Below are 115,343 nucleotides of genomic sequence, written 5' to 3'. Positions count from 1 at the left end.
TTAATTTCGTCAGAGAGCGTTTCTCTGGATGTTGGAAAGTGAAAAATAAATGAATTCTAATTCTTTAAATAAGTTCTTTTCGTATAGATTTTTGCTATGTTGCCCATCCTTCTGAGAGGTGATAATTTTGCTTTTTATTTAGAAGTCACCTATAAATACTTAATGGAATTGTTTTGGAGTATTTGGTAATGAGGTGATGATTTGTCTACATTTTTATGTGCATGTTTTTTTATCTTGCTTATGGGGTTTCATAAGATTAACACTCTACCTAGAACTAAAATTATACCCCTATGGCTTTTCATAATACTTATTTCTGGATTAATAATAAATTCCATTTTCACCAATTTAAATTATATTGCAAAACCAATGAAAGTTGATACATATCTTTCCTATTTAATATTGCAGTATTTAATATTGCCTATAGCTATACTAACATTTATTAATATTTACAAGTTATTATCATTATCTCTTAAAGCATTTATGACTGTGTTTATGATAATAATCTCAACGGTTGTAGAAATATTAGTTGAAAAAGTGGGTGTAATTGAATATATAGGTTGGAATATAGGGTTTTCATTACTTCTATGGTCTTTAGTTATCCTTATTTCAATTGCCTTTTATCATACTATTAACTTTCAATCGTCCAAGAGGGATGGACCTCATGTTTAAACTTCCATTAGAATTTGATAAAAATGAATGGTTTGTTACTTTAACAATGATTTTTTTAATAATAATTTTTAGTATAGTACCTAAATTAATGCCAAGAGGTATGACTCTATCAATACTATTATATTTTTCTGTTCTTGGACTAACTGCAGATATTCTGATTGGAGTGGATTATCCTTTTAATTTTTATAAAATTATGGATTCTTCAAAATTAGAGGTTTTTGATGTGTTAATTTATGGAGTTAATTATACTCTGTATGGTTACTTCTTTTCCTATTTTATTTATAAATGGGAAACAAGAAGAGCTAATTTTTTACTAGTTATACTTTGGATTGGATTATCTACCCTAATAGAATGGGTTTCAGAAAAATTTAACGTGTTTACATACACCAATGGATGGCATATAGGATTGTCTGCCATCTCATATATATTCGTTTATACGTTAAGTGTTATCATTATTAGGTTTTTTATCCGATTATGGAAATATACAGATCCTACTTAGTTGAATTTTAATAAATAAACGTTACAAAAAAAGTACCTATCCATTTGGAGGGTACTTTTTGTTTCCTATAAAAATATAAAAAAGAGGAGAGTTTTTATGAAGAACATTTTTATGAAATCAATGACTGTTCTTACCTTATTAATGGTTGCATTATGTGGAGTAAATCAGGGGAAAACAGAAGCAGCAAGTAAACCAGCGAATCAAGATTTAATCATCATTAACAAGTATTACAACAAGCTTGCGTATTTTCATAAGGGTTATATTGAAATCGTTGATCCAGTAGCAACGGGTAAAACATGGGATAAAACACCAGTTGGCTTTTTTAAAGTGGTAAACAAGATTAAAAACCGGCCATACTATAAAGGACATATTCCTGGGGGCGATCCTCGCAATCCATTAGGAAAACGTTGGTTAGGCTTAAATACTAACGGTACTTATGGTGATACATACGGCATTCATGGTAATAACAATGAAAGCAGCATTGGAAAATATGTAAGTCAGGGTTGCGTGAGAATGCATAATGCAGATATTGAAAAGCTTTATAATAAAGTTCAAGTAGGCACACCGGTTGCAATTACGTATTCCTATAAGAGCTTCGTTGATCTTACGAATGTATACGGGTATAAATTCAAAGGTTACAAGATGAAAAACAACTAATACTCAAGCAGCATTCCGTTATGTGAACTGCCCCCTGTCAAATAGACAGTGGAAATAAATAAAAATTTCTAAACGGCTTCAGCTCTGTATTCTAAGGGGCTAAGGCCGTTTAATCGTTTTTGTAATCGCTCATTGTTATAAAAATATATGTATTCCTTAATTTCTTTCTCAAGTTCTTCATAGGTTTTATACTTCTTTAAATAGTATTTTTCACACTTCAATGTCCCCCAAAAAGATTCCATTGGCCCGTTATCAATACACCTGCCCACTCTAGACATACTCTGTACTACTTTTGCTTCTTCTAACTTCTTTTTAAAGTAAGGAGAAGTATATTGATATCCTCTATCACTATGCAATAGGGGAGTAGCTCCTGGCTCTCTCTTCAACGCTTGTTCAAACGTTTTAAAAACTAAAGGGTTATTGTTGGAAGTACCTAAGACGTAGCTCACAATAGAGCCATCATATAAGTCTAATATCGCACTTAAATAAGCCTTCTCAGATCTTCCATAGCTAAGTTCTGTTACATCTGTTAACCACTTTTCGTTTGGTTTCTTGGCATGGAATTCCCGATTCAGTACATTCTCTGTAATATGCTTAGGTGAACTTGGTTTATATCTTGTTCGTTTACGTCGAATGACAGACTGAATACCAAATAATTTCATTAATCGGTAAACACGTTTGTGATTAATTGGTTGCTTAAATCTTCGATTTATTTTCAATGTCATCCGCCGATATCCATAAATTCCTCCTAGTTCCTCATGTAGCTGTTTCACTTCTTCCACTATTTCTTCATTCAACTTCTCGTTGGTAGATGGAGTGCGTTTCAGCCACTTGTAATAGGCGGAACGTGACACTTTCGCTATTTGGCATAATAGTAAAATAGGATATTTTTCGTTCTGGTGAAGTTCTTGGATGGACATATAGACGTCTATTGAATGGACTTTTCTTAAAATCTCCTCCTTTCGATTTCTTCTAACTTTTTTAAAAAGGCATTTTCAGCGCGTAAGCGCTCGTTTTCCATTTCCAATTGTTTTATTTCTTTTTGATGTTTTTCTTCTGATGTAAGTTCCGATTCTCTTCTTTTTTTTTTCCACGTTTATCGAAGAGCCCACCTTTGCCACCTATCTCGAATTTTTTCACCCACTGATATACCTGTTGATACGAAACATTAAAATCTTCTGCAGTCTGTAGATAATTCTTTCCATTCTCTAAACAATGTTTCGCTATTACCACTCTTTCTTCTAGAGTAGTGGACCGTCCTTTTGCCATAGATTTTCTCATACCTTTCCCCACGTTTTTAAATGCTCTATGGCCATTATAATTCTTGATCCACTTCATTAATACTGAACGGTGAGATATTTCATATTTACGGATTATTTCTGATTGAGAATACTTCCCTGAAAGATAATCAAGGGTAGCCGCCGTTTTTATCTCTATAGAGTATCTTTTCCATTCACTTGAAGTCTGAAGTCCTTCTAATCCATATGTTCGATAGAGATAAATCCATCTATTAATTGTCGCTCTATACAAATCATATTTACTACAAAATTCTCGTGAGGAGACACTTCGCTTTTCATATGCCACGATTATCTCGTATTTTTCTTGTGCAGAATAAGTTTTTCTTCTCATAAAAAAGCCCCCAATTAAGCAAACAGATTTTTTATTTACTCTGTCTACTTAATTGGGAGCATATCAATGACGGGATGCTGCTTTTTCTTTGTCTTCTTTCCATATAGCCCTTATCATAGAAATAGATGAAAAATATGGTGAAGGAGGATATGATTATGCGAGCAAAAATCGAAAAAGCTAGACATGTGTTAATGTTTAAAGCCACAGGGGAGTTTTATGCGCATGAGGTCAATCAAGATAAAATAAGAATGGGTTTTTTTGTATGTCCTTCGTGTGAAGTCACAGTACATTATAAACACGATCATTTCTTTTCCCGTGAACATAAACGAAGTTGTATCTATGTGAAAGAACAATTTAAGAAAAAAGCCTACTAGATAAATGAAGATTCAATGATTTTATATGAGACTACGGAGAAAAAGGGGAAATGATATAAAAAATCATGTTTATCAAAATGGACGCTTAATTCAAACGAATAAAAAGTTTTCAACATTGAAGCAAAAGCAGAAAGAATGGATAACTAACGAATTAAGACAACGCTATATTAGTGCGATCAACTACCCTCACGTCAAATTACACCCCAGGAAACGAGATCAAATTTTAGACGAAGTTTATGGTCTTATTGAAGGAAAAGAAATCTGGATACTTTATGGTGAAGTGAAGAGACACTATTTTAGCAAAATCTCTTCGTTTATTCGTAAGAATAGGAAAATGATGCAAGAAGAAACAAAAGATGAATCATAAGATGTCTAGAGTAGTTATAGAAGGTTGCTATTTTAAACATCCGAAAGACTTGAGGCTACATAAACAGGCTTAAGCCTGTTTTAATACCATTTATATAATGTAGGAAGGAGCACTTGAGGTTCCTTTGTTGGATTGATAAATCTATTCATAGAAAATAAAATGAAGTAGAGCATTGAAGCAAGAAGAGGAGAATATGAAATGAAATCAACAGGTATTGTACGAAAAGTAGATGAATTAGGAAGAGTTGTTATTCCAGTTGAGCTAAGAAAGGTTCTTGCTATTCAAGAAAAAGATTCTATCGAAATCTTTGTTAACGGAAATCAAATTATCCTAAAGAAGTATAAACCTTATAATGAATGCGTTGTGACAGGTGAAGTCACTTCTCAAAATAAGGAATATGCAAAAGGTTTAGTGCTGAGTCCAAGAGGGGTAGAAATTTTAAAGAATGAAATAGAGTTTAAGTTCAATATAAAGGCTTGATTAATACATGATTTTATGCAGTAAAGGTAATTTGTTAAAGGCTTGAAACCTTGATAAATCTATAATGTATAAAATTATGCAAAAACGATAAATTTGGATGTCACGCCATCCCTTGGTACTCAAAAGATGGCGTTTTTATTTGGTTCCTTTAAGTAACATTAAGGTAACTAAGATGATATAGAGTATACAGTGTAAAAAGAGAAAAAAACTCCTGGTGCTCAATCAGAAGTTTTTTTCATAGATTATTGTAGATGAGATGATATCTATCATTTTGGTTAGTTTGTCCCAATTATAAAAATTTATGTATCAACTTAAAACCATTCCTTGATTCTCCTAAGGTCGATTTCAACTAAGCAGCTTGTGAAAAAAAGGATAATAAAAGGAGCAGAAAAAGCGATTAAGAAAGGAATAAAGAGAGAATATATTTTTTTGTTCATCTATACTGACTCCATTTCTCTATATACTAACTTTAACTTTTTCAAAAGAAGCATTTTGTATACATGTATAAGCCATATTTCAATGGATGTTTCCTTTTATTTATGACAGGAGACAAGTTAAGCATACTGAAGTAGCTACATAGTATCTAAAGAATAACTACTTCGTTCGGTAATCAGTATCTACTTCGTTATCGTTATTGCATTAATTGATACAGGTTTTATCCATGGAATAGAGCCAAAGAGGCGGAAGAGCGAAACGATGCCCTATCTTTAAAAAACTTAAAAGGCATACGTATTAAAACGTATGCCTTTTAAGTGAGCTTTCATAAAAAATCCCAAAGAGTAAATATCAGATAATGCATATAGGGTTTGTCGAAAATTATTTTATCAAATATATGTTGATTATTAAATATGGAAATATAATCAATTAAATGGGTTTGGTTGGATTCGGATAGGGAATTAGTTACATTTATTTTTAATGAAGTATTAACTAATAGTGGAGAAACCTAATAATAGCTAATCTTAATGCAACACAAATATATTCCGTTGCATTACTTAAAAGGCGTTTTAATATTTAAGTCGCTTTTTATTTAGGCTATGTTAAATAGTATTGTTGTTTTTTAGGTATAAAATAGGGGAACGCCCGATTTGGACGTTCCCCTTCTTATTCCATTAAAGGCCCCTATAATGGAATAACTGTAAAGCTAATGAAGCTTTTTTAAAAGCTGCGTTTCCCTGCCCAAGCTCCTTGCATTTTACTTAGGAGCATAATTTGCCCAATATGATATGCGTCGTGCAATGCTAAACTCTTCAGTTCAAGCACTAATGATCTTTCTCCAGGAATTTGTCTATACAAATCTTCATGTTCTGATTTTGCTAGTATTTTTTCAAGTTCACGATGAACATAAAAGTATTCTTGTTTTGTTTCCTTCCAATTTTGAACCGTCTCAGTTGGTAAGCGAAATGTAGATTCATTATCTTCTGCCTGTGGTTCATTCGCCGTTTCACCAAGAAATCGCATCAGAAGTCTCTTTTCATAGAAAAGTAAATGACAAACCAATTCCCAAATGGAATTCATTTTCCCATCAACTGGCTTCCAAATTGCCTGTTCAAAAGTAATATCCTCTAACACTTTTTCAAGTGGTGGAAACCAGTCTTCTTCATCTAAACAGCTTGCCCATTGTTGTAACAAAAGTGTCTTTACATCCATTTTCTATTCCCCCCAATTTAATCTCTTTAATAGATAATTTCATTGGTCAAAATTCATTTGTGGCGTGTTGTGGATAGCTATTAAACTAGCTCTTTAACGGAACAATTAATGTTCAATCATCCAGAAAATTACAATGATATTAGTTTATCATAAGTTGTGTTAACTGAGAAAGGACAACTGCCTAAAACTATTTTGGTTATCGTAAAGTTATCTTTTATATGTTTAAAGAACTTCTGATAAAAAACACTATGTTAAGTAGAACAAGAACATATTTAAATAAGTTAAGATTTAATTAACTAAAATTTGGATTATTTAAATTATTATTATTAATAACCACATCTGCCCTAAATTGGGGTTTATGTTCATCTATATAGATTTTTGAAGCTGCATGGTACCTTTTAATAAACATTTCTTCAGATTTTTCATAACTTCCAAAAGCCTGTTCTTCTCGTTTAGCACCTCTTTGTCTAGCTAACTCAAAGTCAGTATCGACGAATATTTTAAAATCATACAGGTCACATAATTGTTTCTTGAATAAAAAGGTCCCATCTACAATTAAAACCATGTCCTTACTGGCTACTTGTATATTGGGTTTAACATACTGATCTGTTGCTAATTCTAAAGAGGCTGTTTGATAATGAAAGGTTCCTCCTGGTCCTAAAGGAATTAAAAGCTTTTGCTTAAAGGATTCATAATCATGAGCATCTTGATAATAGCCAAGAGCCGACTCCTTTCCTTGTCTGTAACGAATACATTTTGGATTATGAAAATGATCTATGCTTGTTCTAATAATACTCACTTTTCTAGTTTGAAGTTCCACAGCGAGTTCATTAGCAAGCGTTGTCTTTCCGGAAGCTGTAATTCCACTGATCCCTACTCAAAAGGGATAGCTTGCTTTTAAACTCAATATTTTATCTGCTAATTCAGAAATAAGTTTTCCTCTTAACATGTAATCTCCAATCTCCTCTCAACGCATTAGTTTCTATATTCTTCTATATATAAGTGAATTCTTGTCGCATCATAATATGTATTATCAGAAATTCTTTAAAAAATCTATTTACTTATTAAAAAAGTTTTTTATAGCTTCCAAACGTATGTTATGGCTACATTCTTCACAAGTATATTTTCCCTTCATATTTTCTTTAACCTGCTTATATCTCAATGTGCCTTCGTACACTCTAAATTTTTGTCTACAACATATACAGATTACTTTATAATAAAAAATCTCAAATTCCTCCTGTTCCAATAATGAATCCTTCTGGAGCCCAACTAGAAAATGAGCTTTTACTGAATCAAATGTACTGCATAAAAAACAGTACGTTTGTACATACCCATCCATACTAAAAAATTTATTTATTCATCACATAAATATGATATATTTGTAGAGAAACTAATTGTTTTTTGCGAATTTCATCTAATACTTAAAATAAAAGGCTCCATCATTTTAGAATGGTGGAGCTTTTTATTTTGTTAATGTCCAGTTTCGTCCTACATAGATAGTACCAAAAGGTACACCTTTTTAGGTGCCGAAAAAATCAATGGTGAAACGTCTATTTAATTTTAAAAATAGACGTTTTTGCACGCGCAAAAAGTAATTAACCTTTATAGATGATATATCATATTCAATTTTAGTTACCATAATGTGAGTTACCGAGATAACAAAAAGAGCCCTTATTCCATGAGGACTCTTTTCATCTATAATTAAATTTTTTGAAATGTATCAATTGATGAAAGCAATTCTTTTAAATCATCAACTGCATGCTCATCAGTAAAATTCTATCCCCAAAAACATCCTTTTTCCAAAACCTACGTTAAGACATTTTTGGAAATAAAACCCTGATTTATCTACGCTAAGTAGAAGAATCAGGGTTTTATTTTGCCTTCTTATTTTCAAAATTTCCAATTTCCAAACACTATCACCTTAAACTAACGCACCCGTTTGGTTAAGTACATCTTTCCACATTCTTCATTTTTTTGGCTATGTTAATCTTCCACTTTTATTTTTAATATGAATGAAAGACGTACCCTTTTCCACCAACAACTAACGCTAAAGGTATTTACGAACTTTTTTACAGTATGCTTCGTATTCTTCACCGTAAATCTTTTTCAAGGATTTTTCTTCAAGTTGAACCTGACGATTAAATAGCCAAACTCCAGCAAATACGTACAGTAATAATATCCAGTTTGGTAAAATCAAGAATATCCCTATTAAAACAAATCCAAAAGCTGTGTAAATGGGATTACGGCTAATTGCAAAAACACCTGTTGTTATAAGTTCACCTGGTTTTTCTTCATCAATTCCAACTCTAAAACTTTTCCCAAATGAAATTATGCTTAACGAGAATAATACTAAACCCATCGTGCATAAAACTACACCTATCCAACTAAAGACTTCACTGCTAAATAGTTTGGTACCTAGTTTTGGCAAGTCAAAAACACTAGAGAAAATAAGATAAAAAAACAGTAATGCAAATGGGATAATAAAGAAATCTTTTTTATCTAGCTCACCAAATTTAAAAGCTTTAATTCCCTTTTTTCCCAACTGTTTAGCACGAATTATAACCATTATCATCATTAAAAGTAATGATATGATTGCAAAATATCCTTGCATAACTTTCCCCCATTATTAACTATCCTACATTCTCTTTAATATTTATTACCTACTTATTACATATGGGTATTTTAACCAATTTTAAATCAGGCGTATTAGTTTATTTACCATAGTATGCTAGTCATGACCTGTTTAAGAATTAGATGAGGATTTGATACTCCCTCTTTTGTACGCCATGCTACAAAACCGTCAGGTCTTATCAATACGGCTCCTTGAGACGTAACATCGTACATTTCTTCCCAGCTATCCTCACACTCAATACAATCTCCTTGTGAACCGATACCATAAACATTAATAGGGACACCTAAGTGAGAAGATACATTCCGAGCAGCAATGCGCCAAGAGCTATTATCTTCTCCCGTAAGTAAGACGAAATCTTCACCTATTAAATCTAAGGTAGATATACACTTACCTTGATACTTCAACCACATATGTGGAGTACGTGTACCTGGTCTTCCGTTTAGTTCTAATTGATCCATTCTATGTGTTATAGCGAAATCTTCATTGATGATGGCAGTTGAGCTATATTTATACCCTACAGTAACTGCAAGATGATCCATATTATTGAGGGTACTTACACCTTTCTTTATAACACTGAATAATAAATCACTGGCATATTTCGTTGTTACTTCTGCAGCATAGTGTCTTTCATTATGATAAGTTTGGAGCAAACGTGGATGGGCTTGTTTGTGTATCACTGCAGCCAGCTTCCAAGCTAAATTATGAGCATCTTGAATACCTGTATTCGAACCAAATCCTCCGGCAGGTGGCATAAGATGAGCTGCGTCTCCAATTAGAAAGACTCGATTATCTTGAAAACGAGTGGCTGTCTGTTCTGCAGCCGCCCAAGGTAAAATACTGAAGATGACAATATCAAGATTTGAAACTCCTATAGCTTTTTTTATAATCTCACAGCATCGCTCTTCAGAAAAATCTTCCGGACTTTCTCCGTGTGAGGGATTATAGGCCACGTGGTAAACCCATTCATCATGATTATTAACGGTGATGAGCGCACCAAATACTTCTGGATTTAGGATTTGAATCCAACCAAACTGGCTACCTTTCAGAAAATGACTTAGATCAACCTGAAAATAGATATTAATATAATGTCCACCGATGACGCCTCTTCCTGTAGTTGGAATTTTTGTATGTTGACGAATTGTGCTTTTAGCACCATCTGCCGCAACTAAATAATCACTTCGGATCATTTCCTTCATTCCTGTCGCTCGATTCATTATAGTGGCTGTTACCCCTAAATCGTCTTGTTGATACGCTATAAGTTCAGTATTATAGCGTATATAACCCTTTCCTTTTTTAGCAGCTTGAAGAAGGATAGGTTCTAATTCCATTTGATTACAAGATGCTGGCTTTGAAGGGCTAACCTTTTCAAAATTTTCTATTCTCTCTTTGTCAATAGCCCTTTGGGAGTTCTCCGCAGTCTCTAATTTCTTAGGATCTATGCTTTCGATTGTCTCTACAGCAATCCTTCCGCGAATATTATCTAACGGTTTACTAGCAGTACGGATAGCTGCCTCTAGTCCAAGTTGTCGAAATACTTCCATCGTACGAAATGTAATCCCTCCGGCTTTTGGATGCATAGCTGTCCCAGCGTGTTTTTCAATGAGTAAATAATCAACATTATGACGTGCTAAAAAAAGAGCAGAGGTGAGTCCACTAAGACCCCCCCCCACTATTAAAACAGGAACATGTTTGTGTGTCATAGAAATTTCCCCTTCAATTTTATATGTACCCATGGGCATTACTGAATTCAGTAATCAAACTATAATATAAAAAAAAATGAAATTGTAGACTTTTTTTAGGTTATGTTTTATAATGATAATAGAGTACGCCCCAAATATGGGGCGTTTTTTTTGCTATAACCTTTTAAAAAATACTTATTAAGGTTCTGGTGCAAAATCATTTTATATAAACCTAGAGAACCAAGTTCCTTTAATTTATTAGCTTATGAAACTATTCCAAACAATCTATGAATGAATTCTTTTTGATTTAGGACAGACTTCTTCTCTTGAAGAGTCTGTCCTTTTTTGATCATGTGCATAGCCTCTATCCCTGCAATAATCTGTTTTGCAGTTCGTAAAGACTTGAATCCAAGCATCGGATAAACCCGTTTTTTAATAAAACGATGATCCTGCTCTACGATATTATTGTTCCTTAGTTGGATGCCTTCAGGCATCTGCTTTTCTTCTTTTAATTCCTGAATCGCTATAGGATAGGCGGGGTTCTTATCTACTGTGATTACACGAGGTTTAGAAACATACAAAAAAGCCAAGGCTTTCTTAAAGAAGTGCTTGGCTGCTTGTTTATCCCTTGATTCACTTAGGTAAAAGTCAATGGTATGCCCTTTTGAATCGACTGCACGGTATAAGTACACCCATTTCCCTTTTACTTTAATATATATGTCATCCACTCTCCAAGAGTCATTTGTTGACTTAAGATGATGTCGTACTCGTTCGTCTAATTCTGGCGCATATTGATGAACCCAGCGCATAATGGTTGTATGAGCGATAGATAGTCCACGCTCTTCCAGCATTTCAACTAAATCACGAAAACTGAGGTTGTACCGTAGGTACCACCTTACGTTTAATAAAATAATAGCAGGCTGATAATGTTTCCTTTTAAATAACTTTTGCTTTTCCATACTGATCACGCTCCTTTTTTAGAGTAATAGTATCAGTATATCCAAGTTTTAGAGATTGCTTACAAGTGAATTGGAGTTTTTGCACTAGAACCTTATTAAAAGTATCATCGGAAAAGCTAATGAATAAACCTTTAATAGTCTTTTTTCATGTTACTCTAAATTTGTAAATATAATTTTAAAAAAATTTATAATTCTTTTGTTGTTTTCTGTATGATTATGTAGTTCCTATTATAGATTAAAGCTATGTTCTTGTTAGACACAAATGAAAACGCTTAATTAAGTTGCAATGGAGGAGTTCCTAATAAACAAAAAACTGTACAGAAAAAATTGCTTTCATATTATTAGTACTATATTACTTATAAATTTTCTACTTAAAGGAGACAGATAACTATGAAACTAAAAAAAACTCTAGGAATATCCATTTTATCAGCTACATTATTATTTTCAGGAATTGGTCTATCTGCTAATGCAACAACCAAAAATCCCACAACAGTCGTAAACCATTCAGAAAAAAAAGATTTACCTAACATAAAAATTTTAGCTACTGGTGGTACAATTGCAGGTTCCTCTGATAGTGATACAGCCACAACTGGATATAAAGCAGGAGCTCTTGGTATTGAAACATTAATAGAAGCCGTTCCTCAGATGAAAAAATTAGCAGATGTTAGTGGGGAACAGATTGCAAATATCGGAAGCGAAAATATGGATAATTCAACATTATTAAAGTTAGCAAAGCGAATTAATACTTTATTAGCCTCAAAGAATGTTGATGGAATTGTAGTGACACATGGAACAGACACTTTAGAAGAGACGGCTTACTTTCTAAATCTAGTAGTAAAAAGTGAAAAACCTGTTGTTATTGTTGGTTCAATGAGACCAGCTACAGCTATAAGCGCAGACGGTCCCTTAAACCTGTACAACGCAGTGGAGATTGCTTCTAGTAAAGAAGCAAAAAATAAAGGAGTTTTAGTATCTCTAAATGATCGAATTGGTGCAGCTCGCTATATAACAAAAACAAATACAACAGCAACGGATACGTTTAAATCTCCTGAACAAGGATATGTTGGAGAAGTTGCTGGGGGTAAGGTATTCTTTTATAATGAACCTACTCGTAAACATACGACAAAATCAATTTTTAATGTGTCAAAACTTGATAAACTTCCTCAAGTAGACATTCTTTATACATATCAAAATGATAATAGATACCTTTATGATGCTGCTGTAAAAGCAGGGGCAAAAGGAATAGTAGTAGCAGGGTCCGGAAATGGATCAATGTCTGATGCTGCTCTATCAGGAGCTAAAGATGCTGTTAAAAAAGGGGTAATCATCACTAGATCTAGCCGTGCCGGTAATGGGACTGTGACTCATGAAGCTTCAGATGATAAAGATAAGTTTGTCACGTCTGATTCGTTGAACCCTCAGAAAGCGCGTATTCTCTTAATGCTTGCCCTAACTAAAACAAAGGATCCTAAAAAAATCCAAGAATATTTTAATGAATATTAATAAGCAAAAAAGAATCCTTTGCTACAAATAGCAAAGGATTTTCAAATTTATTGAAATAGGGGAACATGTTATTAGTTTAGTCAGTTTTATAGACTAATATACAGAAGGAGGTAAAAAATCTAACCTTTCACACATAGACACAATCATTTTTAAGTTGGCACTGTGTATAGAAAACCGATTCACTTCATCTTTGTAGTTTGCTTGTTCTAATAACTGTGATATGTCTAAGGGAGGAGGGGTTAACATGCCCACTTATACACGTCTCTTCCGTTTTGAACCACCTTCCAACTATAACGTAAAGGTTGGCTATGCGTAATTCAAAAAAATATTAAATCTTATAAATACTTTATTTGCCTTTTGTGTGTTCCTGTAGATTTCTGTTGTATTTTGTAGATGATATTATAGACTAGGCTTAACCTTACATTACAACAAAAAATGAATACCTTGTTTTAATGTAATAGGAAATGAAAGGGGTTACAACATGAAAAAATTCGGATTAGCTACACAGATTTTTATTGGTCTTGCGTTTGGGGTTGCGATAGGTGCTGTTTTTTATGGAAATAGTACGGTGATGGCCATTCTTCAACCTCTAGGTGATATTTTTCTTCACCTCATTAAAATGATTGTCATTCCTATCGTTGTATCAGCACTCATTGTATCTATAGCTGGCGTAGGCGATATTAAAAAGCTCGGAAAGCTAGGTGGAAAAACGATTCTTTATTTTGAAATCGTTACCACAATTGCACTTGCTATTGGTTTATTAGCCGCCAATATATTTCATCCAGGCACTGGTATAGATATGGGGAACCTTGAGAAGGGTGATATCTCTAAGTATGAAGAAACATCTAAAACAACTGAGAGTACAGGTATAGCAGCTCAAATCGTTCATATTATCCCAACTAATATATTCCAATCGTTGGCTGAAGGAAATTTATTAGCGATTATCTTTTTCTCAGTTTTATTCGGTTTAGGAGTTGCAGCAATTGGAGAAAAAGGCAAACCGGTCTTAAACTTTTTTGAAGGTGTACTGGAATCTATGTTTTGGATGACAAACTTAGTTATGAAATTTGCCCCATTTGGCGTATTTGCTTTAATTGGTTTAAATGTGGCAAAGTTTGGAATTGGTTCATTAATCCCTTTAGGAAAGCTAGTACTCGTTATATATCTGACCATGATATTCTTTGTTTTTGTAGTATTAGGTATTATTGCAAAAATGGCTGGAACGAATGTTTTAGTACTCATGAAAATCTTAAAAGATGAGTTAATTTTAGCGTTTACAACCGCAAGCTCTGAAGCAGTATTACCAAGGTTAATGACTAAAATGGAGAACTTTGGTTGTCCGAAAGCTGTCACATCATTTGTTATTCCGACAGGATATACCTTTAACCTTGATGGATCATCCATTTACCAAGCAATTGCTGCCCTTTTCATTGCACAAATGTATGGCATTCATTTATCTTTCATAGAACAAATTACACTTTTACTTGTGTTGATGTTGACTTCCAAGGGAATGGCAGGAGTTGCAGGAGCATCATTTGTTGTTGTATTAACAACGCTGGGGTCAATGGGGTTACCTCTAGAAGGTATGGCATTCATTGCTGGTATTGACCGCATCTTAGATATGCTTCGTACATCTGTCAACGTAATAGGTAACGCATTAGCTGCTATTGTGATGTCTAAGTGGGAAGGCGGATTCGATAAAGAAAAAGCAAAGCATTATACAGATTCTATTAGAAAATCGGATGTAGCTTAAAATAATTTATTTGTTTATAAAGAAGGAGATCAATATTATGACAAATATAGGAACACTTGAAAAACAAGATGTAAGAATTGAAAAAGATTTCTTAGGAACGAAAGAAGTGCCTGTCAGCGCTTATTATGGTATTCAAACATTACGTGCAGTTGAAAATTTCCCAATAACAGGTTACCGAATTCACCCGGAACTCATTAAAGCATTAGGAATTGTTAAGAAAGCTGCTGCTCTTGCTAATATGGAAACAAAAAGGTTATATGACGGGTTGGGTAATGCAATTATTGAAGCAGCAGACGAGGTTATTGAAGGAAAAAGAAACGATCATTTTATTGTTGACCCGATACAGGGTGGTGCAGGGACTTCAATGAATATGAATGCAAATGAGGTTATCGCAAACAGGGCTTTAGAGTTACTTGGTCATAAAAAAGGTTCTTATTCTGATTTAAGCCCTAACAGTCATGTAAACATGTCACAATCAACAAACGACGTATTCCCAACTGCTATCCATATTGCAACCCTTAACCTGTTAAATAAGTTACTAAAAACAATGCATTATATGCACAGTGTATTTCATAAAAAGGCAGAACAATTTGATCATATTATAAAGATGGGACGTACTCACCTACAAGATGCCGTTCCAATCCGTCTTGGTCAGGAATTTGAATCATATAGCCGTGTTCTTGAGCGCGATATGAAACGTATTAAGCAATCCTATGGACATTTATATGAGGTAAATATGGGAGCAACTGCAGTAGGAACGGGTTTAAATGCCGATCCAAGTTATATCGAAAATGTTGTAAGATATCTAGCAAATATCAGTGGTTTACCACTTAAGAATGCCGATCATCTTGTAGACGCGACTCAAAATACAGATGCTTATACAGAAGTTTCTGCAGCATTAAAGATTTGTATGGTAAATATGTCGAAAATAGCGAATGACTTACGTCTAATGGCATCTGGGCCCCGTGCAGGACTAGCAGAAATCACTTTGCCTGCTCGTCAGCCAGGATCTTCTATTATGCCTGGGAAAGTTAATCCGGTCATGCCAGAAATGATTAACCAGGTTGCCTTTCAAGTTATCGGTAATGATCATACAATTTGCTTAGCTTCTGAAGCAGGTCAACTTGAACTTAATGTTATGGAACCTGTTCTTGTTTTTAATTTACTTCAATCAATTAGCATCATGAATAATGCTTTTCAAACATTTACGGATTATTGCCTACAAGGGATTGAGGCGAATGAAGAACATTTAAAAGAATACGTAGAAAAAAGTGTAGGTATTATTACGGCTATTAATCCTCATATTGGATATGAAGTGGCTGCTAGAATCGCACGAGAAGCAATACTAAAAGGTGAATCCGTGCGTGAGCTATGCTTAAGGTATGATGTTTTAACGGAAGAAGAGCTTGATCTTATTTTAAATCCCTTTGAAATGACTAATCCAGGGATTGCTGGAAATTCTCTTTTTGATAGAGAGTAAACGGGTTTTGATACGAAGTGAAATTCACTACTATCATCTTTTTGATTCTCTAATTAAATACTATTAGTAAAATAACTGTTGATTCATTCGAACTGCACTCTCATTGTCAAGCAAAACCAATAATGAGAGTGCAGTTTTATACTTTAATAATTAAGTTACTCTCTTCTTTTATATTTCAAACAATCTCAATAATGGTCCTTAAATGCAAATTAAATCTTAAAACCTTTGCTTACAATAGAAAGGCTTCTTTTTGACGAGTTTCTTCTATAATTATATTGTCTTTATTCAGATTTAAGTTTCTCTGTTAAACGTAAAAAAGCTTCTTTATCTTTATTTTTTAAAGAATGATCAATTTCTTTAAGAATTTTCCTTTTTTTGAAGTTCTTTATAACTTGATTCAGAAACAATTCAGTTAACATTTCATCACGTAAATTTGGATCCATTCGGTCCATTTCATTAAGTGCATTATTTTCCATAAAACGTCAACCCCTTTATTTTTTCCTCTTTTTCAAACAGTATTCCCTTTTGCACTTTTTATCCAAAGTTGATAGATGAAGTGAGACATAGAATAATATGTAACATGCATGATTACGCTCCCATTTTCTTTTAGATTTCTTTCATATGCCTTGAATTAGATAAAAAAGATAAAAACTAACTTTTGAAGACCAATGTCTTATTGATTTTATATGTCTATTTAGACATTTAGTACCTTATTAGTAACATATAACTTTAGTTTGTCTCATACATAGTAACACACAGACTTTTTAACTGAGATTATGTGTTTGGCATCTCATTGTGGACTCCGTTTAGTCTGTGATGACCAAACTATGTATTGAGGATAATATCATATTAAAATGGTGGGATTGGCTTAAGTTCATAATATCTGAATCTCTTAAATTGCATGTAATTTTAGATTATTGTTTACATCCATAATCTATGAAATAAACGAAACTCCTTAATAGATAAGGGAGTATCTGTAGAATAATTAAAGGTTGAAATTCAGCCTTTAAGGGAGGCAAAGGATGCATTCAATTCAATTGGTTCTGAATACAAAAGCTGAACTGGGTGAGGGACCGAGTTGGGATTCACGCAGAAAAGTGTTGTATTGGGTGGATATCACAAGGCAAAAGCTGCATTTATATAATCCTACAGACAAGGCACATACGACTTTTGATACTGGACAGTATATTGGCTCAGTTGTTCCCAGAAAATTGGGTGGTATTGTAATGACACTAAAACATGGGTTTTATGCCTACGAATTCGAAACAAAGAATATGGAATTGATTGGCACCGTCGAGTTAGATAAGCCGAATAATCGATTTAATGATGGAAAATGTGATGCAGCTGGACGTTTCTGGGCGGGTACTATGGGACATGACTCGAGGCCTAATGTCGGAGCACTTTACTGCCTGGATACTGACTGGAGTATTAAAAAGGTGTTGGATAATATTGGGATTTCAAATGGTATAGCCTGGAATCCAGACAATTCAATAATGTACTATATCGATTCGCTGACAAATAAGGTGATGGCTTACGATTATGATTTAACAACTGCAACAATTAGTAATCCGCGGGTTGCCGTCTCAATCCCCCATAGCTTCGCCTTCCCTGACGGCATGACGTCCGATGAGGAAGGAATGCTTTGGGTCGCGATATGGAACGGTAGCGCTGTAACAAGGTGGAATCCGAAGACCGGAAAGCTTCTTGAAACCGTGCATGTCCCTGCAACACGCACAACTTCCTGTGTATTTGGCGGAGACGATTTGCAAGACCTCTATATTACATCTGCTCGAATTGGTTTAGAAGAAAAAATATTGGCAAAAGAACCCTATGCTGGTGGATTATTTGTTGTCAATACCAAAGTAAGAGGCCTTCCAACATATGCTTTTGGAGGTTAATCCTTATTAAGCAGTATGAGAACACACAGAAATTATCCAACTTTTGTGGATCTGTAATCTTACAGGAAGTAGTTTTCTTACTCAAACACAGGTAAATGCAGCAAAGGACAAGGTACACACAAAGTTGCTATCTCAGGACATTGGTGAAAAGAAGCTCAAGGACTAGTACGATGGTTTTTGAACTTCTTTTTTATTCCTTCTATAAAAATACATCTCAAACACACAGACATTGATATACCACAAATTAAAAATCTTGTTCCTTCCATATCAGCCCAGTTTCTTGCTCTCTTTCCAACATCTTCATGACCTAGTTCCTTTTGAATTTAAAAGATGTCTGCTCCTCACAGCTTACTGTAGGTGGCATAAAACCTCTCCTTTTATGGATCGTGTCTTCTTATTCATACCTCTTTCTGATATTAAGTATCAAGGTAGTTTCTTCTCTGTTTAAGACAAAGTATGTCTTCATATATATATATTCAATAAAGAACCTCTAAATAATACTTGTAACATAAATCGCGGTTTTAAAAGTATTAAAGGTACTAATTAAATATAAAATCTTTTTACTATTAAATATTTATCTAAATATACTTCTTATAATTATTGCTTATTTATTATTTCTTCTATAAAAAAGAAAGTATAAACTTATTTTCTATAAATATAGTATATCATTTATACACTTTGTAGAAAAAGGTGCTATTTGTCGTCAGTTAGAGTAAATGGTAAAACCATTATTTTTATAACTAAGTTTATTATTTTACCTCTTTATATTAAAAACGTTTATTTTGTATTTCCGATTAATTAATCTTATTAAAAACACATTAACGTCAAATAATTATACACTTTCTGTTTAGTTATCATAAATACAGCAATTTCTTAAAAGGGAAGTAGAAGATAGATTGATATATTAAAACAAGTGGAATCTCCTATTTGTCTTCACTAAGAGTAAATAGTCAAACTGATTATTTTTATAAAATACTTTCTGATTTACTTAACATAAAATGCATTACCACAAACATAAATAAAAGCCTAAGAACTTATATATTCTTAGGCTTTTATTTACGTTAATATTTCACAGTTCATATTCATTCTATTGGTCTGGGTTCCAATTACAACTGTGACATCTAGTTCGAAACAATTTTCCACTTTAGGAATTAGCCCATTTTCAGCAAATATCTCAGCCGTTTGCAACGCCTGTTTCTGGCTAGTCTCGACAAGAAGATGACCACCGGGTGCCAGCCATTTTGGTGCTTCAGCAGCTACCCGTCGCTGGACGTCTAGTCCTTTCTCCCCTCCATCTAATGCCGCCCTTATCTCATATTTGCGCGCTTCTTGGGGTAATAACTCGATTGACTTTGTAGGTACATATGGAGCGTTTGCGACTAAGATATCGACACGGTTATGCAATGCAGATGGGAGGGGATGATAGAGATCACCTTCATACACGTTGCCACCAACAAAGGTGGTATTGTGACGGGCACATCTTACTGAAGCTGGATCGATGTCGGTTGCATACAATTCAATGTAACCTATAATTTTGGCCAACGCCACGCCCACTGCGCCTGTACCACAACATAGGTCAACTATGACAGATCCTGGAGTAGCAAGGGAAGATGTCTGTTGAACAAGAAACTCGGTGCGACGGCGTGGTACAAAGACTCCTTGTTCTACTTTTATTCGCATACCACAGAAATCTGCCCAACCAACAACGTGCTCAAGGGGAAGACCATTTGCTCGCTGTTCCACCATGTCGATGAGTGTGTCCAATGTCTGTGCCTCTGAAATAAGTAATCGAGCCTCGTCTTCTGCAAAAACACAACCGGCGGTTCGAAGCTTGTTTATTATATATTTTTCTGTTTTCTTGTCGATATAATAATTAATCTGTTTTTCCATTTATTTCACCATTCCAAATACCTTATTAAAGTTATTACCATTGATAACTAATTCCTTGAAAGTTAGAGAAATCCTTCTTCAACTATCCTTTAATAAAATAAGTAAGGTGTGTATCGTATAGTTACCATAATGTGCGTTATCAGAAATTATAACTTACAAAAAAGCAGTTGGAATAATAACCAACTGCTTTTTGTAGGATGTTTTAATTTTCTATGTTATTCACTTTAAAATTTCTTGGTTATCCCAATTTTTCAAAGCCCATACTACATCATCATTTTCATTGAGCGTAACTTCATCTAAACCTAACTCTATAAAATTCCTGTTTACAAAAACAGCCCAATGTATATTTTTCTTTGGAATTGAATGGATACCATTTATAGATGTAATATTCCCTTGGGATTCTTCTATGTTAAAGGCCCTTTTTGTTACTTCATATAATGTCTCACCTTCTTGAAATGAAACTTCTTTTGAAGCAATCGTCTCGTTTTTATCATTTACAATTCTAAAAGTACTCGTCATCTCAAATGCGTGCGTAGGGGAATAAACAAAAAAAAGGAATAGTGGTAAAGATATTAATATCTTTTTAATAAGCATTTTTGAATCTCCTTTTAACGTATTTTTCATATTATGAGCACTTTAGTGAAAATTATAATTTTTAAATATAGTTTAGTGTTTGATACGCAACAGAAAAAACTCCCTGGTGTGTTAGGGGGATTTTTTCTGCTTTTCTAATGAATATCATATACGAACTTAGTTACCATAATGGATTTTATCGGCAATCATATATTCCTTAAAAGCTTTTTAGAATAGTTACGATCTCCTTGGGTACATTAATTTTTGTGGAGGTGATTGTAATGAATAACAACCAACAGCCAAACAAAACTTCTGCAGGAACAAACGCTGCAAAGGTAAAACAACAAAATGCTGCATCTGCATCTAAAAAATTTGGAACAGAATTTGCTAGTGAAACAGATGTACAAGCAGTAAAACAACAAAACTCTCAAGCAGAAGCTAAAAAAAATCAACAATCTAGCCAACAATAAAGTTAACAAACAAAGGGTATTTCCATAATCGTCGGAAATACCCTTTATTTCTGTTTCATAACTAAAAGCATGAATAAAGCTTAATAATTTGAGCAAACTAATCAAGATGCAATGGGCATCACTTATAAAATTTAATTACGTAGCAGAAAAAATCTACCTTCTTCGGGACTGACCCCCTATAGTAAGACAAACAAAAACACCTTTAAGTTAAAAAACGGGTATATACTACCTAACAATCACTTGGAGGTGTTTTTTCTATGGGAACAAGAGTTAGTTATCCAGCAGAGGTAAAGGTAAAAGCTATCTCCCCTACAAAGCGAGGTGGCCTTTTATTTCTTTCTTAATAAAAGCTTGTCCTCTAGCTTACATACCCACTTATAAAAGCATAGTAAGATAAGTAAAAGTACAGGATTAAGTATAGCTGAATGCCATAAATTCCACCAACCATAATGAAAATATCCCCAAGGTGCAGGTAATAATGTAAGCGTTTCATAAAGCAAAATAGCTATTAACCAAAAAATAAAATAACAAACTTGCATAATATAACCCCTTTTAAAGGGATACCAATTAAGGAACATCATATTAACAGGTGGGAGTAACACAGTATGAACAAGAAGTCCTTTCCAATCTGCACCGTCTGTGAAATACCAGTACCCATGATATTTTAAATCTATATACACATCGAAACTGCTTTGAAAAGCGATTGTAAACAACCAGAGATGAACAATTTGATTTGCTGTCAGTCTTTTATTTGTTTTAAATGCAATAAAATTAAATACAATAATGGCAATAGTAAGTCCAATCATGTTTTTTTCCTTTTTGATTTATAATACCATATAATTACAATAAAATAAAATTGTGGTATAAGTTAGACGCATTTCTCTAGATATGTCTATATTAAATAGCTTTAATCAATAACAAAAATATATAACATTAGATCTATCTTGGTATTTTTATTACATTCATCCTTTAAGGAAACTGTAATCTATAGTTAGCTTATACAGTTGTTTCAATACCCTTTGAAGCTTCTAGCCAATGGTAATAAAAATGCCGATAAATGAGAAACCTTAAATGAATGAGATAAATGAATTGGAATAATGCAAACAAAGGACTAAAAATTCTAATTTATAAAAAGGAAGTGTTTGTATGTGGGTTATAAAGACTGAACATAGGAGAGAAGGCGGAGGGACAGTTGCGCTTGAGCTAGAAAGTGAAGATGGTAAGTTTGATGTCAATGTTAGATGGGATGGTTGTATAGAGATTCACGTTTATTCCATTACTGAAGAAAGCCGTGAACTTGAAGACACTCTTCATACTTGTGATTTAAACGGATTTATTGAAAAGTTAAAATCTTTAAATGGGGTATGTTCGGATTATTTCGATGAGGGTAGTTATTGGGAGCAAAGAAATAGAGATTATCCAAAAGTTGAAAATGAATAATACTCTTACCTTTTAAATTGGAGGAAATTTCAATGAAGAAAGCACACGTTTTGATTCTTAGCAGTATCTTTTTTTCACTAATTTTAGGTTCTGTTAATGCTCATGCTTATAAGCCAGAAAAGCTACCTACTTCTCAATCATCAAATCACTGGAAAGTAGAAATAGACAAGCCAGATGTTAAAGATTTAATAGAAAAAGAAGGGGAATTCAATGTTTATAGTATTGATGTTAGAAATTTAGGTTCTCAGGTCTACGATGCTACAGTGGAAGTATATAGGGACGAACCTAATACAAGTACCAAATATGAATTAATTACCTTTAAAATACCTGAAGCACAGAATTTCTTTCATCATCAAAATCAACCTATTTCAGTTGATTCAAAAGTAGTAGAAGTAGTTGTAACATGGAAAGAAGAACCTTATAGGGTTATGAAGGATGGAAGGAAATCTCCAGCCCGTAAGTTTAAACAAACATTCATGTTTTCACAAAAGTGAACTTAAAAGCCTTCTTTTCACTAAAGGGGGCTTTTAAATTCACTTTTAATTAACGTAATGTTGTTTATCGGTAGTGATGATAATAGCAATTAAAATTAACTATAAAAGTAGGGAATTTAAGGAATCCTCTTAGATTTTCAACCAAGAAAATACCGTTTTACGTGCATTGCAACTTCAACTGGTGAATGCTCATTATATGGAGCAAGATGATCTAGTTTTGGTAATGTTATTGTTTGAGTTTGGGGGATTGTTTTATCTAATACTTGAATAGTTTGATGTACTGTTTCGGGACTTTTCTCCCCAGAAATTAATAATACATTTGCATTAATTTTTTTATATTTATGGTAAGTTGATTCTAAGCGTTGAACTTCTTTATGTTCATATAGATTTGCAGGCATTAATTCTTTTATTTTGAACCAACTATTTCCACGTATCACCACGCGTAGGATTAATTTTGCATACCATTTTGGCATCCGTGTTAAAGGGCTATGTCCTGATCCTCTTACAAAGTTGGCGAATGCTTCTCTAAAATCGTTTTTCTTCATAGCTTCTTCATATTGTGATATCCAGTCCCAATCGGTTGATAATGAATCTATAGAAACTCCAGGTTCATATAAGGCTATTTTAGTAAAAGGTTGAAAGATATGTGCAGTCTCTAAAGCTACAAGTCCACCATAGCTATGTCCAAATACATAAGTTGCACCTGTTGTTTCTTTTACTGCTTGAATATCTTCGACCTCTTTTGTAATAGAGTATTCAATCCCTTGTGGTCCACTTATCCCTCGGCCCCGTCGATCTATAATATGAACTGTGAATGCATCAGATAATTCTTGAGCAAATTTAGTAAGATCCTTTGAACTACTTAGTGCACCATGGATTACAATAAGACCTGGACCTTGTCCCATACTTTGATAACCAATTGCTGTACCATCCTGTGAGGTAACTAGTGATTCGATAAGTCCATTTATATGGTTTGGAGTATCTTGTATATTTGACATTTACAATTTTCTTCCTTTCCTTCGATAGCTAGCCTGAATTTATTTTCTCTACTTCATAATAAATTCAAACTAGGTACGATATATTCCTATTTTTATATTCTCTACACCTCTAGTTTCCATAATCACTGTTACCGGAAATCTAAATATAAAAAAGGCCTCTGTTTTTTAGTAGAGACCTTTTTAAAAAACGAACGGTGGGATCGATGTCAGTCTTCGATTGCTTGGTATACCATTGTCCAGAAGTCATGGATAACCCGCGCGGAATCCGCAGTAGACATCCCAACTTGGGTGAGCAGGATTCCGGTGAGCTGGTTGTTCGGGTCGGCGTAGGTAGAAGTGCCACTTCCTCCATCCCAGCCAAATTGGCCGATGGGCGCATAGTCGCCGCGGTAGGTGCGCACCGCCATCCCCATACCCCAGCCGCCGTGCTGCCCTTGCCCGAATGACACATGAACGTTATTGGTAGCCATGGCATTTCGGGAGGCTTGCTGCTCGGGCGTGAGGCAGTTGGTAGTCATCAGCTCGACGGCAGGTCGAGACAGGATCCGTTTGCTCCCATGCATGCCGTGATTCAGCAGCATTTGGAAGTACGCGTGATAGTCATCGATGGTTGAAACCAGTCCACCGCCGCCGCCTTGGAATGCCGGAGGTTGATTGTAGCGTCCGCCCTTAGCTTCGTCCCACACGATGAACTCTCCAGTCTGTGGATTGGGGGCGTAGAGGGGTGGAAGCCGGTCGATTCTGTTAGCAGACACGTAGAAACCGGTGTCCTTCATGCCTAGGGGTTCGAAGATGCGTTCTCTCAGAAACGTCTCAAACGACTGACCTGTGACCCTAGCGACGAGTACACCGAGTAGATCATTGCTAATGTGATACTGCCAGCGCTCTCCGGGATGGTGCATCAACGGCAGCATGCCAAGACGGCGCATCCACTCATCTGGCTCAGGCATTGGCTCCGGTAAATCGGGCGTGAGCCCCTGTTCGAAGATTGCGCCCATGATTGGAGTGCCCAGCAACGTCCTATCCATGCCAAGCCCGAAAGTCGAGGTCAGAATGTCCCTTACGGTGATCGGTCGCCGTGCCGGTACGGTATCGTCCAGAGGTCCATCGATTCGCTTCAGCACCCGCCGGTCAGCTAGTTCCGGCAACCAAGTCTCTACCAAGTCATCCAACCGCATCCTGCACTCATCGAGCAGGATCATCGCCGCCGCGACCGAAATTGGCTTGGATGTCGAGGCCATCCGGAAAATCGTGTCCCGACGCATCGGTGAGCCACCTTCATGGCGCATGGTGCCGATCGTTTCGACATGTGTCTCGCCGTACCGACTAACTAGGGCGACAAGTCCAGGAATCTTTCCGGACTCGACATGCCGTGTCAACACATCGCGCAGTCTGCGCAGCCCTGTTTCGGAGAATCTACTGTTGCCTTGTCCCATTGCATTCTTTCTCATTTAGTTTCCCTCTCTTTACTTTTTTATCAGCTCTATATGTTCTACAAACTCTCTGTTGTTATTCATGCTTGAAATCCCTTTGTCACTCTATCAAATCTATTTCTTTTCGCATATAAATATAACTGTTCATTGAATTTTATACCTAAATATATGACTGTTCGATGAATAAGAGTTAAAACTCTAAAACACTCGAACAAGATTGACAATCCTGTGTAGTTTTACCAAAGAAATCAACGATATTTTTTAACAAAATCAAAAACCTACATGCAAGATGTAGGTTTACATTATGTAAACTATCGACTCCCCAACAAAAAGACCAAACCTTACAGCAGGGAAAGGTAAAAAGTATTTCCATATCATTTAAAGCATCCTTCGTTGAATAAGATTTTCGATATTTATATTTTAACGTGTATCCTTCAACTAATTTTGTATCTAAATTTTCCTTACCTGTTTAAGGTAATAAACATATGTTCTTCTATCTTTAAATGGATTATGTTAATCTCTTTTTATTTTCAAAAATGTATTGAAATCCATATAAGAAAAAAGCCTTGTAAAAGAAGTATAGGAAGAATTGGAATGCATTTAGTCGAACTAATTTAAATAATTTTATCTTTGCAAATAAACTTTTAGCTAGAAATGTGAAAAATAAATGGAAAAGAGCATTTAGTATAATAAACTTTTTGAAATTTCCATATGTCCATTTTAATGACCATAAAGCCACTGCCAACATTGGACCTATTAAAAAAGGAAACTCATTATGAATAAAGGAATGTGGTTTATTATAGAAAGCCCACCATCTCCGTTTCTTTCCGATCGGAACATCAATACAATTTATTAAAAACACAAAGATAAAGGCTGGGAAAAATCTCTTTATACTACGCCATTCCAAAAAGGATATTGATATCCATGAGAGTAATACCATTGTAATATTAAGTAACCACTTATTTTTTATTGACATATTTAAAATTCCTTTTTACTTTTTAGAGTTTCTTTTTTTTAAAAAAGTATTCATTCATGGTTAATTGATTTTAATTGCTTTTTAAACTAACCTACACCGTTCGTTTAAGTAGATACCTTCACAATCTCAATAAAGTAAAGCCTATTAATACATAAATTCAATCACCTTTAAATTAGGCTTCATAATGCCTCATAAGACTTGTGAGCATATCTATTTAAAAACTAACAAACAATAGTAAATAAACCTTGAAATATATAGGTATCAATGCATATTTTTTCTAAAGATTAAAGGAGACACATCATGAAAAATTTTTTTCAAAACTTAGATTTGTCCTCAAAAGGTATATGGTTTCCCATTACTTTAGGTACTATTGCTTTGGTTTACATATTTTTGATGCCAAAACGATTAACTTGGAGAGAAATTTATCTTACCTTTGGTACCATTAATTATGTAGCACTAACAGTAGATGCTTTTTTTATGATGAATTACTTGGATGTCTTTGATTTAGGTCGATCTCCAAAACAGGAAGGAATTGGTGATTTTATAACTTATGGTATCATCCCTTCTTGTTTTTCCATAATATTTCTTAACTATTTAAAAGAAGAAAAGAAATGGATATATGTTATCCTCTTTACGCTCTTGTCCTTATTATCTGAATGGATACTTGTTCAAGTTGGATATATGAAGTTAAACGGATGGCACACTTGGTGGTCTATTCCTGTATTCATTATTGCTTATGGCTTTTGGCTACCGTGGCATTTAAGGTTAATACGAAAAGAGTCATAAATATAGGTTATTGAACAAAATATCGGAAACATGTATATCGCATTCATTTTTAGTTACGATAATGTGGATTATCGGTATTTTTTAATAAAAGGAAAGAAAGAGAAAGAATCAAAGTAACTTAGATTCTTACTCTTTCTTCAATTTAAGACTCGGCTCATTCGTTTAATTAGATAGTATAGTTTAAAAACATATAACAAATTATAGTAAGTGTAGCTCTATGTTATTTTTTATAATACATGTAATAGATAATTTAACTATGTAGGATGGTGAAAAATGCAGGAGAATAGTAAATTATCCTCATCAGAAATTTCTAACCTATGGACGCATTACCTTCGTGAAACGATGGCAATATGCGTTAGTAGGTATGCGCTAATAACAATTAAAGATAAGGAAATACATGCTATTTTTGAATTAGCTCTAGATTTGTCTCGAAGACATGTAGAAAATTTGGTGGAATTATTCAATAAGGAGAGTTTTCCTATACCTAAAGGGTTTTCAGATGAAGATGTAAATTTGAAAGCTCCTCCACTATTTTCTGATGTTTTTTGGTTAAAGTACATTCATGATATGACTATGCATGGAGGACAAGCATTTAGCCTTGCTTTTAATGTTTCAATACGACAAGATCTTCGAAATTTTTATTATCAATGTAACATTGATACAATGGATCTCTATAATAAATCAATTGAAGTACTTATATCTAAAAATCTTTATGATTATCCACCATCGTATTTATCCACTAGCAAAGTAAACTTCATACCTACTCTTGATTATGTAACAGATCTAATTGGTCAAAAGAGGAAAACTAATTCGATTGAATCAGGAAATATCTTCTTTAATCTAAAGAAGAGTGTCATGGCAAAAGCAATTATTATTGGATTTAAACAAGTCTGTAACTCAAATGACGTACGTCAATTTTTAGAAAAAAGTCTACATACTAAAAATAAACACATTATGACTTTTTCATCCATATTGTCAAAAGACAATCTCAATTTTGCAAAGCTGTTAGACACCGAAATTACAAATTCAACTATTCCGCCATTTTCAGATAAGCTTATGGCCTTTCATGTAGGATTTTTATTTAGTGCGGCCATATCATACTATGGCACTGCTTTAATTGCAAGCATGAGGGCAGATATTGCAGTATTGTGTGAAAAAGCCATACTGGAGGATTTTATGATCTACAGTAGATTTGGTAAACTTGCAATTAATAATAAATGGTTAGAACAACCTCCTGAGGCAGATTCTCGTATAACTTTACCATTTGATACACAATAATATGACTAAGTTTTTATATCTTAAGTAAACTACTCAAGATGTTGCTAAACATCAAAATAAACCTTTAGGGCAAGGTTTATAAGAAAAGGACTACTGTATAGGAAGCAGTAGTTTTTTTCTGTTTTAGGTTGTATATGATATACAACCTTAGTTACCATAATCACTCTTCTAGGTACTCATAATAAAATTAAAAAAACAGACTAATTATCTGGAAAATAGTTAGTCTGTTTTTTCCTTACCATAATTATTCTTGGAAAAACGTTATATAAAATTGGTGATTAGTTAACATAACACACGTTATCGGTATTAACATGCTAAAAAGCCCTTTCACCAAGGGCTTTTTGAAGCATTTTTATATAACGAATTTTTAGAGTGTTATTCAACATTATCAAGTAGAATCTTCTTATTAATTAACTTACATTCCTTTTAAAGCCTTTCTATTTGGTGCTTGAGGAGGTTGTTCTAGCCATTCCCGGTTGACCATAATATTAAAGCCCTTTCCAGCATAAATTAATATTTCTCCAATTAATTTACTGTAATAAGTAGCTAAATCCGTCCTCATGGATAAAGACAAAGCATGTCCAATAAGTGTCACATCAATGGAATTTAAAAAATGAAAAAGCGCAACAATAAGCTTGTCGGAAAAAGGAGAAATGGTTGAATTTGTTACTTCCATACTAACAGGAACTGTACCAAGAAGTTCTTCTTTCTTTAAAAGATCATTCAAGAAATTAATTTGTTTTTCTGATATATCCATTCCATCTTTTATATAATCTTTAATTTCCTTGTCCTTAATCACTTGTAATAAGCCCATACAGAGTAGCACCGAGAAATAGTTACGCTCAATATTGAAGAACATTTCAGTAAGTTCAACAGCATTTAAAGGTCTTTTTTTTCCCATGGCTGCTACTATATAAGATTGTTTTTTTACATATTCAACTTTCTCAGGATAGGTAATCATAGGTGGTCGATCGTAAATTCCTTTAGATAACATTAGAGTAGTGGATTCTGCATAGAGCTCTGTAGCCTGATTCAAAGCCTGAGTGAAGAAAGCAAGAACATCCGCCCGAGCAACAGTAGAAGTAGCAAACCCTAAGTTAACCATCGACATACGATTCATCGAGTAGACAAAACTCAGAGCAAAAAGATCATAAAAAAGGGGTGGAGCCGATAAATTAATATCCTTTTCCGTAAATCCATCAGGTAAAGGGATATTTTCCTCAGAAAAAATATCCTTAATTTGATTTAGATGCGTTTGAGAGATGTGTAAAGATTTTTGCAAAATAGGCTTTATATCTTGATCTTGTAGGTGATGAAGAAAATACTTTAATAAACAAATAGACATTGTTTCTTGAATATAAACTCCCCATAATCCACCAATCTCGGGACTTGATAACCTTACATTACGCTTAACCATTGATGCCTCCTAATTACATATATTTATCTTGAGTATCTCATTTATGATCCGAAATTATTCTTTTTTAACTTCCCAAAGGGTAGAAATAATGTTTATTATCGGAAATATTAGAAGAAAAGCTAACTCGTATGAAAGCTTAAAAGGAGGGGAAGCTAAAAAAAATTAGTTTTTATACGGAGGAACAGAAAATTGCAAAAAATGAACCAATTAACATCTCCTGAAATTGCAAACTTATGGACACATTATACCCGTGAAACATTATCTGTATGTGTAAATAAATATATGCTTCATACAATCCAAGACCCTGAAATACATAGCCTTTTTCAAACAGCTCTTCAGTATTCACTTAAACATATAGATACCCTAAAAACGTTATTTAAGAAAGAGAAGTTTCCTATTCCTAAAGGATTTACAGAAGAGGACGTAAACTTAGAAGCTCCTCCTCTATTTACGGACGTTTTGTGTCTCAAATCCCTTTATATGATGAGCACACACGGACATAATGAAATGAGCTTAGCTTTTACGACTACCATACGCCAAGACATTGTAGATTTTTATTATCAATGTAATCTTGATGCGATGGAAATTTATAAAAAAGCCAAGGACCTTCTTATTTCAAAACAACTTCATCAGCAACCACCTACCTATATAACACCTAATAAGGTGGGAATGATTAAACAATACCACTATGTAACAGATGTTTTTGGTAAGCAGAGACCGATGAATGCCGTAGAGAGTGGACATACTTTTTTTAATTTAAACAAAGCAATGATTGCAAAAGCGATAATCCTTGGTTTTTCACAAGTTTCAAAAAACCCAAACGTGCTAACACTATTAGAAAAAAGTATACAAACTACAAATAATCAGATCACTTCTTTTTCATCTTTATTAACCAAAGAGAACATTCATCTACCTAAATCAGTTGATACAGAGGTTACAAATTCTACTGTTTCTCCATTTTCAGATAAGCTTATGCTTCTCCAAACGGGTTTCTTTTATGGTGTAGCAGTAACCTACTATAATGCAGCTCTTATCTCAAGTATGAGAGCCGATATTTCAGTGATTAATGAAAAAGCTGCGTTAACTAGTTTATGGATGTTTAATCGTATTGGGAAAGAAATGATTGATAATCAATGGTTGGAACAACCACCTCAAGCAGATGACCGTAAAAGATTAAATCATTAGACAAGCTTTCATAATGAATAAGATTTACTAGTTGGAGCAAACTACTCAAGATGATGTAAATCATCATTCCGTATAAAATTAAGTGTAAACAGAAAAAATCACTGTTCAGGAGCAGTGATTTTTTCTGTTTTTAAGCTGTATACGATAGGCGATGGGAGTTAACATAATCACTCTTTCTGGGAGCAAGAAAAAGAAACCTTACAGAAAAGGGTTTTTAAAAAATTTACATTTATCGGGCGTTCAGCTACACACTCTTGGCAGGACGGTGATCTCTCTGGACGTAAATACACCAGAATATGAAAAAAAGTGAGTTTTTATACATATGTTGTAACTTATCTGAAATAGTCCTGTCATAAATATATGTTATGATTTGTTTGCAGTTATTTTTTCATAGTGATATCCCTAAAAAAAGCTACTTCATCAAGGCTAGGCCAATGCTCTGGATGAAGTAGCTTTTTACTTATTAGGTATATAATAAGTGCTTATATCTTTAATAGACATTTAATCCTTATATATAATGTATTTCTTTGTACTTGTAAGGTGTTAGCTTATGAAAAGTAATATATATGATTTGAACTCTTTATCCTTACGGCTTTCTTATAATGGAAGGGATATGATATGTGAATGACTTTACCAGAAATTAAAAACATGCTAAATATTTTAATGGAGTATGAAGATTGTGATATCACTCATACAGTACCTGGGATACTTAATTTATTTTATTCTAAAACCTCTCAAACTTTCGAAATAACCATATTCTCTACTGGTGAAGTAGTTGATTGCTGTAACAGAGATGAGGCTTGTGAGATTTTACATAAAATTATTACTTTGGTCCAAAACAAGGTTTAAAGTAAAAAATTCTTTATGGATAAAGCTTGTAAGCTATACTAAACGAATTTTGAACTGCATCCAAACTGTTTGGATAGGGTGTCTGATTTTTTGGTTCAGTTCATATACACCAGTGGTTTTTTCTATTTTTAAGCTGTATATAATATATATTTTTTTAGTTAACATATAACGGATTCTCGGTAGTAACAAAAAAGGACTTTAGATTTAAAGTCCTTTTTTACATTTTATTAATAATTGGAGAAAATTAGTTATTTCATTTTGCGTTGTACTTAAAGTTCTTTATTTACTTTAAGTGTACGTTCTTTTTTTCTACCACGTGCCCATATTACAACTGGAATTAAGATCAAAGATAAAATACCTCCACTTAATGATAAGATTGCATAGCTTGAATGAGCTACAACCATTCCAGATAAAGCCCCACCTGAAACTCCTGCTAATGCTATCAAGACATCTATCGTCCCTTGAGTTTTGGCTCGCGTTGAAGGTTCCGTAGCATCAACAATTTGAGCCGTTCCACTTATCAAGCCTAAATTCCATCCCAATCCAAGTAAAGAAAGGGCGAGGACTAAGAGACCCATTGAATCACTTGGCGCCATAGCTGCTACGAGACCTGCCAAAAGTAAGGTTACTCCAGAAGCAATAGTCATGGCAGTTCGGCCAATCTTATCAATTAGAATTCCTGTAACTAATGATGGAAGATACATTGAACCTATGTGAGCACCAATGACAATTCCTACTTCACGTAAACCGTGACCATGATGTCCCATATGTACAGGTGTCATGGTCATGATAGCAACCATGACGATTTGAGTAAGTACCATAACTATTGCACCAACGGCTACTCCTCTTTTGTTGTTTGTCTGCTCAGAAGATGTAAAATCCTTCTCATTGTCATGTTCTTGTTTATTCGTTTCTATTGCTCTTGCTATCAATAATGGATCTGGACGAAGCATGATATAAAATACAAGACCAGCCAATATATATGCAACTGCTGCCAAAATGAAAGGTCCTGCAAGTGCTGGAACATTAATAGCTAGAGCTAACTTCCCCATTACGTCTACTAAGTTTGGTCCTGCAACTGCTCCAAATGTGGTGAAAACCATGGCCATACTAACCGCAGTTGCCCGTTGTTTTGCGTTTGCTAAATCAGTACCTGCGTAACGAGCTTGTAAATTAGTCGCTGTTCCTGCTCCATAAATAAGAAGAGAAGCAAATAAGAGAAAAATACTATTTATAATGGCTGCAAAGACAACTCCAATTGCTCCAATTCCACCTGCAATAAAACCTGTCGCAAGGCCGGCACGACGTCCATATCGTTGAGATAGCCTTCCAACTATTAGAGCTGCTCCAGCTGATCCTAGGGTGAATATAGCAGTTGGTAATCCAGCAAATGCATCTGTTCCAAGCATTTGTCGGGCAAGAATCGCTCCTACAGTTATTCCCGCAGCAAGACCGGCACCTCCAAAGATTTGTGAAAGTCCCACGATAAATAATGTACGTTTATATAAATTTTTCCGTTTTTCTGGAGAATCTATATAACTGTGGGTTAAATCATTTGTATTCCTTGTCATGTTAAACACCTACTTACATTTTAGTTGTTAGCGAATTGTTTCCAGGTCATATACACCTTCTTCTAAACGAAATGCATTAATACCTTTACTTTTTAACAGTTCAACAGCTTCTACAGACATTAAGCAACAAGTTCCCCTACAATACGCAACAACATTACAATCAGGAGGTAAAGAAGCTAATTTCTCTTCTAATTCTTCAATAGGTATAGAAACTGCACCAGGAATATGTTCTTTTTCATATTCTTCTCTTGGACGCACATCTAATAATAAAACTTCCCCGTTCTCCATTCTCTCTTTAAGCTCTGGAAGAGAAATACCCTCTAAATCAAGTTGGTCATTTAAGAACTCTTGTTTTATTTGTTGAATATCTACAAATTGTTTTCCAGATAAGTTGTGCAAAGAAGCTAAAAAGTCAGTAATGGCTTCATCTCCTAGTTCGTATATGACATAGTTTCCTTCCTTATGAGATTTTACTAATTTAGAGTTCGCAAGAGTTTGTAAGTGTTTTGATACATTCGCAACAGACATAGTCGTTGCCTTCGATAAAGCTTCTACAGATTTTGGCCCTTGAGATAGAAGATCTAGAATCTCTAAACGTTTAGGACTAGATAAACTCTTGCCTACTCTAGCGAATCCTTCATACAATAAATCTTTCAAGTTTCGTTCATTTAACATATATATTCACCTCTACTTAACAATTCAACTTATTAGTTGAATTGTTGAATGGTAAATCTAAATGTAACTTTTGTCAATGCTAAATCCTTTATACAAGTTTCCGGATCATACTTCCATTCTTAATATCATTTTCTGTCTATTCATTAACAATGAATAGACAGAAAATGATAGGTATATAGAATGTATAATATATACAATTTCAGTTAACATAATCACCGTTTTAGGTACCAAATATGATTAATTAATTCCTCAGTAATTATAAAAGATTATAAAAAACATTTTCACTTCAAGAGTGGATGTTCCTTACAATGCTCAATATAAAAGTCATCGATCTTTTTAAAGATTTGTTGAATAGTTGAAGGCGAGATAAAAGGATTTAATAAAACTGCCCTCAACCAACGCTTCCCTCTATAAGTAGGTAAGGATAAAAACACATGTTGATCTTTTAATAAACATTGTTGCAACTTAAGATTTAATTGATCTTGATGTTTTTGGTCATACTCGTTTAAAAGTAGTCTAAAACAACATATATTGGTATCTGATTCACCTGATAGCTCCAAATAAGATCGTTCCTTTACTTGTCTTGTAAATTCTTCAACAAGTGTGAAACCTCGATTTATTAAATCTTCATATCCTTTTAAACCAATATGTTGAAGAGATAGATATAACTTTAGGATATCGGCATGTCGAGTACCTTGAACGCTTATTTCTCCCAAATTAGTAAAGTCTGTTTCATTCATATAAGGTGCTGAAATACGAAAATCTGTTTCCAACAAATGATGGTTTTTAAATAAAACCATTGCGCATGTTTTGGAAATATACATCCATTTTTGTGGATTGAATGTAATCGAATCTGCTTTTTCAATCCCAGAGAGAAGTTCCTTGTGTTTTTTTGAAAAGACAAGTGCTCCACCATAGGCTGCATCTACATGAAACCAAATTCCGTATTTCGTTGTTATTTCTGAAATAGGCACTAGAGGATCAATACTACCTGTAACAGTCGTTCCTGCCGTAGCTACAACTGCAAAAGGTTGCTTTCCTTCTTGGATGAGAGTAGTAATCTTTGTTTCTAAATCTGTCGTATCCATTTGGGAATTAGGATTACTTTTTACAAGAATGACACTAGATGTACCTAGCCCTAGTATCATTGCAGCCTTATGTAAAGAAGTATGACTTGCTTCTGAAACTAAAATGACAGGTTGCTTTGTTAAAGAAGTTAGTCCGTTCTCTTTTACTTGGAGGATAGAATTCCGTGCAACTGCTAGAGCTTGAAGATTAGCAAGACTACCACCACTTGTTATAACTCCGCCAGCATTTCGTCCTAAACCAAACATCTGAGTAAGCTGTTGAAGTACTTGAACCTCCATTTTAGAAAAGACAGGAGACATTTCAAGACTCAGCATATTGTTATTAAGGGCAGTTGTTACAAACTCACTCAAACAAGAAATTAACGTAGGAATTGAGTCCATATGCCCCATATACCTTGAGGTTAAAGGATTCATAGAGTGCTTTAATATGGTTTCTAACTGTAAAAGAAGCTCTTCTGTGGGAATACCATCTGAAGAAAATTCATTAAAAAGTTTTGTCTTAAATTCAGGTGAAAGAGGGGAATAATCTCCTGAGTTACTTGCATAATCAACTATCAAATTTATTACTGCATCAATAAGTATCTTGACCTCTTTAACATTTTTGCCGTTTGGATCAATAAAAGAATCAGTTGGAAGAACGCCTATTTTCATCATCATCACACTTCTTTCCTAGTAGTCTAATTATTCTAACAATAAGGGAGAGAAATGTGTATACCATATACATCTTTAGTTACCATAATGAATTTTTCCGGAATCCCTCACCAAAAGGAACCCTTGTCACATATGCTTGTCCTCATAGAAATAGTCTTTATGGAAGTAATAATAAAAGCAGCATTGGAAAATACGTAAGTTAAGGATGCTAAGAATGCAGATGTTAAAAAGCTTTATGACAAAGTTCAAGTAGGCACACCGGTTGCCATTACTTATTCCTACAAGAGCTTTGTTGGTCTAACTAAGGTTCATGGGTATACGTTCAAAGGCTATAGGTTAAAAAATAAAGAAAGCAGCATCTTCTCACGGGATGCTGCTTTCTTTATTTTCTTTCCAGCTTATATATTCACTTATAATACCCTAATACGATAAGTAGGAGTATAGGATCAATAATAGCCGAATGACTTAAATTCCACTAACCATAGTGAAAGTATCCCCAGGGTTCAGGAAGTAATGCAACGCCCTCATAAATGACGATTGCTATGACCCAAAAGATGATATAAAGAGCCTTTTTAATCATTTTGCTTTTAAAAGGGTACCAATTTAAGAACATCATAATAACAGGGGCAAGTAGTACAGTGTGGGGAAGGAGATCTATCCAATCCACTTTTTTATCGAAATACCAGTATCCCTTGTACTTAAATTCAATAATTAGGTCAAATATCAGATGAAAAGCAATTGTAAATATCCAACTGTGAACGAGTTGATTAGCTGTTAATCTTTTATTTGTTTTAAAAGCAAGAAAATTAAATAAAATAATAGCAATAATAAGTCCTATCATATATTCTCTTTTTAAAGATATATAACACACTTTGTTTTAAAGAAAGTCTATATTACTAATGGTGAAATTCTTGTTTTTGTCTCTTTATATTCTCTTCAAGTCTTTGAGCAGACTCCTTTAAGGTATTACTAAAAAAATAATTTAAAGATCCAATATAAGACGGCTATCCATAATAAGATAATAACAATTCCGGCAGTCCAATTTTTCTTTTTAACATTTTCCGATTCTCTTACTTTTTCGCGACATTCTTCAAGGACATCTTTAGGAATTAGTTTTAAGACAAATTTGATCGCGAAAGGAATAAGGATGATATCATCTAGATATCCCAGTATAGGCACAAAATCAGGAATTAAATCTACTGGGCTAAATGCATAGGCTATGATTAATATGGATAACAATTTTACGTAAAATGGAACTTTAGGATGTTTGTTAGCTTCTACTAACACAAAAATTTCCTGCTTTAACTTCCTTGCTTGTTCTTTTAATTTAGTTAGTGCTTCTCCCATCTATATTTTCTCCTGTTATCTACATTATCTTTTGTTATCTAATAAATTGTATCTTTTGTTATTATATAATGCAACAAGTGTTACATTTTTATTTTTGTGTTAAAATGAATAAAAATAGTATGAGGAGTCTGAGATATGTCTACAATCAATTGGATTATTTTTACGTATAAGATTCCTTCGGAACCTTCTTCAGCAAGGGTTAGAGTTTGGAGGAATCTCAAAACACTTGGAGTTCATTATCTTCAACAATCCGTTTGTATCTTACCTTCTAAGGAAGAACTTATAAAAAAGTTAAAAAAACTTGAATTATTTATCCATGAAAGTGGAGGGGAAACCTCTATCCTTGAAATTGAAAGGCTTTCGTTTTCTTCGGAGCAAATGATAACGTCCAAGTTCAATCAGGAACGCGCCTTGGAATACGATGAATTTATTGAGGAATCAAATAAATTCTTGAAAGAAATAGAAGATGAGACTAATAAAGAAAACTTTTCATTTAGAGAAATAGAAGAAAACGAGGCTGAATTAAGAAGGTTAAAAAAATGGTTGGTAAAAATAAAGAAAAGAGATTATTTTTTATGTAAGACAAATAAAGAGGCCTCGGATCTCTTTGAAGAATGCAATAAAGTGCTTGAGGAATTTACAGAGAAAGTATACCTATGTGAAGGAATTGTCGAAGAAAAAAATGTGTAATGAGCATTTAATTTATCTAAATAAGACACAAAGAGGAATAATATCATGACTAAGGATTCCCTAAGAAAGAAAGTAATTGGAAAGTTTTTTATTCTTTTATTATGCACTTTTCTGTTAACTAGTTGTTCAGTTGGAAACTATGTACAAGGGGTCACATTAGACAATAAAAATGGAGCTGACATTCAAGAGCTTTCTCCAACTCAAGACAAGAGAGTTGCTACTTTAAAAGAATTACCAGATTATCTTAAAATGGCTTTTGTTATAACTGAAGATAAGCGCTTCTATGAACATAAGGGTGTTGACCCGAAAGGCATCCTTCGAGCTTTATATAGAGACGTCTTAGAAGGAAGTAAAAGTGAAGGAGCCAGCACGATTACACAGCAACTTGCCCGAAACGTATTTCTTTCCAATGAAAAAACTTTTACCAGAAAATCGAAAGAGATTGTGTATGCCATAGAATTAGAGAGAAAATACTCGAAAGATGAAATTTTAGAGATGTATTTAAATCATATCTATTTTGGTAGTGGCGCTTACGGAATTCAGGCAGCCGCACAAGAATACTTCGGAAAAGATGCAAAAGATTTAACGATTGCGGAGTCTGCTTTATTAGCTGGTTTACCTAAAGCACCTAGTAAATATTCTCCTCGTAACAATATAGAGCTAGCAAAAGAACGACGATCTATCGTTCTTTCATTAATGGAAGAAAATCATATAATTTCTAAACAAGAAGAAGAAGAAGCAAATAAGCAAGAAATCCTTTTGACTAAGAAAGCAGTAAGGCAATAAATTTTTATAACTTCTTTGATGTATGATCTCTCTCTCAATTATACACAGAGATATTTCTTTTTTAGAAACGTTAATGAATAGTATTTAATACTTGGAGCAAACTACTCAAGACATCGTAAGATATCTACCTAATGATAAATGTATAAGCAAGAGAAAAGCTACTGTTAAGGCCAGTAGCTTTTCTCTTTTTAACCTGTATACCCCATACATCTTTAGGTACCATAATGTGAGTTATCGGAATTAAACGATAGTAAACCCTCCTTAAAAAAGGAGGGTTTACTATTATCTAAAGAAAATTCTATCTTAATTAAAATCTTTTTGTTACTTAAAAATTATCTCAAAGCTTTTACTAAACTTTGACCAAATTCTTTTGCACCATCTGGACCATCACCAGTAATGATGTCGTTATATGCGACAACATGTTCTGAGACATATTTTACGTTATTATCTTTTAATTGATTAATCTGTATATCTACTGGATAACATGTTGCTGTTCGTCCTTCCAGAAGACCTGTTTGAACTACAGAAACTGAACCTGCACAAATTCCAGTTACAAGAACTTTTTGCTCGTAAGCTTGTTTTAAGTAAGTTTGTAAGTCTTGATTATTCCATAAATAATCGTTTGTGCCAGAACCCCCAATAACAGCTACGGCATCATAATCATTAGATGAAACATCAGTAAAAAGAGTAGTTGATTCTACTTTACCTTGATAATCTCCTATAGTTTCACCTGTTTTTGTACTTGCAATTGTTACTTCAATACCTTCATTTTCTAATGCTTCTTTTGGATGAAATAATTCATCTTCGTTGAATCGTTCCGGTGGTATAATAAATAGTGCTTTCTTACTCATTGTATGTCTTCCTCCTGAAATATAAAAATTATTTAAAACCTAAACATAGTTTAACTTGGCTTTTGTAGCCTGTGAAGAACGCACTTTATTGTGCGGAGGTTACTAAAAGGTTACTATTGTAATAACAAAAGGAGAATGAGATTGATGTCAGATACATTGCGAGAAGAAATTAGAAAAAAGATACTAAATGGCGATTTTAATTGTGAAAAAGAACTTACTTTATCTATCTTTAGTGGGAAATGAAAAGTTGTGATTTTATGGCACTTAGGAGTAGAAGGCCCACATCGATTTAGTGACCTTCAAAGGCTCTTTCCAAAGATATCTCATAAGATATTATCAAACCAGTTACGGGAACTAATGGAAGATGGAATCATACATAGAGAAGTTTTTCCTGAAATTCCTCCTCGAGTTGAATACTCGATGACTGAACTCGGAATGACATTGTTACCTATTGTAGAAATGATGTATGAATGGGGACAAAAAAGAATGATTGGTTTGAAAAAACAAATTAACTCTAAAGACTAAATACATAAAACTTTGTATTTTGAGCAAACTACTCAAGACGCCGTAAGGCATCGTCCTCTTTAGAATCTCTATCGCTCTAAACAAAAAAACCTCCCTTGTGCAGTGGGAAGTTTTTTTGTTTTTAAGCTGTATACCATATACAAAATTAGTTAACATAATCACAATTATCGGTAATATAAAAATAATCCCTTTGGAATAAAATCTCAAAGGGATTATTTCGATAATAAAGTAACTTTAAACCTTTCTTTGTTTAACTTCCTATTTGCTCAATCTTCTGTTGCTCTTCAGCTGTTACATGAATTTCGACGTCTTTATTCTCTGGTTGCAGGTTTTCACTATTTTTTAAGAGATTTTCTCCAATACTATTTAATTCTGCTTGCTTTTGTTGCTCAGCTGTTATATGAAGTTCAACAGCTTTATTCAAAGCTAAATTTGATTCAGTAGATGATGAGTGAATAGTACTTTGAATAAGAACTCCTGCTGTAGACAGACCCAAAATACACGTACAAATTAATAAATGTTTTTTAACATTAATTTTAACCAATCCTTTCCCTTTATGTGATCATTATTTTCAACCATACCATTATATCTTTTATTTTACATAAAAGTAATTTATTAACCAATTATATTTCCATTTACACTCTATATTTAATCTTCTATACGTTATACAAATTTAGTCACCATAATGTTGTTTATAGGAACACATAAAAAAAGAGAAGAGTACTTAAAGTATCTTTTCTCTTTTTATTTATTATCTATAAAGGTTAAGATTTGTTGCCTTTTTAATTGAGCCAATCCTTGCAAAGTTTCATTTATTACACGATTTGTTAACTGATTATATAAAAGATATTCTAAACTTTGTTAAGAATATCATTTAGTATATCCTCAATAGAGGAAAAACTACTCTTTCGTATCCCTTTCATATAAATATAAAACATAATCAGTCATAACACCAGGATGGCCCAATTGCCGCAACATAGCTGTGATATTGCCACGATGATATGTTCCATGATTGACAACATGTTGTACTAAGTCAGATAGACGAGTTACGAGTCGTCCAGCAAATCGGGTTTCAAGCACAATGGCCGTTTCCATATCTTCTTGACGATCGAGAAACGCTTTGTACTGCTCAGATAAATCGAAAAACATCGTTTCTACTTCTTCGATTCTTTTCGTTTCCATCTGTTCTCTCAATTGATCAGCCAACGCATATACTTCATCAAATTTTTTACCAGACATAAAGTCTAACCATAGGTTATCGACGACATAAATGTGCGCCATCACCTTTGATATAGAAGGAAAAACGCTCTGAATTTCCTTTTCATAAATATCCTCAGAAAGTTCTTTTAATCGGTCGAAAATTTTTTTGTTTGCCCATACATGGTAGTCGTACAATTCCAATGAGTGATGTGTCATTTGAAATTCCCCCTACTTCACTATTCATTATCGACATAACGCAAGGTATCAGTAGTCAACTTAACTATACTTCTATAAAAATACCCTCCAGACCTTTTGCCTAAAGGAGTTTCTTGTTTACGTAATGGATTTTATCAGAAGCGATATATAAAAAGAGCCTTTAACAACTAAAGGCTCTTTTCGTAAACTAGTTACAAAACTCGCTTATAATCTGCTTCTTTATTTCTTCTATCGGAAACTTCTGTGGGTAGGTAGATATCATCAATATAATACCTTGTAGCACAGATGAAAAATACAACGATCGTTTCCGTGGCTCTTGTTCTCCCATTCTTTCGAATATTTTACATTGTAACTCAAACTGTCTAGCGTTTTCCTGAATAAGGAGATGACTATGTTTAATCAACTCTTCATCAGCCTCTGGCTGAGTTTGCAAGTGTAGATAGAATCGATGGACTTCTGGGTTTTTGTGAATATTATCAATGGCACCATTCACTATATATTTAAGCTGCTCATTAGGTGCCTCCAAGACGACTGCTTCCGTCATTACTTTAACCACTTCTCTGATTCTGGCCTCGACCATTTCAGAAAGAAGCTCTTCTTTTCCTTTGTAATAGTTATAGACTAACCCTTTCGAAATGCCCGCCTGTTTGGCTATATCCATTATAGAAGTAGCATAATATCCTTGTTTCATAAATAACTCCATAGCTGCAACGCGAATTTTTTCTTTGGATGCTTCGCGAATACGGTCATTCTCTTCGGGTGTACGTGGCATTTTAACGTCAATCCTCCATAAAACCAGTAATTTCTTGATATAAGTCTTTAGAATGAGTAAGGGGTAGCATATGATCAGCATCCTTTATTTCGATAAAATGGATGTTTGGAACTTTACGGAAACAACCGGCAACTTGAAAATTATCTGCCAGGTCCTTTTTGCCGATAATAAATAAAGTTTTGGGATTCAATTCTCCTAATCGTTCTATTCCTGGCGGCTGAGGCCATTTCATACAGAAATCAGTGGGCCACTTAAGCATGCGCTCGAAATGGTGTCTAAGCATTTGAACAGTGAGATCTTTGTGAGGACTATCGATAACGACTTGATATGTTGGTGAATGAAGGGCAAGTTCTAACATCTTATCTATATCAGGAGCATTTTCCAATATTTTGTTATGATATTGTTCAAACTCTTTTGAATAGGAAAAACCAGTCAAAGAAGGAGCAATTAATACAAGCTTTGATACTCTTTCAGAGTAATTAAGAGCAAAATCAGTTGCAATCTGTCCACCCATAGAATGTCCTATAATTGTTGCCTGATTGAGCTTCAGATGATCCATGAGTGCCAGTACGTCTTCAACATAGTTTGCATGTTTTATAGGAGATGGTGATTTGCCAGCCCCCCGACCATCGAAAGCAATCACTTTGTAATTCTTAGCTAAAAGAGATACTAAAAATGTCCATTGTCTTAAATCAGCCCCACCACTATGAATAAGAACGACAGGGTGACCATTGCCAGTGATCTCGAAATATAAATCCAATGCAATCCCTCCTGTTTTAACTGAATTTTCAGTATTACCTTATTATTGAATGAACGTTTAGTCAATAGAAAAATAGAAGAAACTCGTCAAAAAGCAACCTTAGTATGTAAGAGCAAAGGCTTTTTTTCTTTTTACATTATAATTCATATTTTATAGGTAATTAAAATTCTAGTTAGAATAACCCCATATTTGAACAAAAAACAAACTTCTTAAGAAAAGAAGTTTGTTTTTTTAAGAAGTTTTCTTCATTTTAATGACATTATTCGATGACTGTTTAAGCTTTTTCCGATAAACAATTTTTGATAAGGTTACGCTGCATTCATACAAAATTAAAAGTGGTACAGTAACTAGTATATCTGACATAAAATCAGGCGGAGTAATTAAAATCGATACAACAACAAGCAGAAAATAAGATAACTTTCGAGCTTTTGAAAGAAACATAGGGTTAATAACATCAAGGGATGTTAAAAACATAACAACAAGTGGAATTTCAAATAGAAAGCCAAATGGTAACGTCAAATTAATTATGAATTTAAAATACTTTTCAGACGTAAACATGGTTTGAAACTGTCCTTCAGATAGAGATAATAAAAAGCTAAGTACCGTTGGGTATACAACAAAGTAACCAAAAGATAAACCGGTAATAAAAAGGATAAATAGGCCGGGGATATACGATAACGTTATTTTTCGTTCTTTTTTAGAAAGTGCCGGTTTTACGAATAACCATATTTGGTGTGCAGCAACTGGAATGGTAAGAGCAATGGCCACTACGCCTGAGATCATAAAGTATACCCAGAGAATTTCACTTGGCCCCAGCACAGCTAATTCGTGATCAAGGTCACGGATAAGCCATGCGTATATGTTCTGCACATAAACAAATGAGCCACATAAAGAAAGTAAAAAGGCGGCTAATGTAAGGATAATTCGTTTTCTTAATTCTTCAAGATGATCAACAAAAAGCATTTCTTTATTATCCAACCTACTGTTCCTCCTTTCTGAAAAACAGGCGAAGATGTAAGCATTCTGCTTACATCTCCCCTCACATTATTTTATTTCTTTCTTTTCCTCTTTTTCTTCTGAAGACATTAAGTCTTTAGTAGAGTTTTTAAATTCCCTTAAAGTACTGCCAAAAGCACGTCCGATTTCTGGCAACTTAGATGGACCGAATATGATAAGAGCAATGACTAAAATTAGGATTAATCCTGGTATACCAATATTTTGTAACAATTGATTTCCTCCTTAGAAATTAAATCCTGTAATAGCAATAACTCCTGGTCGTGGCACTTTTTCACCCTTACGGTGCGGCCATGTACTTGTAGGGTTACTGAGATCTTCTGTTTCTTCACCAGGATGTTGAACAGATAAAAATAAGGTCTTTTCATCTGGTGTGAAGCAAGGACCTGTAAATTCAGCTTCCATTGGGGCAGAGGCAAACTGCAAAGCAACTCCTTTATCGTCACCCACAGTTGGGATAACAAATACACCATTGTTACCAAAACTTGTCCATGCATCTTTGTTTAGACTACTCGATGAAATGTCTGTTACAGTCCACAGGTTCGCATTACTATCAAACGTTAAGTTGTCTGGTGCACTAAATCCACTTTGACGCCCGCCGGCTGCAAAAATCTCATATTCGAATTCAGTTTCCCCATGATCATTATTTTTTTCTATGAAACGAGTAATATGTCCATGTAGATTTCCGTGCTTGTCATTATTGGTATGAGCAATATAAATCGTGCTGTCGAATGGTGAAATTTCAACATCTTCCGGACGATCTGTTGGTGTTCCGCCAAGAAGAATTGCTGCTTCTTGACAGTTGGTTACAACATCACCTTGAGTTTGGAATTTTTCCAGTAAATCTGGTTTCCCGTCAGCAGCAGCTTTTACTGCCTCAATAGTTAGAGGGATCCATTTGCCTTTTTTAAAATCTGCTACGTATAAAGTTCCTTTATCAAGAAGGCGGGAATTTGCCTTTCCCATCTCCGGCTTATATTTGTCTTTACTTACAAATTTATATACACATGCATCTTTTTTATCGTCCCCCATGTAGACGACTACGCGTTGGTCTTTAGCAAGTCCCATTGAAGCATTTTCATGATTGAAACGCCCTAAAGCCGTATGTTTACGGACCTGGAAATTTGGATCAAATGGATCAACTTCAATGACCCAGCCATAGTGGGTTGGGTTTAATCCGGCATTTTTTGACGTATCTTCAAAGTTTTCTTCACAAGATAGTACGGTATTCCATAATGTTTTTCCACCAGAACAGTTAGCAAAGGTTCCTTGAACATTAATTGCACCACCTACAGCTTTTTCTCCTTTTGCAGGACCTGTAAGCTTAAAGCGTGTTAATCCTGATATACGGCGTGCATATTTTGAAGTAGCATCCATTTTCCATTTATCTTCTTTTTTGTCATAGTATACCTCAATAATTGAACCACCTTGGTTATAAAGAAGTTTTTCAATTTGGGCAGGAGTATACTTATCATTTACTTTTGCCCCTTCCACGTAAAGGGGGTTTGTATATTCGTGATTTACCCAAAGCAATCCACGGTTACTAGCTTTAATTGGAAAGTAAAGAGTAAAGTCGTTGTTATAACCAAATGTATCTTTCTTAGGGTTAATGATGTCTCCATAAGCAGCTACAACATCATATTTAAATCCTTTTGGAAGAATTACATCATCTTTGGTCGTAGCTTTAATTGGTGTAAATCTAAAGCCTGTCTTTTTTGGTTTTATCCGCAGTAGGCTATCAGTTTGTGCATTAGCTGCCTCACTTAGGACACCTAAACCAGAAGTAGCAACCGCTAGAGCCGTAGCTCCTGCTCCAATGCGTGATAAAAAAATCCGTCGATTTAATGGTTTACTCTCCATCAAATTGTCCTCCTATATTCCTTCAACATGTATTTAATTGTTTTCAGGAATTCCTCATTTTTTATGTAATTATGTGAATGTCTTTCAAAGTATAAATAGAGCTCATCTATTCACATATATTAATCTATGAAAGAGATATCGTTCATTCATTTATTAGTATAGAAAACTAGAGTAAAGTAGTCGTTAAGTTTTTTTAAATAATTTATTAAAGATTGTAAATTTAAAATTTTAAAAAATCTATTAAGCGAAGGAATAAAATAATAATAAATCCAAGCATTGACATAAAGAAACACCATGATATAAAGTGGACTTCGCTTTATACTTAAAAAAATAATAGGTATTCTTAGAGTAAGGGGAGACGTTATGATGGAACCTAAATGGCTTGATTGGGCAAAGCTGCTTCAGTCGATTGCCCAGGCAGGATTAACTTATTCTAAAGATGTCTATGATTTAGAACGCTTTGGGCTTATACGAAGTATTAGTATTAAAATGTTAGCTGAACAAACAAATATGAACGAGACCATGATAAACGATTTATTTGCAAATGAAACAGGATATGCTACACCAAAAGTAGATATTAGAGCTGTCTTTCTTTATATTTTCAATAATTTATCTAGTAAAACATTCGATTTAATAGACTGCCGAGAAATACGTTTTATGTTAACTACAAACGTATACTTTTACGGACGTTGTATTTTATCATTATTCAGTATAATCCCTAAAGGATACTGAATGAATAGAATGAAACAATTAACAAGCTTGATTAGGTAGCCCTCTTAGGGGCATAATTTGTTCACTAAATGAAGAATCCACTATTTTTATAAAGAAAAACATCAAATATATATAATCTGCAGGGAAACGCTCTCTGAGGGAATTAACTTTAGTTTTACATATAACAGGTCATTCAATGCAAATTTCAGCGATCTATAAACTTTTGATTTCTTGCTATCTAAAGTTAGTTACCATAATGTTTCTTATTGGTACTAACATAGTGGAATCACATATAAAAAAGGCTGTTTAAGTAAACAACCTTTTTTTCAATAGTTTAGTAATAATCATCGTGACTCCTAATTTAATGCTCCATCATCTCGTGGGCAATATCATGTCCATCCATTTCTGATGGGTAGTAGGTAGGCCAGTTTATGACTTCATCCAATAAAGCTTCACGGTCGTCACCCCAATACAGGTGGTAGTGACTAGATTCATTCGGATAAATACTATGATCACTAAATTGAATATATTGAGGAACCCCTTCAGTTTCTTCTGCTAGTTTAAATATGTATCTTACTCCTCTATTTCCCGCATCATATGTTAGAATTTCATACCCATCATAGATATACTTACCAGAATGTTCTTCTCCATTTTTGAAGAATGTTACAGTATTCTTTTGAATCACGATACGGTCAGTATCTGTTTGGTATCCTTTATTATAATACTTCTTATATTCTTCAGCTGTCATGTCATCTTCATGTTCAGCTTTATAAGAAAATACTTCGTCAAGAGTACCATCTTGTAGATATGGATATACAGATTGCCAGTCCCCTTCCCAATCAGAAAGTGAGCGATCCTTTACTTGACTGTCTTTAAAATAGCCTGCGTAAATTTGTTCAGTTTCTTTATCATGTGCATGACTATGATTGTGTTCGTGTTCACTTTCATGTGTGTCACTTTTAGATGTTTGCTCTTTCGTTTTAGAAGAGTCTTCTGAGACAGATGAGGATGGTGTTGTTTCATTAGACTCACTTTCGGATGAACTTGGAGCCTGACATCCCAGCAATGCTAGTAATGAACTAACAGTTACTATGCTTAACCCCTTTGCAAATAAAATTTTCATTATAACACTCCTTTTGTATAAATCGTAAACATTACGATTTATATTATACATATATCTTGTATAAACATCAATGGAAAAAACGTTCTAATCCCAATGAATGGATGATTCTATCCAGAAATCTTCGTAGACTATTACGCGTAGCAGCAAAATTAGGATTAATTAAGTATATAGACAAGTAAACAGTGGATATATGATATACATAGTTAGTTACCATAATCACTCTTAAAGGAACCAAGAAAGCGAAAGAACCCTTATGTGAGTAAGGTTTGCTTTTAGATCTACATTAATAAATAAGATATCTTTCTATTAGAAGAAACTCGCCAAAGAGAGGTCGTTAAATACCATAAAAAAATCAGGTTAACAAATGTTAACCTGATTTTTCAACTATTGATTATTACGATAAACATAAGGATCGGATGGTTTTTCTTCACGTTTTACTTTTGTTACTTTTACAATTGGAATGGTCTTTTTAAATGGTTGATAATACATCGTACTTACTTTACCCGTTACCGTTACCCAATCATCATTTTTAAATGATACATCATCTGGAAATTGAACTAACATACCAAACACACCTGAATCTGCTATACAATGAATAATACCAAAACGAAATAAAAAGTACTGATTGTCTTTTAATTCCTTCGTATGGTACATAAATCCTTTAAAACTAATTTGTTTCCCGGTAAACTCACCAGGATATCGATAAATTGTTTCCATAGCATTTAAAAACTCTTCATCCTCTAAATTAAGGGTATCTCCTTTTGAATACTTTTTTAAATCTTTATGAATCATTTTGTAGTATGCATCTTCTCCATAAAATGAACTCGTATCCGGTTGAAGAAACTGATGCGATGAGTAAGGGTCTTTTTTATCATAAATAGGAAAATGAAATCCTTTTGCTTCAACAATGTTTGAATCAAGAGTAGCAACAGGCAAAAAGAAGACGGTTAATACAGGTAAGAAATAAAGAGGGTACCATGCCCGTCTTTTCCACTTGTTTGATGATTCATGACTATGACCGCAGCTACAGTCACCATTATGGTCATGATCATGATCCTTTTCATCCGTTCCTGTCATATAAAACACTAACTCTGCAATGGTTAGAAACCATAGTAAGAAAATGGTGCTGAATGAAATCCATGAATATTTCATGTTTATATATTTTGATATATCTCCAGTAGCATGAAGATGCATAAATATCATAGTAAAGCCTAATAAGATTAAAACTCTAAACATAAATGTCCCTCCTTTTTAATGAACGATTAATAGAGATAGGACTAGTACCAGAATAAACACGTATGCAAACAGTGAGAAAACAAATTTTGTCTTAAATTGACTCAACATCATTAATGTATTTTTTATATCAAACATAGGGCCAAATACTAGAAAGGCTATAATTGCACTATCGTTAAATGTGCTTCGAAATGATGAAGCAATAAAGGCATCAGCTGAAGAACATAACGATAAAATATAAGATAAACCCATCATAACTACGTTTGAAGATACTGCTCCGTGCCCGAGAGCCATGAGGGTGGAGGTCTTCACATAAGTTTGCATGGCGGCCGCGATTAACCCACCGATAATGACAAATTTCCCAACAGAAAAGAATTCATCAATAGTATGTTTAAGAGCATCTCCTATTTTTTCACTCATCTTCTTGGAAGCAGTGTGTACATGTATTTCATTTTTAACTTGTGGTGTTTTAAATTGAAAGGCTAAAATTAAACCTACTATTAAAGATACAAGAAAGGCAACAACACCACGTTCAATCATGATTTTCCAATCGTTACCGAAAGCGACAAATGTCGCGAATAGGACAACAGGATTAATAATAGGCCCTGTTAACATGAACGGAATAGCAGCATATAAGGGAACACCTTTTGCCATTAAACGCCTTGTAATAGGGACAATTCCACATTCACAAGCTGGAAATAAAGCTCCAATTACACTTGCTAGAACAATTGCGCCAAATTTATTTTTAGGAATAGCTTTTGCCATCATTTCGTCCGTTACAAAAATTTGAATAATACCAGAAATAATTACACCTAATAATATAAAAGGTAGAGCTTCAATTAGGATACTAATAAAAATGGTGTTCATTTGTAAAAGAGATGAACTCATTATACTCACTCCAACTAAGAAATAATCATGTTGCTTTATATTCGAATTTTCTGTTTGTTTTTAAACATAGAAAAAGCCCCTTTAAATAGAAAGTAATATCACTTACAAACAGTGATATTACACTATTTATCTAAAGGGGACAATCTCAAAAAAAAAAATAAATATATACAATAGCCGTAATAAAAAAATATATTTATAACATAAACAACTAGTAGTCTCTAGGAGAGTGAGCTTAATCAAAACCTTAAAGACCATATTATTTAAAAATGTAAATTCAAATAAATCTTTGGATATCATATTTTTTTATACAAATATCCTTTAATATTTACATGAACATTTCTTTTTACATTTGTACTTTACCATAAAAAAATGAAAGAATGGTGAAAAACAGTTTAACAATTTTTTACTTTCATTTCCAATCATAAATTTTGCAGGACTTTAACACAATAATCTAAGTATATAACTGTTTTAATGGTGTATAGCTTATCCTTAACAGTAAATCTATCATAGAATGCTTTCTATTCACCAGGGCCTATCAGCTGTTCATCTTGATAAAGTTCATATACGTATGGGTTATCAGGTTGATGTATGGACTCAATCTGTTGAATTTGAATATATGGAACATCCTCTTGATTGTACGTAGCTTTTTTAACTATTCCTTTTATATGAACCCAATTGTCTGTTTTAAATGTAGAGGCATTCTCTATAGTTGATAGCATTCCATAAACAGATGCATCTGCCACACAACATGATATGCCAAAACGAGCTATCACAAATTGATTATCTTTAAATCCATTTTCACGGTATACAAATCCATCGACCTCAATTTCTTTGCCTATAAACTGATCTACATTATTTTCGATAATACTCATCACAGGAATATAATCTGTATTATTTACATTAATGCTCTTTTGTTTTAGTAGCTTTTTTTCAAGTAATTTATAAAATCCTTTAGGTGGGATTTCAGGCGGAGAAATATTACTTTGATGCTCTAAGGGAACATTTTTTGGTACTTCTTCTGAATCACCAGCTAATACCTTATTCGTGTATTCTTCTACTTTGGAATTAATAGATTTAACTTTATTGCTTCCTTGTTGAGCTGGTTGCTCGCCAGGGACATTCGCTGAAAACTTTACTCCTCTTTTTACTGCAACTGAGCTGTCAAGTGTATGATTTGAAAATAAAAAGCCCGTCATAATAGGTAATAGAAATAAAGAGTAAATAAATGTTGTTCGAATTTTTCCTTTTTCCGTATGATCATGACCGCATTCACAAGATAAATCCTTATTTACACTACTTCGCCAAATTTGTATAATTCCCAACAAAAAAAAGGTACCAGAAGAAAACAATATAAAAGGCATCATTTTAGGCGCAATAAATTGAATGATTTTACCTGTTAATATGAGTTTAAACATAAGGAGGGAAAAACCAATTAGTAATATTCCCCTTATATAAATGATAAATTGCTGATCAATTTTTTTCATACCACTTCTCCTATCTATTAACTATTCCATAAGTCATGACGATAAGATACACAATCACAGTAATGATAAGAATCAGACTAAATGCAAAACGTTTTTTAAAAAAGGACAATAACATAATGGTGTTTTTAAAATCCATCATTGGTCCATATAGTAGAAAGGCAAGAAGAGCTGTAGGTGAAAATGTATGAGAAAAAGATGAAGCAACAAAAGCATCTGCTTCTGAACAAAGTGACAGTACATAAGCAAATCCCATCATAACGGCAGAAGACATATAGTCATTGCTTGCAAGGTTCGTTAATAGTTGTCTATCTAAAAAGGTTTGAAATAGACTTGCTACAAGCGCCCCGAACAATAAATATTTGCCCATATCGAAAAATTCATCACTAGCATGATACAAGGTTTGTTTTAACTTATTACCTACTTTTGCGTCCTCATGTTCATGAACGTATACATCTCGTAACTGGTTGGAATTTCGAAAAAAGAAGTAAACGGATAAACCAATTAATATACAAGCAACAGCAGCTAAACCTATACGACTGTATACTATAGACATATTTGATTGGAATGCATAAAAAGTAGCAGCAAATACAACTGGATTTAAAATGGGGGCACCGACTAGAATCACCACTCCAATATGAAGTGGCATTCCTTTTTTTAATAACCTTCTTATAACCGGAATAATGGCACATTCACAAACGGGTAAAAGGGCACTTACAAGAACAGCTGGCATAAGGGCGATATACGGATTTTTTGGAATCAAGCGTTGAATAAGTTCTTCTGATACAAATACTTGAATAAGGGCAGAAGCAAATACACCAAGCAAAATAAAAGGGATGGCTTCAAGTATAATACTTAAAAAAATAGAATTTACATTCAATAAAGATGCTGAAATAGCTAAATCTTTCGTATTTATATCAACAAAGAAAAAACAGTAACCAAAAAGCAGTAGTAATAACACACCTATTAGATCTTTACTTAATTGTGATAGAGTTGTCATAACCTATCGTTCCACCTCCATTTACTAGAACTATATGCTAGAGTTTGAGTAGATTATGCGACTAATTTTTAAAGATGTTATACATACTTCCAAGGTAAATGTAAAAATACATAAACTTTCCTTGTAAATAAAATTAAATTTCTTGATGAAAAACTAAATATAAATAGCATAAAATATGGTTTAAAAACCTTTTTTCTAAATATTTACCTTTATATTTTTAAAAAATATATATAAAAAAGCTTGAAAATAGTAATGATTACGATTTATTATTGAATAGTTTACTAGGTGAACTTATTTTCAGTAAATGCAAGATTGCTCTAATAAAATGACGACATCTAGTGTAGGTACATATTTATAATTTTTTAGAAAGAAGGAATCTACATGAAAAAGAAATATGTAACGACAGCTGTGGTAGCAGTAGCATGCTTTTCACTTATGGTCGGATGTTCAACTAAAAGTGGGAGTTCAAACGAAACAAATAAATCATCGACAGATGAAAAAATTCATGTGACAACTACGTTCTATCCTATGTACGAATTTACGAAACAGGTAGCTGGAAATAAGGCAGATGTGGAATTACTCATTCCATCGACGGTAGAACCACATGATTGGGAGCCTTCTCCTAAAGATATGAAAAATATTCAGCAATCGGATGTAGTGGTTTACAACAGTCCTTATATGGAGACATGGGAACCATCGATTGAAAAAAGTATAAATAGTGAGGGACCAATGTTTGTAAAAGCAAGTACAGGGATTGAATTAATGAATGGCGTTGAAGATGAAGAAGGTACACATAAAGAAAATGAACATGCCTATGATCCACATGTATGGTTGAGTCCAGTTCTTGCCCAAAAAGAAGTTGAAAACATTGCAAATGCACTTGAAAAAGCAGATCCAGATAACAAAGAATATTATGAGAAAAACAGCGAAAAATACATTAATCAATTAAAAGATTTAGATCAAAAATACCAATCTACGTTAAAAAATGTACCGAATAAAGAATTAATAACACAACACGCAGCTTTTGGTTACCTTACAAAACAATATGGTTTAAGACAAGTTCCAATTGCAGGACTCTCTCCTGAACAAGAGCCAAGTGCAGCGCAATTAGCAGAATTGAAAAAATTTGCTCAAACTCATCATGTTAAAACGATTTACTTTGAAGAATTGACATCTCCCAAAGTAGCAAAAACCTTGGCTGATGAAGTAGGAGCGAAAACAGAGGTGTTAAACACGTTAGAGGGTTTAAGCAAGGAACAACAAAAACAGGGTTTAGACTACATCGAAGTCATGGAAAACAATTTAAAACAATTGCAAAAGTCATTATCTGAGTAAACTATCATAAAAAACATGCGTCTTTTTCTTAAAGGCGCATGTTTTAATTAGAAGGTGGAAGAAAAATATGGAGCTTATTTCATTAAAAGATGTCGTATTTGGTTACCAACATACACCTATATTAAAAGGTGTTTCATTTACCATTGACAGTGGTGAATTCGTTGGTGTTACTGGTCCAAACGGCGCGTCAAAATCAACGATGCTGCGACTGATGCTGGGTCTGTTGAAGCCGTGGCGAGGAACAATTGTAATCAATAAAACTAACCATGAAGGAAAAAAACTAAAAATTGGCTATGTGCCTCAACAAATTGCCTCGTTTAACACAGGTTTTCCAAGCACTGTAATAGAGTTAGTAAGATCTGGTCAATATGAAAAGGGAAATTGGTTTAAACGACTAACAGTAAAGCATCATCAAAAGATAGAAGATGCACTAAAAATGGTGGGTATGTGGGAATTTAAACATCATAAAATTGGCGATTTATCTGGAGGGCAAAAACAAAAGGTTTGTATTGCACGGGTACTCGCTTCAGACCCAGATGTGTTAGTACTAGATGAACCGACAACAGGAATGGATGTAGAAAGTCGCCAGGCATTTTATCAATTTATGGATCATCAAGTTAAAAGGCATGGCCGTACAGTTGTGATGGTCACACATGAACAAGACGAAGTTGAAAAGTACTTAACGAAAATTATTCGACTAGAAAGAGGTGAAAAAGGCGGATGGAAATGTTTAACTTGGAATTCATGCAGCGCGCATTTTGGGCAGGAAGTTTAATTGCGATTATTGCACCTTTACTTGGTGTATTTTTAGTGCTTAGACGACAAGCATTAATGGCAGATACATTGTCACATATTTCTCTTGCTGGTGTGGCAATCGGTTTCTTTATTCATTCTAACGTTACACTATCAAGCTTCTTAGTCGTTATTATCGGAGCAGTTGGCATTGAGTACATGAGAAGAGCATACCATACTTATTCTGAGGTCTCCATTGCCATACTGATGGCAGCAGGCTTATCCTTTGCTCTTTTCTTACTCAGTATCACAGAAGGCGGTATGACAACTAACATTGAACAGTATTTATTCGGTTCAATTGTGACCATTAGTAATGAACAACTCTATATTATGACTGGCGTTACCGTACTAATCCTTTTATACTTTTTTATTTTTAAAAGACAGTTGTATTTAATAACCTTCGATGAAGACACGGCTCAAACAAGTGGAGTAAATGTTCATTTACTTTCATTATCTTTTAGCATTTTAGTAGGTATGGCAATAGCAGTTATTATTCCAACAATTGGTGTGCTACTTGTATCCGCGCTGTTAGTCCTACCGGCAGCTTTTGCGATTAAATTATCAAAAGGTTTTACAATGGTCTTTCTAGTGGCGATTGCTATGGCACTTTTTAGTATCCTTTTAGGGCTTACATCTTCTTATGAACTGGGAACACCTCCTGGAGCAACTATTACATTGTTACTAGTCGTTCTTTTGCTTATTGGTTTTATTGTCCAGAAGGTAGTATTGATGATAATGCGATCAAACCATAAAAAGATACATTAATTTAAAATATTTTAGTCTATCCACATATCGTTTCACATATAAAGATAGAAGTAGTATAGTAAAACGTAAACATTACGATTTGATTTTAGAATGTATACCTATACGAAGATTCTCTATCTTCAATTACTCTTTTATGTGGAGGAATTATTATGACAGCTATACCTTCTTATATTCTTTCTGGCTTTTTAGGAAGTGGAAAAACAACATTGTTAATTAACATCTTAAGATATTGTAAAGAGAAAAACTTAAAACCCGCAATTATTTTAAATGAATTAGGTAGTGTAAACGTAGAGAGCCATTTGTTTGAAAATGAACAAGTATTTGAACTACTAGACGGCTGCATTTGCTGTACGATTCAAGATGATTTAAAAAAAACGTTAATAAATGTAGTAAAACAACATGAAAAAGGGCCTGTTGATATATTACTTATAGAAGGAACAGGTGTTGCAAATCCTCTTGAGTTAGTGGAAACAATGTCTAGCCCTTCATTACTAAAGTGTTTTGATTTACAAGCAGTTATTAGTTTAATTGATGCCAATACGTATGTAGATAATCAAAGTATTTTTACGTCAAAAACAATTCGTAATTTACTTGAAAGTCAGGTTAAAGGTGCTACAACAATTGTCTTAAATAAAATAGATTTAGCAACGGACAAGCAAATGGCTAAAGTAGAAACAAAGTTGGCAAAATATAGCCTTGATGGAACAAAGGTTTTGAAAGCTTCATATGGGAAGGTTGATATTCCGGTATTATTGGAAAAGCGCATAGGCTCAGCAGTTTTAGATAATAAAACATGTAAGTGCAATAACCATACACATGAACATGAAAATTCTTGTAGTCATCACCATGAACACCATATAGGCATCAAAACAATGACTATTCAAGAAGTGCCGAGTTTTACAAAAAAACAATTAAGCCATTGGTTAAAGTCACTTCCAGAAGGTATTATTCGAGCTAAAGGATATGTAAAATTAGAAAAAAAACAAGGTTTATATCATTTCCAATATAGTTCTAATCAAATTGATGTGAGTGATCAACCACAAAACGGTGTTATTGATCCTTGCATTGTTCTAATTGGACAAGATCTAGATACAGCAAATATACTAGAGGTATATGGAACATAATAATAAAATAAAAGACCTTTCTATATGAATAGAAAGGTCTTTTTAAATTATAATAAACAATATTTATTAGCCTTTGAATTTAACATATATTATTATCTGTTAAAATATTTTATTCCAATAGGATGCGCCCATAAGATCTAGGCTCCATATAGCAGATCCAGCTAGATGATACTGCGGAATTAGATCTAAATATTCTTTAAAGGATGTAACAGTAGGGAGCCATACTTGATAAACTCTGTTATTTGCAGTATAAGAAGTGTAATATTCCCCCAAAGTGGAATTCCAAGTTAAATTTCGATGATTTTGAGTAACTAAATCCTTAACATATTGAACAGAAGTGGCAGGGTTCTTTACAATCTTCCCACTCTTGTCTTGTTGCCAAACCCTTGTATAAGCAGGAAGGCCTAATATCATTTTTTGAGGAGGTATACCAGTTTTCGTAAACTCTTGTACATTTTCCTTTAGCCATGAGAGTGATGTTACAGGTCCGGGTACAGGGTCTGTTGACCAATGTTGATCATATCCCATAAAAATAATGTAATCGCAATAATTCCCTATTATTTTATGATCAAATGGTCCATATTTATTATTACTTCCTTTAGAATCAGGAGGTAGGTCAATAGAAAGAACAATCTTTGATTGATTTAGGAGATTAGATAAACTTTTTACAAATTGTGAAAAAAGGTCCCTATCTTGACTACGCACGTTCTCAATATCTAAATTGATACCATCCCATTGGTTATTAAGGGAAACTTGGTATATTCTTTTGATTATTTCTTGGGTTTTACTAGGATTAGAAAGAAATGTATGAACATTAGATTTTGTATCATTATTAATGATAAAACGTGCCCATATTTTTTTATCTTGGGTATGCATAGTGTTTATTAAAGAGAGGTTAGAGTTCACTTGTAAGTTATACTGATTGTCAATAGACACTAATGCTGGAGAAACGACTTTAAGATTATGATAAGCAGATAACTCGTGTGTACTCGAGTTATTATTATTTTCTGTTACCCATCCTATAGATAAAGGAGATTCTTTAGGTAAAACATGTTTATTAACAGAAACAGAAGAAATTTTGTTGTCTTCAGTGACTACAGAAGACTTTTGTGAAATTGAAGAGGTTAGGGATTTATTCATTGCAATAGATTCATTACCTGCTGAAAACACAATCATAGTAGGAATAATTAAAGTTATGAGAAAGAGTAAGAGAAAAAAAATCCATAAATACTTGTAGAACTGTCTTAGAGCAGGCGGGCGGTTATATGAAGGGTAAGAATGTTTCATATGGAATCCTCCATTTTAAGATAAGTATTGCAGTTCAAATTTAGTGATTAAAATTAAATCTAGTAAATAAAGAGATATAAAAAATAAAACGTAACATTTACGATTTGTTTTATGTTTCTGTATATTTCTATGTAAAATTATAGAGTGAAGAACTAAAAAATTTTTAAAAATAAATTTGATAATTTCTCATCTACTATTATGTGTTTTAGTAATAAAAGTGGTTCTGATGCAAAAACTTCAGAATAACTGCAAGGAATCTTCTAAAATGTCTTTTAAATAGGGAGATAACTAGATGGTTATTCATTATCAAATCATAAAAATAGATAATAGTAATCATTACGATTTAGTGTTATAATTATAATTGTACTATCAAGTAGATGAAGCAAAGAAATGGGTGAGAACAGATGAAAAAAATCAATATATCTATACTTGGTGGCTTCTTAGGAAGTGGGAAAACTACCTTATTGCAAAACATCTTGAAAGAAGAGGGGAAACAAAACCGGAAAGTAGCAGTGTTATTGAATGAAGTTGGAGAGCATTCTGTTGATACAGATATTATTGGAACGAAAATACCATTAAAAGAACTTTTAAATGGATGTATTTGCTGTACCCTAAAAAATGAGTTAGAAATTCAACTTTTATCTCTCTATCAACAGCATCAGCCTGACGTGATTTATATCGAGACAACAGGAGTTGCTCATCCATTAGAAGTATTAGATGCATGTTTATCTCCTATTATTGCACCATTTATTGATATTAAATCCATTATTAGTGTAGTTGACCTAAAGAGATGGATGGACCGTTATGAATTAAATCACTCATTGCAAAAACTCCTTGTAGAACAGATAAGGTATAGTGATTATCTTCTGTTAAATAAGAGCGACTTAGTAACAGATAAAGAACAAACATCTATCCAAAAAGAAATAATAAAAATTAACCCTAAAGCTAAAATCAATTTAACAACTTATGCTCAAGTGTCATTGGAGGAAATTAATCACTCCAACCGTTCCTGTGGTGATGCTCATGAGGAACTACATGTCCATAACCATTTACATATTCAAACCATGACTTACCAGTTTGAAGGCTCAGTTATTAAAAAAGAATTTGATGAATGGATTAAAAACTTACCTAATAATATCTATCGAATAAAAGGTTTCTTACAGTTTGAAGGTGATCAAGCACATACTCATTTATTCCAATATTCATATAGATCCCCATACTCATTCCCACAGAAAAAAATATTCCCTAAAAATCTCGTGTTTATTGGGACCGATTTTGATCTAGATAAACTAAAGAAAGAGTTAAAGAATTTAGAACAAAATGCCAAGCAAAAAGTCTCTGCTTATTTAGAGTAATTCTATCAGATGCTATAGGAGGGAAGTAATGAATATTAATGACTTATATAAACGGGTAATATTGGATCATGCAAAGAATAAAAGAAACCACAGGAAAACGGACTGTTATACTCATAAAGTACACTATAAAAACCCTACTTGTGGAGATGTAATAACGATGTATGCAACGATCAAAGCAAATAAAATAGAAGACTTATCATTTGTAGGAGAAGGATGTTTTATTAGTATGGCCTCTTCTTCAATGTTTACTAATATAGCAAAAAAAAAGACAATTGCTGAGATAGAGGAGCTCTCTATACTTATGAAGGATATGATTCTGACTGGAAAGGTAATGGATGACCTACGGTTAGAGGATGCAATTAGTTTAGGAGATATTCATAAATTTCCTGCAAGGTACAATTGTGCTTTAATGCCCTGGCAAGCTTTTGAGAAATTACTTAAGAATAGAGAGAAATAAAAACCTACTTGAAGAAAGACTGCCAATAATTTAAAAGCCTTTCTTTAAGTAGGTCAAATAATTATTTACAACAACTTGGACATAAACCGTAGACCTCGAATTTATGACTAGTAATTAAACAATCATTTAAAAAAGATTGAACTATGCCCTTAGGACAAAATTTAAGAGGTTTTACTGTTCTACATTCTGTACAAATGAACATATGTCGATGATCAAATTTATTTTTTAAGCCAAATAATCTTTTACCATTAAGACTAGTAGATTCTAATAAACCAACATCTGAAAATAATGAAAGGCTCCGGTAAATCGTATCAAGACTTATACTCCAATTGTCTTTCCCTAGATCTTTATGCACTGTACTCGCTGAAATTAGTTTATTTTTATGCTGACAGAAGTATGATAATATAACGTTTCTTTGAGGCGTACATTTATACCCGTTTTCTTGTAAGTGGGTTATATATTGTTCTTTAATCATAGATATCATCCTTTAAAAGATTATTAAAATATAAATAGTAATAATTACGTTTTATTGTGGATAATATAAATAAATTGTGGATGAAGATGTAAAAATTTAATTTTTAAAAATGATTACCGTAACAATAGATTATTTACTTTCATCTGCTATTTTTTCATTTATCCCACTTATAACTATTAGGCGTTTCATCAATTTCACCTAGGCTTAGAAAAGGGAATGAGCTACGTGTATTAGTGCATTTATTTACAAGCCACGTGGCAGCCTATTTTTCAAAAAAAAGTTATAATCATGGTTTCTCCAATACGTTTCATACTCGATAAAGTTAAGAAAGTACACCCTTAACGAGTATGAAATTGTATAATACCTCTAGTCCATATATTTTTTAATTAGCTATACAATTTTTAAATTGTTTTTCTAATTCCTCTTTATTTAAATCTTTACCGATAAAGACTAACTCAGTTATTTTTCTCTCACTTTCTTTCCATCTACGGTCAGGTCTGCCAGAAAAGAGCATGTGAAGTCCCTGAAATACAATTCGTTCTTTCATACCTTTGATATAAAGAACTCCTTTATATCTTAGGAGATCTTCTCCTTTCTCTTGGACAAGATAACTCATCCAATGATTAACCTTATCCAAATCAAGTGGTTTTTCTTCTCTAAAAGCAATAGATGATACTTTATCGTCATGATGATGATGATGATGTTCTTCTAAGAAATGAGGATCAATTTCAATCTTTCGGTCTACATCAAATGTGTGAATTCCTAAAATTTCATTCAAATCTATACTGCAATTTTGAGCGTACAAGCGTTTGGCTGTAGGGTTCATTTGATTAATTCTCTGTTCTAATGAATTTAAATCGTCACTAGATATCAAGTCAGTCTTATTTAAAATGATGACATCGCCAAATGCAATTTGTTCCTGTGCCTCATCATAATTGTCTAAATGTTTAGTGATATGTTTGCTATCAACTACTGTAACAATACTATCCACCTCAAATTTTTCAGACAAGTGTTTATCCATAAAAAATGTTTGAGCAACAGGTGCAGGATCTGCTAAGCCTGTTGTTTCAATTAAAACGCGATTAAATTTCACTTTTCCTTGTTCCATTGAGAAAACAAGTGTATTTAAAATACGAATCAAGTCTCCACGAACTGTACAACAGATACAGCCATTATTCATTTCTAAAATTTCTTCATCTGCATCTATTACTAGCTGATTGTCTATTCCAACTTCTCCATATTCATTTACGATAACTGCAATTTTCTGATTATGTTTTTCTGTCAATATTCGATTTAATAGAGTGGTTTTTCCGGCTCCTAGATAGCCTGTTAGAATAGTGACAGGGACCTTATTTGGTTTCATTAATACCATTGTTACATTCCTCCATTTAATGTTTTTTTGATACTTTCATTACTTTTTCTTTCTCTTTGGAGATCCCAGTTACAATTCCCTCAGTCCTCTGAAAGCCTTCATTACTAAATAAATGACTTACTTTTCCCGTCACATCTTGTCCGTTCATAAGGGAATCAATAAATATTTTGGTGTCCTCTGGTTTTAAATCTTTGTACCATGTTCCTTTAGGATACGCGACAACTACACACTTATCATGACACCGCCCATTACATCGCGTACGAGTTGTATGTATGAATTCATCTAGATCTTGATCCGAAATCTCCTTCCGAATAGCTTGAGTTAACTTCTCTGCTCCAACTTGATTGCAACTACTTCCGTTACAAATGAGCACGTGATGTTTAGTTTTGCTCAAGTCCCATGTTGCCATATTCATTCCTCCTACAAATTAATAGTAATGATTACGATTTAAATTTAATTATTACTCTCTTTTTTCTTTATATTTCTTGAACCTCATTTACCAGCTAGATTTTTTGACTCCTGGAATTTGACCCTTATGTGCTAATTCTCTAAAAGCAATTCTAGACATCTTAAATTTTCTTAAATATCCTCTAGGTCTTCCTGTTAGTTCACAACGATTGTGTAGGCGAGTCGGTGCCGAATCCCTTGGTAGCTTTCGAAGAGCTTCATAGTCACCTTTTTCTTTTAACTCTCTTCGTAATTCAGCATATTTTTTGACTAGTTCTTGACGCTTCTTTTCTTTTACTACTTTAGATTTTTTTGCCAACAGAATACATCCTTTCTTTGTTTTGCTTGTTTTGGTTAATTAAAAGATATATATTATTTTTAAATCGTAATCATTACTATTTATACTTTGTTATAATATCCTACTTGTGGTTCAAATGCAAATAACAAAGAGACGTAGTTAATACATTCTAAAGAAACAGGGAAAAAAATATAGTTGACTTTTAAAAGATATTTTTTTAGCATTACATTAAACGTAATGATTACGATTTATTTTCGGGAAATGTACTCTTGTTCATATGAAAAACGAATCTGTTATTTATATGACAAGAGTATCCAGAAAATATGATTAGTTTAATTAACTAAACCAAAGAAAATTTTTATTTAGGAGGAAAGGAAATTGTGATTTTAACTGGCAAGACGATTTTAGAGAAATTGGAAGTTCAACAATTGGATATTAAACCAATTGTTAACTCTCAAATACAACCAGCTTCTATTGATTTACGATTAGGAACGCATTTTCTTACGATTAATGAGCACATCACTTCCATGATTTCATTCGATAAACCGGCGGAATATAGAGAAATTAATCAGGACGTTATCATGATTCCGCCTCACTCCTTTATTTTAGGTACCACAATGGAGTATATAAAGTTACCAAATAATCTAACTGCTTTTGTAGAAGGAAGAAGTTCTATAGGGAGGTTAGGGCTATTTATTCAAAACGCTGGATGGGTAGATCCTGGTTTTGAAGGTCATATTACGTTAGAACTTTACAATGCTAACCATGTACCTATTCAGTTGAAAGCTGGGAGACGCATATGTCAGCTAGTATTAGCTTCCTTAGATAATGAAGCTACCCCTTACCTAGGAAAATACTGTGGTCAACACGGAGCAACTGAGAGTAGGATCTACCTTGACGAAGAAACAAGATTTTCAAAGTTAAACAATGAAAAGGAGTTTAAACAGTTTGATTAGATTTACTTTCTAAATCTTGGACATATCGATACTGTTAATATAAAAAAGGAATGGGATCTTTATAATAATTATTTTATTTTTAATAAAGTTATTTAAGATTATAAATTTTATTAATTGCAATAACATGTTGATAGGATGAGAAGATGATTATTAAACTGCCTTCTAAAGAAGAACGACATAAATTATTTGGCTCTGTGCCACCAGGTGCAAAAATTAAACCCACTACAAAAAATGGGATGAAAGATTTACAAAATCAAAAAAACAAATTTTTATTTGACATAAATCAAGTAGGAATTAGCAACATAAAACAACCTGTTAATATACATAGCTCATTATTTCCAAATCAACAAACGACTATAGCGACATTTACCTTAACTTCTAGCCTTCCTTATGATAGAAAAGGAACAAATATGAGTCGTTTTGTAGAGCAATTAGAACAGTACAGACGTCAAGGGTTCATATTAGATTTTTCTACTCTTCACGATTTTGTAAAAACGTTATCAGAAAGACTAGAACAAAAAGAAACTCAACTTCAAGTAGAGTTTCCATGGTTTTATGAACGTAAAGGTCCCTCTTCAGATTTAACCGGACTGAACCATACGCAAGCAAAAATAAAAATTAATTATACTCAAAAACATGGATTTAAAGACGAAGTTAGTTTAACTTGTGGAATTACAACATTATGTCCTTGTTCAAAAGAAATCAGTGAATATAGTGCTCATAATCAGCGTGGGTACGTAACAATGAATGCTCAACTTTCTTCAGATTACAGGGATGATATAGATTGGAAGCAAGTTTTATTACATGCCGCAGAATCAAATGCCAGTGCGTATATTCATCCTATATTAAAAAGACCAGATGAAAAAATTGTAACAGAACAAGCATATGAAAATCCTCGATTTGTAGAAGATATAGTACGTCTTGTAGCTGCAGATTTATATGAAATAGAGTGGATTAAAAGGTTTGACGTAGAATGCAGGAATGAGGAATCTATACATTTACATGATGCAATAGCTTTACTTAGCATCAAGAAATAATAATAAAATCTTTATAAAAATAAAGAAAGAAGAAGGTTAGAACGTACATTTTTCTAGCCTTCTTCTTTTTCTGCATAAATTAATAATTTAGGTTGTTTCTCAAATATAATTTAATTAATTGCTTTCCTATTAAGCTTTAATAATTTGATTCAAAAAACCTAGGATAGTTCTCTAATAATAATTAATGAACAAAGTTGTATTTGTCGCTACTAAACATAAAAGTTAAAACTTGAATTTATAAAAGGTAAGTGTAAGAAATCACTTCCAAGAATAAAAGATGTTCAAAAAAGTGTATATTTTTAGTTACCATAATGTACTTTCTAGGAATGAAAGAGAAGGTTAAGAGCTATCAACGTAGCTCTTAACCTTCTCTAATGTTCTGGAATGATTAAAGCAGATGGCAATTTTGTATTACTTAAAAATAGAATATGGAACTTTGAAGAAATTAATACCGTTAGCATAAGGTCCATATTCATATTCACCAAATATAATTACAATGCCACCGTTCGTGTAATAGTATTGGTCTTGAGTTAAGTTCACAGATTTGAAATCTTCAACCCAGAATCCAGCCCCTTTTTTATTACGAGCAATCATTTGTTCACGGATATATTTATTTACTTTACCTAATTGCTTTTGATCTGTAATGACATCTTTTAAACTAAGTCGCTTAGCTTTTAATAAATTATAATTGTAAGTGTCAATCCAAGCCATACCGTGTGCACCGCCAGCGTACTCATCATAGGTAACAGAAATACTTAAAATATTATCTTGATTGTAAGGTACAGAGTATTTTATATTTTGAAAATAGGAGCCTGTAGACCATCCGTTTTCGCGGTCCTCCTTCTCCTGTTTTTTTAACTCTTTATTTGCTTGTTGAGTTTCTTTAGCAATGTTTAAGAATTTTCTATTGAAACTAGCCTCAAATGGTTTATTAAAAAGACCGGATGCTTCTGGATAGCTAATATTACTTGCTAATGATTTTTTTGTAACGGTTATTCCCAACGCCTGGATTTTGTCACTAGGTGCTCTCTCATACTTGATGCTAGACGATTTTTGAGCATATAAATCTTTTGATACACCGTAAATCCCACCGTATTTTCCAGAATAAGAATAAACACGATATGTTTGACCTTTTGATACTTTTTTTACTGCTACTAATTTATTATTTTTAATGTTGTAAAGACTAGTATTCTTTAAAATTGTAACGCGACCTATTTGTCCTTTGACGAGTTCTTGATTTCCCCACATTACTTTGGCTTCTGCGTCTGTATGTGGAACGAGTGGCGAAAATAATACAGCAAAAACTAAAATAGCTGCTATAACTTTTTTGAACCCTTTCATAAATGCCCCCCTGAAATGTTTTTGTAGGATTTTAAAATTAATAATTTCTTTTTCCAAAAAACCCCAATTATAAGTATAACACAAATCAACAAAGAATAATGATTATTTATATTGTTTTCAGAGAAATAATTTATCAAATTTCTTTATGTATATTCCATTCATTTCCAGTTAATATAATCACTCTTAAAGGAACCAAATAAAAAAATGAACCCATGCAGGACAAGGATTCGGAGTAGGGTGACTTTTATCGGATATGCAGCTTTTTATACATCTTTGACATACCAACGCTTTAGTAGGAGACGAACGAGAAAAAAATGTATAAAAAGCGCATGTTTTATACATATGCAATAGAACAACAACACTTTACTTTATTATCCAAAATATTTATAATTTAGAAGTCGATTAGTAAGTATATCACCACTTACTGAAAAAGCTATCTCATTCCATGAGATAGCTTTTTATTTTTAGCTTTTATAGCATGCTTTCAGTAAATTCAAAAATAGAAGGAAAAAAAATATCTGATTACTTATTAATCTTGTACTTTCTAAAAGCTTTAACGGGAACTTTAGGTTTTTCAAAATATTCGTGGTCATGATAAGGCATTTCTACCAAGTCCCAATCAAATTTATCCTCTCCACAAGAAATAAATAAGTCATATCCCTCATTATCAGAAGGTGATAAAGTTGTTCTTATTTCTCCATATTTTAAAGCAATATCAATAGCATTACGCATTTCTTCTAGTGCTGTACGATTGGCTACGATAAAAGCATCTCCGTGCCACATATCTTGACCGTATATATGACATATTGGCATAGGCGCGTCTTCATCATAACCCCTATTTATAGCCTTATTTAATTCTTCAGATATGATTTCAGGGGAATCAGTATCTAAATATGTATCCATTCCAAATTCCAAATAACCTCCTTGAACGCCTGCCACTCCAAACTGCGACGTAAATTCATCGTATAATTCGTTATTTTCTACAAAGAGATAACGATAAGGATCTTCCCAATCATCAACTATATAAAAACAAATTATTTGTTTTTCATTTTTGCTATAAACAAAACGGTAAAGGATAGTTGCTAGACGTTCACTTTCTTCTAACTTAAACTTAAATTTTCTAGCATTCTTTGGTCTTAGTACTTCATCTTGAAAAGGTGTATATGGTATATAAATAGCTGTAAACAATTTTGCATTTGTCATTTTCTCACTCCATTATTAAAGTGGTTTTTTTATTATTTAACGTCTTAGTTCCCTTCGTCCAATATAGTTTCTATAGTATAAACTAAATACACAGTATTAAATTTAAAGGGTTTATTTCCGTAACAAAACACCAAAGTTACAAAATTATACAATAACACATTAACATTTGTATCATTTAAGTTACTCTAAAAGAGTGGCTTTTTTAGAAGGGTTTACCTTTTAAAGTCTAAATAAGATAGTAATAGTGACTTATAAAGCGAGTGAAGGGTGTAGAAATGGAGGGAAGTAAGTTGCCTAACAAGGAGTATCAATACTATTTTATAAAGTTAGGTAATTTATATTTTTTAGTCAAAGGCTATATTTATTTGCGCGGTAAATTTTGGTCGATAGAATTATTCTCTGTCCGTAAAAGTATAAGTTCACAAATAATAAGAGCTTTATCATAGAAGAAATAGATCATTTTACCATGTTGTTGCAGATAAAATTCCTTATGATGACTGACTTTTTTAGATAGCGAGCTTTTTTTAAGTCATTAATATAAGTGATAACTATATTTTGTATAAATAATCAATTTTTAAAGGAGAAAAATCCTTTAGAAATCAACAAGCCCTGAAACTGTTAATTATTTATTTTTTTAATTTAAAGTACGCATATGCACTCAACATGATAGCTACCATCCCTATACAAGTAAGAGGAAATAGAATTGTATTGATGAAATGATCATAAAACCAAGTATACAGAAAAATCACCTCACATAGTTTAAAATCACATTGATAAGCCCTAGCTTAGAAGGATTCAACGGATTGTAAGAGTTGTTTCATCATCAGAAAAATCAGGCAAATGAACCTGTTATCCTCTCTGTTTCTTTCTATTTTTCAAGAACGCAACAAGAAGAAGCAGAGGAGGAATAATCGCAGAGAGGGGAATATACAAAACAAACATTTCTATCCCCAATCCTTCATGGAGGTGTTCCTGAAAATTTCTAGAAATAGTCAGAGATATAAATAGAATGATGAGTCCTATAGGATATGACAGTCGGGAAGATGATTTAATCTTAAATAAGTTGGCCGTTCCTATGACAGCCGCATAAAGCAACACGCTTATCTTAAAGAAACCACCGGTAACTAAAGCAATCATAAAAAACACATCAAGACGTTCTAAAAAATCAGCTACCTGAATGCTTTGTATGGTACTAAGAAGGGGGAATTGGGAACGTTCAGTCAAATCAACTCCAAGTACACTAATGTTGATAAGCATGGCAATAGTCAAGTTGATGCCAGCTAATCCTGATGCACATAACATAGTCACTTTGACTTTCTTTGGGTTTTTTAAATACGGTAAAATCATTGTAAACACAATCGCTTCACTAAAAGGAAAATACAAGATTTGAGTAAAAACAACTTTCAAGGGTGGAAATATTCCTTCTTCAAGTACTGGTTGTAAGTTCGTAATATCGATTAATCCCGAACATACAATCAGAACAAAGCCAGTGATGGCTAGGATATACATGATTATAAAAAAGATTTCTCCTGATCGGGCTATTACTTCGATACCTTTGCGAACTGTATAAATAATAACAAGAATCAATAAAGCATTCGCAATAAACAAAGGGGTATCGGGATAGGCAAAGGTTAACAGCATCTCGCCGATATCACGTAGAACCCTTGCTACATTATAGATAAAATAAAAGATATAAAGAAAGGCCAATACGCTTCCTACTGCTTTACCTAAGATTCTTTGCATGTACTCTGTAGGTAAAATATCTGGATAGTACGAGTAAAGTTTATGATAAATTAGAAACAGAACAAAACTAAATACTGTTCCAAGCAGAATCGCAAGCCAAGAGTCCTGTTTTGCGTCCATGGCAATAGGTAACAATAAAGTAGTACCCAGCTCAAACAAAACCATTAAGATAAAAAGCTGACTGGCACTAATTTTAGCTTTCTCCATTCAATCCGCCTTCCTTTTCAACTGTATTTAAAGAAATATTTTAATTTTTTGGATTATCCTTTACTGTTTTCGCCACTTCCGATTTTTCGAACGTTATGTAATAGATACTAGATTGACTTTAAGGTTAAATCTAGGCTAAAAGTATTCTTTCCACGGGTAAGAACTTTACTGGGGAATTTAACAGAGATGACAATATTCCATATGAAAATTAGCTAGTTAAATGTGTTTTTCCCATGCTTCTTCCTATTTTTAAAGAAAGCTACAAGAAGAAGCAAAGGAGGAATAATCCCAAGAAGGGGAATGTGTATAGTGAACATTGCCACCTTCAGTCCTTCATGGTTATGTTCTTGAAGATTACTCGCAATGGTAATAGATAAAAAGAGAATGATTAGCCCTAAAGGATACGATAACCGTGAAGGTGATTTAACCTTGAACAAACTAGCAGTTCCTACGACAGCTGCGTAAAATAATACACAGATTTTAAAGAAGATAGTGATGATTAAAGCAAGCATAAAAAATACATCAAGACGTTCTAAAAAATTAGCTACTTGGATGCTCTCAATTGTGCTAAGAAGTGGGTATTGTGAACGTGCAGTTAAATCAACACCCAGTACAGAGACATTAATAAGCATGGTAATAATTAAATTGATTCCACTTAATCCTGATGCACATAGCATGGTTACCTTTGCCTTTTTAGGATTGTTTAAGTAAGGAAAAATCATGGTAAATACAATAACTTCTGTAAATGGGAAATACAAAGTTTGAGTAAATACCACTTTTAGGACAGGGAATAAGCCTTCTTCCAAAATAGGTTGTAAATTTTTAATCTCAATTAAACCAGAAGAAACAATTAAGATAAAGCCAGCAACTGCAAGGACATACATGAAAATAAACAGCAGTTCTCCAGATCGAGCTATGACCTCAATTCCTTTTCTGATTGTATAGATAATGACAAGCATTAATAATGCATTCGCGATAAATAAAGGGGTGTCAGGATAGGCAAAAGTTAACAGCATTTCACCAAAATCACGTAGAACCCTTGAGGCATCGTACATAAAATAAAGAATGTAAACAAAGGCTAGTACGGTTCCAAGTACTTTTCCTAGAATCCTTTGCATATATTCTGTAGGCAAAAGATTGGGATAATAGGTATAAAGTTTATGGTAAACTAATAATAAAACGAAACTGAATACCATTCCAAGCAGAATCGCAAGCCACGCATCTTGTTTTGCATCTATTGCAAGAGGTACCAGTAAAGCACTTCCGAGTTCAAACAAGACCATTAGAATAAAGAGCTGACTGGCACTAATTTTTGCTTTCTCCATTTAACTGGCACCTCCTTTTCCTTACTTTTGATTTTCTTTTAAACCTGAAAGAAACGATTTGTTTCGTAAGCCAGCTCGACGTACATAGGCTTCCACTGTAATATCTACATCTAACTTCGGAAAGTATACCTCATTCCATTCCATTTTTAATTTCTTAAATTGATTGGGTCTCGTACGATGAACTACTTCGCCAAATCCCAAAATATCCGTTTTGTTTTTTTGCGCACGTTCAATAGCTGTCTTTAGCTCTTTTTTAATTTCTTTCCTCACGGATTTTTCGATTTTTGTAATGACCTTTGGGTTGGTGATATCAACAGGTACCTCCATTTCACCGATATCTCCTTCAACACGTGTATGAACAGAAATATGAGGCTGCCCATTCTTCACTTGGGCAGACACGCTTGTTTTTTGGCGTACAGTTTGATAAGCAATCGCTTCTTTTTTCCCTTTCCAATCAATATTAATATCCGTTCCTTGGATTTTGTCGAGAATCCATACCGTTCCTCTTGCCGGTTCTTTATACAGCCAATCCACTAATTTTCCTTTTTTTAAAACAGCAATTCCTGAAGCTCGAAGCGTCGCTTCAGGTGCACTTTCTTGAAGGTTATCCAGTTTTTGTGCTTGCTGGGGATCCCCATCTAGACGAAATCCTGATACGACGGTTCCTCTTCCAGGAGATTCAAGGCTCTTCATCACCTCTTGAAGCGATGTTTTTACATTCTCTCCCCATTTTCTTTCTGTAAACTCTAAGGTTTTTAGCACCTTATTTGCTGGAATTTTATCAACCGGCGTTAACGTTTTCACAAGATCAGCTGCGGTCGAATGGTTCGCAATCACAAGAGAAGAAGTATTCCGAAATTCTGGATCTCGATCTAGGGCATCGATTAATGTATCAAGTCCTTCTTCTCTGGCCAATTTTTCTCCCACTACGACCAAGTTTGTATGAGCATAATACAATCGTCGAGAAATTCTGCCTGAAGCCCGTCTACTTGCTTCGACTATATTATCTCCTGAAGCCGAGTAAATAGTAATAGGAGGGCTTTGAGCACCGCCTCCTCCGCCTTGTAAGCCTCCGGCTACGTTCCCTGGATTAATAATTTGGAGCGTTATGTGATATCTTCCACCTTTTGTTTTATCAACGCCCATAGCTGCCACGATGGCAAGATCAGTTAATTCTTTTTTACTCCAACAGCTTGTGAGCAAGATGGTTATCGTCATCATCAACAAAAGAAAAAATCCCTTACGCTTCATTGTTATCACCTTTTTCCAGATCGCGGTTCACCATAACACGGGATGCAGGAGGGTGTGGGTGTTGATTTGTCCCTTCTCGAACCGTGTTAGCAGTAATTAATCGCGGTCTTTGTCTCAATGTCCACCACGGTAATCTTATGATAGTATCTCCATTGTTTACGGGGATGAAGGGAGCAAATGGAGACATATAGGGTACCCCAAACGAACGTAAACTGCATAGATGGACAACCATCATCAAAAGGCATAGAATAATGCCGTAGAAACCAAATGATGCGGCGCCAATCATAAACAAAAAACGAATTAGGCGAGCTGAAATTGCCATATCAAAGGAAGGGGTGGCAAAACTAGCAATCGCTGTGATGGATACAATGATAACCATTGCTGGTGACACAATACTTGCTTGAACGGCTGCTTGGCCAATTACAAGAGCTCCAACAATGGAGACGGCCGAACCAATAGCTTTTGGCAATCGAATCCCTGCTTCTCGTAAAATTTCAAAGGTAATCTCCATGAGGAGAGCTTCCACGAATGCTGGAAAAGGAACAGCTTCCCTCTGTGCCGCAATAGCTACAATGAGCGTGGTTGGCACCATTTCCTGGTGAAAGGTTGTAACAGCGACATAGGTAGCAGGTGCAATAAGAGAAATCATAAACATAAAAATACGTAAAAGACGAATGGAAGTTGCAATGTCAAAACGCGCATAATAATCTTCAGCCGATTGGAAGAATTGCATGAACACAGCAGGTGCAATCAGTACAAAAGGAGTTCCATCCACAAATATAGCAATCCGTCCTTCTAACAGGTTTCCAGCTACAACGTCAGGTCTTTCCGTGTTGTACATAGTTGGAAAAGGAGTCGCTGTCTGATCTTCTATTAGTTGTTCAATATAACCTGATTCCAAAATGCTATCGATATCAATTCGCTGCAATCGCTGCCGAATTTCTTTAACGACTTTATCATTGGCAATGCCATGTATGTACATAAATGTCACATCTGTCTTTGTTACACGTCCCACTTTTAAAGATTCCATCCATAAATCGGGGGTCTTAATGATACGGCGTACCATAGCTGTATTGGTCCCAAGAGACTCGGTAAATGCTCCTTTTGGCCCTCGCACCACCATTTGGGTAGTAGATTCCGCAATGGAACGTTTTTCTCCACCTTTGGTGCTAGCACTCAGTGCTTGGTCTACTCCATCCACTAAAATAAGAGTATCGCCTGCCATTAATGATGCAAATAAATCATCCAAGTTAGTGATAGAAGAAATGTTTCCAATTGTCATCATGTCTTCAGAAAGCAGGCCTATCGCATTGTGCTGGTTTATTTCTTCTTTATGATCATCCTTCATCATGGATTGCAGTAGGTACTCTTGAATCGACTGATTATCTACAATTCCATCTACGTAGACAATGGCTGTTTCCACGTCGTTATTCTCCCCCATTTTTATCTGGCGAATAACGACGTCTGAACTATTTCCCGTTTTCTGCTTAATCATGTTAAGGTTTCCTGATAATGAAATTTGTATCTGTTCTATTGGACAATCAGTGCTTTGATTTTCGTCAGCCTGTTGGCGATTCTTTTTTGGTTTTCGATCTTTAAAAAACGAAGGCATAGATTCAGGCACCCTTCTTTTATTTTTTATTACTTTAACCATATAAGAGTTTTTTATGTAAAAACTAACAAATGTTATTTATGTATCGTCATAGAAGAAAGGGAAGAACCTATTAAATGGAGCGTGATCGATATGAAAATTATAGGTATTAGCCTTTTAATGATGGGATGCTTAATGGGCTTTTCTTTAGGCATCGATATTTTTCAAGGATTTGATATTTCTCAGGCATTGGCCAACGCCGTGAGTCCCTTTAGGGTAATGGAAGTAGCTGAATTATTTGTGCTTTTTTTTCTTCTGTTTCTTTTTTTTGCTGAATCTTTATATCTTTTTATAAAGAAGAAAAATCAAAGCAAATAACTACATACTTATCAATCGCTATTTTTTAAAAGGAAATAGAAATAATAGGAATGTAGTTCGGGCTATTCGTTCTATTCGTTTCAATCAATTCTTTCATTAATCAAGATCCACATAAAATAATTCATTATCGATATTCGTTAGTTGGTTTTTTATCCATATCTTCACATTGTTCATTCTGGAATCAAACGCCATTTGAAAGAGACCAGTTAACTGAAAATCGGTGAAATGAGTTCCTTTTAATTTGAGAAAAGCCTCCTCATAGGAAGAGAAATGAAGCTGTTTGAATAAAAAATCGTCCATTGCCTCTCGAATGTATTCTTCATTTTTCCAACAATTCATGGGAACATGAGCAAATTGCCAGGGTTTAAAGACCCCAGGATAAACAGCTTCTACCACTTGAAAAGGGGATTGGCCGAAAAGGGAAAAGACACCTCCTAGGCTATGTTGATTAAAAAAGTGAATGTTAACTCGAATAGGAATCTCTTTAAGAGGGATTTTTAGTTTTTCCTCTATTACATATTTTACTGCTTCAATAGCTCGTTTTTTCCCCTCTTCTCCATCCCAATATTTATCAGGAACTTGTTGGAACTGCCATGGTTTAAATCTTCCTGGATAGGCATTATCAATGACTTCATAATAATTCCATCCATAAAGCAAAGCAGGTGGTTTAAGACGATGAGACCATAAAGTGCCTGCCTTTACCTTCAGAGGAATCTCGTAAACAGGAATTGATAATCGTTGCTCAAGTAGATAGCATGTCATATAGCGTATATATTTTTTTCCTTCATTACCTACAAAGAAGTAATTAGGAAAACGTTTTCTTTTCTTTTCTAGAACATCTTGATAAATATCAATGACTTGTTCTCTATTCACTATCGAAAGCCCCTTTTGAGAAAGTATATTTGTTTGTTATTATGTATAATAATGGGATTTATATACGAATGAAGCTGAATCTGATAAGATACATAATAAAAAGGGATGAGGGAGTTGATAAAGGAAAAATAATATACTCGTGCATATTAGTTCTTGAAACCAAACTCCAATGAGTCCGCCATCCTTTCTAGGCTGCGAATTTTTTGTTTTCAAAACAAAAAATGTAATCGCTTTCTATTTTGATTTATTGTAAAATAAAAAAGGCATGTTAATTGGAGATTTTTCGAAATGTCATCTTAACTCATTGAGCCTATTCCCACATCACAGCACCAGGGAATGGGTTTTTTTATGCAATTATGGATATAGTACTTGAACCCAAATTTAAAGTGCTATTATTTGTATAATTTTTACAATAATACAAAATATATAGTTCATAAAAGTATCGTTTACGAACTTTTCTTTCAGATAGAAAATCTATTATTTTTATCGTTCGTTTAAGTTTTAAATAAAATTACGGACATCCTCTGAAAATCAAACACTTTTACGAACGTTTTTATTGAAACAATAGAAGAAAAAGCACAAAATGAGTATAAAATTGGAGATAGAGTTTTTTTATTATTTTACATTTGAAATTTGATCGATATGAATCTTCTCAGAACTTTTAGTTATGTCAGATAGGTTAGAGTTCCTCTCAAGGAGGCACTTCTTAGAAAGGTAGAGACGCTGTTTCTTTTAAATCTTACAAGTGCCAAAACGATAAAGAATGTTGTGATTTAAATAAATTTTTTACATTATATATAGATGTATTTATAAGAAAGAATAGATATTTGAGAGCTTTTTTAAAACTATAAACATTATAATGTTATATTTACTTTGCGAGTATTGTGTGCTAACATAACATTATAACGTTATAAATCATTGTTAATTTTCTAAACTGTATTATATGTAAAAGATTTAATGAATGTAATTCATTTTGATTTTATTTAGATAAAGTAACAGAAAAGGGTGATATAAGTGAAAGAACGATTCGTATTACGTAATGTAAAGCGTGTGAATGAAGAGCAAATTGATATTGTTGTTGAAGACGGTAAGATCGCTGAGATAACAAAGGCTGGAAGTGGACACGGTAGGCTAGTATTCGATTATTCAGGTATGTATGTATCAAGTGGTTGGATTGATTTACATGTCCATGCCTTTCCAGAATTTGATCCTTATGGCGATGAAATTGATGAGATAGGAATAAAGAACGGGGTAACAACCATTGTGGATGCTGGGAGTTGTGGGGCTGATCGAATTGCTGATTTGGTTAAAAGTAAGGATCACGCTAAAACAAATTTATTTGCATTTTTGAACGTTTCAAGAATTGGTTTAAAAAGAGTGGATGAACTCTCTAACATAGAATGGATAAATAAAGAGAAAGTAAAACAGGCTGTGAATGAGTATCGAGATTTTATTGTTGGATTAAAGGTGCGGATGAGTAAAAGCGTTGTTCGTGATAGTGGTATTGAACCATTACGTATTGCACGGGCACTATCTGAGGAAACATCTTTACCATTAATGGTACACATAGGTTCAGCCCCGCCAAGCATTGAAGAAGTCATTCCACTTTTAGAAAAAAGAGATGTAATTACTCATTATCTTAATGGAAAAGAAAATAATCTTTTCGATAATGAAGGAAAGCCTCTTCAAGTGTTGAGTGATGCGATTGAACGTGGTGTACATTTAGATGTTGGTCATGGCAATGCAAGTTTCTCCTTTAAAGTCGCTGAGTCGGCAAAACAATATCAGATTGGTTTAAATACAATAAGCACTGACATTTATCGCAAAAATCGATTGGATGGACCTGTATACAATATGGCAAATGTGCTATCTAAATTCTTATACTTAGGATATTCGCTTGGGGAAGTGATCGAAGCAGTCACAACTAATGCAGCGAACTGGCTAAAAAAACCACAACTCGGTCGAATACAAGTTGGAGATGTTGCTAACTTAACATTATTTTCTGTTCAAAATGAGCCGGTTACATTGACTGATTCTGAAGGGGACAAGCGTGTAGGTAATAGAAGAATAGAGGCAAAAGGAGTGGTTGTGAATGGAACATTCATTGAATGCTAAATATGGCTTGAAACGAGTAATTAATGCTAGTGGAAGGATGAGCATTTTAGGTGTATCAGCACCAACAGATACTGTGATGGATGCGATGAAACAAGGCGGACAAAATTATGTTGAGATTGCTGATTTAGTTGATAAAGCAGGTGATCATATTGCTGACATTTTAGGATCAGAAGCAGCTGTAGTTGTTAATTCGGCTTCAAGTGGAATTGCTCTCTCTATTGCTGCTCTTGTTACACAAGGAAATCGCCGTAAAAGCGAGCGCCTTCATCAAGAAGTTATTTCAAAAAATGAAATTATTATGCTGAAAGGTCATAACGTACAATACGGGGCACCGGTTGAAACCATGGTTTATTTGGGTGGCGGAAAGCTAATTGAAGTTGGCTATGCTAATGAGGGCAGAGCAACTCATGTTGAAGAAGCGATTTCTGAAAATACAGCTGCTATCCTTTATGTGAAGTCTCATCACACTGTTCAAAAAAATATGATTTCTGTGGAAGAGGCGTGGGAAGTTGCACAGAAGAATAATATTCCATTGATTGTGGATGCCGCGGCAGAAGAAGACCTTCAAAAGTATGTAAAATACTCAGACCTTGCGATTTATAGTGGTTCAAAGGCAATTGAAGGTCCAACGTCTGGAATTGTTGGTGGTAAACGTAACTATATTGAATGGTTGAAAGTTCAATTACATTGCATTGGAAGAAGTATGAAAGTTGGTAAGGAAACTACGTTTGGATTACTTCAAGCTCTTGATGAGTATCGCGAGAAAGAAGATAAAAGTGAACAAGAAAAAGAAAGTTTACAAGCATTGATGTCATTAAAAGATATAGAAGGCGTGAATGTGACAATTGTACAAGATGAAGCAGGTCGAGCTATATTCCGTGCACGAATTCAAATCAGTCCAGATCAGTCCAATACAACCGCGAAAGAGGTTGTAAAAGAGTTGCGTGAAGGTGAGATTGCTGTTTATACACGTGATTATGGGATAAGACAAGGATATTTTGATATCGATCCAAGACCTTTAAAAGGTGACGATATACATGTAATTGAGTCTAGAATACGAGAAATAGTAGGAGGAAAATAATATGTCAAACATTACAAAACGATTTTACAAAGAGCGAGTGGCACTAAATGTGCTAGCAAATAGTATTGAAAATGCCAAAGAAGTATTTGAAGCTGCAGAGGGTTACGTGCTAGTAGGTGTATTATCCAAGGATTATTCTACTGTCGAAGAGGCAGTAAAAGCAATGAAGGAGTACGGAAAGGAAATTGATGAAGCAGTATCAATCGGTTTAGGCGCTGGAGATAACCGTCAGGCAGCTGTAGTAGCAGAAATTACAAAGTATTATCCTGGGAGCCACATTAATCAAGTGTTTCCTGCCGTTGGAGCAACACGTGCTAATCTAGGTGAAAAGGATAGCTGGATTAATAGTTTAGTGTCCCCAACCGGAAAAGTTGGATATGTGAATATCTCAACCGGTCCAGTTAGTGCAGCACAAGATGAGCATGCTATTGTGCCTATCAAAACGGCAATTGCATTGGTACGTGACATGGGAGGAAACGCATTAAAATACTTCCCAATGAAAGGATTAAGTAGAGAAGATGAGTTTCGTGCTGTTGCACAAGCATGTGGTGAAGAAGGCTTTGCATTAGAACCGACTGGTGGTATTGATAAAGAGAACTTTGAAGCAATCTTACGTATTGCTTTGGAAGCCAACGTCCCACAAGTTATTCCTCATGTCTACTCATCAATCATTGACAAAGAAACAGGGAAAACAAATGTAAATGATGTACGTGAGTTGCTTGAAATAATGAAGAAGTTAGTTGATCAGCATGGCTAAGAATTTTGCAGCATTTGGAGAGGTAATGATGCGCTTGCAAGTGCCAGGGTATGAACTGCTTTCTCAAGCTAATACATTAAGCTATTCGTTTTCTGGTACAGGAGTAAATGTGGCCTCAGCACTAGCTCGATATGGGCATACAGGTTATCTTGTCTCTACATTGCCATCTAATGCAGTGGGAGATGCTGCAGTGTCATACCTTCGAAAATTAGGTATTACACACTCGTTTATTAATCGAGGTGGAGATTACGTTGGCATGTACTTTTTAGAAAATGGATTTGGGGCGCGATCTAGTCGCGTCACCTATTCCAATCGCTTAGAAAGTAGCTTTAATACAGCTTCTGAAGGAACATATAATTTTAAAGAAATTGCAAAGCAATTAGATGTTGTTCATTTTTGCGGAATTACACTGGCTATGAACGATTCTGTTCGTAACTATATGAAATTATTTGCGAAAGCCGTAAAGGAAAATGGAGGAACAATTGTTTTTGATTGCAACTATCGTCCGTCACTTTGGGGAGCAGATGGATATGAAAAAGCAAAACCACATTATGAAGAAATGCTGCATCTAGCTGATATTGTCATGATGAACGAAAAAGATGCTATGTTTGTCTTAAGTATGAAAACCGACAAGGAAGATCGGACAGAACAGCTTATGGATTTGATTCCAACTGTTGCAAAAAAATATAACATCTCTGTAGTAGCAGGTACACACCGTTCTATTAATGATAACAATACGCATTCATTACGCGCATATATCTTTAAAAATCAAGAGTTTACTTTTTCTAAAACGCTTACTTTCTCTGTTTATGACCGAATAGGTGCAGGAGATGCTTATACAAGTGGTATTATATATGGTGAGCTAGAAGGCTTTTCGCCAGAAAAAACCGTCTTATTTGCTGCTACAGCAGGAATGCTTGCCCATACAACTGTAGGAGATACTCCAATGTCTTCGAAAGATGATGTAATGCGGGCCATGACAGAAGCAGTGAACGATGTAGAAAGGTAGGAAATAGAATAGTGAAAGTGAATGTATCTCGAAAAAAAGGTCCCTTATATTTACAGATAAAGAATATCTTGAAGGATCGAATTTTACACGGTGTGTACCCTATGGGAGAAAATATACCTTCAGAGCCCCAATTGGAAGATGAATTTCATGTGAGTAAAATTACCGTTCGAAATGCTATCAAAGAGCTTGTTAAAGATGGCTATCTTGAAACAAAGAGTGGTAAAGGAACGAAAGTAATTCGAAACAAATCCATTTCAAAACTCTCTAAAGGAAAACGTTTTACAGAAGTATTGGTGGAAAAAGGTCATAAAATTCGTAAACAATTATTAGGGGCAGAAGTAATCTTTAACCAAGAAGGTACAGAAGAATATCAATTATTCGGAGAGCAGTGTTTTCGAATCGAACGTTTGTATCATCTAAATGATGTGCCGTATATTTATTATGAACATTATTTAACAATACAGCTTATGGAGAATATTGAACTATCAGATTTAAATGTTCAATCCTTATACGATTTGATAGAAGCGCAAGGTATTTCTTTAGAAAAGTTTCGAGATCAATTTGCTGTTACTACTGCTTCTTATCTTTTAGAAGAAAAACTAGGTGTAAAAAAGGGCACAAATTTATTAAAAAGATCACGTTATTCTTATGATGAAGTGGGAAATTTGATTGAATATAGTAAAGGATACTATAACACGGAAATACAAGATTATGTTGTCAATTATGATATATAAAACTCAGTAAGAAAAAGGTTGATAATCTTTTTCTTAGGGACATATTGTAAGCGTTTGCATATTTGGGAGAAGGTGGGATCTTTTATGGGTACAGATATGTATTTGTTAATAATTACATTATTAGCAATTGTAATTGTTATTCTCGGAGTATCATGGTGGAAATGGCATGCATTTATTAGCTTAACTGTAGCAAGTTTATTTTTAGCTATTATGTCTGGGTTATCGATGGATAAAATCGTTGGAGCATATGAAACTGGAGTAGGAAGCGTTTTAGGTCATTTAGTCGGTATCTTAGCGTTAGGTACCATTTTAGGAAAGATGATGTCAGATTCCGGTGCCGGTATGCAAGTAGCAGATTTCTTTGTTAGATTCTTTGGGGTCAAGAAATTACCATGGGCTATGTTATTCTCAGGGTTTATTATTGGTATTCCCGTATTTTTTGAAGTGGGAATTGTAATTTTATTACCTTTAGTCATTTCGATTCGTAAAACAACTCAGCAAAATATTTTATTAATTGCGTTACCCGTAATCGCTGGATTATCCATTGTACATGGCATTGTACCACCACATCCAGGAGCGATGACTGCTATCGGAATTTATAATGCCAATCTAGGAAAAGTGCTTCTCTACTCACTAATCATTGCATTACCAGCAGCTATTATTGCAGGCCCATTGTTCGCAAAATGGGTGCATAAGCGTGTAATTCCTGAAGGAGAGCCAGAATTAATTCGTGTTACCACAGCATCAAAACAGTTACCAGGAACAGGAATTTCGTTCTTTATTATCTTACTACCAGTTATCTTAATGGTACTATCAGTTGTTGTGCCATATATGTCACTACCTAGTGGCTTGACGAAATTCTTTGTGTTTATGGGTAGTCCGGTAATTGCACTTCTGGTTTCCTGTTTTGCAGCATTTTATCTTCTTGGAATTCGTCAAGGGATGGATAAGAATATCATTAAAAAGTTAACAGAAGAATGCTTACTTCCAGTTGGATCAATTATTTTAATCATTGGTGCTGGTGGTGGATTTAAACAAATTCTTATTGATAGTGGTGTGGGTACGTCGATTGCTCAAATGTCTGAAAACTTATCTTTATCGCCAATTGTCTTGGCATTTATGGTAGCCGGATTAATCCGAGTTGCAACAGGATCAGCTACAGTAGCGTTAACAACAGCAGCTGGCATTGTCTCACCAGTTATTGAGCATATGTCGGGTGTAAACTTAGAATTATTAGTTATTGCAACAGGTGCAGGATCCCTTATGTTTTCACATGTAAATGATGCAGGTTTCTGGTTAGTAAAAGAATATTTAGGATTAACAGTAAAAGAAACCTTTAAGACGTGGACTATATTAGAGACATTACTTTCATTTATCGCTTTCGGGGGAGCTTTATTATTTGATATATTTGTTTAAAAACAAAACTCCTTCTACATATTCGTAGAGGGAGTTTATTTTTATAATCAATCAAAGGATTGTAAGGCGGGTCGTTACTAAAAAAAATAGAAGACATCCAATAGGGAGTAATGAGGAGGAAATTAATGTGGGAGATACTTATATTATTGGTGTTGATATTGGTACCACAAGTACAAAAGCAGTATTATATAAAAAAAATGGTCAGTTAATGGAAAGCCATGGAGTAGATTATCCGTTAGAAACACCGACTGTTGGCGCGGCAGAACAAGATCCAGAAGAAATCTACAATGCTGTTATCGAGACCATTCAAAACGTTATAAAGAAAAGTAAAGTAGCGTCAAAAGATATTCTTACTGTTTCATTTAGTTCAGCAATGCATAGTGTGATTGCTATAGATGATGAAGGCCAAGCGATTACAAAATGTATTACATGGGCAGATAGTAGAAGTGCAAAATGGACAGAAAAAATAAAAAAAGATTGGAATGGTCATGAAATATATCTGCGGACAGGCACACCTATTCATCCGATGGCTCCTCTCTCAAAACTTTTATGGTTAAGGTATGAACACTCTGATATTTTTGCAAGAAGTACTATGTTTATATCAATTAAAGAATATATATTTTACCGCCTTTTTGGAAAATATATAGTGGATTATTCTATTGCATCAGGAACGGGCATGTTTCATCTAAATGATTTAACATGGGATGAGGAAGCACTCCGTATTGCTGGGATATCTGCAGAACAACTTTCCAGGCCAGTACCTACAACATATCAAGTAAAAGGACTAAATGAAGAAATTGCAAGTAATTTAGGACTCTTACCTTCTACCCCTTTTGTAATTGGAGCAAGCGATGGCATGCTATCTAATCTTGGCGTAGGAGCCATTGAACCAGGAGTAATTGCTGCGACTATTGGTACAAGTGGGGCAATTCGTACAGTGGTGGATCGCCCGATTGTGGATCCAAAGGGAAGAATATTTTGTTACGCTTTAACAGAGAAGCATTGGGTTATAGGTGGTGCTTCAAATAATGGCGGTATGGTTCTTCAATGGGCTCTTAATCAATTTGGACAAGAAGAGGAGAAAAGTAAACAAAATAGTGCCGATGCATTCAATTTATTCGCTGAGACAGCTACTAAGGCAAATTCGGGTTCAAAAGGGCTTCTGTTCTTTCCGTATGTCACGGGTGAACGCGCTCCACTATGGAATGCAGATGCAAGAGGTTCGTATGTTGGGTTAAGTATTCAGCATAAACGTGAACATATTATACGTGCAACATTTGAGGGAATTTTATTAAATCTATATTTAATTGTAGAAATAGTGGAAGAACTCACTGGGAAAACAAGTGCAATCTATGCGACCGGTGGTTTTTCACGTTCTTCGTTTTGGCGTCAAATGATGGCGGATATCTTTGATAAAGATGTATATATTCCTGAGAATTATGAAAGTTCATGTCTAGGTGCTATGGTGCTTGCTTTGTATAGTCTCAATGAAGTAAATAGTCTCTCAGCTGTTTCCACAATGATTGGAAATAACTATTATCATCAACCGAATAAAGAAGAAGTGGCTTGCTATAATGAGTTGAAACTCATCTATTCACGGATAGCAAAAAATATCACTAAAGACTCCGAAGAATTAGTTGGTTTTCAAAAAAAATGGTCATAAAAGTTGAAAAAGATGAAATTAGAGTTTAATAAAGTATAAAATTAAAAATTTTTATCGAATCATATACTGTAAATTATTAGGAGGAATATTATGACGTGGTTAAAAGATATTATTGGTACTGAAAAAGCAATTATTGCAATGTGTCATCTCCTTCCATTACCGGGTGATCCTTATTTCAATAAGGAAAAAGGTATGGACTATGTTGTGGAGATGGCAAGAAAAGACCTAAAAGCTCTTCAAGATGGGGGAGTGGATGCAGTTATGTTTTCAAATGAATTTAGTTTGCCTTATCTAACAGAAGTGAAGACAGAAACTGTTGCTGCGATGGCGCGGATTATTGGCGAATTAATGGGGGATATTAGAGTACCGTTTGGCGTAAACGTATTATGGGATGCAAAAAAATCATTGGATTTGGCTGCTGCCACAGGGGCAAAGTTTGTTAGAGAAATCTTTACCGGTGTATATGCAAGTGATTTTGGAACATGGAATACAAATGTGGGCGATACTATTAGGCATCAATACAGGATTGGTGCAGAAGATGTAAAATTGTTATTTAACATTGTACCAGAAGCAGCTAAATATTTAGCTGATCGAGATATCGAAAGTATTGCTAAATCTACCGTGTTTAATAATAGACCGGATGCTTTATGTGTATCAGGATTAACAGCTGGATCACAAACAGATACAGAGATATTAAGCCGTGTAAAAGATATAGTTCCAGAAACAATTGTATTAGCAAACACGGGTGTAAGATTAAGCAATCTTGAAGAACAATTATCTATTGCTGATGGCGCCGTTGTTGGAACAACATTTAAATATGATGGAAAATTTGAGAACCATGTGGATGTTACAAGAGTGAAAGAGTTCATGGATAAAGTTAAAAATTTTCGAAATAACCTTATCCTATAAGTATAAATCTCAAGGATTAACATGCAAAGGTTGCATGTTAATCCGATATGTTGCTTACCTTTTCGAATGACTCTCGGCATCTTTTTACTTTTATCCAGCTCTTTAAATCCAATAGGATAGGCCTGACTCCTATGTAATGTTATTATAAGAGTACTTTATACGCGAAAATGTAAATTGTACAGTGAAAAGTCTCTGATAATAGTAAAGTGAAGGTAGCGATATAATTTCACTAAGTATAGTGTAACATTTACTTATGGAAAAGAAGACTTTTTATTTGTGTATCTTAATATACATCTATCTTATAATAGTTTTTGCCTCAACCAATCAATATCCATTTTCAGATAAGCGAATATGAAGCATTTGAATATTTGGATAAGTAATCCCCAATAGAATGATGGCTACGCCGATCCATTGAAGTAAGGACACAGCTTCATGCAGAATACATGTGGACATGGTTACAGCCATTGGTAGTTCTGAGGCACTTAGAATGGTGCCTAAGCTTCCACCGATTTTGGGCATACCAATATTAAATAAAATAGGGGGAATAAGTGAACCAAAGAACCCTGTGAGAAGACCGTATATCCATAGACCATTGGTAAGCTCATCGTTTATAAGAAACACCGGAGGTAAAAAAATAAATATTATTAATGAAGCTCCCGTTGTCATAATGGCACTTTTGTAAATTGGGTGAATAGTTATACCCGTACGTCCACTTAGGAAAATAAAAAAAGCAAATGATAAAGCAGTAAGCATCCCAAAGCTGATACCAGTAAGTGAAAATGTCATTTCAGTTTTTAAAAAGCCAGAAGCAAGGATAGAACCGAAAAGGATGATTCCTGTTGCAATTAAGTTCTTACGGTTAGGTACTTTCTTGTTAAAGATATATTGTAAAATTATACTTATCCATGTAAATTGCAGTAGAAGAATAATGGCAAATGAAGCATCAACATAAATAAGAGTTTGATTATAGAAAATACCTGTTAATCCCATAGGTATCCCACTTATCATTAAACTTAGCCACTGTTTATATTTTAAGCGTACCTTTGGAACAAAAATTGAAATGCCCCACAACATGATAGAGCCCATAAAATATTGACATCCTGTTATTTCATTTAAACTCAATCCTTGACTATATCCTATTTTAACAAACGTTGATACTACCCCATATGAACAGCCACCTAAAAAGACAAGTAACGCATAGCTCCAAATTTTCATTATTAAATCCTCCATAAAACGAAATAAAGCCACCCATCTCCTAGTAGAGATGGGTGGCGAAAAGTAAATTGACAAATTCACATAAAAATCCACCTGCTGTAAACTTTTTTTACAGCTTTTAATTATTTCAATACTTTATATTATAAAATCCCTAGCTCTATCCAGCAAGCTAAAATAGGATTTCTTAATATACTCTTTTGTTTGTATAAAATATAAAAGGTAATTAAGCATATGTTAAATTGTTTGATAAAAATATATGATTTATTTTTTACTCTTACTGTGGAGAAATGAAGAATTCATTTACATATTATAATTCACAAAAAACTAGTTAAGAAGAGAGGGTTCCTATAATATATCTTATGTTAAGTGAAGTATATAAAAAAGAAAGCCTCCTCAGGAGGCTTTAATAACTCTTTAATAATTACTTACATTCAAACTGATTTTACAACCTTTCTTACATGGAAAGGTTGTTTTTGTGATTACCGTTATCCTTTATAAATAGTTTTATAAAGAATAGGGGATAAATCATCAAATACAAATTAAAGGCCCACCAGGTTAAATCGAAATCTTTAATAAATGCCCAATACGCAATAGCTTGTAGCCCTGAGCAAAATGTTAAAACAAGAGAAATTAAAGCGTATCCCTTCCAAGATTCCTTGTTTCGCTTATATAGATATAGACTAAATAATCCAGTAAATGAAATTAGAATATCTAAAGGGAAGAAAGACCAGTTCCATGCTATGATTATGGGATTATCATAATCTTTGAAAGCTGCACTTTTAGGTATCAATTGAAAGTAAGTAACAATCCAGTAAACAATAAACCCTATATCTGTGACAAGAAAAAAAGGTTTTAAAAATTTCATTTTCTTACCCCCATTCAATGCTAAATTTAGCTTAAATAATTTTGTTTAGCTTAGGAATTTTTAATAAAAATACACTAAGGAATAATGAAACCGTAAACGTAATAAGAACAACTAATAATACTTTAAAGAGAATATCTACATCTAGGTTTTTAAAAAGTAGTTGTAGACTAACTATAATAGGTGCTTGAATGATATAAATAGAATAGCTAGATCTACTAGTTATCTGAAGAAAAGAATTATTGTAATTTAACTTTTTGTGAAAATAATACAATACCTTTAGTATTACCCCTATATAAGTGAATGGTTCCCAGAAGGAATAATATAAAGATTCGAGTGTAAACCCTCCATAGAATCCTTCTAAACTAGAGGAATATGTACTTACTATAAAAAACATTATTGGCATTGTTAAGATTGAAATTAGTGAAACTTTATAATATAAACTAACTGTTTTGTTATCCATTTTATTTAACCAATTATTTCTATAAGCAATAATCCCTAATAAAAAAAGAATGATATATTGAGGGAAATAGCCTAAGGAAAAATCATGTATATAGAGTCGATTTGTCGGAAAGAAAAGTCTAGTTACAAAGTTAAAGAACCCCATAAAGATTATAAATAAGAGAATATTTTTAGAGCTTGGAAACTTATATTCCCTTACATTTAATGTGAAAAATTTTCTTGTAATAGCGTAAGCTAAAGTAAAATAAAGTAAAGCAACTATAAACCACATGTTATAAAACCCTAATGAATCAAAGTAATTTTCTTTTCCTACCAAATTAATACATAAGGGATTTAGTAGGAAGAAGTAAAATAGAGCAGGAATAAGTAATTTTGGAATTCTATCTTTAAGGAATTGATAAAACCCTTTATTATCATAGGATCTAGGTGAAAAATAGGCTGCAATAAAGAAGAATAGGCCCATAAAGAAACTTTGAAATATGGCATTTAAAAGAGTTAGTATTGATGTTGATATAAAATTATTTGAGCTTTCTATGTAATACCAGCCTCCTTCTCCGCCATAGGCACTATTTGTATGAAAAATAATAACTAAAACAGCAAGAAAAGATTTTATATTATTAATGTAATGCATTGTGTCTTTTCCCACAGTGATCACATTCCTTTCGTTTACAGTGCTTTTGAAGCAATGCCTGCCACATATGTATGACTTAAGTTTAACTCTCCATTTTCTTTGATTATGATGTCAACTTGATTCTTTATATTTGTTAGTATTTCTGTTTCTCTATTTCTATCTAATACATCCAAAAATCCAGCAGCAGCTCCTGAACGTAAAATCCACTCAATTGCCTCATCTGAATTTTTACAAGGTAGTGGTTGCTCACCTTGCCATGAACTAACTATTTTTAATTTAGATTTCTCAAACCATTTTTCTAATATTTTATTGCTAGATGGCAACTCAATCCTAATATATCTTTGCAAATATGAAGGGTCCTTACTTAACACTGTTTCAAATGCCTTCATTAAAACTTCTTCGGAGTCTACACGTGTTTCAATAATTCCTACTTGTCCATTATCTTTTAAGACACGGTTAACCTCTTTCATAAAGTTAACTGGGTTTGTATAACATATAGCCCACCCACATACTACAATATCAAAACTTGCATCGGGCATTTTTTTTAAAAAATTCATCATATCATCTTGAGCTGTTTTTATTTCTAAGTCACTAAATTTTTTTAATTTATTACGTGCGATTTTTAACATACCAATAGATTGGTCTACAGTTGTAATGGAACCCTTTCCGTCCAACATTTGAGCAATTTTATTAGTAATAAATCCTGTTCCACAAGCGAGTTCTAATACATCTTTCCCTGGTTTGATATCCATTTTTTCGATTAGATTTAATGAGTGTTCTCCCATAGTGCTGGAAAAAAAAGAGTCATAATCTCCACTAGCATTATCATAGTCCCCAGAGCTGTTAGCATTTTTCTTTGATAACATAAACCATCCCATGCGTAGAGCTAATTTAATTTTATTAACCATTAAAACCTCTCCTAATCAATCTAATTTTTCAGAAATTAATACTTTTTCATTCTTGAAGTTAGTAATGAACTAGAACATTTGACCCTCTCTACCTCCTTTATAAATACTTTTTTGGTACTTTATTCAAAAAACGTTCTGTTATTATAGCACTTTATTATCATATTTTATTGAAAATTTTCAAAAATATTGTAGAATTATGAATAATTAACAAAAAATTTACACTTTATTCAATAAAGTGGATTAAAATGTAATAAGGTTACATGATTAGTATGACATGATAAGAAAGACAAAATTACTCTTTTTAAAGTCATTGAAAGGGGGAGGTAAATTACTTTATACCTACTATCAATACAGTCGCTTAAGTCACTTATTAAATAATACTTAGGAAATTTGGAGGAAACATGAACATGGATATTTTTAAAAAATGTTTTGATTGGGATTATGTAAAGCAATTAAGAAACAATGACACTTATCCATATTTCAAATCTCTTGAAGAAAAGCTTGGAACTGAGACAATGGTTAGTTCTACAAAAATGATTATGATTGGTTCTAATGATTATTTAGGACTGTCAAATGACTTACGTTTAATTGAATCGGCTGCATATGCTACAGAGAAATATGGGACATCTTCTTCTGGTTCTCGATTTCTAAATGGATCTTTAACATTACATCAGGAACTGGAAGAAAAGTTAGCCACATTTTTAAATAGAGAAAAAGCAATTGTATTTTCCACTGGTTTTCAAACAAATCTAGGAGCTATTTCTTCTTTAATTGGCCGAAATGATTTCGTCATAATTGATAGAGATGTCCATGCTTCTATCGTTGATGGTATACGTTTAGGCTTTGGTAAAATGAAGAGATTTAGACACAATGACATGTTAGACCTGGAAGAAAAGCTAAACTCTATACCAAGTAATGCTGGTAAATTAATTATTGTTGATGGAGTTTTTAGCATGGAAGGTGATTTAGCAAATCTTAAGGAAATCGTTAGGTTAAAAAAGAAATATAATGCCCGGCTATTAGTAGATGATGCTCATGGCATAGGAGTACTAGGTGAAAATGGGCGCGGCACATGTGAATATCTTGGTGTAGAAAATGAAGTCGATATTATCACCGGTACATTCAGTAAATCCTTTGGTAGTTTAGGAGGGTTTGTAGCAGGTGATAAAGATGTTGTAGATTTTATTCAACACAAAGCCAGAAGTATGATTTTCAGTGCTAGTATGACCCCTGCGAGTGTAGCAGCTACATTAACTGCATTAGACATCATAGAAACAGAGCCTCAAAGAAGAGCGAGATTGTGGTCTAATACTAATAAATTCACAGCTTACCTTCGACAATTAGGCTTTAATACTGGATTAACCGAAACACCAATTATTCCAATAATGATTGGCAATACTTTTCAAACTTTTTTATTTTGGCAAGAGCTTAGTGCTCTAGGTGTTTACACTAATCCTATTATTTCACCTGCTGTATCAGAGGGAAGTGAGTTAATACGTACTTCTTTAATGGCTACTCATACAGAAGAGCAACTTCACAATGTTTTAGAAATTTTTGAGTTAGTAGGTAACAAATTAGAAATGATACAAACTATGAATCAAAACGTTCTAATGAAATCGTAAATATTAACTTGTTAGCCCTTATTTAAAAAGTATTCTCCTGTAAGTATCTCTATATATTAAAGAGATACTTGCAGTGATTTATTTAGTTTGTTGTTCCAGAGTGGATTTACTAGTAGAAGCTTCTTTTTCCCCAGTCATATTTAATGTCACTACACCGATGATAATTAAAGCTATAGCAACAATCTTTAGAGGGCTTACACTTTCATTAAAGTACATAAATCCGATTAGAGTAATGACGATAATACCCATACCTGACCAAATAGCGTAAGCGATTGAAACTTCTAAACTTTTTAAAGTTAGCGTCAAAAAGCATAGACTACAAATATAAAAAATAATAAGCAGTACACTTGGTATGACTTTCGTAAAACCGTCTGATAATTTCATGGTTGTAGTACCAGCAACTTCGAAAAGAATTGCTAAACACAGATAAATCCAATGCATTTTTCTTCGCCCCCTTATTTTTTTATAGAAATGCCATTCAAAAGAATATCTATAACAGAGCTTAATATTTCACTCATTGTTAATTTATTTTTTAGAGGAAAGCTTGGTTGATAAATTTGATTTATTGCTCCCAAATATAACTCTATAAACAAATGTAAATTGACCTTACGTATAACGCCTTTTTCCATTCCCTCTTCCATAAGTTTTACTACTAGAGCCCACTCTTGTTTTAAAAATTCATCTAGCCTAACCCATTGATTATAGTGAAGTCTTTTTAAATCTACTAATAAGCGAATATCCATCACATTAAATTCTTCTGGGACACATACAAGGACTTGAGTAATTTTTTCAAGTAAATCGATGTTTTCGTTATGAGCAATTTCTTCTTCTTTTTTCTTGATCTGTATTATAAGATTTTCAATTACTGATTCGATTATGGCGTCTTTAGAGTCAAAACATTGATAGATTGTTCTTTTGCTAGTTCCTAAATTCTTAGCTAAATCGCTAATAGTAAATGCAAAACCTTTTCGTTGTATTAAATGAATTGCTTCTTTAGTAATTCGTTCGTTCATGAATATCCTCCGTTTGGTACCAAAGGTAATTTATTAGTACCAAATGTATTATATAATATAAAAAACCAAAAATAAACATTAAATGTTAAAAATAAACATAAATAAAGAAATTTTTAAACTTTGAAGAAGATTATGAGGAAAAAGAGGATTAATAGCATTTGTTTACTTACATAACCTTAGCAATAATCGAGAAAACTTTAGAGTTTTCATTGAATAAAGAACATTCGTTCGTATATAATATAGAGAACAAATGTTCTTTATTCAATGAGTACTTTCAATGGAAGATGAGCAGCTACCAAACAGAGTGATTATTTTTATAGATATGAAATCGTTCTTTGCCTCGGTTTCCTCTGTCATACGGGGGTTAGATCCGTTGAAAACAAAGCTTGCAGTCGTAGGAGATATCAAACGGTCGGGGTCAGTTGTGTTAGCTGCCACACCCTTATTAAAGAAAGAAGGGATCAAAACAGGAAGTCGTCTTTTCGACATTCCTAAAAGGAAAGATATCCATGTCGTGAATCCATCCATGGAGAGATATATCAAGGCTTCGAACTATATTTCTAGTTTGGTATTACAGTACGTGGCTCCTGAGGATTTTCATACGTATAACATTGATGAGTTGTTTATTGATGCCACAGCTTCCTTGCATTTGTTCGCTCGTACACCAGAAGAATTAGTCCATAAAATCATCCATGAGATTTATTGAAAAACACGGCTGACAGCTACCGCAGGCATCGGTCCGAATCTCTTACTGGCGAAGGTGAGCTTAGATCATGAGGCCAAGAATAGCCCAACAGGGGTTGCGTATTGGCGATATGAGGATATTCCCTTTAAGTTGTGGTCCATTCATCCGATGAAGGATTTATGGGGGATCTCGTCTGCTACGGAAAGACGCTTACATCGGTTAGACATTCACACCATCAAAGAACTTGCTCTTTCTTCAAAGGAGATGTTACAAAAAGAGTTTGGCATTTTAGGAGAAGAACTTCACCAACATGCGAATGGCATTGATTTTAGTCGCATTTCGGATGTGTACATTCCTAGCTCTCGTTCCTTTGGAAAGAGTCAGATTCCCTTTCGAGATTATACAAGCCGAAAAGAAGTGGAATTATTGCTATTGGAGCTATTGGACGATGTGTGTTTTCGTTTACGTATGCATCAAGTGGTGGCTCAAACTATCCATTTATCCATTGGCTACAGCAAACAAACAGGTGAAGGCTTCTCCAGACAAAGGAAAATGGGAAGAGCTTCAAACTTAAGCCAAGATATTTCCCTTTATTGCTTAACCATCTTACATACATATGATAATGGAATGCCGATTCGCTCCATTGGAATTTCGTTATCTAATACTAGCATTCAAGAAGAAGAACAAATGAGCTTATTTGAGGACTAAGAGAGGCCAATGCATAACAGAGACGGGATTCATTCAGTTTGTTGATTCCCTTGGGGATTTATTTATTTTCATTGATGACGTATTTGAGTTAAAGAATAAAATGAGGTTAAGCGAGCTCATCGATGTTCGCTTGGCTTAGTTCCTGAAAAAATCGTGTGCAGGAATCATTTATTTGGGTGGAGGTACATTCATGTACAATTTTAGAGTATACACGTTACGTGACGGTTCAAAGAGAATCATTAAACTAAAAGAAGGAGAGTCATTTAAAGAGGAACTCCAAAGAGCCGGTATTCAAGAAACGCAAATTTTCCAGATGCAACTAGTGGAAAAACCAGAGTAATTTTAATATACACCTTTTATATGGCTGTAATTGTGTTAGTCCAATAAAAGCCAAATAGAAAAGAGTGATCAACCTGGAAGAAATAAAAGAGTAAGAAATAGATCTTGATAAAGTGTATGAATACGCTGAATATCCAGATAAGGTTTAAATAGAATAAACTAATAAGAGGATATTATGTTCAATATACGAGCATATATCCTCTTTTCTTATAAGTATTAGATTCGTTATTTAGATACTATACATATAGTTTAATATGTATATATTATAAAGGATCTTAAGTTTGTTGCAAATGGAGGCGTGATGAGGTCTTCAGATCGAGCGTTAACATGATTAAGGGGGTGAGTGGTATGAGTTTTGTAACTTTGTAATAAGTGATATTAAGCAATCGGACCAGTTTATGCAGAATCGGAAACATTACTTTGGGTAAAATGAAAACATCAAAAAAATTGGAGGGTTCATATATGACAGTTGGAGGTAAGGATGATATTGATGGGCTTAAGGAAATCGGCAAAATCGTTGCTTTAACAATAAGTGAAATGAAAAATCAGATACGTGCCGGCATGACGACCAAAGAATTGGATGAAATCGGGGGACGTTTTTTAAAAAGATATGGTGCGGTCTCTGCACCAAAGATAACCTATAATTTTCCCGGTAACACATGCATTAGCATTAACCATAAAGTTGCTCACGGAGTACCGGGGAATCGGAAGATTCAAGAAGGTGACCTAATAAATATTGATGTCTCTGCTGAGTTAAATGGTTACTTTGCCGATGCAGGTCATTCCTTTCAGATCCCTTTGTATAACCCTTCTGTAATACGTCTCTGTCAATACACACACAATACCATGATGAAAGTTATTTCTTCACTTAAACATGGGGTGAGATTGAATGAAATCGGAAGAATTATTCAAAATGAAGCCCGAAAAGGTGGTTACAAGGTAATTACGGATCTTTGCAGTCACGGCATTGGAAGGTCTTTACATGAGACACCTGAAGATATTTTACCTATCTATGACAAGCATGATAAACGGGTATTGAAAGAAGGTATGGTTATTACTGTTGAGCCTTTTTTATCAACTGGAGCAGAGTATACAGTTGTAAGTTCGGATGGATGGACTTTATGTGTGCCCGATAATAGTCTTTGTGCACAATATGAGCACACAATAATTATTACAAGGGATCAACCGATAATTACAACGATAGCTTAGATATTGTTTTCAGATGTTAGGCCCATAGATGTTTAAGGAAGTTCATCAAACGGGCGTGTTTGTTGAGCAAAGATTAAAAGGTTAATACATATTAGTCATGTACAATATGTATCAACTTTTATTTTCTATGTTTTTTTCGATTTGGGTCTTGATAATAAGGTCAGTGGCAGATGCGACAACTGCAATTCATCTTACTTCAAAAGTTCTGTAAAAGGTGGTATTTAGTCTATAAAAGAAAGCAGGACTTGAATGGAAGTTGTTATTATTTTTTGTTCTATGATTTTGTTAGGACTTCTATTTGTTTATATTGGATGGAAGAATCCATGGGATGCAATTAGTTGGAACCCTGGTGACATCTTATTCGAATTCCTTTTTATTGCCATTGAAAAATTATTTAAGGTTTCAGCAGTAAAACTTATGCGTATATTACTTATGATGGTGGGAACTGCTTTGTCAGTATTTTCATCTTTGATGTTGATTGCATATGTATATTCGAATTAAAAAGAAGTGTTTAAAGGGTAACTACTTCATACATATATTATTTTTAATAAATAAAGAAGCCAAATCCCTTATATATAAAGGATTTGGCTTCTTATAACGAACTATATGGTAATCAATTAGTGTTTATAATTTTTTTTAACTTGGTTAAAGAGATCGGTGTAATTTGTAAATACTCCAGTTACTCCCCATTCCAACAGCTTACGCATATCAGCCTCTTCGTTAACAGTATACGGGTGAATTAGGAGACCAAATCTGCGAAACTCCTGAATTCTATTAGCATTTAGACTTTCGTAATCAGGGCCAATTCCTACGGCATATGATGCAATTTCTACTAGGTCAGAGCGTTTAAGTGAATTTACTTCCTCTGCTTCCATCAGTTGTACTGTTGGTATATGTGGATCTATTTTATGAACCTTTAGAAGACTTTCTTTACTGAAGGACTGAATAATAACCTGTCCTGGTTTAGTACGTACACCAACTAAACCATGCTTCTTTAAAGAAGCGATTAATTTTTCCTCCATGCCTGGATAGATATCAGGGGCCTTTGTTTCAATATAATAGTTTGCATGTTTCCCAAAATGATTTAATACCTCTTCTAACGTAGGAACTTGAAGGCCAACATATTCAGCTTTTGCTTTGCTTGGATAAGCTTCATTAAACCATGAACCAGCATCTAAAGCTTTTATTTCAGAAAGAGTATGGTCTTTAACCCACCCTGTTCCATTTGTAATACGGTCAAGCTTTTCGTCATGCATAATAATTAATTGTCCATCCTTAGTCATTTGTAAATCCAATTCGATATAATCAGCTTTCATTTTTTGAGCAGTTTCATAGGCTAGAATTGTGTGTTCTGGAGCATAGCCTGACGCGCCTCTATGTGCTACTGTAATAACTTTCTTTGGAGATAAAAGGTTTCCTTTGGATGAGGCAGAAGCCAAAGTACTAATAGTTAAAAAGAAACATAGAGATAGCATGCTTAATAATACGAATCTTTTTTTAAACATTGTAATTCTCCCCCTTAGTCTGTAGGTGCTCGACACTTTTTCCTGCATTCCACGTAAATGCAAGAAAGACAATTGATAATACACAAGAAAGCACCAGCATAATGAAACCACCTGTCCAGTTAAATTTATCTACAACAAGCCCCATGATGGCATTAGCAAAAGCTGATCCTCCTATATAACCAAAAAATCCAGTTAAACCAGCCGCCGTACCAGCTGCCTTTTTAGGTGCTAAGTCAATTGCCTGTAAACCAATTAACATAACTGGTCCGTAGATTAAGAAACCAATACTAATTAATGCCACATTGTCAATTAGTGGGTGACCAGAGGGATTTAACCAATAAACCAGAACAGCAATTAAAACACCAACCATGAATAGAACCCCAGCAGGTGCTCTTCGGCTTCTGAAGAATTTATCACTAATCCATCCGCATAAGATTGTACCTGGAATACCTGCATATTCATAAAGAAAATAAGACCAACGTGAATCCTCTGGAGAAAAACCTTTTGCTTCCGTAAGGTATGTTGGTGCCCAGTCAACAACCCCATACCTTACGAAATAGACAAATACATTTGCAATTGCTATGTACCAAAGAAATTTATTGTTTAAAACGTATTTAAATAAAATCTCTTTTACAGTTAACTCTTCCTCCTGACCTTTAAATCCATGTTCCGGATAATCATTTCTATATTCCTCTATTGGAGGGAGACCATTAGATTGTGGTGTATCCCGAACCAGGAAAAGAACTAAAAATGCAATTATAAGTGCAATAATAGCTGGGAAAAAAAAGGCGCTTTTCCATGTAACAAAAATAATCATGCCTAGCGTAACAAGTGGTGCCAAAATACCTCCACCTACATTATGTGCAACATTCCATATAGACATTTTTGTTCCTCTTTCACTAATTGAGAACCAGTGGGCCATGGTCCTTCCACAGGGAGGCCATCCCATTCCCTGAAACCAACCATTCATGAACATAAAAATAAACATAATTGTCACACTTGATGTAACCCAAGGTATAGATACGAAAATAATATTTATAACTGCAGATAGAATGAGACCTGTTGCAAGAAAATATCTTGGATTACAACGATCAGATATCATTCCCATAATAAATTTACTAAAACCATAGGCAATAGAGACAGCTGCTAAAACGAATCCCAATTCTGTCTTAGAGAATCCTTCTTCTTGAAGATAGGGAATTGCAAAAGCAAAGTTTTTCCTGAGCAGATAGTAGCCTGCGTAACCAATAAATATGCCCAAGAATACTTGTAATCTCAGTCGTTTATAAACTTCATCTATTTTGTTACTTTCTAACCTCGCTGTATGAGGTGCTGGTTTAAAAATATTAATCATAAAATCCCCCCCATGTCTTTTTATCTTATAAAACACAAATTAACTTAATCATCTAACCCTCCTTTGCAAATAAAAGAACCCAAAAATACCCTTAATAATAAAGGGGTATTCTTGGGTTCTCCGTATCTCCATCCAACTATTAACTTTTATGGTATTTGGTTACGCTTACATTAAGGTAACATAATATTTAATTGTTGTAAATAACTAAAAATATTAACTACTAATTAAAAAAAGTAAATCATCACCAAAACCAATTGTCGTTATTATCCCTTTTATATAACGAAAGGATATTCGTGCCTACCCACTTTTGGAGTGTGAAGCATAAAATTTATCATGCTGCCACATTTCTTAGTATGTTCTCCTTTAGGCCCTAAGATATCTTTCAATCTCTCTTTCACCTTATGGAAACGATAGGCCACTGCGTCAACCCCCATCCTATAAAAGGCAAGCACATCTTACACCACTACTTACTCCTTACTTACTGCAGTAAGGTTTATTTGTCATTTTTTAAATGGACAGGCGACCTTACTCTAGTAACTACATAGTATCTAAAGAATTTCGATTTCTTTCGTTAGTGCTACTGTGTTGATAGGTTGGTTTAACAAAGGACTCATACATTCCCTGTCGAATTAATTACTAGATCGTAATAGATGCTACGGATAGAAAGGGAGATGGAAATGAGTTATTTAGAGACAGCATGTAACGCGGCGAGGCTAGCAGGTGAAATGATACTTTCCCAAGTCAGCACAGGTATTATTGCAGAGAAAAAAAGCTCAAATTTTGACGTCGTAACCGAAATTGATAAGCGCTCGGAACAAATGATTCGGGATGTCATCTTAGAAGCACATCCAGAGCATTCTTTATTAGGCGAAGAGGAATCTTTTGCTGCTGAAAAGCCTCTCAGCCGAGTTCTTCAAGATGCTCAAGATGTTCCCTTTTTGTGGATTGTGGACCCTATTGATGGAACAGCAAATTTCATTCATGGAATTCCAGGGTTCACTATTTCAATAGCACTAGCCTGCAAAGGGGAAATCATCCTTGGCATTGTTTACGATCCTTGCAGGGATGAATTATTTTGGGCTGAGAAAGGGAAAGGATCTTTTTGTAATGGCAAACAGATTTCGATATCAGAGGCAGAGAAAGCAGTTGATTGTATGATAGCCACAGGCTTTGTCTCCACATCAGCCTTTCGTGAGGTGAATATAGCAAGTATGGATTCTATTGGCAAGGAATTTAGATCAATCCGTGTATTAGGTTCAGCAGCATTACATTTAGCCTACGTTGCTTGCGGAAGGTTAGGTGCTTTCTGGCAGTATGGTTTAAGCGTATGGGATATTGCAGCAGGGGTATTACTAGTTAAGGAAGCTGGTGGTACAGTGACGAATACAAAAGGAAGCGTCTATAGTCTGTATGATCAGAACATCATAGCTAGTAATTCAAAGGTACATTCTACGGTTCTCAATTGTTTATAAGGAGCCTGGCACTTATCCATTACTATGAAGTATAAGGGTACTGCTGTGTATCTTCAATTCACCAATTTCTACAAAAAATGCTTACGCCAAAGAAGCTCCCAATTCGGAGCTTTTTTTATTTTTCTTCGTTTATATATAAAAAGAGCACATCTTACATCACTACCTATTCCTTGCCTACTACAGTATTGAAGGAGAGTATAAAAGTACGGGAAAGATAAAAGGTTTTAGAAAAAGCATACCTATCATGAATGAAAACGATTATTATTATCAATAATACTAGTGAAAGGTAACCATCACATTGATTACCTTTCACTAGTATTAAACTTCTGGTACAAATGTTTTGCAATCCGTCTCCTCACTGTTAGATGCTTGATCACCCTTATGACTAACTACATAAATAGCGTCTGCTTTACATTTGTTCCCTTGTGCCCAGTACTTACAGTTATTTACTTCACAAAGAACATCTTGAGCCATGATTGTACACCTCCTATTCTGCTATGATTAAAAATGGTGTTAGCGCGTAGAAGTCTTTTGACTTCTTCTCTAGATTATCCATCCGAGACTCTTTTATTCAAAAGGGAAAGCAACATAATAATTGCACGTAGGAAAAAATGAAAAAAACCACCTACAACGCGATAGATGATTTTTTCTGAAGGTAACCTTGGATTAATATCTCTGTGAAGTAAATCCTTAAGGCTTCAAAATAAGTTTGTTCAAAATAAAAGAAAATTATTCTTTTACATCACAAAAGAGAAAAGATATTGCGCTACTGCTTAACGATTACCCTCTGCGGTCCGTTTTCCTTTTTTATTTAGTTACAGGAATTCCCAACATATCTGGAACAGTTACAAATTTTACTCCATCGCCTTTTAACTTATTAATAATTTCAGGCAAAGCTTTTACTGATCCCGATAAGTCTTCACCTTCTCCTCCTGCGGAGTGCTGTAATATAATCGATCCTGGTTTAACCTGTGCAAGAATATTTGTAGAAACTTGCTCTGCACTCAATCCTTTCCAATCTAATGAATCAACATCCCAATTTACGACTTTCTTGTTTTTATGAACTAACCACTTAATTTCCTCCTCATTTATACTTCCATAAGGAGGTCTCACTATCGACGTATTATAACCACTTACTTTATGAATAATATTATCTGTATTTACAATCTCATTACGGAATTCCTCGATTTTAAGTTTAGGAAAATTAGGATGACTATAAGAATGATTGACTATCGCATGTCCTTCCTTAATCATCCGTTTCAAGATATCAGGATGTGCTTTAACACGGTTCCCTACCACACAAAAGGTAGCTTTTACACCAGCTTTTTTTAAGGCATCTAATACTTGAGGCGTAAACTTGTCATCTGGACCGTCATCGAATGTTAGCGCTACTTCTCGTTTCGCTCGATCACCATTAAGAAGAAAAGTATGGCTATATTTTTTTCTTAAATCTGCCAGAGAAAGGGGATGAGGTTCTCTTACTAAATGTTCAGGTCCACCTTTTAAGTCAGGGGTTTCCGCATCAACCTCTTTTTGTACATCCTTATCTTTATCAGGTTGGTACCCTACATTTTTTGGTCCATTGTTATTACGACTATTCTCTTCCTTTTGTTCAGAGAGCCTTTCCGTTTGATCAGGTTCAGCGTCATCCTTTTTATCGTTACAACCAAAGAGAAACCCTACAGATAAAATAGTTGATAAGAGACCAAATAAATATTTTCTGTTCTTCATCTTGTCTACACTCCTTGTAATAGTCATATACCATTTAAGATTCACAGTATTTTTTAAAAAATCACAGGTAATAAATTGAAAATGTTGGTAGGGCCATTCTTTTAAAAATTTTTTCTTGTTGAACCAAAAGAGAAGGTTAAAGTCTTCTCTCTTTTATCTAGTTATGGTTCCTCATTTTTAAGAACTGGACTATACGATTTGTCACGCTGCTGCTGCTTCTCACTACGTTCTACTTCAGGTGTTGGGACATCTTTAGATTTCTCGTCCACCTAATGAAAAAGATAAGCCTATAGGCCAAGCCCTTTCTATATAAAAACTCCGCACTTCTTACATCACCTTCTAATGATCTCCTACTGCGGTAAGGATTCTTTTTTATTTTTGGAATGGACAGGCAAGCTTACTGCAGTAGCTACATAGTATCTAAAGAATCTTAACTTCATTACTTAATCAGTATCTAGTTCAGTATCGCTACCGCATTAATACAAGCTTTATAAGCCTCGTGAAGCCCTTCATCGAATCTGTAAGGGAGCTGAGCCGAAGAGGCGAAGGGGGCGACCGGATGCGTTGAGCTGAAATAATAGGTGCATAAAAGGCAAAAAACAAAAAGAATGAAAGCAGGTATCAGCATGAGAAAAGCACAAAAGTTTCCTTTTCGAAAAATCTTTTCTCCACTTCTCAAACCATGTCTCACGAGACGTCGTCCCTTCAGGGCTTATTCCTTTGTTCCGTTTAGTCCACTAGCTATGCTTGACCCCACTATTCTGACCATAGGAAGCATCGTCTTAGGAATTGCCATCATGGAACGGGTATTAGAGCGATGGGGTGTAATCGATCTTGTTGATCAGTTCGCAAAGGTGATGCGCTTTATCTTGCCTGTTACCTTCTATAGCACCTTGATTTACTTTTTTGCGACCTTTATGTTTTGAGGAGGAATGTTGATGTTTGAAAAACTAAAGCTGCGTGGCCAATTGATTAAAGCGTTTCGTACGGCAGAGATTTACCGAGTGGTGAAACGTGGAGACCGCACCTCCTATCTGTTTCCGAAAATTCATCAAATCGATCATCATCACACCTATACGCGGTATGTCTTCTCTTTACTGAATGGCATTGATCCTGAACTTTTAAACAAAAAGAGATGGGCATTACGTCAAGTATTAGGCAGCAACATCGAGATAAACGGCAGCCTGAAGAATTTTAGCATCACGGTTCATCACAAAAGCCTACCTAAGATGCTTGAATACAAATATGAAGTCATTCATCCTTATATTGAGAAAATGGAGCTTCCGGTCTGCATTGGTCAAGATATCTATGGAAACCCCGTTTCATGGGATTTTGCGGATTTAGAAACCTTATTGATATCGGGTGAAATTGGAGCCGGAAAAAGCAGCTTAATGCGCGTAATTCTGACCACATGGGTGAAATATGCCTCTCCTAAAGACTTGCGCTTAGTCTTAGTGGACCTTAAACGAGCCGATTTAGGGTTATTTCACGGGATTGAGCATGTGGATGCGCTTTGTTTTGAAGCGAAAGACATGAGAAAACCTTTTGCCTTACTTCGAGCTGAAATGTATCGACGAGGTGATTTACTGTTAGAGCATGGTGTGACTCATATCAGCAGGCTTCCCTTTAAATTACCTCGTATTGGCGTGGTTGTAGATGAAATGAGCATCATCAAGCGAGAAACAGATCTCGTAGAGATGATTCAACAGTTCGCAAGTCAAGGTCGTGCGCTGGGCGTTCATACGATTATTGCGATGCAACGTCCCGATGCAGATTTACTAAACTCTGCGCTAAAAGCCAACTTACGAGTAAGGATATCTGGGAGGCAGGCAGATGCGACAAATGCAAAAGTTGCCGGAGTCATTGGAGCAGAAGAGATTGATGCAGCAGCTAGAGGACGTATGAAAATTAAAATTGATGACGTGAAAGAGTTTCAGGCCTTTTTCTTAGATGAAGAGGATTGCAAGGAAATACTTTCTCCTTATAAGACCTTAGTACATGATCCTGAGTCAAATATGCAAGTGACACCTCAGTCTATCTTTGGATTATTAGAGAAGGAGGAGCAGCGATGAGCTTTCGGTTATCTCAGCGTGATAAAGACATCATTGGATTTATCAATCAGTTTCGAGCTGTGGATCGCGACTCACTAGTGGAACTGTTCTTTAAACAGCTGAAATCGCCCGTAAATGCGTGCAATAGTGTCATGGTACGTTTATATCGGTTAGGGCTGGTTGAACGTACCCAGCAGTATTCTCCGACCGTGTATTTGCCCGTAGATGCGAAGATCAAAAAGAGCTCTCAAAAAATATTACATTTCCTTTCGATTCTAGATGTCTATAAGCAAATGTGTTCCTATAGTAATCCTAAACAGGTCATTGTCGAAGATAAGCCCACTGGAAAAAAAGGAGGGATCGAACCAGACCTGTTTTGTATTTTTAAAAGTTCCCCGTTTTGGATTGAAACTCAACGAAATCAGTATTCAGACCAGAAAATGCAGGATAAGATCAATTTATACGAGGAGTTTTTTTTTTCAGATGAGTGGAAAGCATTGCATTGGCAGCCAGAGGACCGAGCAGCTATCTTCCCTTCCGTCATTTTAATTACACCTGTTCGGTATGCTGTATCTTCAGACCATATACGAATTATCCAAGTAGCGAGTATTCATGAGCTTATGGAGAAATATAAGAGTGCTGGTAAACAACAAAGAGATGGAAGACTAAAACCATCGGTTTCTTCGGGTAGAATTAAAATTAATTAAACATAGGATACTAAGAAAATATGTCTTTTGATAAAAAAGAAAGCTACCCCATCGTTGCAGGACGGGTAGCTTTTGAGGGAATTCATAAACTAATTTATAAAAAGTCTGAATAATTTTATAATATTTTAATGAATAAATCAATATAAGATGACCTTAAGCATACATATATAACGTGCACTTTTTATACATCCTCCTCCCACTTGGGTATCGAGTAAACGCAGTCATATCAGGGATGTATAAAAAGCTGCATAAAGGAGAAACAGTGTCTCATCTAGAACCTTTTTCAGAAAAGGGTTTTCTTTTTTTATGTGTGCTTGGAAGAGACACTATGTTAATTAAACGTGAATAACGTATACGTCTTAAAAAAACTGTCTTTTCTAGTTAAAAAAGAAGTTTTTTCGGTATGCTGAATGGTAGTTGTAAGTTGAAGTCTTACAGTGTACCAATTGCTTTGCTTGCCATAGGGTGTATTATTTATAATAGATAAATTAAAAGAATAATGCCTTCACCTAAAGGTGTATATTTTATACATCTTTAAGCCCAAAAATTAACCGTAATAATCTTGTTCACTAAATTCCTTACAGAAATAAAAGTAACTTTTGATTTGAAAATTCATTTTATTTGTACTGATTTTACTATAGTAGTCTGCAATTCTACAAAAAAGAATGATAGATATACATAAAGAACTTCAGCTATACAAGTAATGTTTCCTAAAAAACTATTTATAGGTATTTTCATATTGTTTGTTCCTTTCATATATAATTTATTATTCTGTAGATGGGGAAAAATATAATAAAGAAAAGGCTAAAAGATATTTACTTTAAGTAATGTAATAATCATTGCTTATCATGAAGGTAAAATCATTTAAAATGAGCATTTAGTTGACCTCTGATTGTGTCATTTCTCTTATTAATATGTTTTTTTCCCCTTTTTAAAAAATCATTACGAATTTCTCGTGTGAGAACTCCATCTTCTATTTTTTCTGCAATATCCATCAGTTTCTCAATATCAGAAAAAGAATACTTACGGATTCCTGAGGATGTACGTTCAGGGAAAATAAGTTTTTTGGTTTCATAATAACGAACTTTTCTTTCAGATAGACCTGTCATTTCAGTGACAATTTTCATGGTCATCACTTTCTTATCACGATATAAATAATTTCTATTCAAATATATCCTGTCCTTTCTCCCTTTTATAAGAATTAAAATGATAAAAAATATAATTAGGTCTATCTAAATTTTGATAAAAAATTAATTACGGACTGTATAAATACAACAGTATATCTAAATATGTAGGCACTGCTTTTTTATCAATAAAGTTTATTATCTAAATTTTCAAATAACTAATTTCACAATACCACTAGATATATAAACCGGCTACAACTGTGTTACGATTCCTAACACATATATTTGGATAATAAGGTTGTAGTTTTATAGCGTGTTGTCTCTTAAATTTATTGAAGTATTATATTAACAGCTCTTTATTGGTTGGACGAAAGATTTTTTCTTGAGGTAGATCCCTACTCTTAACACCTTTATTTAGAAATACATCTCTTTCCACTCTCATAAAGTACATTATGATATACAGTCTAAAGAAAAACCTACTGCCCATAGGAATGACTCATGTTCAGTAGGTTTTTCTTTAGACTATTCATAGTGCATAATGAGGAATTGAGAATGAACATCTCTCCTTCTTTTCAATAGTTTACTCAGAATAGAGAATTTTATTCGTTATGGACATACTTAAAAATGAAGATACAGTTTTCTTTTTCATTCTAAAAAGGTATTTTATCTACTTTAAAACATAAGGGGGAAATTTTGAAAAAACTATCAAGATTCGACAACATTTTCGTATTTAGTCTCCTATACTCTTAGTAGGATGGAGAAATGACAAACGAGAATCAAAGGTATATAGAGAAGCGCCAGGCCATCCTGAGCGCTTTTTTTCTTACAACAAACCAATTAGTTCTTTTCATGAAATCCTATTGAAATTCACCTAAGATTAACGGAGGGATATATATGAGTACAAATATCAAAAATAAATTAATTGAAGATTACGATAAATACAAAGATGAGGACCTATTAAACCTCATTCATAATAGTAACGAAGAGGCACTAAACTTTTTAGTTAATAAATACCGAGGTTTTATTCAAGCAAAGACAACAGTCTATTTTTTAAGAGGGGCAGATAAAGAAGATCTTATTCAAGAGGGAATGATTGGTCTGTACAAAGCTATTCGTGATTTTAAAGGAGACAAAATGTCCTCCTTTAAAACATTTGCTGAACTCTGTATTAACAGACAGGTGTTCACCGCAATTAAAGCAGCTGCTCGCCAAAAACACGAGCCTCTAAATGCGTATGTTTCCTTATACAAGCCTCTTTCCACTCAAGAATCAACCTATACCCTTTTGGATATGATAGTTGAAAGAAACATTACAAACCCAGAAGTATTACTCATCGATGAGGAAGAACACGTAGAAAGAGAACAAAAAATAGCCAACTTGCTTAGTAAATTAGAAAATAGAGTATGGAATTTATATATAAATGGCTATTCATACATAGAAATTTCCCAAGAGTTAAATATGCCTGAAAAGTCCATTGATAATGCTCTTCAACGAATAAAAAGAAAAGTAGGGCTGCACTTGCAGGTAAAAGAGGCTATATAATTTCTTGATCTTGATGAAAATATCATCTACTTAACTTGAATGAATCGTACACTAATAAGCACTCAGGTTGTTTCACCTCTTTTAAGTTCATTCATAATTTAATTATTTTTATAAGCCCCTATTTCTTAATTACTACCTAGATTTTTTCTATGGTAACTAAAAAGGCTGAAAACCCCCTGACTATGTTAGGGGGTTTTCAGCGATAAATGCTGCGCTTTTTCAGATGGTGATTGAAAAAAAACTAAAATTGCACCGTTTTTCTAACCTCGTATGGATAAGGATATACTGTATAGGAATAAATGAATAGTAGCATTCATTAACAAAAGAGGTAAGATTATCTTAACCTTATCTCTTGGAACTTGCTCGCTTATGGTGCAATATCTTCTAACACCTTCTCACGTGTTTCAATCATCTTAAATGCCATAAATGCACCGACCGTAGCTACACAAGCAAACAGAACAAAAACAGAAGTAATCCCTTTAGCACCTAACACAAAGCCAAGTATGGTAGGAGCAATAGCTGAAGCTAGGCGTAACCAGGCTGTCGCAAAGGCGATTCCAATTACTCGCATACGCGTTGGATAAATTTCTGGTGTGTAGAGGTAAAGAAGAACCGTAATTGTTCCCATAACGCCGTAAGCTGCTGAGCCTAGATACATAACACTTTCGGCGGATTTGGCACCATTAAACCAAAGTGTGGTTAAAAGCAAACCTACAATAAGAAAAGCAATGGTTGCCCACCTTTTACGTCCAACTCTATCAATAAGCAAGGCGCAAGCAAATACAGCCAGTGTTTGAATCACATTTGTCAGCGACGCGGCATGTAAAGAGTCCTCTAATGGCAGGTTATAAACGGTTTTATATAAACTTGGCAGCCAATTATTAAGTCCATTCGCGACAAAGTACGAAGAAAACCAGAGAACCCAGACAATTAACGTTCTACTACGGTAAAAGGGGGAGAATAATTCTTTCCAGTCACCTTTCACTACAGTTTGAGGTGCACTAATTTTTGCTTCTATACGTTTATCTGTACTCGCCTCAATTTCTTCAATGACTCGTTCTGCTTCATCAAATCTACCTTTTGAAATTAACCAACGAGGCGATTCACGCAACTTGAAGAAAAATAAAAAGACGATTAACCCACCTATACCTCCGATTAAGAACATCCACTTCCATCCAAAGCTAGGCACAACTAAAGCGCCGATCTGCGCAGATATCATTAATCCTAGAGGAAAAATCATCTCGTATAGCATAAAAAAACGTCCTCTTCCTTGTGCGACTGAAAGCTCATTTATATAAGCTGCGGCTACAGGAACCTCACCACCCACTCCGATGCCTTGTAGGAATCGCAACCATAGTAGTGCGTGAAAATTACCCGCAAATGCACAAGCGATACTCATCCCCGACATTAAAAAAATGGTCCATTTTGCACTATAGACACGTCCAAATCGTTCTGCCAACCACCCAAAGAAGATCGCTCCGATTGCTTGTCCGAGATACCCTGAACCAATCAGAATCCCAATTTGACCGGGTGTTAAATTCCATAGTCCAATTAATACGGGCAAAACGAATGCAAGAGATAAGGCGTCAAACGCATCAAAAAACGTTGCGGACCCCATAATAACACGTGGTTTAATATGCCAACGTGAAAAGGGGACGCTTTCTATACGCGTAAGCAATTGGGCCGCACGATTTGATAAACCAATTTCTTCATGATCATATTTGATAGTCTTAGTGTGTTCTGAAGAATTCTTGTTTAATTGTGTATTCATACCTAAATCCTCCTTGGCTGGGATTCCCCTAATCGGAATGACAATGACACTAAGATACGTAAAATAAAACTTTTTAAATTAGAAATATAAAATCCCTCTCTAATGAAAGGGTTTACAGTAAAAAGGCAACAAATAGTAGACTCTAAAAACCTTTTAGAGCCTGAGTATGAAGCTTAGTTATGTTTTGGACTATCAGTTGTGGATCTGTTGATATATTCCATCTTAAATACGACATCTTTTTTTCGGATCTGCTTTCCTTTGAGCATACTCATAAGTATCGAGGTAGCCCTTTGACCAATACCTAATAAATCGACATGAACTGTAGATAAAGCAGGTGTGACAAAATCTGAAATTGGAACATCATCTGCTCCAACCACAGATAGATCTTTGGGTATAGAGAGTCCCAGCATATTGGCTGCCTTAATAACACCGATGGCTAAATAATCAGATGAGCAAACGACACCTGTAATGTTGCTATGTTGTTTTAAAAATGTGGCTACTTCTGTTGTTGCTTTTAGAGCGTCAAATTCAGCGATTTCAAAAACGTTTTCAGGGGAAAAGCTTAAACCTAATTCATCCATTTTCTCTTTGTATCCATTTAAACACCTAACACTATGCATAGAACTCATCGGTCCATTTACAATGCCAATATTTCGGTGTCCTAGCTCATAGAGAGCATTTACTGCTTGTTTGATACCATCTTCATCATCCGGTCGTACACAAGGAAAAGGTGATCCTTCTAAATAGCTCCCTACTACGACAATCGGCAATCGAATACTTTCTAACCATTCTAAACTTAGTTCCTCATTTCTAGGTGCAAAAAGGATAACACCATCTACGGCTTGAGTTTCAAGCAACCGTTTCTGTTGAGAAGAGGTAAAAGACATCATCATATTATAGTCTGTCTGGTCAATTCCTTTCGCTATTCCTTCCAATACTGTTGAAAAGAATGGATTGTTCAGAATAAATGATCCCCTTGGAACCACCACCGCAATATTCCCTGTGTTTTGTTTAACAAGTCCTCTCGCTCCTAAATTAGGACGATAATCTAATTCTTCCATTACTTTACGGATTCGTTCTGCGGTTTTCGCACCAACACCCGGTTTATTCGTCAATACCCGTGAGACAGAAGCTGTTGAAACACCAGCCTTAAGTGCCACGTCCTTAATACTTACACTCATAATACATACCTCCGTGGGTCAAGTATATCTATCTATTATAAACGAGTCCCACCTAAATACTAAAGAGTAGTGGTTGCAATCTTGCAACCACTACTTACAATATTTACTACGCTTTCACTTCATCTTTTAGTAATCCGACTTTTAGTAATCCTTGACGAATTTCCTCTACTTCTTCTTCTTTTAAAGGTAATACTGGACGTCTTGCTAATGAACTACTAATTAATCCACGTTGATACATTGCTTCCTTCATACGTAAATGAGAGGTAGAAGAAGGCTCATCCATTTTATATACAGCTTGCTTTAATTCAAAGATACGATCATACACAGCATTAGCAGCCGTTAAATCTTGATCTTTCACACATTTCACTAGTTCTGCGATTAAATCCGGCACAAAACAACCAAATCCAACTAGTGCACCGTCAATTCCTTGAACTAAAGTAGGTAACAAGTATTCGTCATGACACGTTAACAGTGAAACATCAGGCGCATTCTTTTTTAGTGCTCGAATATCTACTTCATATTGTGCAATATCTCGTTGGCCGACTTTGATAGACACAACGTTTGGAATAGCAGCCATTTCTAATAGTTGACTAGTTGTATACGACGTTTTCGTCCAAGTTGGATACTGGTGAACAACAATTGAGATGTTAATAGCTTCTGCTACGTCTTTAAAAAACTGAACAGGTGATTCTTCTTGCATCCCAAATCGTAACCAAGAATGTGGAGGCATAAGAAGGATCCCACTTCCTCCAGCTTTTTCAACAGCTTGAGCATGTTGGATGGCCTCAATTGTTCCTTCTGCCGAAACGCCAGAGATAACAGGAATACGACCTTTTAACTCGTCTGCTGCAATTCGTACAGCTTCTGCACGTTCTTCGGGTAGTAAAGTCATAATTTCTCCCGTATGTCCATTTACTACGATTCCATTTACCCCTTCATGACTTGCGACCCAGCGAACTAAAGAGCGAAAACCTTCTTCATCGATTGAATAATCGTCCTTAAATGGGATAAGAACTGCTGGAAATACGCCACTCCATTTTACTTTGTTTTTCATAAAAAACATCCCCTTTGTTAATTTTTAATTTATAGTAATCGTTTACGTAAATAATCATAAAAAGAAAACGCTTAAGTGTCAATATATTTTTTATTTTCTGATAAAATAAATTAAAAAACGTTGGTTTTATGTCACTTTCAATAATTTAAATTAGATAAACAACTAAAAATATATAGTAAACGTTTACTTTTGTGAGATTGTTATTTAAAGTTTTTCTTTGCAAATCTTTATCCTTTTATTTTGCGTTAAATAACCTTGGAAAATTAGATTCTTAGGTAAAACATCTTGTTGTTTTACCTAAGTAAAGAAGGGTTGTAATAGGAATTAGGTGAAAAATATACTGGCGCAGTACATCTTTATGTGGGTTTGAAGTTAAATGGCTCATTTGAGGATGCTTCAATATTGCTAATGGTAATTATGATAACCCTACCTTTATTTGATTAGAGTACAGTTATGTTGGATATGAATAGGGATATCAACTTCAGAGGGTTGATTTGTGGTAGGAGGGCACAGGTAATTGACCTTCTATTTGTAATTTCCAAGCAAATAAATAAAGGCACATTATTGGTGCCTTTTCATACATCATAAAAGTCTTCAGCTTTTAAACTGGGATCTAATCGCTTAAGTGCCTTCATTACTTTTTTCATAGTTTGTCCATTTGGTATATAGTTAGAATCAGTATAAACTTTAGTAACCGTATTCTTATTTAATCCAGTCATTTTAGTCAAATGAGCATGCGTATATCCATGTTTTTCAAGGAATCTTCCTACCTTACTTCGTTTTATAGATGGTCTTGGCATATAAATCACTCCTTTATACAAAAGGATTGACAAAAATATATAAGTCTATTCAAAAAATCCTATTTTTGTAGGATAAAAACCAAAATTAAGAAATAAAATTAAGATATTTAGCATATGTATGGGTAACAAACTATTTTTCTAATATCTCTATAGAATACTGTCGATATTTTTGTCATAAACATATAGCATGAATACAGTTAAGACCGCCTTATACACTGATACATATTGGGCGGTCTTTGTTATAAATATTCATAGATATATACAATTACCATAAAAAAGGCACGCATTATAAAATGCGTGCACACTAACAAAGAATCTTGAATATTAGATAATAGGGATATTACCTATGAAAAAGGATTGCACCTTTATTCTACCAAAGGAATACTTGTCATTGAATATGGAAATAACATCAATTTATTGGATGTAAATGGTACACATTAAGGAAATTAGTTACAATTAATATTATTTGTTGAATAGTAAACTAGGATTTTAAAATGAATGTGTTTATAACCAATAAGCCTATTCTTATAGAAACCGAGTTTTTTTAGAACAAAAGATTATACACTTTCAGTGTAACAATTTTATTATTTGGAGAAAGTTTTTGCGGAAACTCTTTTTTTATTGGGTGCTACTTGCTATTTTGTAATGTTTAACAAACGTCTCCTCCATTAAGTGTCCCGTACGTCTCACGAAATTAATGACCTTTTAAGGTTCCTCATGGCTTGGTCATGTCTTTGTAACGCAACCTTTGGGCGTAGCTACACCAATTACTCTTCCCATCTAAATCCTACTTAAAATAATCTAATTGTTATCTACATTCTCTGCTTGATTAAAATATTTAATCGTTTTGATATCCCCGTTTTTGAATACAATAACCTTTTCATCTTCATGAAAGGACACTTCTTTAATTTCTTTTTCATTGTCATCTTCGGGCTCTTCGATTGAATGAACAAGACAATGGATGGCTTGATCTAACTTTCTATCAGCCGTATTCAAGAAGGATACATTCAGGCCTAAATTTGCAAGAAACTCCCGGTGCTTTTCCAATTCATCAGATGCCTTTTGAATGTATTCAATCGCTTTTTGTTTATTATTCATCTAGTAGACTCCTACACTCTTATTTTTGATATTCATAGACAACCGGAACTTTGTCCATTTTGATTGTCTTAGCTACCACATAACGACGATAGCCATCCTTTAAGACTTTTGAGTCTTTTTCAATCGTTAATGGTTCATCTAAGCGACCCGTACGCTTCACAAAATCAATGACCTTTTGTGTTTTTTCAGGGTTTGGGCGTGTCCTTAAGAACTCTTCAGGTACGATAATTTCATCAAAGCTTAAAACATCCTGTGTCCCTTTTGGCTGATTTGGCATCTGTTTCTTTTGTGGCTCCGCCTTTTTCTCTTGAACAGGCGTCTCCTTCACTTCTGACTGTACTGCTTCAGCTTTTTTGTCTTCTTTTGCTACAGATTGAGAAACAGATGCTTGCTCTTCTTCCTGTTTCTTGGATTCCGTCTTCTGTGGTGCCTCAGAAGACGCAGAAGCCTCTTGTTTAGGTTCCTTTTTCGCATCTGACTGATTCTTTTCTTTATCATTTTTGTTCGGGAGAACGGTAATTTGAAAACAAATCACCCCTACTTCACCAGGGCATTCATCAATCGGAATATCCAGCGTTGGTTCCCCTTGAATTAAAATCTTTTCATGCATGATGCTTTTCTTCGTGAGCCCTGTTTTATTAAAGGCTTTCTTTGCAACAAACACGGTATACGAAATAAACGTACTCTTCTTCAACCCTTTAGGCGCAGATGGTGACCCTTTTTCACGCATATCAAAGGCAACGTAGCGATCATATTCTCGTAAAGGTCCTGTGGCTGATCCGGTTAACGTAATTTTATGTGGCATAATAGTCTCCTCCTGCGTAGATTTTTAGTTATTGTTTATTTAGAACACAGATCTAAATAAATATATTCTATTAAAACATCAGCTTCTAAGGAATTTCTACTTTTTTTGATTAGGAAGCTGTGTCTTTTAACTGATTATGATGGCGCAAACAGTCTTGTTCCTCAGGCGTTAAAGCTTGTCCTAAGTCTTGTTTTACCTGAGCTATCTCCAACAAACTATACGTGGAGCTGTGCTCCTCCAACAAGTTCTCTTCTTCTCGTGTTAGCTCTTGTCCTAAATCTTGCTTTAACTGAATCATTTCAAGCTGTTGATCCAAAGAAATCTCTGTTTCTTTTGTAGCTTCTTCTCGCTGCTGTTCAGCTTTCAACCAATTTGGAACGAGTTCCTTACGGATAATCCGTTTTGGTTTAGCCGATGTTGTTTCTTTGCTTTCGTTATGTATAACTTCTTGTTGATGTGCGTATACTGATGAATAATCCTGTCCTTTAGGGTTTACCAACTCATAGAATTGATTTTTCGCAATTTGATAGATTAATCGACACATATCCCGTAGGGATAAAGGAGTGCCTTGTTGATTGGCTTCATGTACATATTTATCTAATCCAACAATGGTTGAATACGCAATTTCATGTATTTGCTCTTTTTTAATCTCAGTCTCTGTATCTCGTTTTACAGCTTTTGCAGCATTTTGAATACGAGTATAGAAGTCTTGTAGTTGATGTCCATACTTACCTGCATAGACTTGATTGACTTTCTTAGGCACACCTTTGATATAGGTGAAGGCCTGTGAAACAGACATTAAATGATTAGTTATATGATTTACAGGTAAATCAAGGTTAATAAAGGCATCAGGTGATTTATCGGCCTCTAAGCTTGGTGTATCAACGTTTTCAGTGCTTTCTGGATGCGTCACAGGACGTGTCACAGGAGTGGTCATTTCTTCTTGCTGAAGCGTTTGGATACCTGTTGTATCATGGGCAAAAAAGATTTCGTCGCAAATGTTATGAAAGTTTTTATGGCTTTTAAGGATAAATACATAACTGTCAGGATGAGTACCTGTTGCATCCTCTTTAATGTATCGTGCTACAAGTATAAATGGTGTCGCTTTTAACGAGCGTACAAAGCGAGAAACCGTACTTTTGGACACATTAAATTTCTTCATGAGCGTTTCAGAACGGATCGCTTGAATGCCCGTAGCCATTAGGTTATAGATGACATGATCCAGCATTTCCATTCTCTTTTTAGGAAATTCTTTATGTATAGCAGATTGTTGTTGTTTAAAGTGGGTACGAAGAATGTCTAAAAACTCTTCTTTCTTTTTCCGAAGTATGGACTTGTTGGTCCATAACCATTTGAACCGTCCATTGAAGGTATCTACATCTTTTAAATAGCAGGTTAATATCTTTGTCATTTGTTCATCGTCTCCTTTTAGGAACAAAAAAGACACTGTTTCCCTCGAAAAAGGAAAACAATGCCTTGATTTTGATGAACTAAGCCCTTGAAATAGATGTCAATTTCATATAAAATAAAAACATAAGTTTTATTTTATAGAAAAACTAACTCTATTAACAAGAGACTTCGACAAGTGTTTTCCCTACTGTGTTTAGGGTGAACGGTTTAAGAGTGTTGCTGCACTACTTAAACAGTTGAAGTCTTTTTTCTATTCCGGTCATTTTTGTTAGTTTCATTATAGCGTTAAGTAGTCTCATAATTCAATAAAAAAATAGTAAAATATATCAAAACAAGTATATTTAGCTACGTAGATACCACATTAATGTAGAGATTGAGTCCATCATATATGAGATTTTTAGTTTTGGGGAGGGAAAAAATTGCCCTCTTCAATTAGCTTAGAATATGTTGAAATTATTGTTTTTTTATATCAAAAACGTTTAAATTATGTATATCTTGAAATGAGAATAACCTTTTTAATAAGTGGAGACCTACCATTTAAATAAAAGAACCCTAACGATTAGTTCGTTGGGGTTCTTTTATTTACCAAATAGTTTTGAGAAGAAGCCTTTCGGTTCCTGTTGTTTGTCAGCATGAAGTTGCCGCATAGTATCTATTAACATTTGATCACGTTCAAGTTGTCGTTTTTCACGCTCTGCTTCTTTTTCTTCATTAGTTGCCGCCGTTTGTCGTATTACTTCGGCCATTGCTTGCATAGCATTTGCCATTTTTTCATTTTGACGTGCTAAATCTTCATTTTGTGATTCTAGTGTTTCAACTTTTGTTAAGATAGTTTTGTATGCTTCAGTTAATTGCGTCAAGACTGGAGCATTCTCATTTGTTTCCCCTTCAACAACAATATCATGACCTTCCGAAGCAAGCAAAGCGCGAATATAGTCATTAGGATGCCCTTCAGCTTTCAAGTCTTCTATAAGTGACAACACAGGAAAAATAGATTCTTTGTATTTCTTTGTCCGACCTTTTCCGACGGTGTGCGGTTCTACAAATTCCTTATATGTATGGAGCCAATCATAAACGCTAGACCTTGAACGTCCTAGTTTGTCTGCTATTGCTGTTAAGGAATACACTTTTTCGTAATCCATTACAAGACCCCTCCTTTGAAAAAATACATCATGACATAATGATAACATAACAGAAACGTTTTATACCGTACAAAACAACATTTTGAACAAATAAAGACATCAAGAAAACGAGTGGAGTCGTACAAAACAACATCTTGGACATCTTCCGGCGAACCTTCGGACAAATGACGGTTTTAGTTGAACTTGTTCGAGAGTTGGTTTAACTTGTCCGGAGTGTAGTGCGCATGTCGGGAACTTAAGTTCACTCTAAGTTTAACTTATTTGAGAATACAAAGCGTGCTTTGTATTCTATAGTGGCATTTACCTTTATAAAATGTGAAATTGACACAGTCTTAAATGAAAAATTTAGATTAAACACAGGTTAGTTAATTTACAAAGGCGAAGTGTACCGTTGGGAAATTAGATGCTTTAAGTTAAGGTTAGAATAAATTTACTAATTTTTATAAATAAGTACAATTATAGATAGGTTAGAGGGGGGAACTATATGAAAGTATTGAAAAATAATATAACTAAATTTATTATATTTTCTCTTATAATTGGTTTCATTCTCGCTTTTTTATTCATCCTACACTTCAAATTCCTTTTTACATATTTATGGGTATACTTGGAGTGTTAATGATTGTTAGACCAAGCACAAATCCTAAAAAACGGATGTATGAAGCGTTATTGCTTACACTTGTACGGAAGAAGAGTACGTATTGTGCGATTGGTAGGGAACAAGAATAAAAAGGGACTTATTAAAAATAAGAAAAAACCACCCCTGGTAGATAGGGTGGTTCTGAATGGAAAGTCCAAGTTAAAATCCTCAAACTCATGTTTATTGTTACCAGATTATGTAAAAGATAAACGTGAATGGAGGATAATGTATGGTAGAAATGAATAAAGCATCGCGTCTTACAAGCGCTGAAATCTCAAACCTTTGGAATACTTATATGAATGATAGTTTAAATATCTGTATGGTAACTCATTTTTTACAAACAGTAGAGGATTCAGATGTCAAACCTCTTTTAGAGGAAACTATTAACGTAGCTCAAGGGCATCTAGTAGAAATAGAAACGATCTTTCAACAAGAGGGAATTCCTAAACCCGTTGGGTTTCCAGTAGAAAAACATGTTAAATTGAATGCGCCCCGACTTTTTACAGATGTTTTTTATATGGCCTATCTTCTACATATGAGTAAATTTGGGAT

Annotated in this window: 108 protein-coding genes and 4 pseudogenes; 50 read left to right on the top strand and 62 right to left on the bottom strand. The window is 34.2% G+C overall.

The window, feature by feature from the left end; all coding sequences use genetic code 11:
• Positions 1 to 661: 661 nt before the first annotated feature.
• Both ACLHDF_RS25295 and ACLHDF_RS25290 read left to right on the top strand, forming a co-directional pair.
• Positions 662 to 1,168 (top strand): hypothetical protein, encoded by a 507-nt coding sequence (locus ACLHDF_RS25295; RefSeq protein WP_413921319.1) that lies wholly within the window; start codon positions 662 to 664, stop codon positions 1,166 to 1,168.
• Positions 1,169 to 1,264: 96 nt separating this feature from the next.
• A complete protein-coding gene (locus ACLHDF_RS25290; RefSeq protein ID WP_413921318.1) occupies positions 1,265 to 1,825 on the top strand; it encodes a L,D-transpeptidase in 561 nt (186 codons plus the stop codon).
• Between the two features lie 68 nt (positions 1,826 to 1,893).
• On the opposite strand, the pseudogene ACLHDF_RS25285 reads toward ACLHDF_RS25290, so the two are convergent.
• Positions 1,894 to 3,454 (bottom strand): annotated as a pseudogene (locus ACLHDF_RS25285) (IS3 family transposase).
• A gap of 155 nt (positions 3,455 to 3,609) precedes the next feature.
• Between ACLHDF_RS25285 and ACLHDF_RS25280 the strand changes: the two are divergent.
• The 3 genes from ACLHDF_RS25280 (at position 3,610) to ACLHDF_RS25270 (ending at position 4,675) form a co-directional block, all read left to right on the top strand.
• A complete protein-coding gene (locus ACLHDF_RS25280) occupies positions 3,610 to 3,828 on the top strand; it encodes a hypothetical protein (protein ID WP_413921317.1) in 219 nt (72 codons plus the stop codon).
• A gap of 25 nt (positions 3,829 to 3,853) precedes the next feature.
• Positions 3,854 to 4,195, top strand: coding sequence for a hypothetical protein (locus tag ACLHDF_RS25275; RefSeq protein WP_413921316.1), 342 nt, complete (start codon positions 3,854 to 3,856; stop codon positions 4,193 to 4,195).
• A gap of 198 nt (positions 4,196 to 4,393) precedes the next feature.
• Complete coding sequence (locus tag ACLHDF_RS25270; RefSeq protein ID WP_413921315.1) at positions 4,394 to 4,675, top strand: AbrB/MazE/SpoVT family DNA-binding domain-containing protein; 282 nt, start codon at positions 4,394 to 4,396, stop codon at positions 4,673 to 4,675.
• Positions 4,676 to 5,830: 1,155 nt separating this feature from the next.
• Here ACLHDF_RS25270 and ACLHDF_RS25265 read toward each other — a convergent pair.
• From ACLHDF_RS25265 to ACLHDF_RS25245, 5 genes and pseudogenes are all read right to left on the bottom strand, one after another.
• Positions 5,831 to 6,322 carry a DinB family protein gene (locus ACLHDF_RS25265; protein ID WP_413921314.1) on the bottom strand — a complete coding sequence of 164 codons (492 nt, stop codon included), beginning with the start codon at positions 6,320 to 6,322 and terminating at the stop codon, positions 5,831 to 5,833.
• A gap of 292 nt (positions 6,323 to 6,614) precedes the next feature.
• Positions 6,615 to 7,271: pseudogene (locus ACLHDF_RS25260) on the bottom strand (hypothetical protein).
• Between the two features lie 1,098 nt (positions 7,272 to 8,369).
• Positions 8,370 to 8,933, bottom strand: a complete 564-nt coding sequence (locus ACLHDF_RS25255) for a methyltransferase family protein (RefSeq protein WP_413921313.1) — start codon at positions 8,931 to 8,933, stop codon at positions 8,370 to 8,372.
• 104 nt (positions 8,934 to 9,037) lie between these two features.
• Complete coding sequence (locus ACLHDF_RS25250; RefSeq protein WP_413921312.1) at positions 9,038 to 10,654, bottom strand: FAD-dependent monooxygenase; 1,617 nt, start codon at positions 10,652 to 10,654, stop codon at positions 9,038 to 9,040.
• Positions 10,655 to 10,896: 242 nt separating this feature from the next.
• On the bottom strand, positions 10,897 to 11,592 hold the full coding sequence (locus ACLHDF_RS25245) for an IS6 family transposase (protein WP_413921311.1): 696 nt from the start codon (positions 11,590 to 11,592) through the stop codon (positions 10,897 to 10,899).
• 390 nt (positions 11,593 to 11,982) lie between these two features.
• Here ACLHDF_RS25245 and ACLHDF_RS25240 point away from each other — a divergent pair, with 390 nt between their 5' ends.
• The 3 genes from ACLHDF_RS25240 (at position 11,983) to aspA (ending at position 16,328) form a co-directional block, all read left to right on the top strand.
• A complete protein-coding gene (locus tag ACLHDF_RS25240) occupies positions 11,983 to 13,095 on the top strand; it encodes a type II asparaginase (protein ID WP_413921310.1) in 1,113 nt (370 codons plus the stop codon).
• Positions 13,096 to 13,576: 481 nt separating this feature from the next.
• Entirely contained in the window at positions 13,577 to 14,848 is a 1,272-nt protein-coding gene (locus tag ACLHDF_RS25235) for a cation:dicarboxylate symporter family transporter (protein ID WP_413921309.1), read from the top strand.
• Between the two features lie 37 nt (positions 14,849 to 14,885).
• Positions 14,886 to 16,328, top strand: a complete 1,443-nt coding sequence (gene aspA / locus ACLHDF_RS25230; RefSeq protein ID WP_413921308.1) for an aspartate ammonia-lyase — start codon at positions 14,886 to 14,888, stop codon at positions 16,326 to 16,328.
• Between the two features lie 281 nt (positions 16,329 to 16,609).
• On the opposite strand, the gene ACLHDF_RS25225 is transcribed toward aspA, so the two are convergent.
• A complete protein-coding gene (locus ACLHDF_RS25225; protein ID WP_413921307.1) occupies positions 16,610 to 16,804 on the bottom strand; it encodes an IDEAL domain-containing protein in 195 nt (64 codons plus the stop codon).
• Between the two features lie 546 nt (positions 16,805 to 17,350).
• On the opposite strand from ACLHDF_RS25225, the gene ACLHDF_RS25220 reads away from it, so the two are divergent.
• Positions 17,351 to 18,226, top strand: a complete 876-nt coding sequence (locus ACLHDF_RS25220; protein ID WP_413921306.1) for an SMP-30/gluconolactonase/LRE family protein — start codon at positions 17,351 to 17,353, stop codon at positions 18,224 to 18,226.
• Positions 18,227 to 19,282: 1,056 nt separating this feature from the next.
• On the opposite strand, the gene ACLHDF_RS25215 is transcribed toward ACLHDF_RS25220, so the two are convergent.
• Both ACLHDF_RS25215 and ACLHDF_RS25210 read right to left on the bottom strand, forming a co-directional pair.
• Entirely contained in the window at positions 19,283 to 20,092 is an 810-nt protein-coding gene (locus tag ACLHDF_RS25215) for a putative protein N(5)-glutamine methyltransferase (protein WP_413921335.1), read from the bottom strand.
• Positions 20,093 to 20,335: 243 nt separating this feature from the next.
• Positions 20,336 to 20,740, bottom strand: a complete 405-nt coding sequence (locus ACLHDF_RS25210; protein ID WP_413921305.1) for a DUF4430 domain-containing protein — start codon at positions 20,738 to 20,740, stop codon at positions 20,336 to 20,338.
• A 230-nt stretch (positions 20,741 to 20,970) separates the two neighbouring features.
• Here ACLHDF_RS25210 and ACLHDF_RS25205 point away from each other — a divergent pair, with 230 nt between their 5' ends.
• The gene (locus ACLHDF_RS25205; RefSeq protein ID WP_413921304.1) at positions 20,971 to 21,159 is read left to right on the top strand and encodes a gamma-type small acid-soluble spore protein; all 189 of its coding nucleotides are present in this window, start codon (positions 20,971 to 20,973) and stop codon (positions 21,157 to 21,159) included.
• Between the two features lie 329 nt (positions 21,160 to 21,488).
• Here ACLHDF_RS25205 and ACLHDF_RS25200 read toward each other — a convergent pair whose 3' ends face one another.
• On the bottom strand, positions 21,489 to 21,965 hold the full coding sequence (locus tag ACLHDF_RS25200; RefSeq protein ID WP_413921303.1) for a hypothetical protein: 477 nt from the start codon (positions 21,963 to 21,965) through the stop codon (positions 21,489 to 21,491).
• 340 nt (positions 21,966 to 22,305) lie between these two features.
• Between ACLHDF_RS25200 and ACLHDF_RS25195 the strand changes: the two genes are divergently transcribed.
• Positions 22,306 to 22,599 (top strand): hypothetical protein, encoded by a 294-nt coding sequence (locus tag ACLHDF_RS25195; RefSeq protein ID WP_413921302.1) that lies wholly within the window; start codon positions 22,306 to 22,308, stop codon positions 22,597 to 22,599.
• Positions 22,600 to 22,631: 32 nt separating this feature from the next.
• Positions 22,632 to 23,093 (top strand): hypothetical protein, encoded by a 462-nt coding sequence (locus ACLHDF_RS25190; protein WP_413921301.1) that lies wholly within the window; start codon positions 22,632 to 22,634, stop codon positions 23,091 to 23,093.
• A gap of 137 nt (positions 23,094 to 23,230) precedes the next feature.
• Here the strand turns inward: ACLHDF_RS25190 and ACLHDF_RS25185 are convergent, their stop codons facing one another.
• Positions 23,231 to 24,091 carry an alpha/beta fold hydrolase gene (locus ACLHDF_RS25185; protein ID WP_413921300.1) on the bottom strand — a complete coding sequence of 287 codons (861 nt, stop codon included), beginning with the start codon at positions 24,089 to 24,091 and terminating at the stop codon, positions 23,231 to 23,233.
• A gap of 206 nt (positions 24,092 to 24,297) precedes the next feature.
• Positions 24,298 to 25,527, bottom strand: coding sequence for a serine hydrolase domain-containing protein (locus ACLHDF_RS25180; protein WP_413921334.1), 1,230 nt, complete (start codon positions 25,525 to 25,527; stop codon positions 24,298 to 24,300).
• Between the two features lie 1,273 nt (positions 25,528 to 26,800).
• On the opposite strand from ACLHDF_RS25180, the gene ACLHDF_RS25175 reads away from it, so the two are divergent.
• Both ACLHDF_RS25175 and ACLHDF_RS25170 read left to right on the top strand, forming a co-directional pair.
• Positions 26,801 to 27,286, top strand: a complete 486-nt coding sequence (locus tag ACLHDF_RS25175; protein ID WP_413921299.1) for a hypothetical protein — start codon at positions 26,801 to 26,803, stop codon at positions 27,284 to 27,286.
• 273 nt (positions 27,287 to 27,559) lie between these two features.
• A complete protein-coding gene (locus ACLHDF_RS25170) occupies positions 27,560 to 28,564 on the top strand; it encodes a DUF3231 family protein (protein ID WP_413921298.1) in 1,005 nt (334 codons plus the stop codon).
• A 415-nt stretch (positions 28,565 to 28,979) separates the two neighbouring features.
• Here the strand turns inward: ACLHDF_RS25170 and ACLHDF_RS25165 are convergent, their stop codons facing one another.
• Positions 28,980 to 29,981: a DUF3231 family protein gene (locus tag ACLHDF_RS25165; RefSeq protein WP_413921297.1), complete on the bottom strand. Its 1,002-nt coding sequence runs from the start codon at positions 29,979 to 29,981 to the stop codon at positions 28,980 to 28,982.
• Positions 29,982 to 30,179: 198 nt separating this feature from the next.
• On the opposite strand from ACLHDF_RS25165, the gene ACLHDF_RS25160 reads away from it, so the two are divergent.
• Complete coding sequence (locus ACLHDF_RS25160; protein WP_413921333.1) at positions 30,180 to 31,166, top strand: DUF3231 family protein; 987 nt, start codon at positions 30,180 to 30,182, stop codon at positions 31,164 to 31,166.
• A gap of 624 nt (positions 31,167 to 31,790) precedes the next feature.
• On the top strand, positions 31,791 to 32,015 hold the full coding sequence (locus ACLHDF_RS25155) for a hypothetical protein (RefSeq protein WP_413921296.1): 225 nt from the start codon (positions 31,791 to 31,793) through the stop codon (positions 32,013 to 32,015).
• A 269-nt stretch (positions 32,016 to 32,284) separates the two neighbouring features.
• Here the strand turns inward: ACLHDF_RS25155 and ACLHDF_RS25150 are convergent, their stop codons facing one another.
• From ACLHDF_RS25150 to ACLHDF_RS25130, 5 genes are all read right to left on the bottom strand, one after another.
• Positions 32,285 to 33,586, bottom strand: a complete 1,302-nt coding sequence (locus ACLHDF_RS25150) for an MFS transporter (protein WP_413921295.1) — start codon at positions 33,584 to 33,586, stop codon at positions 32,285 to 32,287.
• Between the two features lie 27 nt (positions 33,587 to 33,613).
• Entirely contained in the window at positions 33,614 to 34,261 is a 648-nt protein-coding gene (locus ACLHDF_RS25145; RefSeq protein WP_413921294.1) for an ArsR/SmtB family transcription factor, read from the bottom strand.
• A gap of 281 nt (positions 34,262 to 34,542) precedes the next feature.
• Positions 34,543 to 36,006 carry a pyridoxal phosphate-dependent decarboxylase family protein gene (locus tag ACLHDF_RS25140; RefSeq protein ID WP_413921293.1) on the bottom strand — a complete coding sequence of 488 codons (1,464 nt, stop codon included), beginning with the start codon at positions 36,004 to 36,006 and terminating at the stop codon, positions 34,543 to 34,545.
• 469 nt (positions 36,007 to 36,475) lie between these two features.
• A complete protein-coding gene (locus tag ACLHDF_RS25135) occupies positions 36,476 to 36,841 on the bottom strand; it encodes a hypothetical protein (RefSeq protein ID WP_413921292.1) in 366 nt (121 codons plus the stop codon).
• Between the two features lie 128 nt (positions 36,842 to 36,969).
• Complete coding sequence (locus ACLHDF_RS25130; RefSeq protein ID WP_413921291.1) at positions 36,970 to 37,347, bottom strand: YkvA family protein; 378 nt, start codon at positions 37,345 to 37,347, stop codon at positions 36,970 to 36,972.
• 135 nt (positions 37,348 to 37,482) lie between these two features.
• Between ACLHDF_RS25130 and ACLHDF_RS25125 the strand changes: the two genes are divergently transcribed.
• Positions 37,483 to 38,037, top strand: coding sequence for a Chromate resistance protein ChrB (locus ACLHDF_RS25125; RefSeq protein ID WP_413921290.1), 555 nt, complete (start codon positions 37,483 to 37,485; stop codon positions 38,035 to 38,037).
• Between the two features lie 45 nt (positions 38,038 to 38,082).
• On the top strand, positions 38,083 to 38,823 hold the full coding sequence (locus ACLHDF_RS25120; RefSeq protein ID WP_413921289.1) for a transglycosylase domain-containing protein: 741 nt from the start codon (positions 38,083 to 38,085) through the stop codon (positions 38,821 to 38,823).
• A 332-nt stretch (positions 38,824 to 39,155) separates the two neighbouring features.
• Here ACLHDF_RS25120 and ACLHDF_RS25115 read toward each other — a convergent pair whose 3' ends face one another.
• The gene (locus tag ACLHDF_RS25115; RefSeq protein ID WP_413921288.1) at positions 39,156 to 39,674 is read right to left on the bottom strand and encodes a DJ-1/PfpI family protein; all 519 of its coding nucleotides are present in this window, start codon (positions 39,672 to 39,674) and stop codon (positions 39,156 to 39,158) included.
• 144 nt (positions 39,675 to 39,818) lie between these two features.
• Between ACLHDF_RS25115 and ACLHDF_RS25110 the strand changes: the two are divergent.
• Positions 39,819 to 40,199, top strand: a pseudogene (locus ACLHDF_RS25110) (winged helix-turn-helix transcriptional regulator).
• Between the two features lie 250 nt (positions 40,200 to 40,449).
• On the opposite strand, the gene ACLHDF_RS25105 reads toward ACLHDF_RS25110, so the two are convergent.
• The 7 genes from ACLHDF_RS25105 to ACLHDF_RS25075 all read right to left on the bottom strand — a co-directional run bounded on the left by ACLHDF_RS25105 (position 40,450) and on the right by ACLHDF_RS25075 (position 46,021).
• Positions 40,450 to 40,743: a hypothetical protein gene (locus ACLHDF_RS25105; RefSeq protein ID WP_413921287.1), complete on the bottom strand. Its 294-nt coding sequence runs from the start codon at positions 40,741 to 40,743 to the stop codon at positions 40,450 to 40,452.
• 356 nt (positions 40,744 to 41,099) lie between these two features.
• Complete coding sequence (locus ACLHDF_RS25100; protein WP_413921286.1) at positions 41,100 to 41,615, bottom strand: DinB family protein; 516 nt, start codon at positions 41,613 to 41,615, stop codon at positions 41,100 to 41,102.
• Positions 41,616 to 41,802: 187 nt separating this feature from the next.
• Positions 41,803 to 42,387 (bottom strand): TetR/AcrR family transcriptional regulator, encoded by a 585-nt coding sequence (locus tag ACLHDF_RS25095; protein ID WP_413921285.1) that lies wholly within the window; start codon positions 42,385 to 42,387, stop codon positions 41,803 to 41,805.
• A 7-nt stretch (positions 42,388 to 42,394) separates the two neighbouring features.
• The gene (locus tag ACLHDF_RS25090) at positions 42,395 to 43,147 is read right to left on the bottom strand and encodes an alpha/beta fold hydrolase (protein WP_413921284.1); all 753 of its coding nucleotides are present in this window, start codon (positions 43,145 to 43,147) and stop codon (positions 42,395 to 42,397) included.
• Between the two features lie 231 nt (positions 43,148 to 43,378).
• Entirely contained in the window at positions 43,379 to 44,125 is a 747-nt protein-coding gene (gene tatC / locus ACLHDF_RS25085; protein ID WP_413921283.1) for a twin-arginine translocase subunit TatC, read from the bottom strand.
• Between the two features lie 66 nt (positions 44,126 to 44,191).
• Positions 44,192 to 44,374, bottom strand: coding sequence for a twin-arginine translocase TatA/TatE family subunit (gene tatA, locus ACLHDF_RS25080; RefSeq protein ID WP_412999988.1), 183 nt, complete (start codon positions 44,372 to 44,374; stop codon positions 44,192 to 44,194).
• A gap of 12 nt (positions 44,375 to 44,386) precedes the next feature.
• Positions 44,387 to 46,021: a PhoX family protein gene (locus ACLHDF_RS25075; RefSeq protein ID WP_413921282.1), complete on the bottom strand. Its 1,635-nt coding sequence runs from the start codon at positions 46,019 to 46,021 to the stop codon at positions 44,387 to 44,389.
• 366 nt (positions 46,022 to 46,387) lie between these two features.
• On the opposite strand from ACLHDF_RS25075, the pseudogene ACLHDF_RS25070 reads away from it, so the two are divergent.
• A pseudogene (locus ACLHDF_RS25070) lies at positions 46,388 to 46,609 on the top strand (NUDIX hydrolase N-terminal domain-containing protein); the annotation flags it as partial.
• Positions 46,610 to 47,093: 484 nt separating this feature from the next.
• Here the strand turns inward: ACLHDF_RS25070 and ACLHDF_RS25065 are convergent.
• From ACLHDF_RS25065 to ACLHDF_RS25045, 5 genes are all read right to left on the bottom strand, one after another.
• Positions 47,094 to 47,855 (bottom strand): ZinT family metal-binding protein, encoded by a 762-nt coding sequence (locus tag ACLHDF_RS25065; RefSeq protein ID WP_413921281.1) that lies wholly within the window; start codon positions 47,853 to 47,855, stop codon positions 47,094 to 47,096.
• A gap of 384 nt (positions 47,856 to 48,239) precedes the next feature.
• Positions 48,240 to 49,091, bottom strand: a complete 852-nt coding sequence (locus ACLHDF_RS25060; protein WP_413921280.1) for a TIGR03943 family putative permease subunit — start codon at positions 49,089 to 49,091, stop codon at positions 48,240 to 48,242.
• Positions 49,092 to 49,106: 15 nt separating this feature from the next.
• On the bottom strand, positions 49,107 to 49,976 hold the full coding sequence (locus ACLHDF_RS25055; RefSeq protein ID WP_230184764.1) for a permease: 870 nt from the start codon (positions 49,974 to 49,976) through the stop codon (positions 49,107 to 49,109).
• Positions 49,977 to 50,494: 518 nt separating this feature from the next.
• Positions 50,495 to 51,460, bottom strand: a complete 966-nt coding sequence (locus ACLHDF_RS25050) for a TIGR03943 family putative permease subunit (protein ID WP_413921279.1) — start codon at positions 51,458 to 51,460, stop codon at positions 50,495 to 50,497.
• A 10-nt stretch (positions 51,461 to 51,470) separates the two neighbouring features.
• Entirely contained in the window at positions 51,471 to 52,457 is a 987-nt protein-coding gene (locus ACLHDF_RS25045; RefSeq protein ID WP_413921278.1) for a permease, read from the bottom strand.
• A gap of 381 nt (positions 52,458 to 52,838) precedes the next feature.
• Here ACLHDF_RS25045 and ACLHDF_RS25040 point away from each other — a divergent pair, with 381 nt between their 5' ends.
• The 4 genes from ACLHDF_RS25040 (at position 52,839) to ACLHDF_RS25025 (ending at position 56,473) form a co-directional block, all read left to right on the top strand.
• Positions 52,839 to 53,792, top strand: a complete 954-nt coding sequence (locus ACLHDF_RS25040) for a metal ABC transporter substrate-binding protein (protein WP_413921277.1) — start codon at positions 52,839 to 52,841, stop codon at positions 53,790 to 53,792.
• Between the two features lie 67 nt (positions 53,793 to 53,859).
• Complete coding sequence (locus ACLHDF_RS25035; RefSeq protein ID WP_413921276.1) at positions 53,860 to 54,567, top strand: metal ABC transporter ATP-binding protein; 708 nt, start codon at positions 53,860 to 53,862, stop codon at positions 54,565 to 54,567.
• Positions 54,513 to 55,349 carry a metal ABC transporter permease gene (locus ACLHDF_RS25030; RefSeq protein ID WP_413921275.1) on the top strand — a complete coding sequence of 279 codons (837 nt, stop codon included), beginning with the start codon at positions 54,513 to 54,515 and terminating at the stop codon, positions 55,347 to 55,349. The genes ACLHDF_RS25035 and ACLHDF_RS25030 overlap by 55 nt, the downstream gene beginning before the upstream one ends.
• 149 nt (positions 55,350 to 55,498) lie before the next feature.
• Positions 55,499 to 56,473 (top strand): CobW family GTP-binding protein, encoded by a 975-nt coding sequence (locus ACLHDF_RS25025; protein ID WP_413921274.1) that lies wholly within the window; start codon positions 55,499 to 55,501, stop codon positions 56,471 to 56,473.
• A gap of 99 nt (positions 56,474 to 56,572) precedes the next feature.
• Here the strand turns inward: ACLHDF_RS25025 and ACLHDF_RS25020 are convergent, their stop codons facing one another.
• Positions 56,573 to 57,760 carry a glycosyl hydrolase family 18 protein gene (locus tag ACLHDF_RS25020; RefSeq protein WP_413921273.1) on the bottom strand — a complete coding sequence of 396 codons (1,188 nt, stop codon included), beginning with the start codon at positions 57,758 to 57,760 and terminating at the stop codon, positions 56,573 to 56,575.
• 404 nt (positions 57,761 to 58,164) lie between these two features.
• Here ACLHDF_RS25020 and ACLHDF_RS25015 point away from each other — a divergent pair, with 404 nt between their 5' ends.
• Positions 58,165 to 59,115 (top strand): CobW family GTP-binding protein, encoded by a 951-nt coding sequence (locus ACLHDF_RS25015; RefSeq protein WP_413921272.1) that lies wholly within the window; start codon positions 58,165 to 58,167, stop codon positions 59,113 to 59,115.
• A gap of 28 nt (positions 59,116 to 59,143) precedes the next feature.
• Positions 59,144 to 59,572 carry a Fe-S cluster assembly sulfur transfer protein SufU gene (sufU, locus tag ACLHDF_RS25010; RefSeq protein WP_413921271.1) on the top strand — a complete coding sequence of 143 codons (429 nt, stop codon included), beginning with the start codon at positions 59,144 to 59,146 and terminating at the stop codon, positions 59,570 to 59,572.
• Between the two features lie 61 nt (positions 59,573 to 59,633).
• Here the strand turns inward: sufU and ACLHDF_RS25005 are convergent, their stop codons facing one another.
• The 4 genes from ACLHDF_RS25005 to rpsN all read right to left on the bottom strand — a co-directional run bounded on the left by ACLHDF_RS25005 (position 59,634) and on the right by rpsN (position 62,185).
• On the bottom strand, positions 59,634 to 60,047 hold the full coding sequence (locus ACLHDF_RS25005) for a Fur family transcriptional regulator (RefSeq protein ID WP_413921270.1): 414 nt from the start codon (positions 60,045 to 60,047) through the stop codon (positions 59,634 to 59,636).
• Between the two features lie 382 nt (positions 60,048 to 60,429).
• Positions 60,430 to 61,419: a CobW family GTP-binding protein gene (locus ACLHDF_RS25000; protein WP_413921269.1), complete on the bottom strand. Its 990-nt coding sequence runs from the start codon at positions 61,417 to 61,419 to the stop codon at positions 60,430 to 60,432.
• Between the two features lie 16 nt (positions 61,420 to 61,435).
• The gene (locus tag ACLHDF_RS24995) at positions 61,436 to 61,828 is read right to left on the bottom strand and encodes a (2Fe-2S) ferredoxin domain-containing protein (RefSeq protein WP_413921268.1); all 393 of its coding nucleotides are present in this window, start codon (positions 61,826 to 61,828) and stop codon (positions 61,436 to 61,438) included.
• Between the two features lie 87 nt (positions 61,829 to 61,915).
• On the bottom strand, positions 61,916 to 62,185 hold the full coding sequence (gene rpsN / locus ACLHDF_RS24990; RefSeq protein ID WP_061860288.1) for a 30S ribosomal protein S14: 270 nt from the start codon (positions 62,183 to 62,185) through the stop codon (positions 61,916 to 61,918).
• A 359-nt stretch (positions 62,186 to 62,544) separates the two neighbouring features.
• Between rpsN and dcd the strand changes: the two genes are divergently transcribed.
• The gene (dcd, locus tag ACLHDF_RS24985; RefSeq protein WP_413921267.1) at positions 62,545 to 63,120 is read left to right on the top strand and encodes a dCTP deaminase; all 576 of its coding nucleotides are present in this window, start codon (positions 62,545 to 62,547) and stop codon (positions 63,118 to 63,120) included.
• 143 nt (positions 63,121 to 63,263) lie between these two features.
• Entirely contained in the window at positions 63,264 to 64,157 is an 894-nt protein-coding gene (folE2, locus tag ACLHDF_RS24980; protein WP_413921266.1) for a GTP cyclohydrolase FolE2, read from the top strand.
• A 411-nt stretch (positions 64,158 to 64,568) separates the two neighbouring features.
• On the opposite strand, the gene ACLHDF_RS24975 is transcribed toward folE2, so the two are convergent.
• The 6 genes from ACLHDF_RS24975 to ACLHDF_RS24950 all read right to left on the bottom strand — a co-directional run bounded on the left by ACLHDF_RS24975 (position 64,569) and on the right by ACLHDF_RS24950 (position 72,839).
• On the bottom strand, positions 64,569 to 65,498 hold the full coding sequence (locus tag ACLHDF_RS24975) for a DUF3298 and DUF4163 domain-containing protein (RefSeq protein ID WP_413921265.1): 930 nt from the start codon (positions 65,496 to 65,498) through the stop codon (positions 64,569 to 64,571).
• A 522-nt stretch (positions 65,499 to 66,020) separates the two neighbouring features.
• Positions 66,021 to 66,701, bottom strand: coding sequence for a hypothetical protein (locus tag ACLHDF_RS24970; RefSeq protein WP_413921264.1), 681 nt, complete (start codon positions 66,699 to 66,701; stop codon positions 66,021 to 66,023).
• Positions 66,702 to 67,550: 849 nt separating this feature from the next.
• On the bottom strand, positions 67,551 to 68,651 hold the full coding sequence (locus ACLHDF_RS24965; protein ID WP_413921263.1) for a GerAB/ArcD/ProY family transporter: 1,101 nt from the start codon (positions 68,649 to 68,651) through the stop codon (positions 67,551 to 67,553).
• A 212-nt stretch (positions 68,652 to 68,863) separates the two neighbouring features.
• Positions 68,864 to 69,976, bottom strand: a complete 1,113-nt coding sequence (locus ACLHDF_RS24960; RefSeq protein ID WP_413921262.1) for a GerAB/ArcD/ProY family transporter — start codon at positions 69,974 to 69,976, stop codon at positions 68,864 to 68,866.
• A 21-nt stretch (positions 69,977 to 69,997) separates the two neighbouring features.
• Complete coding sequence (locus ACLHDF_RS24955; protein WP_413921261.1) at positions 69,998 to 71,227, bottom strand: Ger(x)C family spore germination protein; 1,230 nt, start codon at positions 71,225 to 71,227, stop codon at positions 69,998 to 70,000.
• Entirely contained in the window at positions 71,217 to 72,839 is a 1,623-nt protein-coding gene (locus tag ACLHDF_RS24950; protein ID WP_413921260.1) for a spore germination protein, read from the bottom strand. The genes ACLHDF_RS24955 and ACLHDF_RS24950 overlap by 11 nt, the downstream gene beginning before the upstream one ends.
• Before the next feature lie 132 nt (positions 72,840 to 72,971).
• Here ACLHDF_RS24950 and ACLHDF_RS24945 point away from each other — a divergent pair, with 132 nt between their 5' ends.
• Positions 72,972 to 73,196, top strand: a complete 225-nt coding sequence (locus ACLHDF_RS24945) for a hypothetical protein (RefSeq protein WP_413918338.1) — start codon at positions 72,972 to 72,974, stop codon at positions 73,194 to 73,196.
• 96 nt (positions 73,197 to 73,292) lie between these two features.
• Here ACLHDF_RS24945 and ACLHDF_RS24940 read toward each other — a convergent pair whose 3' ends face one another.
• Entirely contained in the window at positions 73,293 to 74,069 is a 777-nt protein-coding gene (locus ACLHDF_RS24940; protein ID WP_413921259.1) for a hypothetical protein, read from the bottom strand.
• A gap of 1,014 nt (positions 74,070 to 75,083) precedes the next feature.
• Between ACLHDF_RS24940 and ACLHDF_RS24935 the strand changes: the two genes are divergently transcribed.
• From ACLHDF_RS24935 to ACLHDF_RS24900, 8 genes are all read left to right on the top strand, one after another.
• The gene (locus ACLHDF_RS24935; RefSeq protein ID WP_413921258.1) at positions 75,084 to 76,184 is read left to right on the top strand and encodes an amidohydrolase/deacetylase family metallohydrolase; all 1,101 of its coding nucleotides are present in this window, start codon (positions 75,084 to 75,086) and stop codon (positions 76,182 to 76,184) included.
• The gene (locus ACLHDF_RS24930) at positions 76,162 to 77,265 is read left to right on the top strand and encodes a DgaE family pyridoxal phosphate-dependent ammonia lyase (RefSeq protein ID WP_050690328.1); all 1,104 of its coding nucleotides are present in this window, start codon (positions 76,162 to 76,164) and stop codon (positions 77,263 to 77,265) included. The genes ACLHDF_RS24935 and ACLHDF_RS24930 overlap by 23 nt, the downstream gene beginning before the upstream one ends.
• Before the next feature lies 1 nt (position 77,266).
• Positions 77,267 to 78,022, top strand: coding sequence for a 2-dehydro-3-deoxy-phosphogluconate aldolase (dagF, locus tag ACLHDF_RS24925; RefSeq protein ID WP_413921257.1), 756 nt, complete (start codon positions 77,267 to 77,269; stop codon positions 78,020 to 78,022).
• Complete coding sequence (locus ACLHDF_RS24920; protein ID WP_413921256.1) at positions 78,015 to 79,031, top strand: sugar kinase; 1,017 nt, start codon at positions 78,015 to 78,017, stop codon at positions 79,029 to 79,031. The genes dagF and ACLHDF_RS24920 overlap by 8 nt, the downstream gene beginning before the upstream one ends.
• Positions 79,032 to 79,048: 17 nt before the next feature.
• Complete coding sequence (locus ACLHDF_RS24915; RefSeq protein ID WP_413921332.1) at positions 79,049 to 79,765, top strand: GntR family transcriptional regulator; 717 nt, start codon at positions 79,049 to 79,051, stop codon at positions 79,763 to 79,765.
• A gap of 84 nt (positions 79,766 to 79,849) precedes the next feature.
• A complete protein-coding gene (locus tag ACLHDF_RS24910) occupies positions 79,850 to 81,181 on the top strand; it encodes a GntP family permease (protein ID WP_413921255.1) in 1,332 nt (443 codons plus the stop codon).
• Positions 81,182 to 81,323: 142 nt separating this feature from the next.
• Positions 81,324 to 82,844, top strand: a complete 1,521-nt coding sequence (gntK, locus tag ACLHDF_RS24905) for a gluconokinase (protein WP_413921331.1) — start codon at positions 81,324 to 81,326, stop codon at positions 82,842 to 82,844.
• A gap of 90 nt (positions 82,845 to 82,934) precedes the next feature.
• Positions 82,935 to 83,753 (top strand): BtpA/SgcQ family protein, encoded by an 819-nt coding sequence (locus tag ACLHDF_RS24900; RefSeq protein WP_413921254.1) that lies wholly within the window; start codon positions 82,935 to 82,937, stop codon positions 83,751 to 83,753.
• 324 nt (positions 83,754 to 84,077) lie between these two features.
• Here ACLHDF_RS24900 and ACLHDF_RS24895 read toward each other — a convergent pair whose 3' ends face one another.
• From ACLHDF_RS24895 to ACLHDF_RS24880, 4 genes are all read right to left on the bottom strand, one after another.
• The gene (locus ACLHDF_RS24895; RefSeq protein WP_413921253.1) at positions 84,078 to 84,968 is read right to left on the bottom strand and encodes an EamA family transporter; all 891 of its coding nucleotides are present in this window, start codon (positions 84,966 to 84,968) and stop codon (positions 84,078 to 84,080) included.
• 454 nt (positions 84,969 to 85,422) lie between these two features.
• The gene (locus ACLHDF_RS24890) at positions 85,423 to 85,833 is read right to left on the bottom strand and encodes a YvaD family protein (protein WP_176586201.1); all 411 of its coding nucleotides are present in this window, start codon (positions 85,831 to 85,833) and stop codon (positions 85,423 to 85,425) included.
• A gap of 31 nt (positions 85,834 to 85,864) precedes the next feature.
• Positions 85,865 to 86,938: an acyltransferase family protein gene (locus ACLHDF_RS24885; RefSeq protein ID WP_413921252.1), complete on the bottom strand. Its 1,074-nt coding sequence runs from the start codon at positions 86,936 to 86,938 to the stop codon at positions 85,865 to 85,867.
• 20 nt (positions 86,939 to 86,958) lie between these two features.
• Positions 86,959 to 87,831 (bottom strand): class I SAM-dependent methyltransferase, encoded by an 873-nt coding sequence (locus ACLHDF_RS24880; protein WP_413921251.1) that lies wholly within the window; start codon positions 87,829 to 87,831, stop codon positions 86,959 to 86,961.
• A gap of 407 nt (positions 87,832 to 88,238) precedes the next feature.
• On the opposite strand from ACLHDF_RS24880, the gene ACLHDF_RS24875 reads away from it, so the two are divergent.
• Complete coding sequence (locus tag ACLHDF_RS24875) at positions 88,239 to 89,453, top strand: aminotransferase class I/II-fold pyridoxal phosphate-dependent enzyme (protein WP_413921250.1); 1,215 nt, start codon at positions 88,239 to 88,241, stop codon at positions 89,451 to 89,453.
• Positions 89,454 to 89,531: 78 nt separating this feature from the next.
• Here the strand turns inward: ACLHDF_RS24875 and ACLHDF_RS24870 are convergent, their stop codons facing one another.
• Positions 89,532 to 89,894: a DMT family transporter gene (locus ACLHDF_RS24870; protein WP_413921249.1), complete on the bottom strand. Its 363-nt coding sequence runs from the start codon at positions 89,892 to 89,894 to the stop codon at positions 89,532 to 89,534.
• Positions 89,895 to 89,908: 14 nt separating this feature from the next.
• Complete coding sequence (locus ACLHDF_RS24865; protein ID WP_413921248.1) at positions 89,909 to 90,466, bottom strand: TetR/AcrR family transcriptional regulator; 558 nt, start codon at positions 90,464 to 90,466, stop codon at positions 89,909 to 89,911.
• A 277-nt stretch (positions 90,467 to 90,743) separates the two neighbouring features.
• Between ACLHDF_RS24865 and ACLHDF_RS24860 the strand changes: the two genes are divergently transcribed.
• The 5 genes from ACLHDF_RS24860 to ACLHDF_RS24840 all read left to right on the top strand — a co-directional run bounded on the left by ACLHDF_RS24860 (position 90,744) and on the right by ACLHDF_RS24840 (position 93,908).
• Complete coding sequence (locus ACLHDF_RS24860) at positions 90,744 to 91,172, top strand: damage repair protein (RefSeq protein WP_413921247.1); 429 nt, start codon at positions 90,744 to 90,746, stop codon at positions 91,170 to 91,172.
• 54 nt (positions 91,173 to 91,226) lie between these two features.
• Positions 91,227 to 91,859 (top strand): DNA polymerase thumb domain-containing protein, encoded by a 633-nt coding sequence (locus ACLHDF_RS24855; RefSeq protein WP_413921246.1) that lies wholly within the window; start codon positions 91,227 to 91,229, stop codon positions 91,857 to 91,859.
• 190 nt (positions 91,860 to 92,049) lie between these two features.
• Complete coding sequence (locus tag ACLHDF_RS24850) at positions 92,050 to 92,199, top strand: hypothetical protein (RefSeq protein ID WP_170960180.1); 150 nt, start codon at positions 92,050 to 92,052, stop codon at positions 92,197 to 92,199.
• Positions 92,200 to 92,660: 461 nt separating this feature from the next.
• Positions 92,661 to 93,407, top strand: coding sequence for a type I methionyl aminopeptidase (gene map / locus ACLHDF_RS24845; RefSeq protein ID WP_413921245.1), 747 nt, complete (start codon positions 92,661 to 92,663; stop codon positions 93,405 to 93,407).
• 249 nt (positions 93,408 to 93,656) lie between these two features.
• A complete protein-coding gene (locus tag ACLHDF_RS24840; RefSeq protein ID WP_413921244.1) occupies positions 93,657 to 93,908 on the top strand; it encodes a hypothetical protein in 252 nt (83 codons plus the stop codon).
• A gap of 116 nt (positions 93,909 to 94,024) precedes the next feature.
• Here ACLHDF_RS24840 and ACLHDF_RS24835 read toward each other — a convergent pair whose 3' ends face one another.
• Complete coding sequence (locus tag ACLHDF_RS24835) at positions 94,025 to 94,912, bottom strand: glycerophosphodiester phosphodiesterase (protein ID WP_413921243.1); 888 nt, start codon at positions 94,910 to 94,912, stop codon at positions 94,025 to 94,027.
• Complete coding sequence (glpT, locus tag ACLHDF_RS24830) at positions 94,905 to 96,266, bottom strand: glycerol-3-phosphate transporter (RefSeq protein WP_413921242.1); 1,362 nt, start codon at positions 96,264 to 96,266, stop codon at positions 94,905 to 94,907. Before glpT ends, ACLHDF_RS24835 begins: the two co-directional genes overlap by 8 nt.
• A 677-nt stretch (positions 96,267 to 96,943) precedes the next feature.
• Here glpT and ACLHDF_RS24825 point away from each other — a divergent pair.
• Positions 96,944 to 97,738, top strand: coding sequence for an inositol monophosphatase family protein (locus ACLHDF_RS24825; protein ID WP_413921241.1), 795 nt, complete (start codon positions 96,944 to 96,946; stop codon positions 97,736 to 97,738).
• Positions 97,739 to 98,056: 318 nt separating this feature from the next.
• Here the strand turns inward: ACLHDF_RS24825 and ACLHDF_RS24820 are convergent, their stop codons facing one another.
• Together ACLHDF_RS24820 and ACLHDF_RS24815 are read right to left on the bottom strand one after the other, a co-directional pair.
• Entirely contained in the window at positions 98,057 to 98,212 is a 156-nt protein-coding gene (locus ACLHDF_RS24820) for a DUF1540 domain-containing protein (protein ID WP_413921240.1), read from the bottom strand.
• A 333-nt stretch (positions 98,213 to 98,545) separates the two neighbouring features.
• Positions 98,546 to 99,469, bottom strand: coding sequence for a polysaccharide deacetylase family protein (locus ACLHDF_RS24815; protein WP_413921239.1), 924 nt, complete (start codon positions 99,467 to 99,469; stop codon positions 98,546 to 98,548).
• A gap of 581 nt (positions 99,470 to 100,050) precedes the next feature.
• On the opposite strand from ACLHDF_RS24815, the gene ACLHDF_RS24810 reads away from it, so the two are divergent.
• The 3 genes from ACLHDF_RS24810 to ACLHDF_RS24800 are packed head-to-tail and all read left to right on the top strand — an operon-like array spanning position 100,051 to position 102,227.
• The gene (locus tag ACLHDF_RS24810; protein WP_413921238.1) at positions 100,051 to 100,395 is read left to right on the top strand and encodes a hypothetical protein; all 345 of its coding nucleotides are present in this window, start codon (positions 100,051 to 100,053) and stop codon (positions 100,393 to 100,395) included.
• A gap of 12 nt (positions 100,396 to 100,407) precedes the next feature.
• The gene (locus tag ACLHDF_RS24805; RefSeq protein ID WP_413921237.1) at positions 100,408 to 101,541 is read left to right on the top strand and encodes an FtsK/SpoIIIE domain-containing protein; all 1,134 of its coding nucleotides are present in this window, start codon (positions 100,408 to 100,410) and stop codon (positions 101,539 to 101,541) included.
• A complete protein-coding gene (locus ACLHDF_RS24800; RefSeq protein WP_413921236.1) occupies positions 101,538 to 102,227 on the top strand; it encodes a hypothetical protein in 690 nt (229 codons plus the stop codon). The genes ACLHDF_RS24805 and ACLHDF_RS24800 overlap by 4 nt, the downstream gene beginning before the upstream one ends.
• An 860-nt stretch (positions 102,228 to 103,087) precedes the next feature.
• Here the strand turns inward: ACLHDF_RS24800 and ACLHDF_RS24795 are convergent.
• Positions 103,088 to 103,396 (bottom strand): MerR family transcriptional regulator, encoded by a 309-nt coding sequence (locus ACLHDF_RS24795; protein ID WP_413921235.1) that lies wholly within the window; start codon positions 103,394 to 103,396, stop codon positions 103,088 to 103,090.
• Between the two features lie 849 nt (positions 103,397 to 104,245).
• Between ACLHDF_RS24795 and sigH the strand changes: the two genes are divergently transcribed.
• A complete protein-coding gene (sigH, locus tag ACLHDF_RS24790) occupies positions 104,246 to 104,893 on the top strand; it encodes an RNA polymerase sporulation sigma factor SigH (RefSeq protein WP_413921234.1) in 648 nt (215 codons plus the stop codon).
• A gap of 367 nt (positions 104,894 to 105,260) precedes the next feature.
• Here sigH and ACLHDF_RS24785 read toward each other — a convergent pair whose 3' ends face one another.
• The 8 genes from ACLHDF_RS24785 to ACLHDF_RS24750 form a co-directional block, all read right to left on the bottom strand.
• Positions 105,261 to 106,664: an MFS transporter gene (locus tag ACLHDF_RS24785; protein WP_413921233.1), complete on the bottom strand. Its 1,404-nt coding sequence runs from the start codon at positions 106,662 to 106,664 to the stop codon at positions 105,261 to 105,263.
• A 173-nt stretch (positions 106,665 to 106,837) separates the two neighbouring features.
• Positions 106,838 to 107,845, bottom strand: coding sequence for a LacI family DNA-binding transcriptional regulator (locus ACLHDF_RS24780; RefSeq protein ID WP_413921232.1), 1,008 nt, complete (start codon positions 107,843 to 107,845; stop codon positions 106,838 to 106,840).
• 106 nt (positions 107,846 to 107,951) lie between these two features.
• Entirely contained in the window at positions 107,952 to 108,899 is a 948-nt protein-coding gene (locus tag ACLHDF_RS24775) for a dihydrodipicolinate synthase family protein (protein ID WP_013058385.1), read from the bottom strand.
• 575 nt (positions 108,900 to 109,474) lie between these two features.
• The gene (locus ACLHDF_RS24770; protein ID WP_192998425.1) at positions 109,475 to 109,699 is read right to left on the bottom strand and encodes a helix-turn-helix domain-containing protein; all 225 of its coding nucleotides are present in this window, start codon (positions 109,697 to 109,699) and stop codon (positions 109,475 to 109,477) included.
• Between the two features lie 801 nt (positions 109,700 to 110,500).
• Positions 110,501 to 110,797 (bottom strand): hypothetical protein, encoded by a 297-nt coding sequence (locus ACLHDF_RS24765; protein ID WP_413921231.1) that lies wholly within the window; start codon positions 110,795 to 110,797, stop codon positions 110,501 to 110,503.
• Positions 110,798 to 110,816: 19 nt separating this feature from the next.
• Entirely contained in the window at positions 110,817 to 111,602 is a 786-nt protein-coding gene (locus ACLHDF_RS24760; protein ID WP_413921230.1) for a plasmid stabilization protein, read from the bottom strand.
• A 109-nt stretch (positions 111,603 to 111,711) separates the two neighbouring features.
• Positions 111,712 to 113,013 carry a replication protein gene (locus ACLHDF_RS24755; RefSeq protein ID WP_413921229.1) on the bottom strand — a complete coding sequence of 434 codons (1,302 nt, stop codon included), beginning with the start codon at positions 113,011 to 113,013 and terminating at the stop codon, positions 111,712 to 111,714.
• Between the two features lie 577 nt (positions 113,014 to 113,590).
• A complete protein-coding gene (locus tag ACLHDF_RS24750; protein WP_047934737.1) occupies positions 113,591 to 114,154 on the bottom strand; it encodes a helix-turn-helix domain-containing protein in 564 nt (187 codons plus the stop codon).
• A gap of 594 nt (positions 114,155 to 114,748) precedes the next feature.
• On the opposite strand from ACLHDF_RS24750, the gene ACLHDF_RS24745 reads away from it, so the two are divergent.
• Positions 114,749 to 114,880, top strand: coding sequence for a DUF5592 family protein (locus tag ACLHDF_RS24745; protein ID WP_413921228.1), 132 nt, complete (start codon positions 114,749 to 114,751; stop codon positions 114,878 to 114,880).
• A 140-nt stretch (positions 114,881 to 115,020) separates the two neighbouring features.
• The coding region (locus ACLHDF_RS24740) for a DUF3231 family protein (RefSeq protein ID WP_413921227.1) at positions 115,021 to 115,343 on the top strand (323 nt) is incomplete at its 3' end.

The organism is Priestia megaterium (assembly GCF_046599315.1).
Lineage (GTDB): Bacteria > Bacillota > Bacilli > Bacillales > Bacillaceae_H > Priestia > Priestia megaterium_F.
This window is presented reverse-complemented; position numbering and strand designations above follow the sequence as displayed.

What these genes read in the sequence shown, in the direction of transcription:
- ACLHDF_RS25295 (WP_413921319.1), top strand. Translation starts at nt 662, where the DNA reads ATGTTTAAACTTCCATTAGAATTTGATAAAAATGAATGGTTTGTTACT.
- ACLHDF_RS25290 (WP_413921318.1), top strand. Translation starts at nt 1,265, where the DNA reads ATGAAGAACATTTTTATGAAATCAATGACTGTTCTTACCTTATTAATG.
- ACLHDF_RS25280 (WP_413921317.1), top strand. Translation starts at nt 3,610, where the DNA reads ATGCGAGCAAAAATCGAAAAAGCTAGACATGTGTTAATGTTTAAAGCC.
- ACLHDF_RS25275 (WP_413921316.1), top strand. Translation starts at nt 3,854, where the DNA reads ATGAGACTACGGAGAAAAAGGGGAAATGATATAAAAAATCATGTTTAT.
- ACLHDF_RS25270 (WP_413921315.1), top strand. Translation starts at nt 4,394, where the DNA reads ATGAAATCAACAGGTATTGTACGAAAAGTAGATGAATTAGGAAGAGTT.
- ACLHDF_RS25265 (WP_413921314.1), bottom strand. Translation starts at nt 6,322, where the DNA reads ATGGATGTAAAGACACTTTTGTTACAACAATGGGCAAGCTGTTTAGAT.
- ACLHDF_RS25255 (WP_413921313.1), bottom strand. Translation starts at nt 8,933, where the DNA reads ATGCAAGGATATTTTGCAATCATATCATTACTTTTAATGATGATAATG.
- ACLHDF_RS25250 (WP_413921312.1), bottom strand. Translation starts at nt 10,654, where the DNA reads ATGACACACAAACATGTTCCTGTTTTAATAGTGGGGGGGGGTCTTAGT.
- ACLHDF_RS25245 (WP_413921311.1), bottom strand. Translation starts at nt 11,592, where the DNA reads ATGGAAAAGCAAAAGTTATTTAAAAGGAAACATTATCAGCCTGCTATT.
- ACLHDF_RS25240 (WP_413921310.1), top strand. Translation starts at nt 11,983, where the DNA reads ATGAAACTAAAAAAAACTCTAGGAATATCCATTTTATCAGCTACATTA.
- ACLHDF_RS25235 (WP_413921309.1), top strand. Translation starts at nt 13,577, where the DNA reads ATGAAAAAATTCGGATTAGCTACACAGATTTTTATTGGTCTTGCGTTT.
- aspA (WP_413921308.1), top strand. Translation starts at nt 14,886, where the DNA reads ATGACAAATATAGGAACACTTGAAAAACAAGATGTAAGAATTGAAAAA.
- ACLHDF_RS25225 (WP_413921307.1), bottom strand. Translation starts at nt 16,804, where the DNA reads ATGGAAAATAATGCACTTAATGAAATGGACCGAATGGATCCAAATTTA.
- ACLHDF_RS25220 (WP_413921306.1), top strand. Translation starts at nt 17,351, where the DNA reads ATGCATTCAATTCAATTGGTTCTGAATACAAAAGCTGAACTGGGTGAG.
- ACLHDF_RS25210 (WP_413921305.1), bottom strand. Translation starts at nt 20,740, where the DNA reads ATGAAAAATACGTTAAAAGGAGATTCAAAAATGCTTATTAAAAAGATA.
- ACLHDF_RS25205 (WP_413921304.1), top strand. Translation starts at nt 20,971, where the DNA reads ATGAATAACAACCAACAGCCAAACAAAACTTCTGCAGGAACAAACGCT.
- ACLHDF_RS25200 (WP_413921303.1), bottom strand. Translation starts at nt 21,965, where the DNA reads ATGATTGGACTTACTATTGCCATTATTGTATTTAATTTTATTGCATTT.
- ACLHDF_RS25195 (WP_413921302.1), top strand. Translation starts at nt 22,306, where the DNA reads ATGTGGGTTATAAAGACTGAACATAGGAGAGAAGGCGGAGGGACAGTT.
- ACLHDF_RS25190 (WP_413921301.1), top strand. Translation starts at nt 22,632, where the DNA reads ATGAAGAAAGCACACGTTTTGATTCTTAGCAGTATCTTTTTTTCACTA.
- ACLHDF_RS25185 (WP_413921300.1), bottom strand. Translation starts at nt 24,091, where the DNA reads ATGTCAAATATACAAGATACTCCAAACCATATAAATGGACTTATCGAA.
- ACLHDF_RS25180 (WP_413921334.1), bottom strand. Translation starts at nt 25,527, where the DNA reads ATGGGACAAGGCAACAGTAGATTCTCCGAAACAGGGCTGCGCAGACTG.
- ACLHDF_RS25175 (WP_413921299.1), top strand. Translation starts at nt 26,801, where the DNA reads ATGAAAAATTTTTTTCAAAACTTAGATTTGTCCTCAAAAGGTATATGG.
- ACLHDF_RS25170 (WP_413921298.1), top strand. Translation starts at nt 27,560, where the DNA reads ATGCAGGAGAATAGTAAATTATCCTCATCAGAAATTTCTAACCTATGG.
- ACLHDF_RS25165 (WP_413921297.1), bottom strand. Translation starts at nt 29,981, where the DNA reads ATGGTTAAGCGTAATGTAAGGTTATCAAGTCCCGAGATTGGTGGATTA.
- ACLHDF_RS25160 (WP_413921333.1), top strand. Translation starts at nt 30,180, where the DNA reads ATGAACCAATTAACATCTCCTGAAATTGCAAACTTATGGACACATTAT.
- ACLHDF_RS25155 (WP_413921296.1), top strand. Translation starts at nt 31,791, where the DNA reads ATGACTTTACCAGAAATTAAAAACATGCTAAATATTTTAATGGAGTAT.
- ACLHDF_RS25150 (WP_413921295.1), bottom strand. Translation starts at nt 33,586, where the DNA reads ATGACAAGGAATACAAATGATTTAACCCACAGTTATATAGATTCTCCA.
- ACLHDF_RS25145 (WP_413921294.1), bottom strand. Translation starts at nt 34,261, where the DNA reads ATGTTAAATGAACGAAACTTGAAAGATTTATTGTATGAAGGATTCGCT.
- ACLHDF_RS25140 (WP_413921293.1), bottom strand. Translation starts at nt 36,006, where the DNA reads ATGATGATGAAAATAGGCGTTCTTCCAACTGATTCTTTTATTGATCCA.
- ACLHDF_RS25135 (WP_413921292.1), bottom strand. Translation starts at nt 36,841, where the DNA reads ATGATAGGACTTATTATTGCTATTATTTTATTTAATTTTCTTGCTTTT.
- ACLHDF_RS25130 (WP_413921291.1), bottom strand. Translation starts at nt 37,347, where the DNA reads ATGGGAGAAGCACTAACTAAATTAAAAGAACAAGCAAGGAAGTTAAAG.
- ACLHDF_RS25125 (WP_413921290.1), top strand. Translation starts at nt 37,483, where the DNA reads ATGTCTACAATCAATTGGATTATTTTTACGTATAAGATTCCTTCGGAA.
- ACLHDF_RS25120 (WP_413921289.1), top strand. Translation starts at nt 38,083, where the DNA reads ATGACTAAGGATTCCCTAAGAAAGAAAGTAATTGGAAAGTTTTTTATT.
- ACLHDF_RS25115 (WP_413921288.1), bottom strand. Translation starts at nt 39,674, where the DNA reads ATGAGTAAGAAAGCACTATTTATTATACCACCGGAACGATTCAACGAA.
- ACLHDF_RS25100 (WP_413921286.1), bottom strand. Translation starts at nt 41,615, where the DNA reads ATGACACATCACTCATTGGAATTGTACGACTACCATGTATGGGCAAAC.
- ACLHDF_RS25095 (WP_413921285.1), bottom strand. Translation starts at nt 42,387, where the DNA reads ATGCCACGTACACCCGAAGAGAATGACCGTATTCGCGAAGCATCCAAA.
- ACLHDF_RS25075 (WP_413921282.1), bottom strand. Translation starts at nt 46,021, where the DNA reads ATGGAGAGTAAACCATTAAATCGACGGATTTTTTTATCACGCATTGGA.
- ACLHDF_RS25065 (WP_413921281.1), bottom strand. Translation starts at nt 47,855, where the DNA reads ATGAAAATTTTATTTGCAAAGGGGTTAAGCATAGTAACTGTTAGTTCA.
- ACLHDF_RS25060 (WP_413921280.1), bottom strand. Translation starts at nt 49,091, where the DNA reads ATGTTTAGAGTTTTAATCTTATTAGGCTTTACTATGATATTTATGCAT.
- ACLHDF_RS25055 (WP_230184764.1), bottom strand. Translation starts at nt 49,976, where the DNA reads ATGAGTTCATCTCTTTTACAAATGAACACCATTTTTATTAGTATCCTA.
- ACLHDF_RS25050 (WP_413921279.1), bottom strand. Translation starts at nt 51,460, where the DNA reads ATGAAAAAAATTGATCAGCAATTTATCATTTATATAAGGGGAATATTA.
- ACLHDF_RS25045 (WP_413921278.1), bottom strand. Translation starts at nt 52,457, where the DNA reads ATGACAACTCTATCACAATTAAGTAAAGATCTAATAGGTGTGTTATTA.
- ACLHDF_RS25040 (WP_413921277.1), top strand. Translation starts at nt 52,839, where the DNA reads ATGAAAAAGAAATATGTAACGACAGCTGTGGTAGCAGTAGCATGCTTT.
- ACLHDF_RS25035 (WP_413921276.1), top strand. Translation starts at nt 53,860, where the DNA reads ATGGAGCTTATTTCATTAAAAGATGTCGTATTTGGTTACCAACATACA.
- ACLHDF_RS25030 (WP_413921275.1), top strand. Translation starts at nt 54,513, where the DNA reads ATGGAAATGTTTAACTTGGAATTCATGCAGCGCGCATTTTGGGCAGGA.
- ACLHDF_RS25025 (WP_413921274.1), top strand. Translation starts at nt 55,499, where the DNA reads ATGACAGCTATACCTTCTTATATTCTTTCTGGCTTTTTAGGAAGTGGA.
- ACLHDF_RS25020 (WP_413921273.1), bottom strand. Translation starts at nt 57,760, where the DNA reads ATGAAACATTCTTACCCTTCATATAACCGCCCGCCTGCTCTAAGACAG.
- ACLHDF_RS25015 (WP_413921272.1), top strand. Translation starts at nt 58,165, where the DNA reads ATGAAAAAAATCAATATATCTATACTTGGTGGCTTCTTAGGAAGTGGG.
- sufU (WP_413921271.1), top strand. Translation starts at nt 59,144, where the DNA reads ATGAATATTAATGACTTATATAAACGGGTAATATTGGATCATGCAAAG.
- ACLHDF_RS25005 (WP_413921270.1), bottom strand. Translation starts at nt 60,047, where the DNA reads ATGATTAAAGAACAATATATAACCCACTTACAAGAAAACGGGTATAAA.
- ACLHDF_RS25000 (WP_413921269.1), bottom strand. Translation starts at nt 61,419, where the DNA reads ATGGTATTAATGAAACCAAATAAGGTCCCTGTCACTATTCTAACAGGC.
- ACLHDF_RS24995 (WP_413921268.1), bottom strand. Translation starts at nt 61,828, where the DNA reads ATGGCAACATGGGACTTGAGCAAAACTAAACATCACGTGCTCATTTGT.
- folE2 (WP_413921266.1), top strand. Translation starts at nt 63,264, where the DNA reads ATGATTATTAAACTGCCTTCTAAAGAAGAACGACATAAATTATTTGGC.
- ACLHDF_RS24975 (WP_413921265.1), bottom strand. Translation starts at nt 65,498, where the DNA reads ATGAAAGGGTTCAAAAAAGTTATAGCAGCTATTTTAGTTTTTGCTGTA.
- ACLHDF_RS24970 (WP_413921264.1), bottom strand. Translation starts at nt 66,701, where the DNA reads ATGACAAATGCAAAATTGTTTACAGCTATTTATATACCATATACACCT.
- ACLHDF_RS24965 (WP_413921263.1), bottom strand. Translation starts at nt 68,651, where the DNA reads ATGGAGAAAGCTAAAATTAGTGCCAGTCAGCTTTTTATCTTAATGGTT.
- ACLHDF_RS24960 (WP_413921262.1), bottom strand. Translation starts at nt 69,976, where the DNA reads ATGGAGAAAGCAAAAATTAGTGCCAGTCAGCTCTTTATTCTAATGGTC.
- ACLHDF_RS24955 (WP_413921261.1), bottom strand. Translation starts at nt 71,227, where the DNA reads ATGAAGCGTAAGGGATTTTTTCTTTTGTTGATGATGACGATAACCATC.
- ACLHDF_RS24950 (WP_413921260.1), bottom strand. Translation starts at nt 72,839, where the DNA reads ATGCCTTCGTTTTTTAAAGATCGAAAACCAAAAAAGAATCGCCAACAG.
- ACLHDF_RS24945 (WP_413918338.1), top strand. Translation starts at nt 72,972, where the DNA reads ATGAAAATTATAGGTATTAGCCTTTTAATGATGGGATGCTTAATGGGC.
- ACLHDF_RS24930 (WP_050690328.1), top strand. Translation starts at nt 76,162, where the DNA reads ATGGAACATTCATTGAATGCTAAATATGGCTTGAAACGAGTAATTAAT.
- dagF (WP_413921257.1), top strand. Translation starts at nt 77,267, where the DNA reads ATGTCAAACATTACAAAACGATTTTACAAAGAGCGAGTGGCACTAAAT.
- ACLHDF_RS24920 (WP_413921256.1), top strand. Translation starts at nt 78,015, where the DNA reads ATGGCTAAGAATTTTGCAGCATTTGGAGAGGTAATGATGCGCTTGCAA.
- ACLHDF_RS24910 (WP_413921255.1), top strand. Translation starts at nt 79,850, where the DNA reads ATGGGTACAGATATGTATTTGTTAATAATTACATTATTAGCAATTGTA.
- ACLHDF_RS24900 (WP_413921254.1), top strand. Translation starts at nt 82,935, where the DNA reads ATGACGTGGTTAAAAGATATTATTGGTACTGAAAAAGCAATTATTGCA.
- ACLHDF_RS24895 (WP_413921253.1), bottom strand. Translation starts at nt 84,968, where the DNA reads ATGAAAATTTGGAGCTATGCGTTACTTGTCTTTTTAGGTGGCTGTTCA.
- ACLHDF_RS24890 (WP_176586201.1), bottom strand. Translation starts at nt 85,833, where the DNA reads ATGAAATTTTTAAAACCTTTTTTTCTTGTCACAGATATAGGGTTTATT.
- ACLHDF_RS24880 (WP_413921251.1), bottom strand. Translation starts at nt 87,831, where the DNA reads ATGGTTAATAAAATTAAATTAGCTCTACGCATGGGATGGTTTATGTTA.
- ACLHDF_RS24875 (WP_413921250.1), top strand. Translation starts at nt 88,239, where the DNA reads ATGGATATTTTTAAAAAATGTTTTGATTGGGATTATGTAAAGCAATTA.
- ACLHDF_RS24870 (WP_413921249.1), bottom strand. Translation starts at nt 89,894, where the DNA reads ATGCATTGGATTTATCTGTGTTTAGCAATTCTTTTCGAAGTTGCTGGT.
- ACLHDF_RS24865 (WP_413921248.1), bottom strand. Translation starts at nt 90,466, where the DNA reads ATGAACGAACGAATTACTAAAGAAGCAATTCATTTAATACAACGAAAA.
- ACLHDF_RS24860 (WP_413921247.1), top strand. Translation starts at nt 90,744, where the DNA reads ATGGAAGATGAGCAGCTACCAAACAGAGTGATTATTTTTATAGATATG.
- ACLHDF_RS24850 (WP_170960180.1), top strand. Translation starts at nt 92,050, where the DNA reads ATGTACAATTTTAGAGTATACACGTTACGTGACGGTTCAAAGAGAATC.
- map (WP_413921245.1), top strand. Translation starts at nt 92,661, where the DNA reads ATGACAGTTGGAGGTAAGGATGATATTGATGGGCTTAAGGAAATCGGC.
- ACLHDF_RS24840 (WP_413921244.1), top strand. Translation starts at nt 93,657, where the DNA reads ATGGAAGTTGTTATTATTTTTTGTTCTATGATTTTGTTAGGACTTCTA.
- ACLHDF_RS24835 (WP_413921243.1), bottom strand. Translation starts at nt 94,912, where the DNA reads ATGTTTAAAAAAAGATTCGTATTATTAAGCATGCTATCTCTATGTTTC.
- glpT (WP_413921242.1), bottom strand. Translation starts at nt 96,266, where the DNA reads ATGATTAATATTTTTAAACCAGCACCTCATACAGCGAGGTTAGAAAGT.
- ACLHDF_RS24825 (WP_413921241.1), top strand. Translation starts at nt 96,944, where the DNA reads ATGAGTTATTTAGAGACAGCATGTAACGCGGCGAGGCTAGCAGGTGAA.
- ACLHDF_RS24820 (WP_413921240.1), bottom strand. Translation starts at nt 98,212, where the DNA reads ATGGCTCAAGATGTTCTTTGTGAAGTAAATAACTGTAAGTACTGGGCA.
- ACLHDF_RS24815 (WP_413921239.1), bottom strand. Translation starts at nt 99,469, where the DNA reads ATGAAGAACAGAAAATATTTATTTGGTCTCTTATCAACTATTTTATCT.
- ACLHDF_RS24805 (WP_413921237.1), top strand. Translation starts at nt 100,408, where the DNA reads ATGTTTGAAAAACTAAAGCTGCGTGGCCAATTGATTAAAGCGTTTCGT.
- ACLHDF_RS24800 (WP_413921236.1), top strand. Translation starts at nt 101,538, where the DNA reads ATGAGCTTTCGGTTATCTCAGCGTGATAAAGACATCATTGGATTTATC.
- sigH (WP_413921234.1), top strand. Translation starts at nt 104,246, where the DNA reads ATGAGTACAAATATCAAAAATAAATTAATTGAAGATTACGATAAATAC.
- ACLHDF_RS24785 (WP_413921233.1), bottom strand. Translation starts at nt 106,664, where the DNA reads ATGAATACACAATTAAACAAGAATTCTTCAGAACACACTAAGACTATC.
- ACLHDF_RS24780 (WP_413921232.1), bottom strand. Translation starts at nt 107,845, where the DNA reads ATGAGTGTAAGTATTAAGGACGTGGCACTTAAGGCTGGTGTTTCAACA.
- ACLHDF_RS24775 (WP_013058385.1), bottom strand. Translation starts at nt 108,899, where the DNA reads ATGAAAAACAAAGTAAAATGGAGTGGCGTATTTCCAGCAGTTCTTATC.
- ACLHDF_RS24770 (WP_192998425.1), bottom strand. Translation starts at nt 109,699, where the DNA reads ATGCCAAGACCATCTATAAAACGAAGTAAGGTAGGAAGATTCCTTGAA.
- ACLHDF_RS24765 (WP_413921231.1), bottom strand. Translation starts at nt 110,797, where the DNA reads ATGAATAATAAACAAAAAGCGATTGAATACATTCAAAAGGCATCTGAT.
- ACLHDF_RS24760 (WP_413921230.1), bottom strand. Translation starts at nt 111,602, where the DNA reads ATGCCACATAAAATTACGTTAACCGGATCAGCCACAGGACCTTTACGA.
- ACLHDF_RS24755 (WP_413921229.1), bottom strand. Translation starts at nt 113,013, where the DNA reads ATGACAAAGATATTAACCTGCTATTTAAAAGATGTAGATACCTTCAAT.
- ACLHDF_RS24750 (WP_047934737.1), bottom strand. Translation starts at nt 114,154, where the DNA reads ATGGATTACGAAAAAGTGTATTCCTTAACAGCAATAGCAGACAAACTA.
- ACLHDF_RS24745 (WP_413921228.1), top strand. Translation starts at nt 114,749, where the DNA reads ATGGGTATACTTGGAGTGTTAATGATTGTTAGACCAAGCACAAATCCT.